Annotated in this window: 80 protein-coding genes, 2 tRNA genes, 9 pseudogenes and 1 riboswitch (1 of these 92 running past the window's edge); of the genes and pseudogenes, 47 read left to right on the forward strand and 44 right to left on the reverse strand. The window is 70.5% G+C overall.

What is annotated here, in order from left to right:
- Window positions 1-70: 70 nt before the first annotated feature.
- The 5 genes from ACFYO9_RS06390 (at window position 71) to ACFYO9_RS06410 (ending at window position 6,408) form a co-directional block, all read left to right on the forward strand.
- On the forward strand, window positions 71-535 hold the full coding sequence (locus tag ACFYO9_RS06390; RefSeq protein WP_358778206.1) for a hypothetical protein: 465 nt from the start codon (window positions 71-73) through the stop codon (window positions 533-535).
- Window positions 536-558: 23 nt separating this feature from the next.
- Window positions 559-2,136 (forward strand): site-specific integrase, encoded by a 1,578-nt coding sequence (locus ACFYO9_RS06395; RefSeq protein WP_358778207.1) that lies wholly within the window; start codon window positions 559-561, stop codon window positions 2,134-2,136.
- 236 nt (window positions 2,137-2,372) lie between these two features.
- Window positions 2,373-3,887, forward strand: coding sequence for a hypothetical protein (locus ACFYO9_RS06400; protein ID WP_358778208.1), 1,515 nt, complete (start codon window positions 2,373-2,375; stop codon window positions 3,885-3,887).
- Complete coding sequence (locus ACFYO9_RS06405; RefSeq protein ID WP_358778209.1) at window positions 3,884-5,989, forward strand: integrase; 2,106 nt, start codon at window positions 3,884-3,886, stop codon at window positions 5,987-5,989. The genes ACFYO9_RS06400 and ACFYO9_RS06405 overlap by 4 nt, the downstream gene beginning before the upstream one ends.
- Window positions 5,986-6,408, forward strand: a complete 423-nt coding sequence (locus tag ACFYO9_RS06410; protein ID WP_358778210.1) for a hypothetical protein — start codon at window positions 5,986-5,988, stop codon at window positions 6,406-6,408. Before ACFYO9_RS06405 ends, ACFYO9_RS06410 begins: the two co-directional genes overlap by 4 nt.
- 19 nt (window positions 6,409-6,427) lie before the next feature.
- Here the strand turns inward: ACFYO9_RS06410 and ACFYO9_RS06415 are convergent.
- Window positions 6,428-6,517 (reverse strand): annotated as a pseudogene (locus tag ACFYO9_RS06415) (transcriptional regulator); the annotation flags it as partial.
- A gap of 246 nt (window positions 6,518-6,763) precedes the next feature.
- On the opposite strand from ACFYO9_RS06415, the gene ACFYO9_RS06420 reads away from it, so the two are divergent.
- From ACFYO9_RS06420 to ACFYO9_RS06435, 4 genes and pseudogenes are all read left to right on the forward strand, one after another.
- Window positions 6,764-14,368, forward strand: a complete 7,605-nt coding sequence (locus ACFYO9_RS06420) for an SDR family NAD(P)-dependent oxidoreductase (RefSeq protein WP_358778211.1) — start codon at window positions 6,764-6,766, stop codon at window positions 14,366-14,368.
- A gap of 70 nt (window positions 14,369-14,438) precedes the next feature.
- Window positions 14,439-15,227, forward strand: coding sequence for an alpha/beta fold hydrolase (locus ACFYO9_RS06425; RefSeq protein ID WP_358778212.1), 789 nt, complete (start codon window positions 14,439-14,441; stop codon window positions 15,225-15,227).
- Between the two features lie 8 nt (window positions 15,228-15,235).
- The gene (locus ACFYO9_RS06430) at window positions 15,236-16,789 is read left to right on the forward strand and encodes an MFS transporter (RefSeq protein ID WP_358778213.1); all 1,554 of its coding nucleotides are present in this window, start codon (window positions 15,236-15,238) and stop codon (window positions 16,787-16,789) included.
- Window positions 16,790-17,051: 262 nt separating this feature from the next.
- Window positions 17,052-17,489, forward strand: a pseudogene (locus tag ACFYO9_RS06435) (DUF317 domain-containing protein); the annotation flags it as partial.
- Window positions 17,490-17,792: 303 nt separating this feature from the next.
- Here ACFYO9_RS06435 and ACFYO9_RS06440 read toward each other — a convergent pair.
- The gene (locus ACFYO9_RS06440; protein ID WP_358778214.1) at window positions 17,793-18,062 is read right to left on the reverse strand and encodes a hypothetical protein; all 270 of its coding nucleotides are present in this window, start codon (window positions 18,060-18,062) and stop codon (window positions 17,793-17,795) included.
- Between the two features lie 312 nt (window positions 18,063-18,374).
- Window positions 18,375-18,473, reverse strand: a complete 99-nt coding sequence (locus tag ACFYO9_RS06445) for an albusnodin family lasso peptide (protein WP_358778215.1) — start codon at window positions 18,471-18,473, stop codon at window positions 18,375-18,377.
- Window positions 18,474-18,673: 200 nt separating this feature from the next.
- Here ACFYO9_RS06445 and ACFYO9_RS06450 point away from each other — a divergent pair, with 200 nt between their 5' ends.
- A complete protein-coding gene (locus ACFYO9_RS06450) occupies window positions 18,674-20,248 on the forward strand; it encodes an alkaline phosphatase D family protein (protein WP_358778216.1) in 1,575 nt (524 codons plus the stop codon).
- 140 nt (window positions 20,249-20,388) lie between these two features.
- Window positions 20,389-20,484 (forward strand): annotated as a pseudogene (locus ACFYO9_RS06455) (ketoreductase); the annotation flags it as partial.
- Window positions 20,485-20,615: 131 nt separating this feature from the next.
- Here ACFYO9_RS06455 and ACFYO9_RS06460 read toward each other — a convergent pair.
- Together ACFYO9_RS06460 and ACFYO9_RS06465 are read right to left on the reverse strand one after the other, a co-directional pair.
- Window positions 20,616-21,824: a M20 family metallopeptidase gene (locus ACFYO9_RS06460; protein ID WP_358778217.1), complete on the reverse strand. Its 1,209-nt coding sequence runs from the start codon at window positions 21,822-21,824 to the stop codon at window positions 20,616-20,618.
- Entirely contained in the window at window positions 21,821-23,236 is a 1,416-nt protein-coding gene (locus tag ACFYO9_RS06465) for an MFS transporter (protein ID WP_358778218.1), read from the reverse strand. Before ACFYO9_RS06465 ends, ACFYO9_RS06460 begins: the two co-directional genes overlap by 4 nt.
- A 123-nt stretch (window positions 23,237-23,359) precedes the next feature.
- Here ACFYO9_RS06465 and ACFYO9_RS06470 point away from each other — a divergent pair, with 123 nt between their 5' ends.
- Window positions 23,360-24,358, forward strand: a complete 999-nt coding sequence (locus ACFYO9_RS06470) for an Lrp/AsnC family transcriptional regulator (protein ID WP_388666045.1) — start codon at window positions 23,360-23,362, stop codon at window positions 24,356-24,358.
- Window positions 24,359-24,725: 367 nt separating this feature from the next.
- On the opposite strand, the gene ACFYO9_RS06475 is transcribed toward ACFYO9_RS06470, so the two are convergent.
- From ACFYO9_RS06475 to ACFYO9_RS06495, 5 genes are all read right to left on the reverse strand, one after another.
- Complete coding sequence (locus ACFYO9_RS06475) at window positions 24,726-26,267, reverse strand: HAMP domain-containing sensor histidine kinase (RefSeq protein ID WP_358778220.1); 1,542 nt, start codon at window positions 26,265-26,267, stop codon at window positions 24,726-24,728.
- Window positions 26,264-27,010 carry a response regulator transcription factor gene (locus ACFYO9_RS06480; protein WP_358778221.1) on the reverse strand — a complete coding sequence of 249 codons (747 nt, stop codon included), beginning with the start codon at window positions 27,008-27,010 and terminating at the stop codon, window positions 26,264-26,266. Before ACFYO9_RS06480 ends, ACFYO9_RS06475 begins: the two co-directional genes overlap by 4 nt.
- A gap of 89 nt (window positions 27,011-27,099) precedes the next feature.
- Complete coding sequence (locus ACFYO9_RS06485; protein ID WP_358778222.1) at window positions 27,100-28,614, reverse strand: streptophobe family protein; 1,515 nt, start codon at window positions 28,612-28,614, stop codon at window positions 27,100-27,102.
- Window positions 28,615-28,753: 139 nt separating this feature from the next.
- The gene (locus ACFYO9_RS06490; protein ID WP_358778223.1) at window positions 28,754-30,988 is read right to left on the reverse strand and encodes an MMPL family transporter; all 2,235 of its coding nucleotides are present in this window, start codon (window positions 30,986-30,988) and stop codon (window positions 28,754-28,756) included.
- Window positions 30,989-31,165: 177 nt separating this feature from the next.
- A complete protein-coding gene (locus tag ACFYO9_RS06495; protein ID WP_358778224.1) occupies window positions 31,166-32,353 on the reverse strand; it encodes a serine hydrolase in 1,188 nt (395 codons plus the stop codon).
- 199 nt (window positions 32,354-32,552) lie between these two features.
- Here ACFYO9_RS06495 and ACFYO9_RS06500 point away from each other — a divergent pair, with 199 nt between their 5' ends.
- Window positions 32,553-33,905, forward strand: a complete 1,353-nt coding sequence (locus ACFYO9_RS06500) for an MFS transporter (protein WP_358778225.1) — start codon at window positions 32,553-32,555, stop codon at window positions 33,903-33,905.
- Between the two features lie 53 nt (window positions 33,906-33,958).
- Here ACFYO9_RS06500 and ACFYO9_RS06505 read toward each other — a convergent pair whose 3' ends face one another.
- Window positions 33,959-34,555, reverse strand: a complete 597-nt coding sequence (locus ACFYO9_RS06505; protein ID WP_358778226.1) for a helix-turn-helix domain-containing protein — start codon at window positions 34,553-34,555, stop codon at window positions 33,959-33,961.
- A 175-nt stretch (window positions 34,556-34,730) separates the two neighbouring features.
- Between ACFYO9_RS06505 and ACFYO9_RS06510 the strand changes: the two genes are divergently transcribed.
- The 3 genes and pseudogenes from ACFYO9_RS06510 (at window position 34,731) to ACFYO9_RS06520 (ending at window position 38,156) form a co-directional block, all read left to right on the forward strand.
- Window positions 34,731-36,290: an AMP-binding protein gene (locus ACFYO9_RS06510; protein ID WP_358778227.1), complete on the forward strand. Its 1,560-nt coding sequence runs from the start codon at window positions 34,731-34,733 to the stop codon at window positions 36,288-36,290.
- Between the two features lie 23 nt (window positions 36,291-36,313).
- A complete protein-coding gene (locus tag ACFYO9_RS06515; protein ID WP_358778228.1) occupies window positions 36,314-37,513 on the forward strand; it encodes an acyl-CoA dehydrogenase in 1,200 nt (399 codons plus the stop codon).
- 128 nt (window positions 37,514-37,641) lie between these two features.
- A pseudogene (locus ACFYO9_RS06520) lies at window positions 37,642-38,156 on the forward strand (CoA transferase).
- Between the two features lie 84 nt (window positions 38,157-38,240).
- Here the strand turns inward: ACFYO9_RS06520 and ACFYO9_RS06525 are convergent.
- From ACFYO9_RS06525 to ACFYO9_RS06535, 3 genes are all read right to left on the reverse strand, one after another.
- Window positions 38,241-38,645 carry a transposase family protein gene (locus ACFYO9_RS06525; protein WP_359325091.1) on the reverse strand — a complete coding sequence of 135 codons (405 nt, stop codon included), beginning with the start codon at window positions 38,643-38,645 and terminating at the stop codon, window positions 38,241-38,243.
- The gene (locus tag ACFYO9_RS06530) at window positions 38,627-39,073 is read right to left on the reverse strand and encodes a hypothetical protein (protein WP_358779403.1); all 447 of its coding nucleotides are present in this window, start codon (window positions 39,071-39,073) and stop codon (window positions 38,627-38,629) included. The genes ACFYO9_RS06525 and ACFYO9_RS06530 overlap by 19 nt, the downstream gene beginning before the upstream one ends.
- 72 nt (window positions 39,074-39,145) lie before the next feature.
- Window positions 39,146-39,601 carry a hypothetical protein gene (locus tag ACFYO9_RS06535; RefSeq protein WP_358779402.1) on the reverse strand — a complete coding sequence of 152 codons (456 nt, stop codon included), beginning with the start codon at window positions 39,599-39,601 and terminating at the stop codon, window positions 39,146-39,148.
- Between the two features lie 102 nt (window positions 39,602-39,703).
- Here ACFYO9_RS06535 and ACFYO9_RS06540 point away from each other — a divergent pair, with 102 nt between their 5' ends.
- The 5 genes and pseudogenes from ACFYO9_RS06540 to ACFYO9_RS06560 all read left to right on the forward strand — a co-directional run.
- A complete protein-coding gene (locus ACFYO9_RS06540) occupies window positions 39,704-40,123 on the forward strand; it encodes a hypothetical protein (protein ID WP_358779401.1) in 420 nt (139 codons plus the stop codon).
- A gap of 292 nt (window positions 40,124-40,415) precedes the next feature.
- The gene (locus tag ACFYO9_RS06545) at window positions 40,416-41,903 is read left to right on the forward strand and encodes a GAF domain-containing SpoIIE family protein phosphatase (protein ID WP_358779400.1); all 1,488 of its coding nucleotides are present in this window, start codon (window positions 40,416-40,418) and stop codon (window positions 41,901-41,903) included.
- Window positions 41,900-42,409, forward strand: coding sequence for an STAS domain-containing protein (locus ACFYO9_RS06550; RefSeq protein WP_358779399.1), 510 nt, complete (start codon window positions 41,900-41,902; stop codon window positions 42,407-42,409). Before ACFYO9_RS06545 ends, ACFYO9_RS06550 begins: the two co-directional genes overlap by 4 nt.
- Before the next feature lie 453 nt (window positions 42,410-42,862).
- On the forward strand, window positions 42,863-43,327 hold the full coding sequence (locus ACFYO9_RS06555) for a CoA transferase (RefSeq protein WP_358774519.1): 465 nt from the start codon (window positions 42,863-42,865) through the stop codon (window positions 43,325-43,327).
- A gap of 236 nt (window positions 43,328-43,563) precedes the next feature.
- Window positions 43,564-43,683, forward strand: a pseudogene (locus ACFYO9_RS06560) (MerR family transcriptional regulator); the annotation flags it as partial.
- Window positions 43,684-44,056: 373 nt separating this feature from the next.
- Here ACFYO9_RS06560 and ACFYO9_RS06565 read toward each other — a convergent pair.
- Window positions 44,057-44,255: pseudogene (locus ACFYO9_RS06565) on the reverse strand (DUF664 domain-containing protein); the annotation flags it as partial.
- 477 nt (window positions 44,256-44,732) lie between these two features.
- On the opposite strand from ACFYO9_RS06565, the gene ACFYO9_RS06570 reads away from it, so the two are divergent.
- Both ACFYO9_RS06570 and ACFYO9_RS06575 read left to right on the forward strand, forming a co-directional pair.
- Window positions 44,733-44,903, forward strand: a complete 171-nt coding sequence (locus tag ACFYO9_RS06570) for a helix-turn-helix domain-containing protein (RefSeq protein WP_388666047.1) — start codon at window positions 44,733-44,735, stop codon at window positions 44,901-44,903.
- A 182-nt stretch (window positions 44,904-45,085) separates the two neighbouring features.
- Window positions 45,086-46,132 carry a tyrosine-type recombinase/integrase gene (locus tag ACFYO9_RS06575; RefSeq protein WP_358774515.1) on the forward strand — a complete coding sequence of 349 codons (1,047 nt, stop codon included), beginning with the start codon at window positions 45,086-45,088 and terminating at the stop codon, window positions 46,130-46,132.
- Between the two features lie 232 nt (window positions 46,133-46,364).
- On the opposite strand, the gene ACFYO9_RS06580 is transcribed toward ACFYO9_RS06575, so the two are convergent.
- Window positions 46,365-47,342, reverse strand: a complete 978-nt coding sequence (locus ACFYO9_RS06580) for a site-specific integrase (RefSeq protein ID WP_358774513.1) — start codon at window positions 47,340-47,342, stop codon at window positions 46,365-46,367.
- A 265-nt stretch (window positions 47,343-47,607) separates the two neighbouring features.
- Here ACFYO9_RS06580 and ACFYO9_RS06585 point away from each other — a divergent pair.
- A pseudogene (locus ACFYO9_RS06585) lies at window positions 47,608-47,772 on the forward strand (pirin-like C-terminal cupin domain-containing protein); the annotation flags it as partial.
- 244 nt (window positions 47,773-48,016) lie between these two features.
- Here the strand turns inward: ACFYO9_RS06585 and ACFYO9_RS06590 are convergent.
- A complete protein-coding gene (locus ACFYO9_RS06590; protein WP_355809260.1) occupies window positions 48,017-48,598 on the reverse strand; it encodes a CGNR zinc finger domain-containing protein in 582 nt (193 codons plus the stop codon).
- Window positions 48,599-48,759: 161 nt separating this feature from the next.
- Here ACFYO9_RS06590 and ACFYO9_RS06595 point away from each other — a divergent pair, with 161 nt between their 5' ends.
- A complete protein-coding gene (locus tag ACFYO9_RS06595; RefSeq protein WP_358774511.1) occupies window positions 48,760-49,419 on the forward strand; it encodes a LysE family translocator in 660 nt (219 codons plus the stop codon).
- Window positions 49,420-49,455: 36 nt separating this feature from the next.
- On the opposite strand, the gene ACFYO9_RS06600 is transcribed toward ACFYO9_RS06595, so the two are convergent.
- The 6 genes and pseudogenes from ACFYO9_RS06600 to ACFYO9_RS06625 form a co-directional block, all read right to left on the reverse strand.
- Window positions 49,456-50,538: a polyprenyl synthetase family protein gene (locus ACFYO9_RS06600; RefSeq protein ID WP_358774509.1), complete on the reverse strand. Its 1,083-nt coding sequence runs from the start codon at window positions 50,536-50,538 to the stop codon at window positions 49,456-49,458.
- A gap of 1,483 nt (window positions 50,539-52,021) precedes the next feature.
- Window positions 52,022-52,624, reverse strand: a complete 603-nt coding sequence (locus tag ACFYO9_RS06605; protein WP_388666050.1) for a hypothetical protein — start codon at window positions 52,622-52,624, stop codon at window positions 52,022-52,024.
- A gap of 470 nt (window positions 52,625-53,094) precedes the next feature.
- Window positions 53,095-53,487 (reverse strand): annotated as a pseudogene (locus tag ACFYO9_RS06610) (SDR family oxidoreductase); the annotation flags it as partial.
- A 512-nt stretch (window positions 53,488-53,999) separates the two neighbouring features.
- Window positions 54,000-54,944 carry an MBL fold metallo-hydrolase gene (locus ACFYO9_RS06615; RefSeq protein WP_358774507.1) on the reverse strand — a complete coding sequence of 315 codons (945 nt, stop codon included), beginning with the start codon at window positions 54,942-54,944 and terminating at the stop codon, window positions 54,000-54,002.
- A 264-nt stretch (window positions 54,945-55,208) separates the two neighbouring features.
- Window positions 55,209-55,733 carry a DUF3291 domain-containing protein gene (locus ACFYO9_RS06620; protein ID WP_358774505.1) on the reverse strand — a complete coding sequence of 175 codons (525 nt, stop codon included), beginning with the start codon at window positions 55,731-55,733 and terminating at the stop codon, window positions 55,209-55,211.
- A gap of 32 nt (window positions 55,734-55,765) precedes the next feature.
- Window positions 55,766-56,461, reverse strand: a complete 696-nt coding sequence (locus tag ACFYO9_RS06625) for a transcriptional regulator (protein ID WP_358774504.1) — start codon at window positions 56,459-56,461, stop codon at window positions 55,766-55,768.
- A 97-nt stretch (window positions 56,462-56,558) separates the two neighbouring features.
- On the opposite strand from ACFYO9_RS06625, the gene ACFYO9_RS06630 reads away from it, so the two are divergent.
- The 7 genes from ACFYO9_RS06630 to ACFYO9_RS06660 all read left to right on the forward strand — a co-directional run bounded on the left by ACFYO9_RS06630 (window position 56,559) and on the right by ACFYO9_RS06660 (window position 61,168).
- Window positions 56,559-56,843: a hypothetical protein gene (locus ACFYO9_RS06630; protein WP_358774502.1), complete on the forward strand. Its 285-nt coding sequence runs from the start codon at window positions 56,559-56,561 to the stop codon at window positions 56,841-56,843.
- 44 nt (window positions 56,844-56,887) lie between these two features.
- Window positions 56,888-57,550, forward strand: a complete 663-nt coding sequence (locus tag ACFYO9_RS06635; protein WP_388666053.1) for a transketolase C-terminal domain-containing protein — start codon at window positions 56,888-56,890, stop codon at window positions 57,548-57,550.
- Between the two features lie 62 nt (window positions 57,551-57,612).
- Window positions 57,613-58,020, forward strand: coding sequence for a VOC family protein (locus tag ACFYO9_RS06640; protein ID WP_358774500.1), 408 nt, complete (start codon window positions 57,613-57,615; stop codon window positions 58,018-58,020).
- Between the two features lie 193 nt (window positions 58,021-58,213).
- Window positions 58,214-58,285, forward strand: a tRNA-Glu gene (locus tag ACFYO9_RS06645).
- Between the two features lie 113 nt (window positions 58,286-58,398).
- On the forward strand, window positions 58,399-59,793 hold the full coding sequence (locus ACFYO9_RS06650) for an SDR family NAD(P)-dependent oxidoreductase (protein WP_358774498.1): 1,395 nt from the start codon (window positions 58,399-58,401) through the stop codon (window positions 59,791-59,793).
- Between the two features lie 107 nt (window positions 59,794-59,900).
- The gene (locus tag ACFYO9_RS06655) at window positions 59,901-61,031 is read left to right on the forward strand and encodes a ribonuclease inhibitor (protein ID WP_358774497.1); all 1,131 of its coding nucleotides are present in this window, start codon (window positions 59,901-59,903) and stop codon (window positions 61,029-61,031) included.
- A 63-nt stretch (window positions 61,032-61,094) separates the two neighbouring features.
- A tRNA-Trp gene (locus ACFYO9_RS06660) sits at window positions 61,095-61,168 on the forward strand.
- Between the two features lie 109 nt (window positions 61,169-61,277).
- Here ACFYO9_RS06660 and ACFYO9_RS06665 read toward each other — a convergent pair.
- The 3 genes from ACFYO9_RS06665 to ACFYO9_RS06675 form a co-directional block, all read right to left on the reverse strand.
- Window positions 61,278-62,432: an erythromycin esterase family protein gene (locus tag ACFYO9_RS06665; RefSeq protein ID WP_358774496.1), complete on the reverse strand. Its 1,155-nt coding sequence runs from the start codon at window positions 62,430-62,432 to the stop codon at window positions 61,278-61,280.
- Entirely contained in the window at window positions 62,429-63,019 is a 591-nt protein-coding gene (locus ACFYO9_RS06670) for an NAD(P)H-dependent oxidoreductase (protein WP_358774494.1), read from the reverse strand. The genes ACFYO9_RS06665 and ACFYO9_RS06670 overlap by 4 nt, the downstream gene beginning before the upstream one ends.
- A gap of 142 nt (window positions 63,020-63,161) precedes the next feature.
- On the reverse strand, window positions 63,162-63,980 hold the full coding sequence (locus ACFYO9_RS06675; protein WP_358774492.1) for an alpha/beta hydrolase: 819 nt from the start codon (window positions 63,978-63,980) through the stop codon (window positions 63,162-63,164).
- Between the two features lie 166 nt (window positions 63,981-64,146).
- Here ACFYO9_RS06675 and ACFYO9_RS06680 point away from each other — a divergent pair, with 166 nt between their 5' ends.
- On the forward strand, window positions 64,147-65,031 hold the full coding sequence (locus tag ACFYO9_RS06680; RefSeq protein WP_358774490.1) for a LysR family transcriptional regulator: 885 nt from the start codon (window positions 64,147-64,149) through the stop codon (window positions 65,029-65,031).
- Between the two features lie 30 nt (window positions 65,032-65,061).
- Here ACFYO9_RS06680 and ACFYO9_RS06685 read toward each other — a convergent pair whose 3' ends face one another.
- Complete coding sequence (locus ACFYO9_RS06685; protein WP_358774489.1) at window positions 65,062-65,889, reverse strand: MarR family transcriptional regulator; 828 nt, start codon at window positions 65,887-65,889, stop codon at window positions 65,062-65,064.
- 539 nt (window positions 65,890-66,428) lie between these two features.
- Between ACFYO9_RS06685 and ACFYO9_RS06690 the strand changes: the two genes are divergently transcribed.
- The 3 genes from ACFYO9_RS06690 (at window position 66,429) to ACFYO9_RS06700 (ending at window position 81,276) form a co-directional block, all read left to right on the forward strand.
- Complete coding sequence (locus ACFYO9_RS06690; protein ID WP_358774487.1) at window positions 66,429-70,463, forward strand: amino acid adenylation domain-containing protein; 4,035 nt, start codon at window positions 66,429-66,431, stop codon at window positions 70,461-70,463.
- Window positions 70,463-80,305 (forward strand): amino acid adenylation domain-containing protein, encoded by a 9,843-nt coding sequence (locus ACFYO9_RS06695; protein WP_358774485.1) that lies wholly within the window; start codon window positions 70,463-70,465, stop codon window positions 80,303-80,305. The genes ACFYO9_RS06690 and ACFYO9_RS06695 overlap by 1 nt, the downstream gene beginning before the upstream one ends.
- 101 nt (window positions 80,306-80,406) lie before the next feature.
- Window positions 80,407-81,276, forward strand: a complete 870-nt coding sequence (locus ACFYO9_RS06700) for a TauD/TfdA family dioxygenase (protein WP_358708358.1) — start codon at window positions 80,407-80,409, stop codon at window positions 81,274-81,276.
- Window positions 81,277-81,372: 96 nt separating this feature from the next.
- On the opposite strand, the gene ACFYO9_RS06705 is transcribed toward ACFYO9_RS06700, so the two are convergent.
- Both ACFYO9_RS06705 and ACFYO9_RS06710 read right to left on the reverse strand, forming a co-directional pair.
- Window positions 81,373-81,822: a spore-associated protein gene (locus tag ACFYO9_RS06705; protein ID WP_358708360.1), complete on the reverse strand. Its 450-nt coding sequence runs from the start codon at window positions 81,820-81,822 to the stop codon at window positions 81,373-81,375.
- A gap of 127 nt (window positions 81,823-81,949) precedes the next feature.
- A complete protein-coding gene (locus ACFYO9_RS06710; RefSeq protein ID WP_358774484.1) occupies window positions 81,950-82,693 on the reverse strand; it encodes a trypsin-like peptidase domain-containing protein in 744 nt (247 codons plus the stop codon).
- A gap of 528 nt (window positions 82,694-83,221) precedes the next feature.
- On the opposite strand from ACFYO9_RS06710, the gene ACFYO9_RS06715 reads away from it, so the two are divergent.
- Window positions 83,222-85,537 (forward strand): glycosyl hydrolase family 18 protein, encoded by a 2,316-nt coding sequence (locus ACFYO9_RS06715; protein WP_358774482.1) that lies wholly within the window; start codon window positions 83,222-83,224, stop codon window positions 85,535-85,537.
- Window positions 85,538-85,586: 49 nt separating this feature from the next.
- Here ACFYO9_RS06715 and ACFYO9_RS06720 read toward each other — a convergent pair whose 3' ends face one another.
- Window positions 85,587-86,048, reverse strand: a complete 462-nt coding sequence (locus tag ACFYO9_RS06720; protein WP_358774480.1) for a MarR family transcriptional regulator — start codon at window positions 86,046-86,048, stop codon at window positions 85,587-85,589.
- A 101-nt stretch (window positions 86,049-86,149) separates the two neighbouring features.
- Between ACFYO9_RS06720 and ACFYO9_RS06725 the strand changes: the two genes are divergently transcribed.
- Window positions 86,150-86,521, forward strand: coding sequence for a VOC family protein (locus ACFYO9_RS06725; RefSeq protein ID WP_355809322.1), 372 nt, complete (start codon window positions 86,150-86,152; stop codon window positions 86,519-86,521).
- On the opposite strand, the gene ACFYO9_RS06730 is transcribed toward ACFYO9_RS06725, so the two are convergent.
- Both ACFYO9_RS06730 and ACFYO9_RS06735 read right to left on the reverse strand, forming a co-directional pair.
- Window positions 86,474-87,661, reverse strand: coding sequence for a hypothetical protein (locus ACFYO9_RS06730; protein ID WP_358774478.1), 1,188 nt, complete (start codon window positions 87,659-87,661; stop codon window positions 86,474-86,476). The genes ACFYO9_RS06725 and ACFYO9_RS06730 overlap by 48 nt on opposite strands.
- 93 nt (window positions 87,662-87,754) lie before the next feature.
- The gene (locus ACFYO9_RS06735) at window positions 87,755-93,427 is read right to left on the reverse strand and encodes a hypothetical protein (protein WP_358774476.1); all 5,673 of its coding nucleotides are present in this window, start codon (window positions 93,425-93,427) and stop codon (window positions 87,755-87,757) included.
- A 615-nt stretch (window positions 93,428-94,042) separates the two neighbouring features.
- Between ACFYO9_RS06735 and ACFYO9_RS06740 the strand changes: the two genes are divergently transcribed.
- A complete protein-coding gene (locus ACFYO9_RS06740; protein ID WP_358774474.1) occupies window positions 94,043-94,729 on the forward strand; it encodes an HNH endonuclease family protein in 687 nt (228 codons plus the stop codon).
- 98 nt (window positions 94,730-94,827) lie between these two features.
- Window positions 94,828-95,082, forward strand: a complete 255-nt coding sequence (locus tag ACFYO9_RS06745; protein WP_358774472.1) for a hypothetical protein — start codon at window positions 94,828-94,830, stop codon at window positions 95,080-95,082.
- Between the two features lie 16 nt (window positions 95,083-95,098).
- Here ACFYO9_RS06745 and ACFYO9_RS06750 read toward each other — a convergent pair whose 3' ends face one another.
- The 7 genes and pseudogenes from ACFYO9_RS06750 to ACFYO9_RS06780 form a co-directional block, all read right to left on the reverse strand.
- Window positions 95,099-96,313: a cytochrome P450 gene (locus ACFYO9_RS06750; RefSeq protein ID WP_358774470.1), complete on the reverse strand. Its 1,215-nt coding sequence runs from the start codon at window positions 96,311-96,313 to the stop codon at window positions 95,099-95,101.
- A gap of 124 nt (window positions 96,314-96,437) precedes the next feature.
- Complete coding sequence (locus ACFYO9_RS06755) at window positions 96,438-97,535, reverse strand: glutamate--cysteine ligase (protein WP_358708378.1); 1,098 nt, start codon at window positions 97,533-97,535, stop codon at window positions 96,438-96,440.
- A gap of 243 nt (window positions 97,536-97,778) precedes the next feature.
- Window positions 97,779-98,357 (reverse strand): annotated as a pseudogene (locus ACFYO9_RS06760) (M20/M25/M40 family metallo-hydrolase); the annotation flags it as partial.
- A 157-nt stretch (window positions 98,358-98,514) separates the two neighbouring features.
- Complete coding sequence (locus tag ACFYO9_RS06765; RefSeq protein ID WP_358774468.1) at window positions 98,515-99,720, reverse strand: spore photoproduct lyase family protein; 1,206 nt, start codon at window positions 99,718-99,720, stop codon at window positions 98,515-98,517.
- A gap of 36 nt (window positions 99,721-99,756) precedes the next feature.
- Window positions 99,757-99,984, reverse strand: coding sequence for a DUF2945 domain-containing protein (locus tag ACFYO9_RS06770; protein WP_355809348.1), 228 nt, complete (start codon window positions 99,982-99,984; stop codon window positions 99,757-99,759).
- Between the two features lie 9 nt (window positions 99,985-99,993).
- Window positions 99,994-100,563, reverse strand: a complete 570-nt coding sequence (locus ACFYO9_RS06775; RefSeq protein WP_358774466.1) for a LysR substrate-binding domain-containing protein — start codon at window positions 100,561-100,563, stop codon at window positions 99,994-99,996.
- A gap of 18 nt (window positions 100,564-100,581) precedes the next feature.
- Window positions 100,582-100,965: a LysR family transcriptional regulator gene (locus ACFYO9_RS06780; protein WP_358774464.1), complete on the reverse strand. Its 384-nt coding sequence runs from the start codon at window positions 100,963-100,965 to the stop codon at window positions 100,582-100,584.
- A 73-nt stretch (window positions 100,966-101,038) separates the two neighbouring features.
- Here ACFYO9_RS06780 and ACFYO9_RS06785 point away from each other — a divergent pair, with 73 nt between their 5' ends.
- On the forward strand, window positions 101,039-101,998 hold the full coding sequence (locus ACFYO9_RS06785) for an EamA family transporter (RefSeq protein WP_358774462.1): 960 nt from the start codon (window positions 101,039-101,041) through the stop codon (window positions 101,996-101,998).
- Here ACFYO9_RS06785 and ACFYO9_RS06790 read toward each other — a convergent pair.
- Together ACFYO9_RS06790 and ACFYO9_RS06795 are read right to left on the reverse strand one after the other, a co-directional pair.
- Complete coding sequence (locus tag ACFYO9_RS06790; protein ID WP_358774460.1) at window positions 101,979-102,980, reverse strand: aldo/keto reductase; 1,002 nt, start codon at window positions 102,978-102,980, stop codon at window positions 101,979-101,981. The genes ACFYO9_RS06785 and ACFYO9_RS06790 overlap by 20 nt on opposite strands.
- Window positions 102,981-102,997: 17 nt before the next feature.
- Window positions 102,998-104,005: a LysR family transcriptional regulator gene (locus ACFYO9_RS06795; RefSeq protein ID WP_358774458.1), complete on the reverse strand. Its 1,008-nt coding sequence runs from the start codon at window positions 104,003-104,005 to the stop codon at window positions 102,998-103,000.
- Window positions 104,006-104,146: 141 nt separating this feature from the next.
- Between ACFYO9_RS06795 and ACFYO9_RS06800 the strand changes: the two genes are divergently transcribed.
- Window positions 104,147-105,067, forward strand: coding sequence for a zinc-binding dehydrogenase (locus tag ACFYO9_RS06800; RefSeq protein WP_358774456.1), 921 nt, complete (start codon window positions 104,147-104,149; stop codon window positions 105,065-105,067).
- Between the two features lie 54 nt (window positions 105,068-105,121).
- On the forward strand, window positions 105,122-105,574 hold the full coding sequence (locus ACFYO9_RS06805) for a nuclear transport factor 2 family protein (protein ID WP_358774454.1): 453 nt from the start codon (window positions 105,122-105,124) through the stop codon (window positions 105,572-105,574).
- Window positions 105,575-105,649: 75 nt separating this feature from the next.
- Here the strand turns inward: ACFYO9_RS06805 and ACFYO9_RS06810 are convergent, their stop codons facing one another.
- Entirely contained in the window at window positions 105,650-106,312 is a 663-nt protein-coding gene (locus tag ACFYO9_RS06810; protein ID WP_358774453.1) for a DUF4232 domain-containing protein, read from the reverse strand.
- A gap of 484 nt (window positions 106,313-106,796) precedes the next feature.
- Here ACFYO9_RS06810 and ACFYO9_RS06815 point away from each other — a divergent pair, with 484 nt between their 5' ends.
- A complete protein-coding gene (locus tag ACFYO9_RS06815) occupies window positions 106,797-109,511 on the forward strand; it encodes a type II secretion system protein GspG (RefSeq protein WP_358774451.1) in 2,715 nt (904 codons plus the stop codon).
- Window positions 109,512-109,521: 10 nt separating this feature from the next.
- Window positions 109,522-110,667, forward strand: a complete 1,146-nt coding sequence (locus tag ACFYO9_RS06820) for a hypothetical protein (RefSeq protein ID WP_358774449.1) — start codon at window positions 109,522-109,524, stop codon at window positions 110,665-110,667.
- Window positions 110,668-110,720: 53 nt separating this feature from the next.
- Here ACFYO9_RS06820 and ACFYO9_RS06825 read toward each other — a convergent pair whose 3' ends face one another.
- Entirely contained in the window at window positions 110,721-111,281 is a 561-nt protein-coding gene (locus ACFYO9_RS06825; protein WP_358774447.1) for a cysteine hydrolase family protein, read from the reverse strand.
- A gap of 152 nt (window positions 111,282-111,433) precedes the next feature.
- Window positions 111,434-111,660, forward strand: a riboswitch (cobalamin riboswitch).
- Window positions 111,661-111,821: 161 nt separating this feature from the next.
- Between ACFYO9_RS06825 and metE the strand changes: the two genes are divergently transcribed.
- Complete coding sequence (metE, locus tag ACFYO9_RS06830; RefSeq protein WP_358774446.1) at window positions 111,822-114,140, forward strand: 5-methyltetrahydropteroyltriglutamate--homocysteine S-methyltransferase; 2,319 nt, start codon at window positions 111,822-111,824, stop codon at window positions 114,138-114,140.
- Between the two features lie 196 nt (window positions 114,141-114,336).
- On the forward strand, window positions 114,337-114,786 hold the full coding sequence (gene nrdR / locus ACFYO9_RS06835; RefSeq protein ID WP_358829689.1) for a transcriptional regulator NrdR: 450 nt from the start codon (window positions 114,337-114,339) through the stop codon (window positions 114,784-114,786).
- Between the two features lie 71 nt (window positions 114,787-114,857).
- Here the strand turns inward: nrdR and ACFYO9_RS06840 are convergent, their stop codons facing one another.
- Window positions 114,858-115,343, reverse strand: the final stretch of a protein-coding gene (locus ACFYO9_RS06840) for a chitinase (RefSeq protein WP_358774445.1). It continues 1,038 nt past the right edge of the window; only the last 486 of its 1,524 coding nucleotides appear in the window; its start codon lies off the right edge, out of view; its stop codon occupies window positions 114,858-114,860.

The following is a 115,343-nucleotide window of genomic DNA, read 5'->3' on the forward strand; positions in this document are numbered from 1 at the left end:
CCGCCTCCAGGCCATCGAGCGGGACACCGACGTGGCCTGAGCACTGGTGCACATAACTTCGTACGCGGCGGTGCACTCAGACGAGTACGCGGACAAGAAGATCCACGATGACATCGCCTCCGGGTTCCTCACCATCCACCAGCACGCCCACGACGGCCACACCACCGTCGCCGTGGGCACCTACCGGCACGCGGACAGCGTCCATCTCCATGGTGAGAACCACCTACGCGTCGTCAGCGGTTCCTATGACACCCCAGGCGAGGCCATCGCCGACTTCGAGCGCCTGTACGGCGATGCGGTCCGCACCGGCCACCCACCGGCCACCGACACCGAACAGCAGGCTGCCCAGGCCCTCGCCGTCCTATCGGCCGCAAAGGCCACCCGCACCGCTCCCATGGAACCGCAGGCACCGGCAGAACGGGTGCCGGTGTACACGGCCGACCCCGGTGACCATGAGGCTCTGCTGGACAAGTTCCTTGCGGAACAGGGCGAATGGGAGAAGTACCGGACGATCCCTATTGAATCGGCGTGTTGAAGCCGATTTGGCAGGGTGGCGCGATGAGCAAGTGGCGTGTCTTCTGGGTTCCCAAGCCAGCGCCGTTCGCCGCCCCGCGGGCACCTGTTCTGGCGGGGTGGGCCGACCTGGCGGAGCGCGAGGCGTCAACCGGGATCCGGCCGGGCGACCCGATTCTGCTGGCGCCGGACTACCGCATCGACGAACTCCTCAGCCTGTACACGCGCAGTAGCCCGTTCCGGGGATACACGAGAGAGACGAAGCGGAACTACATCACGGACCTCTGCCTGTTCCTCAGCTTTCTGTGGCAGCGCGGAAAGGTCTGGACGCAGGCGGGCGAGTCGGATGTCGACGACTTCCAGTTCTGGCGCCAGATGTCGCCCGAGAACCCGGTGCGGGTGGGCGGGAACAAGTGGAATCGTGAACTGGCCGCGCTGATGAACCTTTACACGTGGGCGACGAAGCCGGGGAACGAGTTCCTGCCGCGCAACCCGGTGCCGATGCGTCGCGTGGTCGGCCGGCATGGGCAGATCGTTGAGGTGCCGGACGGGAAGGCGAAGGACGCCCGGGGCAGCAACGTTCACTGGCTGACACCTCGGGCGTTCCGGTTCTGGGTGGACATCGGGCTGCGCGGTTACGGCGCTGACGGTCTTCCCTCGCCGGGCTGGGTGGGCCGCCTGGAGGACCGCAACGTTGCGTTCGTGCGCTTGTTGACCTCTTCTGGGATGCGGAGGCTGGAGGGCGCCTCACTGTTGGCCTTCGAGGTGCCGGCACTGCGTCTGGAGGGCGGCCGGTACTACACGGGGCGCCTCGCGGCGGCGGTCACGCGTTCCAAGAGGGCCCGGACCTACTACGTCGAGGCTCATGTGGTGGGCGATATCGAGAACTACATCGACTCCTCGCGCGCCGCGGCCATCCGCACCGCGCAGGCCCGGGGCTTCTACGACGGCGTGCCGGGGATGCGGCTGGTCACCCGGGTGAGCCGGGGACCGAAGCCGACGGTGTACTGGTGCAATCGCCGGGGCGTCACGGGCCGCATCGCGCTGACGGAGGCGACCGCGGACGAACGGATGACGTTGTACACCGAAGGCCCGGCGGGACCGGAACCGTTGTGGCTGTGGCTGAACGAGATGGGCCTGCCGTTCCAGCCGCATTCGTGGAACAATGTCTTCACGGCGGCGAACCGGCGGTGCCGGGCGGTGCTGGATCCGGAGCCGGAGCGTCGGCTGGACCCGCACCGCAGCCGGGCGCCGTATGCGACGCCGCATTCCTGCCGGCACGGCTTCGCCCTCTACATGCTGGTGATCCTGCATCACTTGATGGACCGGCGGTTCGGTCTGAGCCCGGAGGAGCGGCGGGACTACCGGCTGCTGTACGGGGATCCGTGGCGGATGGTGCAGGACCTGTTGGGTCATGCGTCCCTTGAGACGACCCGCGAGCGGTATCTGGCCCCGGTCGCCGACCTTCAGCTGCGGTCGCTGCTGACCACCGCGCCCCCGTTACGCGAAGGGGAACGGCCGGCGCGGGAGATGGATGAGGTGTTCGCGCGTCTGGCGCGGGAGGCCGAGGGCATCCAGGACATCGACGCGAAGCTGCAGGTCACCCCGCGGACGACAGGGTGAACCGGCGCGGGCGTACGGCCCCTTTGCCGACAACGCCGGTGCGTCGGCCACCGGTTTTGCTGGACGACGGCCTGGTCGTCGAGCACCGAGACCGATCGGGAGCCATCGCGGTCTACGACTTCCGCGTTCTGCCGGTCACGAATGCCTTGCGCCGGTCGCTAGCCCGCCTGTTCGCCGCGCGGTGCGTGCCAAGCCGGTGGACCTCGCATCACAGCAGCAGGTACTTCTGGCTGCCCTTGCAGGCTTTCACCGCGTACCTGGCCACGCTGGACGCACCGGTTGCCGACCTCGACCAGCTGACCGCGGGGGTGTGGAAGCAGTGGAGGCTCAGCCGGCAGAACACCCGGTTCGGCTACCGCCAGATCACCACGGTGCGGGGGCTGCTGCTGGACGATCCACGGCTGTCCGACGCGACACGGCAAGCGCTCGCCCGCCGCGTCCTGCAGCCCACGGTCAAGGAAGTGTCCTTCCAGGAGGCCGAGTTCGACGCGCTCGTCACCACGGCGCGGCGAATGTTCCGTGCCGCGCATCTGCGGATCACGGACAACGCCCGCCACCTTGCCCAATGGCGGTCGGGGGCGTTCCCTCGCGGCAGTGAGGCATGGCTGCTGGGTGAGGCGCTGGACTGTCTGGCCCGGACCGGTGAGGCACCCCACGACACCCGGGTGCGTCGCCAGCGTGGCCGGGTGCTCGCCCGCTACGCACGGGTGCTGGGCGGGGAGCGGCCCGAACACACGTGGCAGCGGCTGTTCTTGACCCGGATGGAGACGGTCGCGCTGGGGGTGCTGCTGATGGCCGAGCACGGCTGGAACCTGTCGGTGATCAACCGGTTGACGGTGCCGCAAGCATCCCCGGACGGCAACGACAACGGTTCGCGGATCTACCGGGTCGAGCTGGAGAAGCACAAGCGGGGCGCCGGACGGTACTTCGAGACCCGCAATCTCACCGACGACGGGGCCCCCTCCCCCGGGCGGCTCATCACGCAGGCGCTGGAGGCCACCGTGTTCGCCCGCGCGGCCGTGCACACACTGAGCCCCGGTACGGACCGCTTCCTGATCTGGCGCTCCGCCAAGGCCCCACTGGAGCACCCGCACGACGAGAGCGGCCGGAAGTCGGGCATCGGAGTATTCGGGTTCGGCATCTCCGGCCGTACAGCCAAGCAGTGGGCGACTGAGCAGGGCTTCTCCTCTTCTCCGTTCCGGAGGGGGCGACGGACGGTGAACACGCTGCACCGGCGCGAACCCGGACAGAACAGCCAGGCCACCCACGACCGCGTCTACACCCTGACCGATCCCCAGGTCCGCCAGAGAGCGATCCCGGTCATCGCCGAGGCAGCCGAAGCCGTCGTGACCCACGCCCACGCCACCGTGCTCGCCCTCGAACTGCGCGAGAAAGCCGATCCGGCCGGCCAGCCGACCGCCACCGCCGACTGCCATGACTACGACAACAGCCCCTACCCCGGGCCCGGCGGCGGCTGCGGCGCCTCGTTCCTGATGTGCCTGGCCTGCCCCAACGCCCGGATCCATCCCGCACACCACAGCCGCCTGGCCCACCTGCACCAGGCACTTGACAACCTGCGCACCGCCCTGGACCCAGTCCAGTGGCACCGCCAGTGGGAGGGCGGACACGCCCGCCTGAAACACCTCAAGGGCCAACTCGGCACCGCGGTGTGGACCCGCGCCCTGGCCGACGTGACCGACACCGACCGCGAACTCATCGCCCTGCTGCTCAACGGAGACCTCGACCCGTGACGGCCACCCCAGCCCCTGTCCATGTCCTTCCCGGGCCCGACCCCCCTGTCATCCCCGCCCACCGGATCGCCGGCGGCTACACCGGTCCCATCGCGCGCTACGCGGCGCCGGCCTGGCCGCTGATTCCCATGAACGCCAACCCGGGCGTCACACACAGCACCATCCACTGGCCGACGTTCCCCGGCCCGTTCCGGGAGGAGATGCGGCTGGCTGCCTGGACCTTGATCAACGGTGAACTGCCCGCCGTGTTCCTGCGTGAGCGCCATCCCACGTGGCGCTCACGTCAGGCGCCCAAGGCGCTCTGCCAGACGATCGGGACCTGGTGTCGGCTCGCCGTGTGGCTCACCGACCGGGGCATCACCACGCTGAGCGACTGCACCACCCAGGTACTGAGTGAGTACGGCCGTCACCTGCGCGACAGTGGGGCGGCCCGCATCACGGTGCACAGCGTGCTGTCGTCGCTGACCCGGCTGTGGGTCTTCGACCAGCTCAGTGGCCGTCCCAGTGGAATCGGCTGCCCGCCGTGGGAGACCGAGGGGGTGGACGACTATCTGCCGCCGGCGACTCCGGGCGGCGAGAACGCCGCCGAGGCGATCGCCGAGCAGACCATGGGCCCCCTGCTCGTGTGGGCGATCCGCACGGTCGAGGAGTTCAGCGACGACATCCTGGCCGCCTGGGCCGAACGCAACCGGCTGCATGCGCAGGCTGCCGCCAACAGCGCCACGCCCGCCTCACGAGCCGCTCTTCGGGCCTTCATGGACCGCATCGACGCCGGCCAACTGCCGATTCCGACCACACAGTGGCTGGGCAGAACCACGATCGCCAGCGCATACATTGCCGCGCTCACCGGCGCCTCCCTGGGCCAGGTCTACAGCACCACCCGTGATCACGGCTGGCGGCAGGCCGCCCTGGACCGCCCCGGCCCCTGCCCACTCCGCGTCTCGGTCACCGGCACACTCGGCGGCGCCCCTTGGAGGGAGGCCGTCGACTACACCGAAGCAGGCTTTCTGATGCGCCAGTTGGGCACGGCGTGCTTCATCGTCATCGCCTATCTGACCGGGATGCGTCCGGGCGAGGCGGCCGGACTGCGCAGCGGATGCTGCCCCGACCCGGAGCCAGACAGCGCGGGGCGCACGGGGCGGCACTTGATCACGAGCACCGTGTACAAGACCGCCCGCGACGACGACGGCAACCACCGCTCCGAGGGCGAAGTCCGCGATGCCCCCTGGGTGGCCATCGCCCCCGTCGTGAACGCCATCCGTGTCCTGGAACGCATGGTTCCCCCAGGGCAGCTGCTGTTCGACCACCACGCCCACGACCTGCGCGGCACCCGCGCCGGCACCGGCTCTCTCACCGTGCACACCCTGGGCACCCGGGTGGAGGACTTCATCACCTGGGCCAACCACGAGGCCGCCGCCCGCGGCCTGGTCCACGAGGTCATCCCGCCGGACCCGCACGGCAGGATCGGTACCGAACGGTTCCGCAGGAGCCTGGCCTGGCACATCGCCCGCCGCCCCGGGGGCCTGGTCGCGCTCGCAATTCAGTACGGCCATCTGCGGACTTCCGTAGCGGCCGGCTATGCCGCGCGCAGCCGGGACGGCATCCACGACCTCCTCGACGTCGAGACGGCCCGCGCCACCATCGACACCGTCGCCGACCTGAACGCCGCTCTCGAGGACGGCCTCGGCATCTCCGGGCCAGCCGCCCGCCGCGCCATCAAGGCCGCCGCCACCGCGCCCCAGTACACCGGCACCGTCATCACCGCCCGCCAAGCGCGCCAGATCCTCGCCAACCCCCACCTGGCCGTCTACGACAATCCCCACACGCTGCTGATGTGCGTCTACAAGCGCGACAAGGCCCTGTGCCACCGTGGCCTCAAGGACACCCCCAGCCTCGACCAGTGCGTCCCCGCCTGCGCGAACATCGCCCGCACCGACCAGCACGCCACCGGCCTCCGGCTCCGCGCCACCGCGCTTGACCAGCAGGCAGACCACGTCCCCGGCCCGCTGGGCGAGCGCCTGCGCGACAACGCCGCCCGGCTGCTCGACCTCGCCGACGCCCACCACCGCACCCGCATCAACCTCCAGGACGGCACCGCATGAGCCCCACACCCGACGAACGCGACCGGATCCGCGCGGCCATGGACCGCATCCTGCAGGGAACCGCGCAGCACTCCAACGGCGCGCTGACGATCGTCGCCCTGGCCCAGGAAGCCGGCGTACCGCGCAACGCACTCACCCAGCGTCACCTCGACCTCAAGAACGACTTCTACACGCAGGTCAGGGCACGCGGACAGACGCCGGACTCCGAGATCCGTCTGCGCCAACAGATCGTCAAACTCAAGGAACTCCGAGCCAAGGACACAGAGGAGCTGTCCCAGCTGCGGGCCGACGTCGCTCACCTGGTCCGCGCTGTCAACCAACTGACCGTGGAGAACCGGCAACTGCGCGGTGCACTGTCGCAGCCCACCTCCCCCGTTCGAGTGCTGCCAACCCAACCGCATCCGAACCGGACACTCTGAGTCACTGCTGGACCGCTCACAGGCCGAGGTCGTTGAGCCGGTAGTGGACGGCAGGCGGCACGGTGGGCTCCACACGCCGGGCCGCCAGGCCGTCGCGAACGAGGCCCTTGTTGTCCCCCCGCCCAAGAAGAGCACTACCAGGAGTCCCTGGCTGTCCATCCTCGGCATCCCTGCCGGATACAGCCTGCGCTCCTGCGCGTGAGGCAACCACAGCCGGGCACCCTCGCTGAAGCATCGCGGCCGCGAGCCGCACCGCCGAGCCGACGGCCTCCATCATCGACTCCCAGAGCGTCAAGACCTCCACCTGGTGGCGGGGTCACGGCGGACGATGACACAAGATTTTCAAGCGCGACTTGTGCAGCTTTTGATCGTTATACGGGCGACCGCCTGCCTGTTTCGTAGTGAATCCCTGCTGCGTATCTTCTGGAGCTTTGCCGTGACTGTGGAACTTCAAGCGATCGAGCCGCTTCCCTGCTCGGTGGCTGGTGGTGTGTCTGGGGATGCGGTGGCTGTGGTGGGCGTCGGCCTGCGCCTTCCCGGCCGGATTCGGTCCTTGAACGGTCTGTGGGCGGCCCTTGACGGGGAACGGGATCTGGTGGGGCAGGTTCCCGCTGACCGGTTCGACACCGGAGCCTTCGTCGTGGCCGGCGCGGGACGGGCGGGGAAGTCCTACACAGCCGCGGGCGGCTTCCTCGACGATGTGGCGTCGTTCGACGCCGGCTACTTCGGTATCGCTCCCAAGGAGGCCGCCCGCATCGACCCCCAGCAGCGGCTCCTGCTGGAGTGCGCGGTCGAGGCGTTCGACGACGCCGCGATCGACCCGGCTGCGCTGGCCGGCAGCGATACAGCTGTGGTGATCGGGGTCTCCTCTCACGATTACTCCGATCTGCAGGCGCGGCGGCTGCGCACGTACAACCCCTACACCATGGGGGGTTCGGCAGCCTGTAATACCGCCAACCGTCTCTCGTATGTCTTCGACTTCCAGGGGCCCTCGAACGCGGTGGATACCGCCTGTTCTTCGGCCCTGACCGCGGTGCACCAGGCGTGTGAGGTGCTGCGCACGGGTCGGAGCCCGCTGGCGATCGCCGGTGGAGTGAACGTGTTGCTGAGCCCCGCGGGTTTCGTGGGTTTCTCAGGTGCCTCGATGCTGTCGCCGACAGGGCGGTGTCGGCCGTTCTCGGCGTCGGCGGACGGGTACGTGCGCTCGGAAGGCGCGGGGGTGCTGCTCCTGAAGCCGTTGTCCGCGGCGCTGGCGGAGGGGGATCGGGTGCATGCGTTGATCCTTGCGAGCGGCATCAACGCCGATGGCCGGACAGCTGGTCTGGCCTTGCCCAGCGCCCGTTCACAGGCGGCGTTGCTGGAGCGGGTGTACGCGAGCGCGGGCATCGAACCCGGTGATGTGGCGTATGTGGAGGCTCACGGCACGGGGACTCAAGCGGGTGACCCGGTCGAGTGCGATGCCCTGGGGCGGGCACTGGGCGCTGGTCGTAGCGGCGGTCCGCTGCTGGTGGGATCTGTGAAATCCAACATTGGACACATGGAGTCGGCCGCTGGTGTTGCGGGCCTGCTGAAGGGGTTGCTGGTGCTGCGGGAGGGCAGGATCCCGCCGACGCTGCACGGTGTGCCGCACAACCCCGCGATCGACTTCGCCGCTCTGGGGCTGGAACCCGTTGTGAAAGCGCGGCCGCTGCCCGGGACCGGTAGGGGGGTCGTGGGCGTCAACTCCTTCGGCTTCGGCGGCGCTAACGCCCATGTCGTCTTGGCCGCGCCCCCCGCACCCGCCCAGTCGTCGGGCCGGAAGTCCGTCGCGCAGGGCACCCGTCTGCCGGTGGTGGTCTCCGCCCGCACCGCGCAGGCGCTTCGGGACGCCGCGCAGGACTGGGCCGCTCACTTCGACAACCAGGCGCAACAACACGCCGAGAGCACCGGTCAGCGCTTCTACGATGACGCGTTCACCGCCAGCCGCCGTAGGGCTGGGCGGGAGCAACGCATCGCCGTCCTTGCCGAAGGCCCCATCGAGGCGGCGGCCGCGTTGCGCTCGGTCGCTTCGAGCAGGCCGGCTGCGGCAGTCGCCGTGGAGGAGGCGGTCGTGCGCGGTCGCGTGGCGTTCGTCTTCAACGGCAACGGTGCCCAGTGGGTGGGCATGGGAGCCGAGTTGCTGAGCGGGGACGCGGCCTTCGCTGCCGAGGTGGCGGCTGTAGATCGCGAGTTGGCGCCTTTGCTGGGTTGGTCGGTGGAGGCGGAGCTTGCGACGCCGGCGGATCCCGGGCGCTGGGAGCGGACCGAGGTGACGCAGCCGTTGCTGTTCGCCGTGCAGGCTGGTGTGGTGGCAGCGCTCGCCGCGCGCGGAGTCAAGCCTGTAGCGGCCATGGGGCACAGCGTGGGCGAGGTCGCGGCAGCCTACTGTGCGGGGGCGCTGACTCGATCGCAGGCGTGCCGGGTGGTTGCCGAACGCTGCCGCGCCCAGGCGGCGACGGTGGGCGCGGGCCGGATGGCAGCGGTGGGTCTTGGTGGGGAGGCGGCGGGGAAGCTGATTGCTGACGAAGGGTACGCCGAGCGCTTGGTGGTTGCCGCCGTCAACTCGGATCAGGATGTGACGATCGCGGGTGAGGCGGCAGCGTTGGAAGCGCTCGGTGCCCAGCTGGATGCCGAGGGCGTCTTCTTCCGTGACCTGGGCCTGGACTACGCCTTCCACACCCCCGCGATGGACAGGATTCAGGAGCCGCTGGCCGAGGCACTGGCCGACCTGCGTCCGGCGAAGTGCCGTATCCCGCTGATCTCCACCGTGACGGGGCGCTCGGTGGAGGGTACGGAGCTGGATGCGGCGTACTGGTGGCGCAATGTGCGCGAGCCGGTGCGCTTTGCGGAAGCCGTCGGCGTGCTGGTCGACGAAGAACTGCAGTGCGACGTCCTGGTGGAAGTCGGCCCGCACCCTGTACTCAGCGGATACCTGCGTCGTGTGGCGGCGAACAACGCGCGCATCGCCGTCGTTGCGACGATGTCTCGCGTCCAGCCCGGCCCGGCAGCCCTCGACGCGGCGCTCACTCGTCTGCTGGCGGTCGGCGCGCAGGTCGACTGGAAAGTCTTCTTCCCGCTGCGGGGCGCGGTGGCGGACCTGCCGACCTACCCGTGGCAGCGCGAACGGCACTGGAACGGCCATCCGGACTGGTGGCTCGAAGAGTCCGGGCAGCAGCCGTCCACCCCGGTGCGGCATCCGCTCCTGGGCACTCGCCAACCGGTCGCGAACCCCGTGTGGCGCCAGCAGGTCAATCCGGATGCCTTGGCGTGGATGGCCGACCACACCGTCCAAGGAGCTGTCGTGTGGCCGGCGGCGGCCTACACCGACATGGCACTGGCCGCCGGCTTCGAGGTGTTCGAAGCACCCGCCGAGATCACCGGCCTGACCTTCGATAAAGCCCTGGCGCTGCCGTTCGACGACCCGGACATGGACGTTCACCTCTCGACAAGCCTGGGCTCTGATGGCGCCTTCGCAGTGAGCAGCCGCAGAGGCGAGCACCTGGACTGGAGCGAACACGCACGCGGACGCGTGCGGCGTCTGCTGCGCGGCCAGCCGCAAGCCCTTGCCCTCGGCGACATCCGCTCCCGATTGACCGGGCTGCTGTCCCCCGCGGAGCACTACGGCGCCTGTGCCCGCGCGGGTCTGCCCTACGGCCCCGCCTTCCGGCCGCTTACCGCGTTGCACACCGGAGAGGGGGAGATTCTCGTGGAGTACGCGGCGACGATGGAGGCGGCCCCCGGCCACCAAGCCCACCCGACTGTTCTCGACGGTGCCTTGCAGGCGGGTATGCCCCTGCTCGCCGCCGTCAACGACGACTCCTGCCCCTACCTGCCCTCCGGCATCGAGACGGTGCGCTGCTGGCACCCGATGCCTGCAAGGGGGCTCATTCATGTGCGGGCCCGGTTGGTCAGCAGGCAGGAAGCCGTCTGGGACATCACCGTCAGCGACCTCGACGGAACGGTCGCCCTGGAACTGCTGGGCTGTCATCTGCGCCGCTTCGAGGCGGGCGGCAGGAGTCAGCCCCAGCAGCTGACCGAAGTCCTGCGCGCCGCCCCCCTGCCGGGAGAGGCCGCGCGGCCGGCACCTCTGCCCGCGCCGGTGGATGTCTTTGCCGCCTGCGTGCAGGAGATGGCCACGCTCACCGCGGCGTGGACGGCGAGTCCCTACGACGAGTTCCGCACGAGGGTCATGGAGGTGGCCGGGCACTTCACCGGAGCCGCAGTACGCGAATTGCTCCCCGGCGCGCAGGCAGTATCGGTGGAAGCTCTCATCGCCTCTGGCGCGGACGCCAAGTACACCCTGCTCCTGCGTACGCTTCTGGGCACGGCGGCCGAGCACGGGGTGCTGCGACGTGAGGGGCCGGGCCGCTGGTGCCTGGCGAAGGAGCCCGCCCCGGAGCCGCTGTTCGCGGCGCTGCTCGGTGATTTCCCGGGTGAGGCCGCTACGGCGCTGGCCTACGGGGCATGCGGACAGCATCTCGCGCGCGTCCTGCGGGGGCAGAGCGACCCTCTCGAACTGCTGTTCTCAGAAGCGGATTCCACGGCCAACCGCTTCTACGACGGCGCGCCCATTCTGGCCTACCACGGTCGGCTCGCAGCGACGCTGATGGCGAGCACCATTGCCCGCTGGCCGCAGGACCGCCCCCTGCGCATCCTCGAAGTCGGCGCGGGCACCGGCGCCACCACGGCCGCCCTGCTGCCTCACCTGCCGCGCGAGCGCGCTCACTACACCTTCACCGACGTCTCCTCCGCCTTCTTCCCGCAGGCCAAGAGCCGCTTCGCCGCGTACGACTTCGTCGACTACCGGGTTCTGGACCTCGAATCAGAGCCCGTGGAACAGGGATTCACCCCTTCCTCCTTCGACATCGTGGTGGCCTCCAACGTCCTGCACGCCACGACGGACCTTGCTGCCACGCTGCGCCGAGTTGCGGATCTGCTGGCCGACGGCGGACACCTGCTGGCAGTGGAGAGTCACAGTCACGAGGCTCTCGCGCCGGTCTTCGGGCTGCTGGACACGTTCTGGTCAGCGACCGACCGTGACCTGCGGCCCGACGGGCCGCTGTTGGCACACGACCGCTGGAAGGACTTCCTGCACGCGTGCGGGTTCACCGGCACCGCCCAGACGGGAGACCCCGCGTCGTTCGCGCTGAGCGACCACTCCGTCCTCCTCACCGCCCGGCGGCCTCGCTCCCTCTTCCCCGCCACAGCCCCCCGCATCGAGGCGCTCCCGGCCCGCCGGTGGCTCGTGGGCGCCCTGCCCGGCCACCGGCAGGGCCCGGGCCCGGCACAGAGCTCGGTGGTGACTGCCCTGCGCGACCGCGCAGCCGCCGAGGCCGTCCAGACGACGTCTCTCGACGACACCACCGCATCGTGGCAGGGTTTGCTGTGCTCAAAGCAGCCACCGACCGACCTGGTTCTGTTCGCTGAGGAAGGTGATACCGCGTCACCGGCCGAAGCGACCGATGCAGCGGTACGCCACCTCGCGGCCTTCCGGGCTCTCAGTGCCGCCTGCAAACAGCACACCCGTACCCGCGACCTGACCGTGTGGCTGATCGCCACCCGTACCCAGGCCGCCGTATCCGTGCCGCCTGCGGCGGAGTACGGCGGTGCATGGGGAGGCGCGCGCACGCTGGCGAATGAGCACCCGGAACTGACGGTCCGCAGGATCGCGCTCACGGGAGCGCGCAGTGAGGGGCAGCACGAGGAGCTCGCTGAGCGTGTGGTGGAGGAGTTGCTGGCCCGGCCGGATGAAGACGAGGTACTGCTCACCCCCGCCGGCCGGTTCGCCACGGTTGTGCGCCCCCTGTCCCCGCCGGTGACCGGGAGCGGTTGCAGCAGCTACACCCTCACCCTGGATGACCCCGGCCTCCATTACCGGCTGGCCTGGCGGCACGCCGAGGTGCCCACACCCCAGGCCGGCGAGATCGTGATCGCTGTCGCTGCGGCTGCCCTGAACTATCGCGACATCATGATCGCCACAGGTCGTGTCCCGGCCGTCGCGTCCAGCCGCATGCCGCACACCGCGGACGTCGGCCTCGAATGCGCCGGAGTGGTCGAGTCCGTGGGCCCCGGCGTCACCCACGTTGCCGTCGGCGACCGCGTAGCGGGGCTGGCGCAAGGCTGCTTCGGCACCTATGCGCTCGCACGCGCCGACCGCGTCATGGCGCTGCCCACGGAGATGAGTTTCGCAGCCGCCAGCACACTGCCCGTGGCATTCGCCACGGTGCACCACAGTCTGAACCACTTGGCCCGCCTGACATCCGGCGAGACGCTCCTGGTCCATGGAGCTGCCGGCGGAGTGGGGCTGGCAGCCCTGCAGTACGCGCGCCGCGTCGGAGCCCAGGTCATCGCGACCGCCGGCACACCGGCCAAACGAGACCTGCTGCGCCTGCTGGGCGTCGAACACGTGCTGGACTCACGTCGGCTGGGCTTCGCCGAGCAGGTCAAGGACCTCACCGGCGGAGCGGGAGTCGATGTGGTCCTCAACTCGCTTGCCGGGGAAGCCCTGGTGCGCAGTGTGGGCCTGCTCAAGCCCCACGGCAGGTTCCTCGAACTCGGCAAGCGGGACTTCCTCCTGGACAGTTCACTGCCCCTGGCCCCCTTCCTGCACAACCTGACCTTCTTCGGGGTTGATCTTTCCCCCATGATGAGCGGGCCATCGCCCCTGATGGACCAGCACCTGAGCACCCTCACCGAGGCCGTTCACGCCGGTGACTACACGGCGCTGCCCTACCGCAGCTACCCCGCCCACCGCATCGACGAGGCGTTCACCAGCCTCCAGCACTCCCGGCACACCGGCAAGATCGTGGTCACCTTCGACGGGGAAGTACCCCTACGCCGCCCAGCCGACCAGCCGGTACTGGACCCTGACGCCACCTATCTCGTCAGCGGCGGCCTCGGCGGCTTCGGCGCCGCGACCGCACGCCACCTGGCCGCCCGGGGGGCACGCCATCTCACCCTGATCAGCCGCCGCGGCGAGAACTCTCCGGAAGCCGCCCAGCTCCTGGCCCACCTGCGTGGCTGTGGCACCCACACAGCCGTTCATGCGGCGGACATCAGTGACGAAAGCGCACTGCGCCGCGTCCTGGACGACGTCGACACCTCCGGGCGACGGCTGGCGGGCGTCATCCACGCCGCCATGGTCCTCGATGACGCACCCCTGGCCGAGCTGAACGACGACCGCCTGCGCGCCGTCCTCGCCCCCAAGATGACCGGCGGCCTGCTCCTGGACACCCTCACCCGCGAGCGCTCACTGGACTTCTTCGTCGTCTACAGCTCCGCGGCAGCACTGGCAGGCAACATCGGGCAGGCGGCCTACGTCGCGGGCAACCTCGTCCTGGAAGGATTGGTCCGGGACCGCCGAAACGCAGGTCTTCCTGCCCTTGCTGTCCAGTGGGGAGCCATCACCGACAGCGGATACGTACACCGCAACGGCCGCTCCGAGGAAATGACGGCGATCGGCCTCGGCCATCTCACCGCCGCCGACGCACTCACCCGCCTGGACGAGTTGCTAAGCCACCGCGCCGCCACTGCGGCCGTCGGCTTCTTCGACTGGGACAGGCTCCAGCAACACGTGATGCCCACCCTGACCGCCCCCCGCACGGCCAGTCTCCTCCAAGGCCGCCGTGACAGTGACACCGCGGATCAGTGGCGGGACACGCTGGCCGCCACCAGCGCCGCCGAGACCGTGCGGGTGATCGAAGACAAGCTCGCCCAACTCCTGGCCACCATCCTGCAGACGACCCCCGAGCGCATCGACCGCTCCCGTCGACTGGACCTGCTCGGCGTCGACTCCCTGATGGCCGTTGAACTTTCCAGCGCAATCAGCAAGAGCATCGGATGCGACCTGCCCGTGGTGGAGCTGACCGGGGCCGGCCATCTGACCGACCTCGCACTCCGTGTCCTGGCCCGCCTGGGCAACCGCACCCACACCGGCAACTGAACTCCTTCCGGGGCTGCGCCAAGCCGGTGCAGCCCCGGGCCCTCGCCCTCCGAACGGACACCACCAAACCGTGACACCGCGCCTGCCCCATGCCGTCGACCCTTCCCTGGCCTCGCTCACCGACCGGCCCACCGCTGCACTGCGACTACTGTGCCTGCCACCCGCAGGCGGCGGCCCCAGCTTCTACCGCCCCTGGGCAGAGCACCTGCCCGAATCCGTAGACCTGTGGGCCGTCCGGCTGCCCGGCCGCGGCGCTCTCGCCGACCATGCCTCTCTTACAGACCCCCACCACACCACCACGGCCCTAGCAACCCTGATCCACCACAATGACGACGACCGGCCGTTCGCACTGTTCGGCCACAGTCTCGGCTCCCTGCTCGCCTACGAGACCACACGTGCCCTGATCCGCGCCCGCCACCGCCCGCCCGTGCTGCTCGCACTCTCCGCCCTGCCCGCACCCCACCTGGACGCCTTCGTCACCGCACTGTCCGCAGTCCTGCTGGACGGAAGGCAAGGAGCCGCCAGGCTCCTTGGCCCCATCCCCGACGAACTCCTGGAGGACCCCCGGATCCTCGCCGCCGCCTACACCCCGATCCTCGCGGACCTACTCCTTGCCCTGCAGTACCGACACCAGCCCGAACCGCTGCTGGACCTCCCCGTCGCCGTATACGGCGGCCAGGACGATCCGATCGCCCCCATGGAACGACTGCGCACCTGGGACGACCTCACCACCCAGCCCGTATCCCCACGGGTCTTCCCCGGCGCGCACAACTACCCCGACCAACAGATCCGCGCCCTGACCAGCCGGCTGTGCAAGGACCTGCACGCCGCCGCCCGCCACCCCCTGGTGGCACCATGAACGATCAAGTGACACGCACGAGTGAGGTTCGCCGCTGGTCCGCGACACTCACCGTGTGCCTGGGCCTGTTCCTGCTCGCCATCGACCTGACTGTCCTGAACGTCGCCGTCCCCGACCTCCACACCGATCTCCAACCCTCGATGTCGCAGATCCAATGGATCATCGACGGCTACGCCCTCGTCCTTGGCGGCAGTGTGCTGGCCAGCGGGTCCCTGACCGACCGCATCGGACGCCGCCGGGCCTTCACCATCGGCCTCCTGCTGTGCGCCACGGCCTCACTCCTGGGAGCCCTCGCACAGGAACCGGAGCAAGTCATCGCGGCCCGCGGAGCCATGGGCGCCGGTGCCGCCCTGCTGATGCCCGCCACACTGTCCATCATCCACCAGCTCTTCCCCGAGCCCGAACTACGGCGCCGTGCGATCGCCCTGTGGACGGCAGTGATCGGCGCCGGGGGACTGACCGGACCGGTACTCGGCGGCTGGCTCGTCGAACACTTCTCGTGGCGCGCCGCATTCTGGATCAACCTGCCCGTCGCGGCCATCGCCATCACGCTCGCCCTGATCCTCGTACCGGAGTCACGCGCACCGCACACCCCCGTCGACTGGCCCAGCACCGTTCTGTCCGCCGCCGGCCTGCTTGCACTCGTCTGGGCCTTCATCGAAAGCCCCACGCACGGCTGGACCAGCGCACCCGTCCTGACCGCCTTCGGCGCGGCGGCCCTCCTGCTCACAGGCTTCATCGCACGCCAGCACCACGCCCGGTTCCCGATGCTTCCCCTCTCCCTGCTGCGTATCCCATCGATCAGCATGGGCGCCACAGCACTGGCACTGATGTCCTTCGCCTGCTTCGGAGCGCTGTTCGTCGTCACCCTCTACCTCCAGGGCGTACTGGGCTACACCCCCTGGCAAGCCGGGGTACGGACCCTGCCGCTCCCCGCCGGGCTCGTGCTGGGAGCGGCTGCCGCCCTGCCGCTCGGAACCCGATGGGGAAACCGCCTCCCGATCGTCACGGGCCTGCTCATCACCACAGCCTCGTTCGCCATTCTGGCGACCACAAGCGCCACCTCCGGCTACGACCACCTGATCATCTTCCAGGCCGTCGCCGGCGCAGGAGCCGGACTGACCGTCGCAGCGGCAACGGAAACGGTCATGGGCGCCACCCCCGGCGAAAAGGCCGGCCTCGGCTCAGCCATCAACGACGCCACACGCCAAGTCGGCTCCGCCCTCGGTGTGGCCGTACAGGGCTCCCTCCTGGCCACCCTCTACAGCGACCGGCTGAGTGACCGGCTCACCGGTACTGATACGCCCGCGCACCTCGCCCAAGCAGCCACCGAAAACGTCCTCGCCCCGCTGACCCTCGCACCCCACCTGGCAAGTCCCGCACGCGAGCACCTCCTCACAGCAGCCCGTGAGTCCTTCACCGAAGGACTCACACACACCGCCCTCCTCGCCGGACTGGTCACCTTCCTCACTGCCGCAGCCGCCGCATACTGGCTGCCCACCCGCCCAACACACTCCCAATCAGCCACCCCCTCCCTACCAGCAGCCCTGAGTGAACTGTGAAGTTCAGCTCGCGGTCTCGATTGGGCCAGTTGGGGTGACCACGGCGATGGACGGCTTCTCGCGGGCGCGCATCAGAGCGGGGCCCTCTGTCAAGGGCGTTGCGGGAAAGGTTCGGTGGGCTGGTCATATACCGATGTTGTGCTCGAAGCTCAACCGGGGACCTGCATGAACCTTCGCCGCCAGACACGCTGAACTTGACAGGGAAAGGACCTGGGAGGACTCCACGACCGTCGCCAACCACGAGTCCCTCACCCTGCGCGCGATCTTCGACCACGATGCCGAAGGCCGCGAGACGAAATGGACCTTCGCGGCCTACGAGACACCGGTCAGCGACCGACTGTGGCACGGCACAGCCACCGCCTCCACGCCCGCCGCGCTCGTGAGCGCTCTGCTCGACGCGGTAGCCACCGAAAACGCCTGGAACAGCGGCCTCTCCCCCACCGCTCCCGAGACGGCCATCACCGAGGCGACCCATCCGCTCACCGACGCAGAATGGAAGCACACCATCGACGGGCGCTACATCACCTGGGAGGTCCCAGGCCCCCAGGAAGCCGGCATACAGTTCGACGCCTTCGCCGCCCAGAAGGGCAACGGTCTTCTTCCCACCTGGACCATCTGGGGCGGCCACACCGTCCACCAACCGGCCTGGGCACTCCAGCTGTCGGCGAACACCCCGGCGACCCTGGTGCAGCACATCGCCTTCGAAATGGCCGCGGGCCAAGGCACCCGCCCCATACAGGCCGTGGCTGACGGCCCAGCGCTCCACATCGCTCAAGCCCCCTCATCGATGGCAGCATCGCTCCCGGCCGCGTACCGTCCCGGGCGCAGGGTGGCGGATCTGGTGGCGGTGCGCGTCGGCGGCCAGGACGGCGACGGTGGGGGCGTCCAGTCCCCCCGACAGGACGCACGACAGGCCCGGAGCCCGGTCCACCCGCAGGGCGACCGCCTCCGACTACGCGGTACGCAGCCGGTGCTCCGGCTCGCCCGGGACCGGATCGGGCCGTCATTGCACGGTGGTCTTGAGGCGGCTGCCGTCAGCGGGGAGTTCGGTCCGGCTCCCTGGATCAAGCTGCTCGATGCTGGTGAAGAAGGTCCTCACACCGGCCAGGGCCGGTGCCGACGGAGCAAGGACGGAGCAGGCGAGCCTCTGGACGTCGATGGGCGCCTTGGTGAGCTGCGCAAGCAGTCGGGCGGAGGTGGACCAGGCCCACCCGCCCTGCCAGGGCGTCGCGTAGACAGGAAGCGTGGCTGCGGGGTCGGCGTGCGGGACCATGCGGCCAGGTGTTCTTCGACGACCGCGTAGACGCCGGGCCAGCGCCAGGCGACGTCGGCCGGCAGCTCGGCGCCGGACAGCCGGCCCAGCTCGAGGCCGGCGGCCCCGCACGCGCCCAGGACCAGGACGCGCCGTTGCCCCCCCCCCCGACACCAGACAGCGCGCCGAGGAGTCTCCGATCCGCCAGGACGACGAAGCGGTGCTGATGTACTCGACGCCTGCGGGGCGCAAGCGTACGCCTCGCGTGGTGCTGAAGCCTCCGAAGAACACGGTTGTCTCCCGGCGGGTCGCTGGGCGCGTGGCGGCGCGGCCTCAAGGGCCGCACCACCACACCAGAAGGGGTCGCCAGTTGTAGGCCCGTCGCTTGTCCTCGCTCTGGCCACCGCCCTGGCCTTCGGTCAGCGAAAACACGGACCAAGACCACGCTGGGAAAGGCGATCGAGCAGCGCCTGGAGTACGGCCTTCCCACGACGGGGGAGGCGATCACCACCAGACCGTGAGGCGGCTCACGCATGGCGCCAACGACGCCCCCGTGAACGTGGCCTTATACCTCGATGAGAATGTCCTTGGGCTCATCGTGCAGTGGATCTTCGGATCTAGCATCGATTTACATGACAGGATCTGCACTTAGCCGCCGCCAGCTCGTCCGTGCCGCAGTTGCCACTTCGAGCACCGCCGCCACCGGCGTGACCCACGTGCCGGAGGCGTCAGCGGCGCAACCCGCCACCGACCCGGACCGTCAGGACGCGGCGGGGCGGATGTTTGCGCACGGGGTCGCGTCCGGCGACCCGCTGCACGACCGTGTAGTCATCTGGACGCGTGTCACCCCTGTACCCGAGTGCCTGCCCGGACAGAACAAGGGGCCGGCGACGGAGGTGCGGTGGGAGATGTCGGAAGATCCCGCCTTCCGGAGCACCGTACGCGAGGGTGTGGTGCGCGCCGATGCCCAGCGGGATCACACGGTACGTGTCGATGTGGACGGGCTGCTTCCGGCACGCACGTATCACTACCGCTTCCACGTGCAGGGCCACGTATCCCCGGTCGGTCGCACCCGGACCGCGCCCGCGGCGGACTCCATGACCGGCGTTCGGTTCGGCGTCGTCTCCTGCGCGAGCTACCGCCAGGGGTATTACGCCGCTTACGGTCACCTCGCCGGCCGCCGCGACCTGGACGCGGTCATCCACCTGGGCGACTACATATACGAGCAGGCGGCCGGGGACACGGACGTACGCGCCCCGGTACCGGCGCGTGAATGTGTCACGCTGGCCGACTACCGGGCACGGTACGGCCAGAGCCGTACCGACCCCGACCTGCGCGCCCTCCACGCGGCCGCACCGTTCATCGCTACCTGGGACGACCACGAAGTGTGCGGCAACATGTGGTCCGGTGGCGCAGGGGATCACGACACCGCCATCGAGGGCTCCTGGACCGCGCGGGTGGCCGCCGCCAAGAGGGCCTACTTCGAGTGGCTCCCGGTACGCCAGTCCCGGGCCGATTCGACTCAGCGACGGCTGCACTTCGGCAAGCTCCTCGACCTGACCATGCTGGATCTGCGCAGCTTCCGGTCCGAACAGGTCGAGCCGACGGACACCGCCGGTATCAACGACCCGTCACGGACGCTGCTCGGTCGCTCTCAGATGGCCTGGCTCAAGCAGGGGCTACAGGGCGGCTCCACCTGGCATGTGATCGGCAGCTCCGTCGTCGCCGCACCCATGCTCATGCCCACCGGCCAAACCGAGCCCGCCGCCATGGCCAACCCCGATGGATGGGACGGCTACCAGGCCGAACAGCGGGAACTCTTCACGTTTCTGGACCACCACGGTGCGCACAACACGGTGATGCTGAGTGGCGACGTGCACTCTTCGTGGGCCGGGCAGCTCCCGGCCTCCGGCGACGGAGCCCCCCGCGCCACGCAGTTCACCGTCTCCTCGGTCACCAGCCCGACGTTGGGCACCTTCGACGACGGCCTGACAGCAGAGGCCGTCCTGGCGGTGAACCCGCACCTGGCGTGGGGAGACGTCTCCGCGAACGGATGCGGAATCGTCGATGTCACCGCCGACCGAGTGCAGTTCGACTGGTACAAGACGGCCGACCGGACGCATCCCGACAGCTCCGTCACCCACCTCAAGTCCTACGCCGTGGACCGGAAGTCCAGCCGGCTGAGCGCTGTCGACGCGCCGGTATGAGACCGCGCGCGGCGTCGTGTGCCAGCCGGGCGGAGCCGGCATCGCAGCCCAGGAGGGCGCCGCGCCGTCCCATACACGAACGGGTGGCTCTGGTTCTGGCGGGGACGGAAGGGGTGAAGGGGGGGGCCGCGAACTGTGGGCCGCCAGAGTTGGCCTGGGCGATCGCCGAGCTCGCCGGCCCTCCCCGCTCGTTCGTCACCGGAGTGGTACTCCCGGTCGACAGTGGAGCGGTCGTGGTGCGAAGTGGCAGGGAGGGGTGGGACGAGCATGCGGGGAGTGTCCACACCAGCGCGAACGTCCGCCCCGGCAAAGGGGGCGGGCGGCGGCCGAGCCGTGGGAACGTGCACTTTGCCGCCGGTCTCCGTGGTCACTCTCGTTCGACGGCCGACCCTTGCCTGTCGGAGAGCAGCCGCAGGCAGCGTTCGCGCTGGGTCGGGTCGGTGGCCAGCTCGACGCCGGTGTGGGCGAGGGCGGTAGCGGCGTCGAGGACGGCCCGGTCTGCCTGGGGTGAGGTGCCGTACCGGGCGAATGCTGCGGTGTGGTGTTGGGCGCCTTGTGTGTCGTAGCCGATGGTGGGGTGGAGTGCGGGCAGGAGGTGGGAGACGTTGCCCATGTCGGTGGAGGCCATGAGCTCGTTTCGGCGGTTGACAGGTTCGCGGCCCAGGGCTGTGGCTACCCGGACGTAGGCGTCCGTGAGAAAGTCGTCCTGGCGTAGGTCGGCGAAGTCGGCTCCGTGCGGGGCGAGTTCCAGGTCGGCACCGGTGGCCAGGGCAGCCGCCTCCAGGCAGGCCCGCACCCGACGGCGGGTGTGCTCGAGGTCCTGGGTGGTGCGGGCACGCAGTTCGTAGCGGGCCCGGGCCGTGTCGGGGATGACGTTGACCGCGTCACCGGCCCCGAAGACGATGTCGTGGACCATGGAACCCGGGGGCAGTTGCTGGCGCAGCAGCCCGACGGCTGTGCGTGCCAGGGTGATGGCGTCCAGGGCGTTGATGCCCTCCCAGGGGGCGAGCGCGGCATGGGCCGGCTTTCCGGTGTAGACGACGTCCCAGGCACCGATGGCCAGTGAGGAGCCGCCGACGGAGTCCTCGCCGGCGGCGTGGACCATGAACGCGGCGGCCACATCGTCGAAGACACCCGCTTCGAGCAGTAGCGCTTTGCCGCCGATGTCCTCCTCGGCGGGGGTGCCGATCAGTTGCACGGTGATGCCGACGAGGTCGGCGACGGAGGCGAGCGCGAGAGCCGCCCCGGTCGAGGCGGCGCCGTTGACGTTGTGCCCGCAGGCGTGTCCGATGCCGGGCAGCGCGTCGTACTCGGCGCACAGGCCGATCACCAGATCACCCGAGCCGTAGGTGGCGACGAAGGCGGTCGGCAGGTCGGCCACCTCGCAGGTGACGGTGAATCCGGCGTCCTCGGCGATGCGCGCGATCTTCGCGGCCGACCGGTACTCCCGCATGGCCGTCTCGGGGTCGGCGTGCAGGCTATGGCTGAGCGCGATCAGCGTCTGTCGGTCCTTGCGCACGGTGGCGGCGGAGACGGCGAGGGCGTGTTCTCGTCGGGAGGTGGGTGTGCTGGTCATGCCGCCCTCCCCGCGGCGGCGACGCCGGCTTGTGACGCAGGCGCTGTGGGCCGCTCACGAAAGAGCAGGCCGACCGCGGCCCCGGCGAGCGCCACAACGGCACAGGCGGCCCAGGCCCACTCGTACCCCGCCCTTGTGACGGCGCCCCCGGCCGACGTGTGGCCTGCCCACAGGGAGCCGATCACGGCCGCGCCGATCGCCGCGCCGAGGGAAAGCGCCATCTCGTTGACGCCGACGGACAACGCGGTTTCGGCCTCGTCGACCACCTCCACCGACAGGGATCGGGTGGCGGCTTCGAACATGCCCGTGGACAGGCCCACGATCAAAGCACCGACCAGATACTGCGGCAGCGAGGAGTGGAAGAGACACAGGCTGAGGAACCCGAGGGCGCCGGCGCAGCCGCCGACCGCGAGCACGGCACGGTCACCGATGGCCCGGGACAGCCGGGGCGTCAGGGTGGAGCCGACGAAGCCGACGGCGACCATGCCCAGGGACACCAGGGAGATGGCCCGCGCGCCGAGGCCGAGACCGAGGCCCTCGCCGTCCGGCTCCGTGCCGAGGTACACGGCGTTGGCACCGAGGAAGCCGATGGCGCCGAAGGCGATACAGAACGTGTGCGCGCTGACCGCCGCGAGCCGCGGGTTGCTCAGCATGCCGATGTCCACCAGCGGATGCGAGGAGCGCCGTTCGACCTGCACCCACACGCTCAGCAGCACGAGAGACGCAAGAAGCGTGAGCAGCGACGATGCTGACGTCCAGCCCCAGGAACCGCCCTCGGTCAGCACTAGGATCAGGGCGCCGAGCCCGACGGTCAGCAGCAGGGCGGCGAGCGAATTGAACCGGCCGGCGCGTGGCGCGGTGCTGGCCGGCAGGGCGAAGGCAGCGGCGACGGCGAGGGCGCAGAAGGGGACCGCGGTCCACAGCCCGGCGAGTGCGTGTTCGTCGCTGAGTGTCCCGGCCACGAAACCACCGGTGCCGATGGACAGAAGCAATGCGCCGACCAGCACGGACATGCCGACACGGCCGTATTCGGGCGAACGCGAGCGCAGGATCCCGGCCAAGAGCGGGAAGAAGCCGACCACCGCGCTCTGCAGCACCATGCCGAGGGCGAGTGTGGCGGTGGTGGGCCGGGCGGCGATGAGCAGTGAACCGACGGCCACCATGGTGACGGCGACCAGCAGCAGTCGACGGTGCCCCCACATGTCGCCCCAGCGCGAGAGCAGCGGGGTCAGCACGGCGAAAGCGACCTGTGACAGCAGGTACAGGTTGTTCTGGCCCACGCCGCCGATACCGACGTGGGCGCCCACAACGGGCAGCAGCGGAGTCAGGTACCCCTGGACGACACCGCTGCAGACCACAATGAGGATCATCGTCGCGATCAGTCCACGACCCCGGCTGACGGCACGCGTCACGGTCTCACCTCTTCCCTTGGCTGGAATGCGACGTGATGGCTAGGGTGCGACCGAGCAACCAACGGGGCAGCAGATTGACGGAAACTCGCAAATCAAGAGGTCTTCTTGTTGGATTCGGTCGTGGTGAGCGAGCTGGATCTCGCACTCGTGCACGCCTTGCAGCTTCAGCCCCGAGCGCCCTGGACAGATCTCGCACCCCTGCTCGGCGCCGCCGCGGTGACGCTGGCCCGGCGCTGGGAACGGCTCACCGCACAGGGCCTGGCCTGGGTCTCAGCGGTGCCCGGCCCGTCGTTCTCCCGAAGCGGCTGCACGGCCTTCGTCTTCCTCCGGTGCCCTCCCGCTGCCCGCCGGCGCCTGGCCGACAGGGTGGCACGGCTTACGGAGGCGGTGACCGTCGAACTGCTCGCCCCAGGACACACCGACCTCATGCTGGACGTGCTGACGCCGGACCTCCCGGCCCTGCACCGGTTCATCGGCGAGGAACTCGCCCCGCTGCCCGACGTGCTCGACGTGGAATGTGTGTTGGCCACGTCCCTCTACGCCGAAGGCTCCCGGTGGCGGCTGAGGTCACTCGACCCGTCACAGCTCTCAGCGCTGGGACGGTCCTACACCCCCGACGCAACGGGGAGCGCCGCCTTCAACCTGAGCCTGGACCACACACTCCTCGACGCGCTGGTGCGAGACGGGCGCACCCGGCTCGCGGATCTGGCCGCACTCACCGGACGCAGCACCGCCACCGTCCGGCGGCGGATCGGCCTGCTCACCACAAGCGGAATCATCGCGTTCCGCTGCGACATGGCCCCGGCCGTGTCCGGACTGCCCGTGTCCATCACCTTCCGCGGCCGCGCCACGGCCAACGACGTCAACCGTCTGCACCGCACCCTGGCCACTCTGCCCGAGTGCCGGCTGCTGGCCGCCGTCACCGGCTCCGCCAACGTGCTGGCCACCTACTGGGTCCGCGACATCGGCTCGGTACAGCAGCGCGAGACGACGGCCTGCGCCCGGTTGCCGAGCCTGGAAGTCACCGACCGCGTCCTCGGCGTACGCACCGTGAAAAGAATGGGGCACCTGCTGGACGACGAGGGACGGCGCCTGGAGGTCTGCCCGATCCGTCCATGGTGAGGTAGTCCGGCCCTGGTGCGGGTGTCCCACAAACGCGGCGCCCCAGGACTGCCCTCACCTCCTCGGCGACACCTTGGCCGAAGCTCGGCGCCGGGGGCACGCGGCGCTGAAAGGGGGCCACCCCGGCCTCTCGTCCGTCGCCGCCCCGGTGCTGGACCACGCCCACTCGGTCGCCGGGGTCGCCGACGCGGCAACTGCCGGTGGTCTCTCCCTCCGACCGGTCCACCTCCGTCGCGGTGGAGGGCTCTGACCATGAGGTGGATGCGCGACAGCCAGAAGCCGTCCCGCGCCTGCCGGTCGACGGGCAGAAGCCGGTCGGCCGACACCCGTGACAGCCAGGTCTGCGCCCGGCGCTTTACAACCGGCCTCACGCCCTCCCGTCTATGTCTGTCCGATGGGACGCATCGGACTGAGGGAGTTCGATGCGGAACGTGCAGCCCAGGCCGGGTGCGGTGTCGAGGGTGAGCCGGCCTTCGTGGACAGTGACGAGGGCGTGGGCGATGGCGAGGCCGAGGCCGGAGCCGCCGGTGGTCCGGGCACGGGAGTCGTCGGTGCGGTAGAAGCGGTCGAAGACGTGGTCGCGCTCGGCGGGGGTGAGGCCCGGTCCCTCGTCGGCGACTTCGAGGACGGCACGGTCGCCCGCGGTGCCGACGCCGATGCGAATCGGGGTGCCGGGCGGGGTGTGGGTGACGGCGTTGCCGATGAGGTTGGTGACGACCTGACGGAGCCGTGCCTCGTCGGCGACAGCCGGGGCGGTGGCGGGTCTTCCGCCGTCGGGGCCGGTCAGGGCGAGCGGGCGGGTCGCGTCCAGAGCCCGTACGTCGTGCAGGGCGTCGGCGGCCAGCGTGCGCAGGTCCATGGGGGCGAGCTCGAGATCGAGAGCGGGTTCGCGGGCGGAGACCACGCCCTCGTCCAGGCGGGCCAAGAGGAACATCTCCTCCACCAGGCGGGTGAGGCGTTCGGATTCGGCGGCGATCCGGGTCATGGTCTGGTCGACATCCTCGCGGGTGGGCAGGGCGCCCATGCGGTAGAGGTCGGTGTAGCCCTTGATGCCGACGAGCGGCGTGCGGAGTTCGTGGCCGGCGTCGGCGAAGAAGCGAAGAGTGCGCGCCTCGGCCTCCGCGCGGGCCTGGAAGGCGGTGTCGATCCGGTCGAGCATCTGGTTGAGGCAGGCGGTCAGGTGGCCCACCTCGGTGTGGGGCGCGGCCAGTTCGGGGACGCGGTGGGAGTAGTCGCCGACGGTGATCGCCGTCGCAGTCTCCTCGATGCGCGTCAGGGGGCGCAACCCGGAGCGGACGGCGAACCAGCCGGCAGCCGTGAGGATCGCGAGCAGAGCGGCACCCACGGTCAGGGAGAGGTTGCGGGTCTTGGTGACGGTGCGGTCGACCTCGTCGAGGGAGGTCGCCACGACCACGCTGCCCGGGCCCTCCGCCCTTTCAGGCGGGAAGACCCGGGCGGGCTGGGTGAGGGCGATGGCTCGCCACTTGTGGTCGCCGTGCTTCGCGGGCACGGTGAAGGGGTGGCCTTCGTGGGCTAGGACGGCCGCACGGTCGAGGGACGGGAGTTCGGGGCCGCCGCCCGGGGGTACGGTGCTCGTCTCGAACTCCCCGGTGGCGGCGCCCTCTTCGTCCAGATAGGTGACGGTGGTGTCACCGAGGACGCGGAGGGCCTGCACACTCGGCGGGGTGCCGGTACCTGCGGGCGGGGCTAGGCGGGCGGCAATCTGCCCGGTGAGGACAAGCCGGTCGTCGACACGGTCCTGGAGATAGCCGCGCAGGGCCGTGGTGACGATCAGGCCGGTCCCGAGGAGCCCGACCGCGACCAGCGCGGTGGACAGGCACAGCAGGCGGGTGCGGAGGGAAAGCCTGCTCGACCGCCTGTCGGTAGGCCACCATGCCGGGCGCTTCACGGCCGGGGCTCGCGGATCACGTAGCCCACGCCTCGGATGGTGTGGATCAGTTTGGGCTCCACCCGGTCGACCTTGCGGCGCAGATAGCTGATGTACGTGTCGACGATGCTGGGGTCGCCGCCGAAGTCGTACTCCCAAACAGCGTCCAGGATCTGCTTCTTGGTCATGGTCCGTTCGGCGTTGGCGACGAGGAAGTGCAGAAGGCGGAACTCGGTCGGGGACAGGCGCACGGTCCGTTCCGCCCGGGCGACGTGGTGGCTGTCAGGTTCCAGTGCCAGGTCCCCGACGGTCATTCGGGCCGGCTGCTCGCCCTGGGTGCGGCGAAGTACGGCGTGGATGCGAGCTATGAGTTCTTCGAGGTCGAAGGGTTTGGTGACGTAGTCGTCGCCACCGAGGCGCAGGCCGTGGAGCCTGCCTTGGCGGTCGTCTCGTGCCGTGACAAAGAGGACGGGCACGTCGCCGCCCCGGCCGGGCAGGGGTGAATGGGGCCTGGCCCGCAGGCGGCGGATCACTTCGAAGCCGTCCATGTCCGGGAGCATCACGTCGAGCAGGACGAGATCGGGGGTGCGGGCCGCGGCCAGGTCGAGTGCTTCCTGGCCGGTGGTGGCGGCGTCGACCTCGAAGCCGGCGTAGCTCAGTGCGGTGCGCAGCAGTTCCCGGACGGTGGGCTCGTCGTCGACGACAAGCAGGTGGTACCGAACGGGGCGATCCACGGAGTACGGGGTAGGTGCGGATACCGCCATGGTGTGGATCGCCGCCTTCACGGGCCGGGGACTGGGGGCGAGTGGCTCAGGCTGGGCCAGCACTGGCTTCTCAGGAGATCACATGGGGCTCACGACACCGTGTCCGACGGGACCCGCCGAGCGGGTCCGGCGGCTGTCGCCCGGCGCCCCGCGGTGCCCGACCGCCGCGGGGCGGGACCTGAGCACCGGGCACGGCGACCGTGCAGGCGGCTGCCGGCGTAGGAGGCGAGGGCGGCCAGGACGAAACCGGTCAGCGCGGACAGTCCGATGCCTCCGTCCAGTCCTGCGGTCATGCCGCCCATCTCGTTGCCCATGAGGCTGATGCCGATCCGTACCGACCCCCGCGCGAGCAGCGGAAGCAGCAATGCCGAGATGCCCACCACGATGCCTGTGCGCAGGGCGATCTCCGCGTGACGGTCGAGCACGGCCTCGGAGTCCTCGCGCGGGGTGCGGGCCGGAGTTCGGGCGGAGGCCACATATCCGGCGATCACCAGGAGGAGCAGTACGAGGACCATGGCGAGCAGCCACAGCGGTATGCCTACGCCCGACCAGTCTCCGAGGTCGACGGATTTGTCCGTGCCCGCTGCGTCACCCTGAGCCGCCCCCGCGCCGCCGAGCATGCCGCTGCCCTCGGGCTCCAGTCGGTGCATGCCCACCTGCCAGGAAGTGCCGAAGCCGGCGGTGAACAGGACGGAGATTAGGTTGGGGCCGAGGAGCAGCAGCAGGCCCGCCGCTCTGGCCGCCTGGTCCCGGCCGGTCAAGGCGGCGGCCCCGGCCAGGAACGCGACGACGAGGGCCGAGCAGCATAGCGCCGCGGCGATCCCGGTCAGGGTCGAGGTCACGGCGTTCCACTTCAGGCGCAGGCGGCTGAGGGCGAGGGGGCGCGGCAGGATCGTACGGCGCGCGGCGAGGCAGCCGAGGGCGAGGACGGCGCCGACCCACAGCAGGCCGAAGAAGATGGTCGCCACCGTATCGGTCTTGAACATCACCGACGACAGGCCCTTGGTGAGTCCTCCACCTCCGTCACCTCCGAACTGGCTGAACGCTCCGGACGAGGCGCCCTTCCCGAAGCGGTCCGTCACGCTCTCCGGCAGCCGGGCCGTGCCCTGGGCCATGCCGGCCAGGATCGGGGTGACTACGGCCGTGGTCACCAGCGCGCCGCCGCACCGGGCCCACAGCAGCGCCGGAGTAGGCCGTTGCCGTCGGCGCAGGGGACGGAAGAAGCCGATCGCCAGGACTGCCGTACCGAGGAACGTCAGCATCAGTGGCGTCACCGCCACCTCACCGGTCAAGCCGAGGCTCATACCTTCACCGCCACCGCCCGCTCCCCCCAGCAGCCCGCCGAGCCCGCCGCCAGGACCGCCGCCCTCGGTGGACTCGGCGGTGGACGCCGACTCCACGGTGACGCCGCCGCCGAAGGTCATGCTCACCATCGTCGGCACGAGGCGGGACACGGGGGCGATCGCCCCGGCGCCCAGGACTGTGAGCGCCGCCCATGCGGCGGCTGTCATCGCCAGCACGGCGGTCGCGACAGAGAGGGCTCCTTCAAGGGCGTGGCGCCAGGGCGAGCCAGGACGACGGGGGGACGGCGGGGCGGAGGGCATCGGCAGGCTCCTGTGTACGAGGCAGGGGGGGACGGGAGAGGGGGACGGCGCGGCGGGAGGGGCCGCCCCGTCCCGTGGACGCGGGCACGCGGACGCGGTTGCGGAATCGCGGGGCACGGACTCGGTCAGGGGCGCGGACTCAGTGGCCGCTGCCGCTTCCTGCGGTTTCGAGCCCCAGGTCCCGGCCGCCGTCAGGCGACGCTTCGACGCCTGCACGCGGGGGACCGCCCTGGTCCCGCTCGAGCCGCTCGCCCTCGACATCCAGGTCGGGCACGAGTCGGTCCAGCCATCGGGGCAGCTGCCACGCCCGTCGGCCGAGCAGGGCCAGGACGGCCGGGACGAGCGCCATGCGGACGACGAAGGCGTCGAAGAGAACGGCGGCGGCCAGACCGAAGCCGATGGTCTTGAGCATCTGCTCGTCGCTGCCCATGAAGGAGGCGAACACCGAGATCATGATCACGGCCGCCGCAGTCACCACGCGCGCGCTGTGCTCGAACCCGCTGATCACGGACTCCTTCGGCGACTGCCCATGCACGTACGCCTCGCGCATCCGGGTCACAAGGAAGACCTCGTAGTCCATGGCGAGTCCGAAGACGACACCCACCATGAAGATCGGCATCATCGACATCACCGGCCCCGGTACCGCGACATCGAAGATCGAGGACAACCACCCCCACTGGAACACCGCGACCACCGCGCCGAGACCGGCGAGGACGGAGAGCAGGAATCCCAGGGCCGCCTTGAGCGGGACGAGGAGGGAGCGGAAGACGGCGATGAGCAGCAGGAACGCCAGGCCGACTACGAGCCCCAGGTAAGGAAGCAGCGCGTCGGACAGTTTCTGTGAGACGTCCACGTTCATCGCCGTCGATCCGGCGACCAGTACGTGGGCGTCGTTGTCGCTCGCGAGTGCCGGGGCGCGCAGCGCGTGCACGAGGTCGGCGGTCTCGGTGCTCGACGGTGCGGTCGCCGGGACGACGTTCAGAACGGCGGTGTCGCCGGACTCGCTCAGTTTCGGCTGTCCGACCGCGGCGACGTCCTTCCTTTCGCGGACCTCCTCGGCCACGCTCCGGGCGCCTGCCTTGGCGCTGCCGCCTCCCTCTGCCTGGACGACCACGGTGAGCGGGCCGTTGTAGCCCGGGCCGAAGCCCTCGGCGACCCTGTCGTACGCGCGACGTTGCGTGGTCGAGGCGGGCTTGCTCTCGTCGCCCGGCAGCCCCATCTCCAGCGAAGCCGCCGGCACGGCGATCACGCCGAGCAGCGCGACACCGCCCAACAGGACGGCGACCGGTCGCCGGACGACGAACCGGGCCCAGCGCACCCCCATGGCGGGCTTCGGGCTGTGTTCCTCGCCACGACGCCGCTTGGCGCGGGCCGGACCGATCCGGCGGCCGCAGATCCCGAGCAGCGCGGGGATCAGCGTGACGGCAATGAGCACCGCGATGACGACCGTGGCGGCCGCGGCGAGGCCCATCTGCGTGAGCAGCGGAATGCCCACCACCGCCAGCCCTGCGAGGGCGATGACCACGGTCAGCCCCGCGAACACGACCGCCGATCCCGCGGTGCCGACCGCGTACCCGGCCGCGTCGTTACGGCTGCGGCCACGTGCGAGTTCGGCGCGGTAGCGGGAGACCACGAACAGTGCGTAGTCGATGCCGACGGCGAGGCCGATCATGGTGGCGAGACCGCTCGTGGTCGAGCCGAGTCCGAGCGGCTCCGCCAGCACTTTGATCGCCAGGCCGCCGATGCCCACGCCGAGGATAGCGGTGAGCAGCGGGAGTCCGGCGGCGAGCAGTGAGCCGAAGGTCAGGACGAGCACCACAGCGGCTACCGCCAGGCCCAGGGCCTCAGAGGAATGGCCGACGGCGATCGCGTTTACGGCGTTGCCGCCGGCCTCGACCGTCAGTTCCTTCGAGCCCGCCTTCTCGACGGTGTCCTGAAGCGCGGTGCGTGAGCTCTCCTCCAGTTCGGAGGCGGGCACCTCGTAGGAGATCTGCGCATAGGCAGTGGAACCGTCAGCGCTCACCGACCGGGTCGCGTACGGGTCGGTGACCCACGCGACCTGTGGATCGTCACTGAGTTCCCGGACCGTCTCCTGGATGGCCTTCTTCGCCTCCGGGTCGGTGACCTTGCTGTCCTGCGCCTGGAAGACGACTCGGGCCGTGGCGCCGTCGGCCTTCAGCTCCGGGAAGCTCTTCTCCAGGAGGTCGTACGCCTGCTGCGCCTCCGTGCCGGGCATCGAGAAGTCGTTCGGCGGCGGGGCGGGAGCCCTCCCGGCCAGCACCCCCGTCCCCACGAGCAGTACCACCCACAGCAACGCGACCAGCCAGCGCCTCCGGAAGGAAAACCGGCCCAGCCGGGAAAGGAATGTGGCCACAGCAAACGCTCCACGTCGGTCGAGGCAGATCGGAACAGGTGCCGACGCTGTCAGCCCGCCCTGATCGCCTCCGGAGAGATCCTGGGAACTTCCTGAGAGATCCGGGCACCACGGCGGGGCCGATGCCTCCGATCCCCGGCAACGCAGCTGTCAACCGCGGCCCGATTCACAGGAAGTTCACCAAGTCGGTGCGAGATGGGTCCCGATCCGCAGGAACGCCTTAACGAGCGGAGCGACCGGCACGTCGGGGGAGATGACCTGCGAGCCGAAGTGGACGGCGACCAGGTCGAGGCCGGGCGAGACGAACAGCCGCTGGCCGTGGATACCGCTGGCCAGGTAGGAGCCGTACGGATCGTTCGGGATCCACCACAGGTCGTGGTAGGAGAGCGTGGCCGACGAGCCGCGCGGTGCAGCGGGGAACCGTACGCGACGGGGGTAGCCGTCGGGGACGCCACTGGTGATCGTCGTCGCCACTTCCTCGGGCACGACCTGCCGGTCGCCGACCGCCCCGCCTAGACGGAGCATCTCACCGAGCCGGGCGACGTCGCGCGCGGTGGCGCTGAATCCGCCGCACGCCGCCTCGACGCCGTCGCCGTCGAGGATGTAGTAGGCGTCCTCCTCGGCGCCGATCTTCGACCAGATCATCTCGCTGAGCAGCGCCGAGGTGGTGAGGCTCGTGACCCGGCGCAGGACCTCGGCCAGCGTCTCGACGTTGCCGTTCTCGTAGCGGAACTCGATGCCCGGCCGGCCGGTCGCGCGGGCGGTCAAGAGGTGCTCGCGAATGGTGGTGGGGCCGTTGTAGCCGAACGGCCGCAGCCGAGGAGCGATGACGGCGAAGTACCGCTGCGCCTCGATCGCCTTGTCGAAGGGCCGGCCCGCGTAACTGACCTGGGTGCCCATGTGCAGCAGGTCCTCGATCGTGGCGTCGCCGAAGGCTGTTCCGGCGAGTTCGGGAACGTGGGCGGATGTCGGCGCCGACCTGTCCAGGAGGCCCTGGTGCGCCAGGGTCGCCACCATCAGGCCGATGTACGACTTGGCCGCGGAGGCGTTGAAGTGCGGGGTGCGCGCCTCGGTGCCCTCCCGGTACGTCTCGTGGACGACGGCACCGCGGTGCATCACGAGGAACGCGTCCGTCTGAGCCGCCGCAAACAGATCCTCCAGCTTGAGCGTGGTGCCGCCTGCCTCGATGTCGAGCGCGTCGAGGTCAGCAGGCCGGTCGGGCAGAGGCCGTGCGGGCTCGGGGCCGCGCCACACGCGACGGCTCGGGGTGAGCTCGCGGCCCGCAGACGTGAAGCGTCGGATCCAGGCCGGGTCCGTGTAGCCGCGGGTCCACAAGAGATCACCGAGTCGCGTCAGGTCGGTCATAAGTCACTCCATCACCGCAGAGGTCTTGAACAACTACAGCGTTAACGTACAACCTGTTCAGAAGCAGGCGGAGACAGTCTCTCGACACCGATGCCATACGCCCTGCCATGCGCGTTTCCGCGTGAACCGTCGACCGCCTCCGGATCGGCCCGTTCGCGCCCCCTCCGCGCCCTTCCCCTCCGAGCCGCAGGAGTTCCCCATGGCCGAACCGTCACCGCCCGCACCGCCCCGCGAGGCCATCGGGGCGCCACCGCGTCCGGTGTTCGGCCGGCGGCGGGCCTGGCTGATCACTGCGGTGATCGTGACGTTCATGCTCATCAACTACGCGGACAAGGCCGTCCTGGGACTCGCGGCCGTGCCGATCATGGACGAGCTGGGCATCAGCAACAGCGCGTACGGGTTGATTTCCAGTTCGTTCGCGCTGCTGTTCAGCCTGTCCGGGCTGATCGTCGGCTTCGCCTCCGCGAAGGTCTCCAGCAGGGTTCTGCTCTTCACGATGGCCGTCCTGTGGGCGGTGGCCCAACTGCCGGTGCTGTTCGCGGCGTCGGTCCCAGCCCTGATCGCGGGGCGGATGCTACTCGGGGCCGCCGAAGGGCCGGCGGCGCCGATGTCGATGCACGCCCTGCACAAATGGTTCCCTGAGGACCGGCGCGGCCTGCCTTCCGCCCTGCAGATCAGCGGTGCCGCGCTCGGCACGCTGATCGCGGCACCGGTCCTGACATGGCTGATCACCGGCTTCGGATGGCGGTCCGCATACGTGGCACTCGCGGTGGCCAGCCTGGCCTGGAGCCTGGTGTGGTGGCGGACGGGGCACGACGGGCCGTACGGCGAGGAGCTCACCCGCAGTGCCCGCCCGTCCGTCGGCACCGCGCACGGCTCTTCCACCGGACAGCGACTCCCGTACCGGCGCCTGCTGTTGAACGGCACCGTGCTCGGGAGCATCGCGAGCGCGTTCGGCGCCTCCTGGGCGATGGCGTTGAGTCACGCCTGGCTGCCCGTCTACCTGCGTACCCAACTCGGAATGCCCCCCGGCAGGGCTGCCACGCTCATCAGCGCCGTCTCCGCGTTCAGCCTCGTCCTGCTGCTCTCGGTGCCCCCGCTCCTCGATCTCCTGCACCGGCGCGGCCTCTCACGCCGGTGGGCGAGCGGCGCCCCGCAGGGCATCGCCGTCACCGTCGCGGCACTGGCGATGGCCTCCTTCCCGTTCGCGGACGGCGGGACGCAACTGGCGCTGCTCGCCGTGGCCTTCGGCGGGCACGCCATCGCCTTCCCCCTCCACTACGTGACGGCCGCCGCCGTCGTGCCTCCGCTTCAGCGGGGGGCGGTCTTCGGCATCGTCGCGGCGACAGGCACCTTGCCCGGACTGATCGCCCCCTACCTGACCGGACATCTGCTGGACTCCGCCTCTTCACAGAGTGTCGGCTACACCCGTTCGTTCCTGCTGTCCGCCGCCGTCATGGCGGCCTGCGGGCTCGTCGCCCTGTTCACCATCCGGCCGGAGCGCGACGCTCGGCGACTGGCCCCGACCGTCACGGCCGATACCCTGCGATGAGGACCGCCGGGCTGTGCGGCAGGCCGGTAGTCGGGCCGTCGGCGCCCGTTCGCTCAGGCCGGCGACTCGAAGCCGCTGGCCCAGTACCGCCCGTGCAGCGCCAGGTCGAGAAGCATGCGTACGACCTCCTCCGCCGGCAGGGTCGGGGATTCCTGTTCGACCCACCAGCGAAGTACGGCGATCTGCTCGCCCACCCACACCTGGGCGAGGAGATCGGGGTCGATACGCGGCTGGACCGCGTTGCGTTCCGCACGGGCGCGGAACTCGTCCGCTGTCGCCTTGGCACAGGCATCCGTGAACATCAGCAGCGGTTTGCCGTCCCCGTCACCACGCAGCACGATCCGGTACAGGTCACGCTCCTCACGCGCGTGCCGCAGCATCTCCAGAACCGGCTTGCCCGTGAAGCCGATCGCACTGTCCGCCACGGCGGGAGCGAGCCGCTCGCCGAGCTCGTCCAGGAGGTCGACCGTCACGCGGGCGAACAGGTCCTCCTTGTCACGGAAATGGGCATAGAAGGTCGCGCGCGCCACATCCGCCCGCTCGGTGATGTCCTCCACCGTCAGCGCGGTGAAACCGCGCTCCAGGACCAGCTCGACCAATGCGGCCCCCAGGGCACGGCGTGACCGTCTCGTACGTCTGTCCTCGGCCACCGGGGCCCTCCTCGATCGTCGCTCCGCCTGCCTGCCCAGTCTAAAGACCCTTGACACCTGACACGTTAGTGAACAACCTGTCTGTAACTGAGCATGTAGTCCAACTTCTTTCCGGGGCCGGTTGCCATGCCACCCCAGCGCTCTTTCCCCCTTCCGCTCGGAAGCAGGTCACTTGATGAACCTCGGCACCTACCTGGCCCGCAGCGCCCGCTACTGGCCCCAGACCCCCGCCCTCGTGTGCGGCGACCGGTCCTGGACCTTCTCCAAACTCGACGGCTCGGCCAACCGCCTCGCCTCTGCCTTGTCCGCCCGGGGGCTGCGCCCGGGCGATGCCGTGGCGTCGCTCGCGTGGAACCGCGGCGAGCTGGTGGAGGTCGAATTCGCCCTGTACAAGGCCGGTCTGACACGCGCTCCGATCAACGCCAGGCTCGGGCGCGGCGAGATCGAGCACATCCTGCGCTACGCCCCCGTACGTGCCCTGGTCTTCGATGCGGCGCACCGCGAGGACGCCCTTGCCGCGATCGCCTCCGCGGGCGCCGAATGCCTGCCCGTCCCGCTCGATGCCCCGCAGGAGTCAGGTCCGGACGAGGTGTCCTACGACACGCTGCTCACCGAGGGCGACGAGGCACCGTTCCTCGTTGAGGTCGACGAGGCGCAGCCGTGCGTCCTGAACTTCACCTCCGGCTCCACCGGGGCCCTGAAGGCGGCGGTCCAGACGGTCGGCAACCGTCTCGCGAACATGCGCAAGCTGCTGATGGCTGACGAGTCCCGGCCCCGCCCCGGGACCCGCTTTCTGGCCTGCGGCCCGATCACACACGCCACCGGAATGGGCCTGCTGGCCGGGGTGTTCGGCGGTTCCACGACGTACGTCCTGCCGGCCTGGAGCCCGCAGAGTTTTCTGGAGGCCGTGGAGAAGGAACGCATCACCACCACGTTCCTGGTGCCGGCCATGGCGAACATGGTCCTAGCCCACCCGGAGGCCGAACGCTACGATCTCTCCTCCCTGACGAGTGTGCGGATCGGCGGCGCGCCCATCTCACCGCAGCGCCTGCGCGACGCCGTCGCGTTCTTCGGACCCGTCGTCGCCCAGGGTTATGGCCTCGGCGAGACCACCAGCGTGGTCGCGGGTCTGAGCGGTGAGGAGATAGCCCACGCGGTCAGGGAAGACGCCGAACTGCTTCAGTCGTGCGGGCGGGCCACGTACGACACCGAGATACGCGTCGTCGACGAGGCGGGCCACGAGCTCGCCCCGCGCGATGTCGGCGAGGTCATCGTGCGCGGCCCCGACTGCGTACGGGAGTACTGGAAGGAGCCGGAGCTGTCGGCCGAGACCTTCCGCGACGGCTGGGTGCACACCGGTGACCTGGCGTGGATGCGGGAGGACGGCTACCTGTTCCTCGTCGACCGCAAGAAGGACATGATCATCTCGGGCGGCTTCAACATCTACTGCACCGAGGTCGAGGCCGCCCTGTACGAACATCCGGCCGTCCAGGAGGCGTGCGTCGTCGGCGTGCCCGACGAGCAGTGGGGCGAGGCCGTCAAGGCCGTTGTTGTACTGCACGCGGGCGCCACCGCCGAAGACCTGATCGCCTTCTGCGCGGACCGCCTCGACCGCCTCAAGAAGCCCCGATCCGTCGACTTCGTGACCGAACTCCCCCACAACCGCAACGGCAAGCTCGACCGCAAGGCCGTCCGCGAACCGTACTGGGCGAACGCCGCCCGCCGCGTCAACTGACCCACCGCACCACGGAGTCCCCGATGTCCTTCTCCCTCCTTCCCACCTACGACGACCCGCACACCGCAGAGTTGGTCGAGCGCCTGCGCGACTACCTCGACGGCGAACTCGCCGACTACGAACACGAGCGCGGCATCACGCCCGCCACCCGCCTCTCCCGCGCCGACCTCGAACCGGTCTGGCGCCGCAGCCGCGAACTCGGCTTCTACGGCATCCACCTGCCCGCGGAGTACGGCGGCCAGAACCTCACGTACACCCAGCTCGCCGCCCTTAAGGAGGAGGTGGGCGCCAGCGGACGCGTCCTGTCCCACTGCGTCCTGGGCGATATGGGCGGACCGCTGCGCGCGGGCGACATCCTCAAGCACGCCACCGAGCACCAGTTGAAGACGTACCTGCTGCCGCTGATCCGCGGCGAGCGGGCCTGCTGCTTCTCCCTCACCGAGACCGACGCCGGCTCCGACGTCCGCTCCATGCGCACCGTCGCCGTCCGCGACGACGACCGGGGCGGTTACCGCCTCACCGGTCACAAGGTGTTCTCCTCCGCCGGGCCCTTCGCCGACTTCGCGATCGTCGTCGCCCGCATGGCCGGTACCGGTGAGGAGGAGGGCGATAAGCCGCTGTTCTCCGCGTTCCTCGTGGACCTCGACAGCCCCGGCTGCCGTGTCGAGGACGGCGCGACCCCGATGTCCGGTGAGCACATCGAGAGCGACATCGTCCTGGACGACTGCTTCGTCCCTGCCGCCAACCTGCTCGGCGAGGAGGGCAAGGGCATGCGTATCGCGCTGGGCCGGGTGACCACCAACCGCCTTCTGCACTGCCCCACGGTGCTCGGCGCCACCCGCCGCGCCGTCAAGCTGACCCTCGACCGCACCCGGACCCGGCAGGTCGCGGGCCAGCCGCTGCTCATGCTCCAGGCCATCCAGCACAAGGTCGCCGACATGGCCACCGAGCTGTACGCCGCGCGCTCCATGACGTACAACGCGCTGGCGGCGCTGGACGAGGGCCGCGAGGTCCACGCCGAGGCGTTCATGTCCAAGCTGTTCGTCGCCGAGTCCGCCTTCCGCATCCTCGACGAAGCCGTGCAGATCCACGGCAAGGAGGGGCTCACGCAGGGCAACGAGATCGAGTACCTCTTCCGCAAGATCCGCATGTTCCGCGTCCTCACCGGCACCTCGGAGATCCAGCGCAACGGCATCGCCAAGCTCCTGGCCTTCAACCACTGATCAACACACCCCGTCCCGTCCGGAAGGCGTCCTCCACCATGACCGCCGCGTCCCCACCCTGGTCGGCCCTCACGGGCAAGCGCATCCTCTACCTGTCCCCTCTCCTGCCCGGCCCGTACGCCACGTCGATGCTGGCCGACCTCGGGGCGGACGTCGTCAAGGTCGAGGATCCCGCGGGCGGCGACCCGCTACGCGCCGCACCACCCCTGTTCGAGGTGCTCAACCGCAACAAGCGCTCCGTGGCCCTGGACCTGCGCACCCGCTGGGCCGGGGTGCCTTCCTCGGGCTCGTCCGCACCGCCGACGCCGTGGTCGAGAGCTTCCGCCCCGGAGCCCTCGACCGTCTCGACCTCGGCTTCGACACCCTGCACGAGACGAACCCGCAGCTCGTCCTGTGCTCCCTCACCGGCTACGGACAGACCGGACCGTACGCCGCGAAGCCCGGCCACGAACTCAACTTCCTCGGCCTCTCCGGCTTCTTCGTCGTCCCCGGCCGCCTCGACGGCATCATCGTCCGACCCGGCGTCCGCCTCGGCGACCTGGCGGGCGCCCTGCACGCCGCCCTTGCCCTGACCGCCACGCTGGCCGGGAACGGCGAGGGTCAGCACATCGACGTCTCCCTCACTGAGCCTCCGCCAACTTGAAGTCGCAGGTCAAAGGTCTGGTATGACCGATGCTCGGGGTACTCGTGCTGGTCGTGGGCGGGAGCCCACGGAGAAGATCATCCGTCAGCGGTTGATTTCGAGGTTCGTCAGGACGAGTAGGGCGCGCAGGAGGCGGGTGGCGCGGGCGGGATCGGTGCGGAGCTTGGTGAGGATCCGCCAGTTCTTGAGGTGGGCGAAGCCGTGCTCAACCGGTGCCCGTCCGACGGCGAGAACACGGTTGGCCTCCTTCTCGCCTCGAGTGAGCTTGTGGGTACGAGTGGCGATGTAGCCGGTGACGATCACGGGGTCGAGGATGTCGTTGTCCAGGCCGCGGAAGCCGAGGTCGGCCAGCGCTCCGAGGCCGGCGGCGCGCAGGTGGGCCAGGATGTGGTCGTGGCGGGCTGTGGTGTTGTCGTGGGTGCGGCCGGGCCGGGCGGCGGATATCCAGATCAGGCGCCCGTTCTCGTCGGTCAGGGCGAGGAAGTGCAGGCCATGGCTGCGGTGCTTGCCGGAGTAGTTCCCCGGTCGGCCTTGCCGGTGCGGCGTTTGGTGCGAATAAGGGTGCCGTCGATCAGAACCACCTCCTCACCCTGCCTGGCGGCCTTCTTCAGAGCGCGGTCTAGGCGCGGCGCCTGGGCGGCGAGCAGTCCGATCAGCTCGTCGCGCCAGCGGCGGACGGTGGACTCGGACACGTTGTTGCCGCCGGCCATGTCGGCCAGGCGCTGGTCGTGACGCAGCACGGCCAGGACGATCACCGCGATCTTCCCGGGCGGCAGGATGCGCCACCTGGAGCGAATCGCCTTCAGGTGGCGCCGTAGCAGATCGGCGAGGTGGTTGACGGTGCTCGCGGACAACGGCAGACGGCACTGGTAGACAAGCGGGAGGGTGTCCTCGGCGTGCTCTTCGGTATTCGTCACACAATTCCAACGGTCGCCGGAGGCGCCCCGGTTACGCCCGTGCCGAGCCGCTCCGAGTGGCGGTGTTGCTCGTCACAGGCGAGTGGTGAACCGGCCGTCGGGCAGTTTGCGCAGCCAGCCGCGATCGACGAGTCTCACCAGCTTGCTGCGTAGCGGTTCCAGCTTGGATCGCACGCCAATGTCCACCCCGACTACCTCACCGACCTCACGGGCCATGACCGGTCCGGCGGCCTGCCGCACGGCGGCGATGATGCGCTGGTAGTCCCACGGAAGGGCGTCCTCCTCCACTCCCGGCTCGCGGTGCGGGATCAGCATCACCGGCCGGCCGCCCACCTGCCCGGGCATCGGCGCAGCCTGGGCGCGTTCGTCGGCGAGCTGCCCGGTCATCCGTTCGAGGACGCGTTCGGCGACGGCGAGTTCGTCCCGTTCGGCCCGCACTCCCGCCAGCTGTTTGACCAGATGCTCTTCGAGTTCGTCCAGTTCCGCACGCCGCGCGGTGATCCGTTCAAGCAGCTCGGGATCCAGCATGCACCGGATCGTAGAAGGCTGCCGGACTACGGCGAGCAGAACCGGACACTTCAGCTACCTACTTCTGCTGACGACCGCTTGTTCAGGGCTCGATCGCTACGAATGTCGCTTCTGGTCGGGCCGACCATGCGCCAGACGCTGAGCTTCGGCCGTGACCTCGGCATCGAGCTGGGCCAACGTCCTGTTCCCGTACTCGACGAGTCGTACTCATCATCAAACTCAGCAAGGCGCTCGGCGAAGGACTACAGCCAGACTGTGCCGGTCGTCTTCATCCCTTGGACCAGCTCCAGGAGCACGACACGGGCGCGGCGGCGCCCGGGCGAGCAGACGCTGACGGCCGAGCTCAGCAACCCCGACGGTGACGTTCTCTACTGCCACCAGGCCGCCCGCGCCGAAGCGGAGGAGGAACGGCGCCAGGCGGCTGAGCAGGAGACGCGGCGGCAGGTGTGCAGGCGGTGCGGGCAAAAGTGCACCGATCAGCGGTGGGAGAAGCTCACCATGCACGGTGCCGAGGGCCGATGACCGGGACGTGCCGCGCCGACGACACGGCCCGGCAGGAAGCCGCCGCACGGCCGGAGCCGGCCAGGCCCGGCCGCGGTCGGCGGCGCTGGCGATCCTGACCAGGCAAGCCCGTTGTGCGGCCGGGGTCATCAAGCCGTACGGCGCGACGGAGACCGAAGTGCCCGCGTCCCCGGGCGGGGCACCGTGGCGGGGAGCAGTTGGCGGCGGCATTGGCGTTCGGGCATGTGGTCGATTTAGGCTGCGTCGGTTCGTGCCGTTCACGGCGGCAGCCCATCGACGGAGAGGAAAGCCGATGATGCAACATGCGTCGGCCACCGACCCGGCTCCCAGGCGTCGCCCCGAGCTGGTCCCCGACCCGGATGCGGAGGCGGCCCGTATAGCGGCGGTACGCCGCTACGACATCCTCGACACGCCGCCCGACGGCTCGTTCGACCGGGTAGCGGCGATGGCCGCCCGCCTCTTCGACGTGCCGGTGGCAACGGTCACGATCGTGGACAGCGACCGCATCTGGTTCAAGGCCGCCCACGGCCTGGAAGGTGTCAAGGAGATCGGCCGCGATCCGGGCCTGTGCGGCTCGGCGATCTTGCGCGATGACACGATGGTGATTCCCGACACACTTCGTGATCCCGTGGCAGCGGACAATCCGCTGGTCGCCGGTGAGATGGGAGTGCGCTTCTACGCTGCCGCACCGATCATCACCCCTGAGGGGCACCGGCTGGGCACCGTCAACGTCCTGGACACCAGACCGCGCTCCATCACCGAGGACGACACCGCCACCCTGGCCGATCTCGCCGCGATCGTGCTGGACGAGATGGAGCTGCGGCTGTCGGCGCTGCGCGCCCTGCGCGACGAACAGGAGCGGCGGGAGGCGGAAAGCCGTCACGCCGAAGCGGAACGGGCGCGGGCCGAGGCGGAACGGGCGGCGCGGGAGCAGGCGGAGCAGGACAAGGCCGCCATCGCCGCGTTCGCCTCCACCCTCCAGCGCACCCTGCTGCCCCCGGCACTTCCCGTGGTGCCCGGCCTGGAGATGGCCTGCCACTACCGCACCGCCTCCGTCCACGACGTGGGCGGCGACTTCTACGATGTCTTCCCCCTCGACGGCGGCCGGTGGGCGTTCTTCCTCGGCGACGTGTGCGGCAAGGGCCCCGAGGCGGCGACCGTCACCGCCCTGGCCCGCCACACCCTGCGCGCCGCAGCCCAGATCAACCCGGACCCGGTCACCGTGCTGAGCGCGCTCAACACCATGCTGCTCACCGACGTCACCGCCGGCAGTCGCTTTTGCACCGCCCTCTTCGGCCTCCTCGAGCCCCGGGAAGGCAGCGGCTTCACCGTCACCATCGCCACCGGCGGCCACCCGCCCGCCTACCACGTGCGCCCCGACGACAGCGGCGCCGTATGGGTCAAGGCGGTACGCCCCAAGGGCGGCATGCTCGTCGGCGCCTTCCCCCAGGCACCCTTCGCCCAGACCACCTTCTCCCTGACGGCCGGGGAGAGTCTGTTCCTCTACACCGACGGGCTGACCGAAGCCCGCACCACCCAGGGCGCCATGCTCGGCGAGGACGGCCTGACCGGCTTCCTCCATCAGCGCACCGGGCCCGTCACCGCCACCTCCCTGGTCGAGGACACCGTCACGCTGCTGTCCTCGCTGCCCGACGGAGCCGGCGACGACGTGGCCCTGCTGGCCCTGTCCGTACCCGGCCGCCACACCGCACCCGACAGCGGTGTCGCCGCCACCGCCCACACCGCCGCCGCACCCGAACACATCGGCCAGGAGAGATGACCGACGTGACCGACACGTTCCACCTGACCGTCCAGCACCCTCGCCCCGGCCTTGCCGTCGCCACGGTCGTCGGGGAGGTGGACATGCACACCGCGCCCACCCTGCACTCCGAAGCCCTGGAGATCATCCAGCGAGGGCACCCGCGCCTGGTCCTGGACCTGGCACAGGTCGGCTTCTGCGACTCCGCCGGCCTGAGCGCGCTCATCCGCCTCTGGCACGCGGCCCAGGCGGCGGGCGGCTTGCTCAGCCTCGCCGCCGTGCCCGACCGTCTGATGCGCATGCTCAGCATGACCGGCGTCGACGCACTCCTGCCGGTCCATGCCACAGCCGCCGAAGCGATCGCCGTCATGTCCGCCGGCCAGTCCACGTGCGCAGACGTGCACGGCTCCGTCACCAGCTCCTCCACCGGGGGCGGGCACTCTGAGCTGACCGAGGGCGAGCCGGCGGCCTTCGACAACGCTCAGCGGCAGGAGACATCCCAGGCAGGAAACGTCGTCCAGGGCTGAGCGGACAGGCGGAAACACAGAGCGGGGCGGCTGTCCGGTCCGGCAGGCGCCCACTCATGCGTACGACATCGACGGCGAACTGCAAACCGCGACCCGACCGCTGCGCTGCACGCCGCCCTGTAAGCAGCTCTCGCACCTCCCCCGGAACCCGCCTCATGGACTTATGGTTCTGCCGAGACTGCTGGTGTGCTGCGGATCCTCACCAAGCTCCGCACCGATCCCGCCCGCGCCACCCGCCTCCTGCGCGCCCTACTCGTCCTGACGAACCTCGAAATCAACCGCTGACGGATGATCTTCTCCGTGGGCTCCCGCCCACGACCAGCACGAGTACCCCGAGCATCGGTCATACCAGACCTTTGACCTGCGACTTCAAGTTGGCGGAGGCTCACTGAGTCGATCACGGCCTGGTGCTCGCTCTTCGCCCTCCCCCTCCTCGGGCTCGAGGACCCCCTTGTGGCGGGACTCGTCCAGGGCGACAACGACGTCTTCGTCACGGCCGACGGCCAGCTGCTGTCCCTGGCGACCTTCGAGGACAAGTTCTGGCACTGCCTGAGGTCCGAACTCGTCGTGGAATTCCCCGAACTGGACACGCCCTCCTACGACCGCCGTACCGACCGCACGGCGGCCAAGGAACAGGTCCATGCACTTCTGGTGCGCGTCTTCGCGGCCCGCGACTACGACTGGTGGCACCAGCGCCTCACGGAGATCCACGCCCCCTGGGCTCCGGTCCTCACCCGCCCCGCCGACCTCCTGTCCGACCCACAGGTCTCCGCCCGCAGCCTCTTCGACGCCCAGCAAGGTGGCACTGTCCAGGCTCTCTTCCCCGTCGTCTTCGGGGCCGGCCACGAGACCTTCCGCCGCCCGGCCCCCGCCCTCAGCGAGCACACTCGGGAACTCGTCGAGGGACTGGGGGCGTAGGTCGGGTGTCACCTCCGCCGGGTCACGGGCCGCTGTGTCGCCGGTGCAGCAGGTCCGACGAGGGCGAAGGCCATCCCCGACCCGAGGCCGGCGGGGGTTTTCGCCGCCTTCGGGAACGTTTCAGCGCGTCAGCAGTTACTCGACGGCGAGGGCCGAAGCAACGAGGGCGAGCTTGGCAAGAGGGAGGGCGTACCGAGGCAGTCTCCCGAACGCGCCCTCGCCCTTGCGTCCGCGCACTGCACCACTACGACAAGACCAGCCTCGTGAAGCCGTCCGCGCGTACCGCGACCGGATACCGGGCCTACTCGGCTGCCGACGTGGAGCGGCTGCCGGAGGTGCTCTGCTGCCGGCACCTGGCTTCTGCTGCGAGCGTCATCCGAGCGTCAAGCCCGCTCGAACCACTGCACTTCAGAAAACAGGTCGACCGAACCAGCCGAAATCTACGAGATCTCGGAGGAACTGCAGGTCAGGCACCCTTTTCGACCGGTTCAAGGATCGCCACACATTCAATGTGCGAGGTCATCGGGAACAGCTGCACGCATCGAGCACCTCTTCAGGCTGATGAAACAGCCCTCGGGTGGACCTGCCCGAAGCTGTCAGATAGTTGCACTGGCGCGCGGTGGCCAAGCGAGAGTCCAGGACGGCGACCGCTCTGCGACCGATGACGATCCGGCATGGGTACGGCCCGGAGGTGACACGACGCTGCTCACCGCGCGCACCTTCGCCGTGGTCCTGCCACCGGCGCAGCAGTTCGGGGCGGCCGGTCGAAGCCCTCGCCGAAATACCTGGCCTCAACAGTGGCCACGTGTTTGATCAAGCCGGGTAGGTCGGACCCGGGCACGGTCAGGGGAAGGCGGGCGTCGTATCCGGACACGCCGTCGAGTTTCCAGAGCAGCGCCTCGCGGTCCCGCCGTGGGCCCCCGTGCAGTCCTTCGCGACTTCATCGATCGTGCGGCATGAGCCTGCCACGGCCACTTGTGGCCTCAAGGTCCTGCACGTCGACGGCAACGACGGCAGGACCGCAGCCTGGCCGTGGCTTCCGCCCCGAGTTATTCAAGAAGCTCGCGGGGAGACGACGTCTTCTGCAGACGATTCGTAGAGATCGCCTTAGGGAGCGCCGCGGGAGAACCCCACACACGAAGGGACACCACGTCGACAGTGTGACAAACAAGCACCGCGGGAGCTGATCCCGACCGGGTGCCATGCAGGCTGACGCGGCGTTCGGTCAGCAACCCGATCTTTCCCCCGGAGAGATCGGCAGCCCGCAACATAGCCGAGCATCCCCGGTTAGCCAAACCGGGGATGAGCCGGACCATTGACCTGCAGTGGCCGCCGAGATATCGCGTGCGGCCCGGCCTTCGAAGTATTTTCACCAGACTCCCGAGGGAAAATGACAGGTCAATTCATGAGTGTGCGAGAAGTAGCCGAGTACCTCAATGTGTCCGCATCGTGGATTTATAAAAATGCCAATCGGTCCGGTCTCACCCTTTACAGATTCGGGTCAGGCGCCAATGCAAAGATTCGGTTTAGGAGGTCCGACGTCGAGGCTTGGCTCAGCCATCACTGCACCCAATGAGCCTAATCCGTTCAATCTTTTCAAGATCTCCCGTCACACCCCTACAGGCATTACACAAACGATCGGAATATTCTGTGCCTCGTTCACTGATTCGCGGGATGGGATCCTTCTTCAAGGATTGTGAACACCCTCAAGCCCGGTGGTCAAAGTGCCCACACACCTATAAGATCCGATACCGTTCCATGTCCGGGAAGCAGGTGCAGGAGTCGGGCTTCACCACCCAGGAAAATGCAATCGGGCGCCTGACGGAGATTTACAACGACAAGAAGGCCGGGGGTCCGCAAGCGCAGGCCAAGGTACAGCAACGCGCGAGCTACGGAGCGATGCGATTTGACGAGTACGCAACCGACTGGAGGCTTGGCCAGCGTCACTTGGGGCCTTCCTCGCTCCGGCACCTGGACTCCCTACTTCAGCATCACCTGTTTCCAGTGTTGGGCAGCAGGCGAATGAACACGTTCGATCACAAGGTTGTAGAAGGTTTCATCCAGAGCATGGAGCGAAATGGGGTGGGCTCTGCTACACAGTCCAACGCTTTCGACAAGCTGAAAGCGGTCCTCCTTGACGCCAACCGTTTGGGTCTGTTCCAAGAGAACCCTCTCCGAGGCGTAAAGGCCCCGCAATACGACCCGCAACGAGCTGTCATTCCCTCACCGGACCAGTTGCGGCAGATACGAGCTGCGGGCGACGATCACTTCTTGTTGATCGCGGACTTGATGAGTGGCTGCGGGCTGCGGAATGGTGAGGCAGCTGCCGCCAATCTCCACAACATCGTGGCAGACGACGTCTACCGGGTCACCGAGCAGGTCAATCAAACGACCGGTCAATACGCACCACTCAAGCACCGCAAGAAGAACGAATATCGTGATGTCCCACTTCCAGTCCGAGCCAGGGAGACCATCGAGTGGTACGCCACCAAACACGGCACGACCAATGGATACCTGCTTCGCCATCCGAGCGACCCCGCCCGCGCCTTCCCGCACTACTGCCTCGGCAACCAGTGGCGACGCATTAAGAGGGACGCTCAGATTTACATCCCCACCGGGATGTCGATCTACAGCTTCCGGCACTTCTTCGCATCAAACTGCCTGACCCACGGCATTCCCATCACTGACGTTGCCGAATGGATGGGACACAGAAACATAGCCATTACCTTCAAAACTTACCGCCATCTCATGCCGGGGTCGGTCAGCAGAGCCGCGCGGATCCTAGACCTAGACCTAGCGGCGTAGGCACTACCCTCCTGTGGAGCGCGAGCTCTACCCACTCGGGGGACCCGCGATACTTTTTCTCTCGTCTACCGTCGTCCGCCAGGCTCTCCGCTCAGCGCGCGGCACAGCAGACTGGACACCGACGCTAGAAAATGAAGCCGCCTTAAAGTTCCCATGAGTTCATCGCCGATATGGAGTGATCTGGCGTGGAGTTTGGTCAGGGCCGGCCCCTCGATAGCAAGCACACCTTCACTCAAGGGACAAGGCAGAGGTTGAGCATCTTGGCGGCTGAACTGATCGATCCAGGCATCAAGTGTCGGTAGATCTTGAACGTCACATCGATACTCTTGTGCCCCATCCACTCGGCGACATCCGTGATGGGTATGCCGTTGCTCAGGCAGTTAGAAGCGAAGAAATGCCGGAAACCGTAAATCACCATCCCTTCCGGAATACCCACTTCTCCCGCCGCTCTCACCCGCCGCCACTGATTATCCATGCCCCAGTGCGGATATGGCCTACTCGCGTCGGTCGACTGACGCAACAGGTAGCCCTCGACTGTTCCGTGTGTCTCGGCATACCGTTCGATCGTCTCCTTGACCCGAGCGGGGAGGGGAACATCGCGGTACTCCCCCGCTTCCCTGTGCTTGAGCGGCCCATACCGCCGGGTGGACAGGATCACCTGCTCGCTGACCCGGTACACGTCGTCGGCCACGATATTTCGTAGGTTGACCGCAAACGCTTCGCCGTTACGCAGTCCACACCCGCTCATCACGTCGACGATCAGCGTGAAGGCGTCGTCACCTGCCATTCGTATCTCGCGCAACTGCTCACGCGAGGGAATCACGGCCCGATCGGGGGCGTAGTGCGGGGGCTTGACGCCGGCTATGGGGCTGTCGGGGAAGACGCCGAGCCGGTGTGCGTCGAGAAGGATGGAACGCAGTTTGTCGAAGGCATTGGCCTGGGTAGCCAGCCCGACGCCGTTGCGCTCCATGGTGCGGATGAACCCGTCAACCACCTTGTGGTCGAAGGAGCCCATTCGTCGACTGGCGAACGCCGGATACAGATGGTGCTGCAGAAGCGAGTCAAGGTGCCGCACCGATGAGGCGGCCAAGTGCCGCTGCCCGGCCTTCCACTCCTCGGTGTACTCCTGGAACCGCATCGTCCCGTACTTCTGGATGCGTGCCGCCTTTGCAGAACGCGGCGCCTTCTTCTCCTTGTAGACTTCCGTCAAACGGTCGATGGCCTCGTCGCGATCCGTAAACCCCGACTCCTCTAGCTGATTCCCGGCCGCCCCACGGTAACGGATCTTGTAGGGGTGCGGGCACCTCGACCACCGAGACCGCGGATGCTCGCACTCCTTGAAGAACGAACCCATCCCTCGAGCCAACGAATCTTTCGCCACCGCGGATCGACCCCTCGTGACTGATGCTGACCTTTTGCTGACCAGGAGCAATCACGCACGGCGTCAACCTGCGCAAACAACGAAGGACTCCGATATGTGGTGGAACTTCGTCGGCCGCACCCAGGAGGAGATCGAACAGGCCCGCGAGGACTGGATGAAGGGGTCACGATTCGGCGAGGTGAAGGGCTACGACGGGGCCCCGCTGCGCGCGCCGGAACTGCCGGGCCTGCCGCTCAAGCCTCGGGGGCGCGTGCGCTGAGCTGCGCGAACGCGGATCCGTCAAGCGTGCGTGGAGGGGGCTGACTCGCTGCCCCGAGAGCGGCGAGCGCCGTGCGGACGGGGCCGGATGGGACTGGCCGGACGGGGCTGGACGGACGGGACCTCGGCACCGCGGACTGACGGGCTCGGCCCTCACCGGCTCATGACAATCACCCACCCAGACCTGGGCAGTTCGTTCGTGAATCGGCGCCCACTCCGCGCCGGGTGGGCGGGAGCCGATCCGGTCATCCGGCGGCGGCCGCCCGGCGGCTGCGGAAGGCGGCCACCCGAGTCCGGTTCTGGCAGGTGACCGAGCAGAAGCGGCGGCGGCCGCCGGGCGACTGGTCGATGTACACATCGGCGCAGTGCGCGCCCGCGCACAACCCGATGCGCCCCCACCCGTGCTCGGCCAGGTAGGCGCGCAGCGTGACGGCGGCGGCGGCGAGCAGCGCGTCGTCGGGCGCAGCCACGGACCAGACGGCGTGCAGCGTGTCGTCCGGCGCGGCCGTTAGCACGGGACGCGCTCCGGCGGCGGAGAGCAGCCGGGTGAGCTGGTCGGCGCAGCCGGCCGCGTCGTCGGCGGCGAACACCGGATGGATCGCGTCCGCCACGCGGGCCACGGCGTCCGCGTCCAGCGCGTCCCGGACCGCGCCGGGCAGCGCGAGGTCGCCGAGGGAGTCCGAGGAATCCAGGGAATCCAGGGAGGGCAGCGGCTCATCGGCCCGCAGGCCTTCCTGGCGGGGCCGGGTGCCCCAGCCGTTGACCAGATCGACGAGTACGTCCGGAGTCAGCGCGGACACGGTGACGGAACTACCTCCACGGGCCATACCTCTACCGTAACGCACTGAACCGTTCCTACGCGTTGCGGCGGAACCTCTTTCCCAGTAACGTGATAACTGGCATCTATACGTTACGTAGATGAGGCGGCGTTGCGCAGAGCCGGCGTTACGCAGAGCCGGAGCCGTCCGGGCAGACCTTGGAGGGGACCATGCTCGACCTCACGCTGCTGCCGGCCTACCTGGTCGCCGTCACGCTCGTGACCATCGCTCCAGGACCGGATGCCGCGTACATCGTGGCGGTCGCCGTCGAGCGCGGACCACGGGCGGGCCTGCTCTCCGCCACCGGGATGGCCCTGGGCATGGCCGTCCACGTGACAGCGGCGGCACTGGGCCTCGCCGTCCTGCTGCAGTCCACCCCGCTGGCACTGATGGCGCTGGAGCTGGCGGGCGGCCTCTACCTGGGCGGGCTCGCGGTGAGCACGTTGCGCGCCTTGCGCACGTTGCGCACATTGCCCACCGCGCGGAAGCCCCTCGCCCGCGCCGCGGCGACGCCGCCCGACCGCGACATCCTGCGCCGGGCCGTGGTCACCAATCTGCTCAACCCGAAAACGGTGCTCTTCTTCGCCGCCTTCCTGCCGCGCTTCACCAACCCGGACCATGGAGCGCTCTGGCCGCAACTGCTCACCCTCGGACTGATCTTCCTCGCGGTGGGCCTGGTCTGGGACAGCGCCATCGGCCTGTGCGCGGGACGGCTGGGGCAGGGATTGCTGCGCGGCCCCACGGCGGCCACCGCGGTCAACGTCGCGGCGGGACTGACCTTCGCCACGCTCGCCGGGCTCCTGCTGAAGGACGTGGTCACCGCGCTGTGAGCGTCTCCGCGCCGAGCACGTCCGGGAAGGGAAGGGCTACCGGGCCCTCTTCGCGTTCCACGAGGGCAGCTGTTCGAAGAAGCTCACGGCTTCGCCACGCCAGTGCCGACGCCAGGACGACGCTTCGGCGGAGGCGGCTTCCGCGTGGCGGTCGATGGCCGACTGCAGACGGCTGGGCACGTCGCACCGGTAGGCGATGTCGCGGATACGGTCGATGGTCCGCGGTGTGCAGTCGGGGCTCCCGAGGGCAGCCTTGACCGTGCTGTGGTCGTCCCCGTCGGTGGCGGCGAGCAGATCGCGGACCAGGTAGCTGAGGCGGCCGGCCCGCAGATCCGCACCGATGGGCTTGCCGGTGACGTCCGGGTCGCCGAAGAGGTCGAGGTAGTCGTCACGCATCTGACCGCTGATGCCGGCCGGCACGGCGTAGCGGCGCAGGCTCTCCTCGTGCTCGGCCAACTCCTCGCCCGCGGCCAGCAGACCCAGGCGCAGCGGGGCGAGGATGGAGTACCGGGAGGTCTTGTACTCGCACACGGTCTCCAGCAGCTCCTCGTCCGCCGAGGAGGTGACGTCGCGTTCGAGGTCGAGGATCTGGCCGATGACGGTGTCCGTCGTCACGCCGAGCTGGACGTCGAGCAGGGCCTGCTTGCGATCGGCGGGCAGGTCCGCCCGGTGCAGAACGCGCAGGGCCAGGAAGCCGGCGAGGTCACCCGCCATCATGGCAAGACCCATCGCCGACTGCGGGTTCTCGGGGAGGTCCGCGCGGCACGCGTAGTACGTCGAGGGGCCGCCGCGACGCATGGGCGAGTCATCCATGATGTCGTCGAGGATGAGCGCGTGGCTGTGCAGCAGCTCAAGGCTCAACGCGGCCTCCAGCAGCCCCGGCGCTTCCCCCTCCGTGACGAGACGCGCCGCCTCGTACATCAGGACGACCCGGATCCGCTTCCCTCCGCGAAGCGACAGCTCCGCCAGCAGTTCCAGGCACCGGGGCGTGAAGCGGCCGAGCCTCGCGCCGTTGAGGTCGCCGGCGAGTTCGGCGAAGTACTTTTCGAACGACGCGTCGAACCGCTGCTGGTGCCCGGCGGCACGGTCCAGGGCGTTCGCGGCACTGCTGCTGTTCATCTGCGTTCGGACCGGCCTTCCTCATGAATGTCTCCGAACAGCCTGCCATCGCGGTGCGAGGTGCGGGGACTGAGGGGGGCTACTGAGGGTGGGTACTGAGGGTGGGTGACGAGCACGGCCTCATCGTCCTGGTCATCGTCAGCGCCTGCCAGGGGCCGGTCAGCGTGTGGGCGTACCGACCTGGTCGCGTTCGAGCGCGGAGCGCAGCTGCGAGGTGGCGCGGACGGCGGCCAGGCCCCCCCGGGGGGCGAACGTGTCACCGATCAGCCCACAGCCAATTGACGTAACTCACCGTGGGCGGCAAGACCCACGGAGGCCAGCGCGGCTCCACAGAACAGATCAGAGCGAGCGCATCAAGCTGGGCGACACGTAGTTCCACAACGGCCCACTCGGCCCGCCCGGTCCCTGAACTGCCGGTGTGGAAACGAGCTTCAACCGTGGGCCCGGGGGCACGCTCAACTCCATGACCCGGGCCGGCAAGACCTACTTCGACCTCACCGACACACTCGGCTCCGTCGTCGCGACGGCGACTCCGTCATGGGCAAGCCGGCGGGGTGGCCGCCCACCTGGCCGCTCAACTTCCAACATTTCCCGCTGACTTCCTCGCAGGATCTCGAGCGATCTTCCGGACGTGACGTGAATGACTGGTAAAAAGCTGCTGGCTTTCTCGGTGATCGGTGTCGCCATCTGCGTCTTCGCAGTCGTTAAAGGATTCGCACTGAGTGATCCCACGGACTGGTGGAGCGTTGCCGCTGGTGGAATCGGTATCGTCGGTGGAGCTCTGCTGCTGTCCGCTTACCTCCTGGCGGCCCGTTCCTGAAAGAGTTTCGAGCTTGATTCCGATGCCCATGGGAGTAGCTGCGCAGAACTATGGCCTCTGGAATAGCGCGCCGTTACACCTGGCAAGAGAGAGGAAGCGAGATGGCAATGATGGAGCTGGCTGCTCCTGGTGGCGGCCCTGGCCTGCCGGTCTGAGGGCAAGTAGCGTTCGTCGTCGTGGTGATCGTCCTAGCCACTCTCTTCCTGCTGCGGTTGCGACGAGGTCGCGGAAAGTGAGAGTGCGCTTTCGCTCGATGGTCTGCGGTACGACGCTTTCATGATCCACCTGTCGGTGATCGCGCCAGGGACGACCACGCCCATCCGCCCAAAGCAACGAGGGGCTCTATTCGCCCCTACACCGGATCCGTCAACTCAACTCGACCCGCCACAAGATCAATGATCAGGGTGTGGTCGTCATCGCGAGGCGCCCGCAGAGCGTACCGATCCGGATCGTCGACTCCTACCTCCCGAAGACAGCACAACCGCGTACGCACCTCCGCGACGTCCTTTTCGGTGCCGAACACTCTCGCGGGCTCGTGAGCTGGTCGAGGAGCTGAGCCACGAGGGCCTGGCGGGGACGTTGTCGCCTTGGTGCGTGGATGGCACAACCCGGTCTGGTCCCCAGGTTTCGGGAGGGACATAAAAACCGGGGCGCCGGTTTCCGTCAGATGGTTCGCCTGCTCAAGGGGGGCGGTTGCAGAGGGCGCGTAGGGCCCGGCCGGTACTGCAACATCATGAAGCGGACGTCGGTGTGCGGCAGGGGATTTGCGGCAGTGGCCATGACCCAGCCCGGTCCGTTCACGGCGTGATTCACCTGGAGAACCGCCCCGTCGGGGTGTACGGCTCGTGTGGTCGCAGCTGCCCGGTAGATGGGACCCGCGATCGGGTCGGACCGGACGTCGCTGGCCAGGTTGATGAGTTCGGGGTCCGCCGGGTGATCGGTGACCGCCTGCCTGAGCGCTGGGCAGGCGCCCTGTGCCCAGTCCTCTGCCCAGTTCAGCAGGGTTGCTTCGCGGGCCTGATCGTCCAGCAGTATCCACCGCATGATGTTGTCGGGGGCCCGCCCGTTCGGGAAGAGAGCTTCGAACTCGGTGTTGTATGCCACCACGTTCCAGTGTCCGTCGGCTATGTAGGCCATCGAGCCCGTGACACCCTCGACGACCGTCCGCCAAACCTGTTGCAAGGCGTCCCCCCTGACCAAGTTCTGTGTACCCGGCTTCACTTGTGCGCTCCCCTCGTTGGTCGCCCTTGGTCCGAGAGCGATCACGGTGCGTACAACAAGCCTAACCAACCCGGAGGGTCTGCTTCCGGCGGCCCGGCCCGTGCACTGCTCTCGGCGGGACGAGACGGGGTAGCTGTCGCCAACGGCCCCGTGCTTCTCGGGTCCGGGACACCCGCTGGCGGATGTGCAGGGCTCGGTTCTCGGCCGACCATGGCCAGGGAGGAACAGCTCTGGGGTCGTCGACGTACACGGGCAGCGGACGCTGAGCTCGGGGAGAGTCGGACCCGAGTGCGAGGAGTTCCAAGGCTGGGGTGAGGGGGCGGACGGTCGTGCGTTCCACCGTGCGCGTACGTACGCGGCTACCCGACGCAGGCGCCAGGACAGCCACCAAGACGTGGGCTCGACGTTGCGGCGCGCAAGTGCGGCGCTTGCGCGCCGATCCCCTCGCCGAGCCTGAACTCAGCGAGGGGATCATCTGGCCACCGGTTGTCTTCCTCCTGGCTCCGCGTAAGGAGTCAGTGCCCCATACCGGCACCGCCGTCGACGGGAATGACGGCTCCAGTGATGTAGCCGGCCTGCGGTGAGGTGAGGAAGGCGATCGTGGCGGCTATCTCCTCCGGCTGTGCCAGACGCCCCAGCGGTATCTGGCTGACGAGGCGCGCCCGTTGGCCCTCGGCGAGGTCATCGGACATCTGTGTGTGGGTGAGACCGGGCGCGACCACATTGAAGGTGATGTTGCGGGAGCCGAGTTCCCGCGCCATCGAGCGGGAGAAGCCGACCAGCGCGGCCTTGGCCGCCGCATAGTTGGCCTGTCCTGCCTCCCCTCGCAGCGCCACCGCGGAGGAGACCAGCACCACCCGCCCGGCCCTGGCGCGGCGACACCCGCCGTATGCGCTACCCATGGTCCGGCCCCGTTCACGAGGCCGCACGTCTGAGCCGCTGTTGCGGCTCCCACGCCCGCTCGCAGGAAGGCGACGTCACCATGTGCGCTGCCATGCCGCTGGGCTCGCCCGGGGCCCGGTTCTTCGTGCTTGTCTTCAGGCCGGGGCCCCCGCGGCAGGGAACCGCCACCGGGCCGATGTATGGGACGGGCGACCACGACGGAATGCTGCGGCCTAGTGGGCCGCAGCATTCCGTCGAGCCGAATTAGAAGGCGACTTATTCCACCGGCCGGAACCAGAGGAGGCACAGCGCACGAATGCTCTTGCGCCGAAGTCTCCCGTTGTCGTTTGCTCTGTGGACCTGCAGCGCCGCTCCTCCCCGGGGGAGGGGAGCACGAGCTTCAGGAGCCGAACGCGGTCTCCCCCGACCGCTGTTCCGTCTGGTGCTGCCTGCACTCCCGTGCGGGCAGCGCCAGACCACACACCGCTCTTCCATGCAGAGAGACCGCGAAGTGTCGCCGTGTATGAGTGGGTGGGGGTTACCGATACGACCAGAGGGCCGCCTGGCCGGCGAGACTGAGTACGGTCGGCGCCGAGGAGTCACCACTGAGGTGGCTGTACTCCACCGCGATCAGGATCATAAGGCGTTCGGGCAGCCCCAGGTGAGGATAGAAGGGCCGGCTGGACAGGTCTTCCATCGCTTTCTCTGCGGTCAGTCCCGCCTCGAAACGCAGTCGGATCTCGCGCTGCACCGTGCGTAGGTAGACGAGGTGTTCTTCGAGTCCGGTCTGGTCCGTCGGCCGTCCGTGCCCGGGTATGACGACCCGAGGGTCGAGGGCGAGGACCAGCTCGCAGGCGTCGATGACGTTCTGCAGGGGCCCGGCCCAATGGGAGGGGTGATCACCGTGGAAGAAGACGTCGCCGGTGCACACGACATCGCCGATGCGGACCACCAGATCGCCGACATGATGGGCGGGCCCCACCTCATGCAGCTCCACCTCGACTTCCCCTACGGAAAACGTGTGGCGGCCGGAGAAAGTCAGCGTGGGCGCGGCGAGCTGCGCCGAGGCGAAGTCGAAAACGCTGAAATGTTCACGCAGGTACCGGCCCAGGGGGGCTTCGGATGGTGACTGGTGCACCAACGCATGCATCTCTTGCGGCGTCGGCTCGTGATGAAGGTGGTCGTGCCCCGCACGGGTAGCGACGATCTCCGCTCCGGGGAACAGGTAGTTGCCAAACGTGTGATCACCGTTGGCGTGTGTATTTACGACCGTCCCTACGGTGCGATGGCCGAGCAGGGGCCGGGCCGCAGCAATCATCGCTTCGGTCATCGGCCCGTCGTAAGGGGTATCGATCACTGCTGCGTCGGGGCCGGATATGACCCATAGACAGTTGGCGTAGCCCCAGAGGCCTGTGCCCTCGGGCTCCCACAGGTAGAGGCTGTCGGTGCCGGGTACAGCAGTGAGTTGTGCTGGGAGATTCATGGGCGAATTGTGTCCGACACCAGCACTCCGCTGCATGTGGCTGCATGTGGCTGCATGTGGCGTCCAGCACACGAGAGTTCTCCCTTTCGCGGGAGAGGCTCACAGCGGCTCACGCCGCGGTGCGGCGGGCGGCGGGCGGCGGGCGGCGGGCGGCGGTGCGTACGGTCCTGCGTGCGGGCCGGTGTCACACGGGGGGCCACCGGACCCCTCCTGGAACAGGTCGACACTCAACGCCGCCCCGTTCCAGCTACGAAGGGCCCCGCCCTAACCAACCCGCCCGAGCTCCCGCGGCTCGCCCACCGCCGCCTCCGCCGGAAGAAACGCGGCCGCCTCCGCCGCCGTGTACGAGTTCGTGAAGGTGAACGCCCGCGCGGAGGGCCCGTCGGCCCGCAAGGTCGCCAGGCGGTCCAAGGCCTCCTCGATGGTGGGGATGTGCCCCGCGGGCACCCACCAGAGCACCAGGTGCGCCTCGACGTGCCGGTCGAACCACTCGCGTCGCCTGCGCATCACCTCCAGGTGCCCGCTGCGGTACGTGAACTCCCACAGGGCCTCCCGTGTCTGCCATACGGAGAGGTTGACGACGACGTCCTCGCCCGCCGGGCGCAGGCCGGTGGCGTCGTCCTCGCCGTCCGCCACGAGCCGCCACACGAAGCCGGGTGCGCTGTCGGCGGTGGCGTTGATCGGGTTGAGCTGTTCGACGAAGTCCGCCATGTGCGGGTGGTCGAAGGGGTGGCGCAGTGTGACGACGTTCAACTCGGCCAGGTGGAAGGCGTGTTGTGGAGAGGTCATGACCTCATCCCAGCACGGCCCGCTTTTCTATGTCAATCCGTATTGTTTTTAGAATCTTCGAGCACCACGCAGCACTCCCCCGGCCGGGCGTCCATCCGGGCCGTGACAGGGCCATCGCCGAGCAGGCCCTCCAGGAGTGCGAGGTTCATTCCGCAGACGAGCGGGGGGAAGCGTTCGGCGACCACGTGGAAAGGGCAGTTGCGCATGCGCACGACGTGCGGGCCACCGGTCCCGTCAACGCCGACAGCGCCCTCGGTGTCGGCCTCTTCCAGGTGCGGCGCGTAGCCCCGCGCGGCCAGCATCTGCATGGCTTCCTCCAAGCCCGCGCAGGGCGCAGCCGATCCGCGGTCGGTCTCACCCCGGCGTCGCGCTGTCGCGAAGAGACGGGCGTCGAGGCCCGCTTGCTCAGCGGCTTCGGCGAGCAGTTCGGCGGCCGTACGGTAGTCGCGGGCGGGCAGCGACACCGAGCGTTCGGTCCTGGCCGGCGTGTAGACCTTGGCGGGGCGGCCCGCCCCCGGCCCCGAACGGCCCGTCAGACGGCGGCTGCCGCTCTCCAGCAGCCCGACCTCCGTCAGCTTGTCCAGATGATGCGCGGCAAGTGTGCGCGCCACCCCGACCGCCTCGGCCGCCTCGTTGCGGCCCACCTCGCGGCCCTGTGCCACCACGTACTCGTACAGGCGACGCCGCACCGAATCCTGCAGGGCCGCGATCGCATCGATGTCCTCCACCTCGCCAGTCTAAGAACACCCTCGATCTCGAGGGGAGATCGGTCTCGTTGGACTCCAGGCCGCCTGCTCTCACCGGCCCCGGCGCGCCGGGGCCGGAGTGAGGGGTTTCGGCTGGGTCTCGTGGACCTTCTCCTCGACCGTCGCGGGCATCTCGCTGACCAGTTACCGGCAGGCCGCCTGCCCGCCGGAGCTGCTCGGCCGGGTCAGCGCCGCCGCCCGCTGGATCACCTGGGGGACCCTGCCGGTCGGCGGACTCGTCGGCGGCGGGCTCGCCACCCTCCTCGGCGTCCGGACCACCTTGTGGATCGCCGTCATCGGCGGTTGCTGCGCGGGCTGTGGCTGTTCTTCTCGCCCCAGCGCGGCATGCGCGACATTCCTCTGAACGAGCCCGCACGTGCGACCCAGCGCGGCTGACCGAGGACATCGATGCCGCCACACGCCATATCTTCGGGCTCGTCCCCGAACTCCGGGTCCGATGCCGTCTGTTCGTGCCGGCGAGACCGACCACGTCCTTTTGATCCTCGCCCATCACATCGCGGCCGGCGGCTGGTCGTTTGGTCCGCCGACCCAGGATCGCTCGTCTCGGCGATCCGGGACGACGACCCGGCGATCCGGGACGACGACCCGGTGGTGGTCCTCGTGGTCCTCACCCCGGCCGCCTCCTCCACGGACCGCGAGGACGTGGACCTCGCCGCCCTCGGCCCGCTCCCGCTCGGCGTGGGCAACGTGGTGCGGCCTGGTTCGGACGTCACGGTGGTGGCGGTCGGCCAACTGGTGCCGGAGGCCGTCGCGGTCGCCGACGAGCTGGCGTCCGGCATCTCCGTCGAGGTCTTCGACCCGCGCACGGTGCATCCGTTCGACTGGGCCGGTCTCGCCGCTTCCGTGGGCCGTACGGGCCAACTGGTCGTCATCCGTGAGCACCGCCGCGGAGGCACTCACGCTCACCGCACCACCCCGCCGCGTCACCCGCCCCGACGGCCCGGTACTGCCCTTCGCCCTGGAACTCGACCGCGCGGCCCAGCCGCATCGGGACTAACTCGTGGCGGCGGTGCGGGGGGTGTGCTGGGTGGGGGGGGGACGTACGGGTAGCGGTGGCGGGGCGGAAGGCACTCCCGTGTTGACGCTCGTCGGGGTGGGTGGAGGATCGGCGTATGCGCTATCTCGGACTGGTGACCGTGGTCGTTCGTGACTACGACGAAGCCATTGCCTTCTATGTGGACGTCCTGGGGTTCGAACTCCGGGAGGACACGCGGCTCGACGACGCCAAGCGCTGGGTGGTCGTGGCTCCGCCCGGAGCGAGGGAGGCGGCCGTGCTCCTGGCTCGGGCCGCCTCCGGTGAGCAGGAGCTCCGTGTCGGCAACCAGACCGGCGGCCGTGTCGACTGGTTTCTGAACACCGAGACGTTCGAGCGCGACTACGAGCGTTTACGGGCAGCCGGGGTCGTCTTCGAAGGGCCGCCACGGCACGAGCCGTACGGGACGGTCGCCGTCTTCAAGGACCTGTACGGAAACCGCTGGGATCTGATCCAACTGACCGAACCGCCCGGTCAGGGCACGTAGCCCACGTAGTAATGCCTGTTCGCGATGTCGGCTGGGTCAGGTGCTGCCTGCGGGACGGCCGGGAGGGGCTGATCGGTGTGCACGGCAGCGTGCACGGCAGTGTGCACGGCACGGCCACCGTTCGTAAATCCATGCGACAGCGGCGCGCTGACCTGGCTACCATCCGGGGGTCGCGCGCGGTGCGTGCGGCGTGGGTCCTGTAGAGCAGAGGCAGACTCGCCGCCCTCTCAAGGCGGATACGCCGGTTCGAATCCGGCCGGGACCACGGGCAACGGACCGGCCGCGCGGGACCCGGCCGGGACCACGGGCACGGACGCGCGGGGCGGGATCCGGCCGGGGCAACCGGAGCCAAGGGCACGGACACGCGGGCGGGAACGTATGGGTACGAGCGGTGGGATCAGCGAGACGGACCTCCTGGCCTTCCACGACGTGATCGGCCGGCTCCGGGAGTTGCCGGTCGACGACCCGGTGCGGTTGCGCGCCGAGCAGGTCGCCGCGTCCTTCGCCCGCGACGGGCGGCTGCGCCGACGCAAGGCGCGCGGCGCCGAACTCTCCGCCGCCGACGCCGCCGTCATGGCCGCCACCGCGACCGGCGCGGGCGACCGGCTCGAGGACGCGCCGCTGACCGCCGATGGCAAGGGCGGGGCCTTCCTGCGCCCGCGCCCCTGTTACGTCTGCAAGGCGTCGTATCGACAGGTCGACTCCTTCTATCACCGGCTCTGTCCGGACTGCGCGGCCGACAACCGCGCCCGGCGCGCGCTCACCACGGATTTGCGCGGGCGTCGCGCGCTGCTCACCGGCGGCCGTGTGAAGATCGGCTTCCAGCTCGCCCTGATGCTGCTGCGGGACGGCGCCGAGCTCCTGGTCACCAGCCGCTTCCCGCACGACACCGAGCGCCGCTTCCGCGCCGTCGCGGGCAGCGAGGCCTGGCTCGACCGGCTCACCGTGCTCGCCGTCGATCTGCGCGATCCACGCCAAGTCCTTGGGCTGTGCGAGGAGTTGCGGGAGATGGGCCAGCCGCTCGACATCCTCGTCAACAACGCCGCCCAGACGATCCGGCGGCCGCCCGCCTCGTACGCCGCGCTCGCGGCCGGAGAGGCGGCCCGGCTCCCCGCGCTCGCCCGGAGCGCACCCGGGTTCCGGCCGATGCGGACGGACGTGGCCGCTGCCGGGCAGGGCGCGCTCGCCCTGGTCCTGCGCGACGCGGACGAGGCGGGCCTCCTGCGCGACGCCGACGAGACCGGCCTCCTGCGCGACGCGGACGAGGCGGGCCTGCTGCCCGACCCCTCCCCGGAGAACTCCTGGTCCGCCCGGCTCGGCGCCCTTGACCCCGCCGAAGTCCTGGAGACCCAGCTGGTCAACGCGCTCGCCCCGGCCCTCCTCTGCGACCGGCTGCTGCCCCTGCTGCTCGCCTCGCCGCGCGATCGCACGTACATCGTGAACGTCACGGCCGTCGAAGGCCGCTTCGCCGTGCGCAACAAGATGGCAGGACACCCGCACACGAACATGGCGAAGGCGGCGCTGAACATGCTCACCCGCACCAGCGCCGCCGAACTCGCCCGCCAGGGCGTGCACATGTGCGCCGTCGACACGGGCTGGATCACGGACGAGAACCCCGCGCCCAAGAAGGACCGCATCGCGGGAGCCGGCTTCCGCACGCCGCTCGACGTGGTGGACGGCGCGGCCCGGATCTACGACCCGATCGTGCGCGGAGAGGCCGGCGCGCCGGTCTCGGGGGTCTTCCTCAAGGACTACGAGGAGGCACCGTGGTGAGCGGGAGCGGGAGCGGGAGCGGGAGCGGGAGCAGGAGTGGGAGCAGGAGTGGGAGCAGGAGTGGGAGCGGGAGCAGTGGCGTGGGCGCCGACGCCGGGGGGCCGCGCGTGATCCCGCGGCCGGTTGCCGAACTGGGGCCCCTGCTCGACTGGTTGAGGGACGGACGTCCGGCCGGGGAGCGCATCGACTTCACCGCGGGCACGGTGCTGCCGGACGGGCGCCTCGACCTGTGCAAGCAGGCGCTGGGAGCCCAGGGCGCGGCCCTCGTCGCCGGGGCGCTCCGGGACTCCCGAAACCCCTCGCCCGTACGGCACCTGCTGCTCGGCACGGACGGCCTGGGCGATATGGGGGCCGCCGACGTGACGGGCGCGGCGAGCGGGGCCGCCGTCGAGACCCTCTACCTCGGCTGCAACAACATCACCGCAGGTGGCGCCTGCCGCATAGCGGACCAGCTGCGCGCGTCGCCGCAGGTCGTCACCGGGGTCTGGCTGAAGCGCAATCCGCTGGGCCCGCCGGGTGGCCGCGCCGCGGCCGAACTGATCGACTCCGCACGGACGTTGCGCACCCTCGACCTCGTCCAGACCGGCCTCGACGCCTCCGGCCTGACGGTCCTCGCCGACGCCCTCCTCGCGGCGGCCGACACCGGCCGACGGATCGAGCGGGTCTATCTGGGCGGCAATCCGCTGGGGCGGGAGGGTGCCGCGCCGCTCGCGGAGCTTATCGCCCACGGCGCCGTGCGTGAACTGTACGTATCGGCGGCGCGACTCGGCGACGAGGGCGCCCTTCTGCTGGCCGACGCCCTGGCGCGCGCCCCGTACGGCGATCTCGAACGGCTGGCGCTCGCCAGCAACGGCATCGGGCCGCGTGCCGTCGCCCGGCTTGTCGCCGCGTCGGTGGCCGCCGGGGTGCGGTTGCTCGATCTCGGGAGGGTACGCGCGGCCGGGGCGCTCGGCGCGGCGGACAACCACATCGACGACGAGGCGGCGCTCGCCCTCGCGGCGTCACTCGCGTCGGGCGAGCACCGGCTGGCCCATCTGGTCCTCACCCACACCGGGATACGCAGCCGCGAGGCGCACCGGCTCCTCGACGCCGCCGAAGGCGCGCGCACGCCCACGCGCTTCGTGCTCGGCGCGGGCATCGCGGCCAGCGTCAAGCGACGCCTCGCGGCCTTGAGCGCGGCGACCGCGGCGCCCGCTGTCCCGCCGGACGTGGCGGCGGTACGCAGCGTGCACCGCTGACCGAGAGGGCACGGCGCGGGCCTGGGACCCCGACCACGGGACCCGTAGGATGCCCCACCAGGGCGGGGCCGTAGCGCAGAGGCAGTCGCGCCGGTCTCCAAAACCGGAACACGCTGGTTCGAATCCAGCCGCCCCGTCCGCCCCGTCCGGCCCGCGCGCCGGCGCTCCGCGGCGAGGCCAACGAGGCCGACCAGGCCAACGAGGCCGACCTGCCCGAAGCCTGTCGCCCGGGCGTCCCCGTACCGGCTACGAAGCCCACCCCTGGGCCGGGGAGACCCGGTTGATGTGGATGAGGACGTCGAACGATTTGGGCAGATCGGCGACGGCCAGGTGTTCGGCGGCATCGCGCTCAGTGCTGTAGACCCCGCTGATCACACGCAGTCGTGCCGGGCCTCTCCACTGCGGGCGCTGCCCTTCCTCGCGCAGATTCACCCAGACTGATCGGGCGGTCTCGTCGGCGAGCCGCGCGTCGATCCAATCGGGGTCGGGCGGCGGAACGGTGACGGCGCCCGACTCGCCGTGGTGGAAACCGATCGCGACGGACACATAGGCCGCGCCTTGGTGGTGGCGCAGCACGCTTCCGACCGTGGGCCGGCTGCCGCGTTCTGGGGCCAGGCCCAGGGCGGCCGGGGTGGCGCAGGTGTGTGCGACGCCGTCCCAGTAGGCCACCCGCTGCCCGGTGCGGCGCAGCTGTTCGAGGATGGTATTGCCCCACACCTCGGCGTCGCCTGCGTACGTGCCGCTTCCCGCGACACTGCACCGATGGAAGTCGGCGATCAGACGCATGCGGTCCAGTACGGTGCCGTCGTCGAGCCGTTCGACGATGGCGAGCGCGTCGTCGGCGTGGTCGGCGAAGGGTCGACCGGGGTGCAGGCCACGTGCGCGCTGGACGTGCTCGTCGACCTGGTGCGCCGTGCGGATGGGGTCCAGGTGACGGGTGACCTCCGCCAGCTGCTGCGGAGACGTCACGCGGACATGGTCGAGGACCGCGTCGTAGTCGGCGGGGGAAGCCTGGGGTGGTTTCACGCCGAAGATGTGCACGGGGTCGTCCGCGTGCTCGTCGTTGAAGGCGCGGATCCAGTCCAGCGCCGCGGCCATCTCCGTCGTACGCCACGGGGCCCAGGCCGTAGCCAGTGCTGCGGCGGCCGAGGCGGCGCCGTCGGGATCGCGCCGTACGTAGGCGTGGAGCGCCCGTGCGGCGTCGGCCGTATCCTGCACGGCCAGGGCACGGAAACCGTGTTCGCGTACCAGTCTCCGGAACAGCTGGTCGCGCACGGTGAAGGTCTCGTGGGCGGCGCGGGTGGACTCGCCGAGGCCCACGACGCTCGCCCCGTCCGCGATGACCCGGGCGATCCGGTCGAGTGCCGTGGCGGTCAGGGGCAGGGATGGCGAGGTCGTCATGCGCGGGCTCCGGCGCGCAGTTCCTGGAGTGCCTCGGCCCATTCGACGGTCTCCCTCAGCACGGTGACGAGAGTCCTCGCGTGGTGGGACCCGGGCGTGAACGCGCCGGGCAGGGTGGGGTCCTCGATGGTGAAGTCGCCGAACAGGGAGAGGGAGACCTGGGAGCGGACCGTGGCGACCTTCAGCTCCGACAGGATCAGCCGCAGATGTTCGACGGCGCGGGTGGCGCCCTGCATGCCGTAGCCGACGCATCCGGCCGCCGTGTGGTTCCACTCGGCGTAGAGGAAGTCGATGGCGTTCTTCAGGGCTCCCGTGATGGAGCGGTTGTATTCAGGGGTGACGAACACGAACCCGTCGTAGCCGCCGACGGCCTCGCTCCAGCGGAGGGTGTGGTGCTTGCTGTACTGCCCGGCGGCAGGTGGCTGTGGTTCGTCGAGGAGGGGGAGGCCGAAGTCGGCCAGGTCGAGAATGTCGAAGTGCACCTCGGGCAGGTGCTCGACGCCGGTCTTGGCGACCCAGTCGGCCACCATGCGGCCCCGGCGGCCCGGGCGGGTGCTGCCCAGGACAATGCCGATCTTCGTGGTCATGCGATGTCTGCTCTCTTCGGGTGGGGTGTGAACGGCTGGTGGGTTGCATCGGGGCAGGAAGCGGGCCGGCCGGGCGGCGTGGCGCCGGCCCGTGGTTGACGTGTCGGTCAGCTGAGTGCCGGCCCATGGTTGACGCAATCGGTCAGCTGAGTGCCGGGTCCGGTTCCGGGATGTCGGTGTCCGGCAGGCGCAGTGTCGTGCGCAGCGCCGTGCGCAGTGCCTGGTTGAAGCGTTGCGCCTGGTCCTGCTGGGCCATGTGGCCGCCGCCTTCGACCACCGTGAGGCGGGCGCCGGGGATCAGGCGCGCGCACTCCTCGGGGACGGACAGCGGGATCTCGGTGTCGAGCTCGCCGTGGAGGAATGTGGTGGGCACACGTAGGCCCGCCAGGCGCTCGCGCGGGTCGTACGAGGCCTGCGCGAGGATCAATTCGTCGATGAGGCAGGTCGATTCGAGCACCTGACGCACCGTCCGGTCGATCATCGCCGGACTGGTTCCGGGCCGGTACCAGTGCGGGACGAAGCCGGCCAGGGTGCCGGCGCGGTCGGCGCGAAGGGCCGACAGGAGCTCGTCCACCGCATCGCGCACCGTGGTGAAGTGGTGGACGCCTGCGCCGACCGGAATGATCGCGCCGATGCGGTCCGGCGCCGCGAGCGCGGCCTCAAGCACGAACGAGCCGGCGATCGACGATCCGACGAGCACCGGCTGCTCCAGATCCAGGGCATCGAGGAACGCCAGGATGTCGCGGGTGGCATCCGCGATGGTGTAGCCGGTGGCGGGCCGCTCGGAGCGGCCGCAGCCGCGCTGGTCGAGGGTGATGACCCGGTGGTCGTCCATCAGGTCGGCCACCTGGGCGTCCCAGACCCGACCGCTGCTCCCCAGGCCGTGCAGGAACACCACAGGCCGTCCGGAGCCGTGATCCTCGTAGTACAGCCTGGTTCCGTTCGCTGCCGCGTAGGCCATGCCTCGTCCCTTCTGCCCGCCCGCGTCCGTAGGGGTGCGGGCCGTCGCCGGAGTTCGACCACGCAGGCCATTCCAGCCCGGACGCGGACGCCGACCAAGGGGCGCTTCTCTCATATAGTGATCAAGGATCGTGATGAATGGGGGGCGAAGCCGAATGGGGGGCGAGATGGAGCTGCGCCAGCTGCGTTACTTCGTGGCCGTGGCCGAGGAACTGCACTTCGGCCGGGCCGCCGAACGGCTGCACATCGTGCAGCCCACCGTCAGCCAGCAGATCCGGCGGCTGGAGCGCGAGTTCGGGCTCGACCTGTTCCGTCGCACCACCCGCACCGTGACGTTGACCCGGGCCGGCGAAGCGTTCCTTCCCCACGCGCAGGCCATCCTCGACGCCGAGCGGGCGGCGGGCGCCTCGATGGCCGACCTGCGCGCCGAACAGCAATCGACCCTCAAACTCGGCACGAGCACCGGACTGGGCTCACACCTCGACGACCTCCTGGGCGAACTGGGGCGGCAGGACGCCCAGTTGACGGTCGAACTCATCAGCATGCCCCGAGCCAAACGGCTCCAGCAGGTCCGCACCGGGGAGCTGGACGCCGCCATCATCCGCGGCGCCGACCCCACCCCCGACCTGGAGCTCCTCCCGCTCTGGCAGGACACTCTGGTCGCCGCCCTGCCGGCCCGCCATCACCTCGCCGACCGGCAGAGGATCGAGCTGGCCGAGCTGGCCGAACTCCCCCTGCGGATCACATCCCGTGACACCAACCCGCACCTGGTCGACGCGGTCGTCGACGCCTGCCGGGAGGCGGGCTTCACCCCCGTCCTCGGCCCCGCGTTCACCACCGACCAGGACACTCTCGCCGCCGTCGCCACCGGCAAGCCGAGCTGGACCGTCTACTACGCCGCCCAGGCCGAGCACCACCCGGCACCGCGGGTCGCCTTCCGGCCCCTCACCAACCCCACGCCATTGGTCCCCGCCCATCTGGCAGTTCGCCCGGGCCCGCCGGGCCGCCCGCTGACCCGGCTGCTGGCTGCCTGCCGTCACCTCGTGCCCTGAGCCCCGAAACCCGCGGACAACCTTCACCCGTCACTTCGAACCGGCCGCCACCAGCCTCGCCGTGATGGGTTCGAGCTCCGTGATCAGCTCGTCGAGTTCGGTGGGGGACAGAGCTTCGAACGGCGGGGCGGCGAGGTCGTCGGTGAGGGCTTCGATGCGCTGCTTGGCCTCCCGGCCCGCGTCGGTGAACCGGCCGTCGGTGTCGACGAGACCGCGCTCGCGCAAGCCGTTCATCACCGTGGCCAGCCGCTCCCTCGGCAGGTGATGGATCCGCCCGAACGACTCGGGCGGGTGCACGCCCATGTCCAGCGCGCTGAGCACATGGGCCTCCGTACCGCCGATGCGCGCGCCGACAAGAGCGGCGATGTGACCGTCGCCGCGGTGCTCGCGCAGCATGGTGGCGGAGTGCCACAGCCGGGCGACCGGCTCGCTCGGCACCGGAAGGGTGCGCATCCCGGCGTACATCACCCGGCCCTCCGTGGGCGCGCTTGTCGCGGCCTTGGTGGTCAGGTCGGCGGCGCGCACCAGGCCCGCGGATTCGGCCATTCTGTCGCCGAGAATCCGCCGTACGGAGGCCGCGCTGCCGCGTTGCCGCGCGGCGAGGGACACCTCGGGCGGGATCGTCTCCCACGCGCTCGGGATGTGCCGGGCGACCTCGCCGTCGGCGAAGCTGTAGAAGGCCGCGTGCACGACCTCGGCAGGGACCCGCCCCAACGGCGCGGCACGACTGGCGAAGTAGCCGTCCCAGTAGGTCCGGTGGCCGAGCGCGGCCAGCTCCTCGTTGGTCTCGTCGGCGTGGAAGGTGACCAGGCAGATCGGTTCCAGGAGCCCGAACATGCGGCGGGCGGTGTCAGTCATGACCCGCATTCTGCCCGCGGGTTGCGGGTTTTCGGGGACAAGGGAGCTCTACGCGTGTGGAGTTCACGCCTCGGGTTCACTCCCCCGGCCCCCTAGGAAGACCGCGTCGGCCCACCCCACGCGTGCTGATGCCCGAACGGCGCCCCCGGATGCCCCAGTCGCCGCCCGGTCGGCCCAAACGGGCAGCAAACGGGGCACAGGCGGCCGTTGACACAGTGAACAACCGAGGCCAATGATTGTTGCCGGCTGGACCACTGACCCTCTGATCAGGCCTGACGACGACCCGCGACGCATTCCCCGCCGCCCACGCTCACGCACCAGAACCCGTCCCCCACGAGAGACCGCCGGACGCGCAGGCGCCGGTGCCCGGGCCCCGCCCAGTGGTCCGTGGCCCGACGCCCCAGTCGTTCTCGCTCCGCCACCCCGGTACCCACCCCGTACCCCGCCCGGCATCCATCCGCCCCGCGCCCGCTACAGCGGCGCCGCGACCGGCCCTTGTCGGCAACGTCCGTTCACCTCACGGCAGAAGGACCGCCCCCTTGACGGCGACACCCACCCCCCGCCACCCCTCCGCCCCCGAACCGGAAACCGGTGCTCCACCCCTTTCCTCCTTCGGTCAGCAGCGCCTGTGGGCGCTGGACCAGGCGGAGGGCTCCCACGCCGCGTACAACGAGCAGCTCGCCTACCTCATCGAGGGAGAACTGGACCGGACGTCGCTCGCGCGGGCCCTCGACGCGCTGACCGCACGGCACGAGACGCTGCGCACCCGGTTCGTTCCCGTCGAAGGCGAGGCGCGGCAGGAGATCGCGGCGCCCGGGAGCGGTTTCGCGCTGCGCTCGGAGGACCTGTCCGGCCGGCCCGACGTCGAGGAACTCCTCGCCGCCCGGCTGCGCGAGGAGTGTGAGACCCCCTTCGACCTGGGCGCCGGGCCGCTCGCCCGGGGGCAGCTCCTCACGCTCGCGCCGCAGCGGCACGCGCTGCTGCTGACGCTGCATCACTCCATCTACGACGGCCTGTCGATGGGGATCGTCCTGACGGAGCTGAGCACCCTTTACGCGGCCCTGCGGCGCGGCCAACCGGACCCGCTCCCGCCCCTGCCCGCGCAGTTCGCCGACCATGCCGCGCGCCAGCATGTGTGGGTCGAGGGCGAGGAGGCCAGGGCGCAATCCGCGTACTGGCAGCAGCAGTTGGCGGGTGCGCCTGCGCTGCTCGCTCTCCCGACCGACCGGCCGCGACCGATACGTCAGGACCACGACGGGGGCCGGGTACCGGTCCGGCTCTCCTCCTCGCTCACAAAGGCGTTGAGCAGTGCCGCACGCGCGCAGGACGGCACGCTGTTCACCGCCGTCCTCACCGGCTGGCACATCCTTCTCGGTCTGCTCTCCGGGGAGTCGGACATCGTTGTCGGCATCCCGGTCGCGGGGCGGCTCCGGCCGGAGTACGAGGGCCTGATCGGCTTCTTCGCCAATTCCCTCGCGTTGCGCGCCGATCTGTCCGGCGATCCGACCGGGGCCGAGGCGATCGGCCGGGTGCGCGGGGTGCTGCGCGAGGCGCTCGACCACCAGGATCTGCCCTTCGAGCGGGTGGTGCACGCGGTGAACCCGCCGCGCAGCCTCTCCCACAGCCCGCTCTTCCAGACGATGTTCTCGTGGGGCACCGCGCCGCACGACCGGCTCCAGCTGCCCGGGGCCCGCGTCGAGCCTCTCGACATCCCGTACGCGCCCGCCAAGTTCGACCTCACGCTGCTGCTGCATCGGGAGGGCGACGGCGTCGCCGGGTACCTGGACTACGCCCGTGCGCTCTTCGACCACGACACGGCCGAGCGGTTCGGCCGGTATCTCGCGCGCGTATTGGAGCAGTTGGCCCGGCACCCCGAGCGTGAGATCACCGCGTACTCGCTGCTCGACGCGGACGAGCGCGCGCAACTCCTGTCGGAGGGGCAGGGGCGGGTCACCTCCGGTCCGGTCGTCGGGCCCGTCGAGCGCCTCGCCGAGCAGGTGCGGGTGCGGCCCGACGAGCCGGCGCTGGTCTGCGGCGACACCCGGCTGACCTACGCCGAGCTGGACCGGCGGGCCAATCGCCTCGCGCACGCCCTGCACGCTCGGGGCGTGCGGCCCGGGCAGGTCGTCGGCCTGCACTGCGGCCGCACGACGGAGTTCGTCGTCGGCATGTGGGGCGTCCTCAAGGCCGGCGCCGCCTATCTGCCCCTCGACCCCGGCCAGCCGCACGGGCGGCTGAGGGCCATCGTCGAGGAGGCCGCGCCCGCCCTGGTCCTCGGCGATGTGGCGGACCCGCCCGGTCCCTGGCTGTCGGTGGGTGACGTGGAGGCCGAAGGGGTGCGCGAAGACGCGCCCTGTGAACCGCCGTCTCCGTCACAACTCGCCTACGTCATCTACACCTCGGGCTCCACCGGCCGCCCCAAGGGCGTCGCCGCCACCCACGGCAACATCGCCAACCTGCTGGAGAACTGGCTCGCCGTCTACGGCGCACTGCCCGGGGAGCCGTCCTCGGCCTGGGCGAGCATCGGCTTCGACGCGTCCGTGCACGAGCTGTTCCTCCCGCTGACCACGGGCGGTGTGCTGCACCTCGTACCCGACGAACTGCGCGGCGACCCGGAGGTGTTGCTCGGCTGGATGCGGGAGCACCGGATCGCCCACGCCTGGCTGCCCGCCTCCTACATCAGCTGGATCGACGAGGACCCCGAGGCCCGCCTCGCCGGACTCGCGCTGCGCCAACTGGCCACCGGGGCAGAGCCGTTGCCCGAACGGGCGCTGTGGCGTCTGTGTGCGGCGCTGCCGGGCCTGCGCGTCTGCTACGTCTACGGGCCGACCGAGACCACGGTCTACAGCATCACCCACAACGTGCCGCGGGACCTGGACCGGCGCTCCCCGATCGGGCGGCCGGTCGACAACACCCTTATCTATCTCCTGGACCGGCGGCGCGAGTTGGTGCCCCCTGGGGTCGTCGGCGAGGTGTACATCGGCGGTGCGGGAGTCACCCGCGGCTACCTCAACCGGCCCGACCTGACCGAGGAGCGCTTCGTCGACGACCCGTTCGTACCGGGCGAGCGGGTCTACCGCACCGGTGACCTGGCGCGCCGACTGCCGGGCGGCGACTACGAGTTCGTGGGCCGCGCCGACGACCAGGTGAAGCTGCGCGGGTTCCGCATCGAGCCCGGGGAAGTCGCGGCGGCCCTGCGGGAGCTGCCCGGCGTCCTGGAGGCCGCGGTCCTCGCCGACCGTGACGAGGCCGGGGAGCTCCACCTGGTCGCGGGCATCGGCCGGGGCGACGCCCCGGAGTCCACCCCCGCGCAGTGGCGTGCCGCCCTCGCCGAACGGCTGCCGGACTACATGATCCCGGCGCTCTTCGCCGAGTTCACGCGGCTCCCGCTGAACCGCAGCGGGAAGCTGGACCGCAAGGAGGTCCTCGACCGCGCCCGCGCCTCACGGTCCGACCAGGTCAACACGCTCGCGCCACGCGACCGGGTCGAGATGGCCCTGTACCGGATATGGCGCAAGGTCCTGGTCCACCCCGACATCGGCATCACCGACGACTTCTTCGCGGTGGGCGGCACCTCGCTCTCGGCCATCAAGGTGGCGCACCTGATCCGCGAGGAGTTCGGCCGGACGCTGCCGATCCGCGACGTCCTGCAGTACCCCACCGTGGAGCAGCTCGCCGCACGGCTGCGCGGGCAGGCACCGGCCGCGCCCGACAACGGGCTCATCGAGTTCTGCGCGGGCCGGGACGGGCAGCGTGTGGTCTGCGTCCATCCGGGGGGCGGCACCGCGTTCTGCTATCTCCCGCTGGCCTCGGCTCTGCCGGACGGCGTCCGGGTGCAGGGCGTTCAGGCGCAGGGCATCGACCCGGGCGAGGAGCCGCTGCGCTCCGTGGAGGCGATGGCCGAGCACTACCTGTCGCTGCTGCGCCCCGGGCCCGACGAGACCCTGGTGCTCTGCGGTCTCTCGTTCGGCGGGCTCGTCGCGCACGAGATGGGACGCCGGCTCGCGCGGGCCGGGCATCGCGGGGTGTCCGTGGTGCTGCTCGACACGCACGGGACGGACGACCCGGCGGAGCGTACGAGGCTCGCGCCGGTCGACGCCGCCGAGTTCCGCGACAAGCTGGTCCGCTTCAACGGCATGTACCCCGGCATCGACGACGCGCAGATCGACCGGTACTTCCAGATCTACAACCTCAACCGGGCGGCCGCCCGCAACTACGTGCCGCAGATCTCCGACGCCCCGCTGCTCCTCGTACAGGCCGCCGAGACAGAGGTCCCCGAAGGGGGCGACCCGGTGGCGGCGGGCGCGGCGCTGCGGCGGTTCTGGCTCGCCCGCACCCGCGCCGGTCTCACCGTGGAGACGGTCGACGGCGGCCACTGGGACGTCCTGGAGGGCGAACGGATACCGCGGATCGCCGCGCTGATCGCGGACCGGCTCGCCCCGCCCGGCGCCGCGGCCTCGGCCTCCCCGGGCCGCGCGGACACCGCTCGGACCGACTTGACGATGACGACCGCCACGACGACCACGACGGCTACGACCTCTTCGACTGCCACGACTGCCACGACCGAGGACTGATGCGCACCACATCCCGTTGCGCCGGACTGGCCCAAGCGGTGCACGAACAGAGCCTGTTGACCCCCGACTCCCCTGCCGTCAGCGACGGCGAGCTGTCGTTGACCCACGCCGAGGTCGACGCGTCGGCCGCCGCCGTCGCGGCCGGGCTGCGTGCGCGCGGGATCGGCCCCGGTGACGCGGTCGCCGTCGGCCTCGCCCGCTCGTGGCAGCTCGTCTGCGTGATGCTGGGCGTGCTCCGGCTCGGCGCCCGGGTCGTCCCCGCCGACCGGCTGAGCCCCGCCGACCGGCTCCGGCACATCCTCGACGACTCCGGCGCCCGGCTCCTGGTGCACGACGGCACGTTCCCGTCCGGCCCGGCCGCCCGGACCACTACGCCGCAGGGCGCCCCACAGCCGGCCGGCCCGATGCCGGGCGCCCCGCTGCCCGTCGAGGCTCTGCCGGTCGACGCCCTGCTCGACGCGCCGGTCAGCACGTCGGACGGCCCCGCGCCGGTCGCACCCGATCCGGTCGCGCCCGCGCCGGTCTCCTTCGTCTTCTACACCTCGGGAACCACCGGGCGTCCCAAGGGCGTTGAGGTGCGCGACGCCGGCATCATGCGCCTGGCCGACCCGGGTTTCCTGCCCGAATCGCCGGGGGCCCGCTATGCCTGCCTGTCGAACCCCGCCTTCGACGCGCTGAGCTTCGAGGTGTGGGCGCCGCTGCTCACCGGCGGCTGCTGTGTCGTACTCGGCGACGAGGACGTGCAGTCCCCGGAACGGCTTGCCGCGGCGCTGCGACGGGAGCGGGTACACACCGCCTTCGTCACCACGGCACTGTTCAACGCCGTGGTGGACACGGAGCCCGGCTGCTTCGCCGGGCTCACCGAGCTGCTGATCGGCGGCGAGCAGCTCAACGTGCCGCTCGTGCGGCGCTGGCTCAGCCACCCCGCCAACACCGGCAGCCGCACCCGCCTCCACAACATCTACGGGCCCACCGAGTGCACGACGTTCGCGCTGCACCACCCGATTCCGCGAGACTTCGACGCACCCGTCGTGCCCCTCGGACGGCCACTGCCCGAGACCGGCGTGATGTTGCTGACCCCGGGCACCGACCGTCCGGCCGCGCCCGGCGAGGAGGCCGAACTGCTCCTCTCCGGCACCGGCCTGGCCGCCGGATACCGCAATCTGCCCGACGAGACCGCGCGCCGATTCGTGACCCTGACCGGCGACGACGGCACGGCCACCCGCTACTACCGCACCGGCGACCTGGTCCGCGGCTCGTCCGGCGGCGACATCACGTACGTAGGACGCGCCGACCGGCAGGTCAAGGTACGCGGCTTCCGTATCGAGCCGGGCGAGGTGGAGCAACACATCGCCGAACACCCGGACGTACGGCAGGTGTACGTGTGCGCCCGCCGCGACAGGAGGGGCGGCCCGGCGGAGCTGCACGCCTACCTGGTCGCCGAACCCGGGCTGTCCTGGGCCGAGTTCGAGGAACACCTGGCTGCCGGCCTGCCCGCCTACATGCGCCCGCACCACCTCTACCGCGTCCCCGCCCTGCCGCTCACGGCCAACGGCAAGGTCGACGAGGCCGCCCTGCGCGCGAGCGGCGGCACACCGTGGCGGCCCGATCCCGTGAGCGGTCCGTCTTCCACCGCCCCGACGGTGCCGGACGAGCCGCTACGCGTGGTCCTCGACCTCGCGGGCGAGATCCTCGGCGCGTCGGGGCTGCGCCCCGGGGACCGGTGGATCGCGTGCGGCGGTGACTCCCTCAAGGCGCTGCGGCTGCGGCACGAGATCCGGCGCCGGCTGCGTTGCGAGGTGGCCGCCCACCGTGTGCTGCACGGCGACCTGGCCGACGTCGCGGACGCGGTGCGCGACGCCCTCCGCGATGAAGCGCCCGCCCTCCCGGAGGTCGTCGCGGCGGGCGAGATGTCCGGCCCCGCCACCGGCGAGCAGGAACGGCTGTGGTTCCTGCAGCAGCGGTCCCCGGACTCCCGCGCCTACGACGTCCGGCTGGCCTTCGCCGTCACGGGCCCGGTGCGCCAGGAGTCCCTGCGGTCTGCCCTCTCCGTACTGGTCGAGCGCCATCCGGCGCTGCGCACCGGCTTCGAGGCGACCGCCGAGGGCCTGCGGCAGCGGGTGGGTGATCCGTACGATCCGTGGACCGGCCCCGTGTCGACGCCCTCTCAGGGAGCGGGTGCTGACCTAACTCCGTTCGGTGGCCCGTACTCTGACGGCTCATCGGGTGATCAGGCATCAACGCACAATCCGCAGGACGTCTTCTTCTCCCTACCGTTCGACCTGTCACGCCCCAGGATGCTGCGCGCGTGCTGGTTGCCTGCGCGGGACGGCGGCACGTTGCTGCTGCACCTGCACCACGTCGCCGTGGACGGCTGGTCCGTGAACGTGCTGCTGCGCGACCTGTCGACCGCGTACGCCGAGGCGGCGGCGGGTGCCGCGAGTGACACCGATGGCACCGGAACGCCGACCCCTGTCGACTTCGCCGACTGGCAGCGTCGCCGGCACGCCAGCCCCGCGTACGCGGTGCAGCGCGACGAGCTGACCGCCCTGTACGCGACCGACGCGGAGGCCACCGAAACGCGGCCGCTTCCCCTGCCCCGCCCCGGCCGCCATGCCGCGGGCCGGCTCCTGAGCGACACGCTCGACGCGACCGACCGGGCCACCCTGGACCGGCTCGGCGGCGAGCTCGGGCTGACCCACTTCGAGCTCCTGTCCGGTGTCTACGCCTGGGCGCTGTACGGCGTGACCGGCCAGACCCGGCCCCGCGTCGCGGCGCCGGTCGCCCACCGGCCCGTGCGGGAGTTCACGGACAGCGTCGGCATGTTCGCCAACACCGTGCTCCTTCCACTCTCCGTGGAACCGCGGTCGACCGTACGGGACGAGGTGGCGCGGACCGCCGCCGTCGTACGGGAGGTGATGGCTCGTCAGGATGTGGCGCTGACCGATGTCTTGGCGGCGCGCTCGCACGGCGCCGCGGACGGGTCGCCGTTCGACTTCCTCCTCGTACTGGAGAACACCGACTACGACTCCCTCGCGCTGCCGGGCTGCACCGCACGTCCGCTGTGGCCGGTGCCGGCCGAGGCCAAGTGTCCGGTGACCCTGACGGTGGTCGATCGCGCCCAGGGCCTGGAGTGCCTCTGGGAGTACGCCGACGACCGCATCGACGCCGACCAGGCCGCCGCGCTGGCCCGCCTCTTCCGGCAAGGCCTGGCCGCGCTGTCCGAGACCCCGGAGGTCACGCCGGCGGAGCTGGTCGCGCCGTACCGCGGCTCGCTGCCCGAGCCCGGCCGGGGCGCGCCCGCCGAGCCGCTCTGGAGCACGGTCGCCGAGGGCTTCGCCCACCAGGTGGCGTGCACCCCGACGGCGCCGGCGCTGAGGACCGCGACGGGGACCGTCACCTACGCGGCGCTCGACGGGTACACCGCCGCGCTCGCCGCGGAGCTGGCCGCGACACTGCGGCTGCCGGACGCGGACGAACAGTGCCACGTCGCGCTGTTCCTCGAACCGTCCGTCGAGCACGTCGTGGCTCTCCTCGCGCTGGCCCGGCTGAATCTCACTGCCGTGCCGCTCGACCCCTCCTATCCGCCCGCGCTGTTGCGGCAAGTCCTGGACCAGACCGAGCCGTTGTGCGTGCTGTTGCCGCCGCCGGGCGACGGGACGGACTTCGACGCGGTGGGCGACGGTAGCGTGCCTCGGCTGCACGTCACGCTGTCCGGAACGAGTTCCGGCGCCGGGGTCGAGAGGCCCGACGCACCGCCGCTCCCCACCGGTCGGGGCGCCCGGCCCCTGTACACCCTCTTCACCTCCGGCTCGACGGGCCGGCCCAAGGGCGTGCGAGTTTTCGACCGCACGCTGTGCAACCTGTTGCACTGGCAGGCCGGTCCTGGCGGTCTTGGCACGCCGGCACTGACGCAGCAGTTCGCCATGCTCTCCTTCGACGTCTCCTTCCAGGAGATCTTCGGAACCCTGTGCACCGGCGGTTGTCTGCGGCTGATCGACCCCGCCCTGCGGCGGGACGTCCCCGCGCTCCTCGACCGCCTCGACTCGGAGGGCGTCGAGCGGCTCTACCTGCCGTACGTGGCGCTGCAGTTGCTCGCCGAGCACGGCGTGCACCTGGGACGTTTCCCCTCCCGGCTGCGCGAAGTGGTCACTGCGGGCGAGCAGTTGGTGTGCTCCGGGGCCATCCGCCGGTGGTTCGCGGGCCTGCCCGGGGCCCGTCTCTTCAACCACTACGGGCCGACCGAGACGCACGTCGTCAGCGCCCTCCGCCTGGACGGCGACCCGGCCGACTGGCCGGACCGTCCGGCGATCGGGCACCCGGTGGCCGGCGCGGTGCTGCGGATCGTCGACGAGGCGGATCTCCCGCTGCCGCCCGGCAGTACCGGCGAACTCCTCATCGGCGGCGCACCGATCGAGCCCTGCTACCTGGGCGAGACCTCGCTGAACCGGGAACGGTTCGTCCGCCTCCCCGGTGGCGGGCTCTTCTACCGCAGCGGTGACCTCGCGCGGTTCGACCACGACGGCCTGCTGCACTGCCTCGGCCGCGCGGACGACCAGATCAAACTCAGTGGGCAGCGCCTGGAGTTGGGGCAGGTCGAGGCCGCGCTGCTGGGGCACGACGCCGTCCTCGGGGCCGTCGTCGCCGTCGATGGGACCTCGTTGGTCGCCTGCCTTCAGTGCCGCGGCGATGCGCCAGCTCCGGCGGAGCTGCGGGAGCACCTGGCCGGGCTGCTACCCGGGCACGTCCGGGTCGAACGCTTCCGTCAGCTGGAACAACTGCCGCGCACGCCGAGCGGCAAGCTCGACCGGGACGCCGCGCTGCGCGCGCCCGGCCGGGACCTCGTGGGTGCGCCGGGCCGTGCCCACGCGCCAGCGCCACCGTCGCCTCCTTCGGCGCGGGAGGCCCAACTCGTCGCCGTCTTCGAGGAGGTGACCGGCGCGCCCATCGCGCCGGATCAGACCTTCTTCGCTGCCGGCGCATCCAGTCTCGGCCTGATGCGCTTCCACCTGCGCTGCACCGCGGGGCTCGGGCTCCGCTTCACCGTCGCGGACCTCTTCGAGTACGTCACGCCACGGGATTTGGCGGCGTTTCTTGCGCGTGCGGAGCGTGCGTGCACGGGGCGTGCGCGTACGGAGCCAGTGACGGAGGTGGGCGGGGCCGGCGCCCCCGCCCCCGCTGCCGCCGCCGCGTCCGGAGACGACGGTGTCGCCGTCATCGGGATGGCCGTCCGCGCGCCCGGCGCACCGGACCTCGCGGCCTTCTGGGACCTGGTGGTCTCGGGGCGGAGCGGCATCGAGTACTTCGACGCGCCGGACGGACTGGTCGGCGCGCGCAGCCAGTTGGACGGGATGCTGGCCTTCGACCCGGCGCGGTTCGGCATCAGCCGTCAGGAGGCCCGGCTGATGGATCCGCAGCAGCGCCAACTGCTCATGACCTGTGTCGAGGCGCTCGCCCACGCGGGGATCGCCGACCCCGGCGCGTCGCGGACCGGCCTGATCGCGGGCGCGGGCGAGAACACGTACTACCGGGCGATGCTCCGCGGCACCGGCACCGGCACCAGCACCGGCACCAGCTCTGGCTCCGGTACCGACGCCGACGGCGGCGCGCTGCCCGACGACTTCCAGCTGGCCCTGCACCACGAGAAGGACTTCCTCGCGACCAAGGCCGCCTTCCACCTCGGACTCACCGGCCCCGCGCTCACCAGCCAGACGGCGTGCTCCAGTTCGCTCGTCGCCGTGCATCTGGCCGCGTCCCTGCTGCGGCAGGGGGACGCTGACGTGATGCTCGCCGGCGGTGTGCTGGTCGACGTGGAGCTGACCGACGGATACCGCTACCGCCCGCAGCACATCTTCTCCGCCGACGGCCACTGCCGGCCCTTCAGCGACGACGCCGGTGGCACCGTCGGGGGGAGCGGCGCGGGGGTGCTCGTGCTCAAGCGGCTCTCCCTCGCGCGCCGCGACGGCGACGCGGTGTACGCGGTGCTGAGCGGCTCGGCGGTGAACAACGACGGTACGGCGAAGCTCAGTTACAGCGCGCCGTCCCTCGCGGGTCAGCGAGAGGTGATCCGCGGTGCGTTGGCGCGCAGCGGTCGTACGGGCGCCGATGTGGCGTACGTCGAGGCGCACGGCACCGGCACCCGGCTCGGCGACCCGGTGGAGGCGGGCGCGCTGCGTCAGGCCCTCGGGGTGACGGAGCCCGACCATTGCGCCCTCAGCTCGGTGAAGAGCCAGATCGGGCACCTGGGCGCTGCTGCGGGCGCCGTGGGCCTGATCAGGGCCGTGCTGGCCGTTCACCACGGCCGCATACCGCCCACGCTCGGCTTCCGCGCACTCAACCCGGAGATCGGCCCGGACCCCGCCCCCTTCTACGTACCGACGCAGGCCCTTCCGTGGCCGACTGACCGGGACCGGGTCGCCGCGGTGAGCAGCTTCGGCATCGGCGGCACGAACGCACACGTGATTGTGGAGGCGCCGGGGTCGTTAGGCACGCCGGAGGCGCCGGTCAGCGGGTCCGAGTCGCCTCATCAGGGCACGGGCAACGCCACCGTGCCGCTGGTCGTCCTCTCCGGCATCAGCGAGGCCCAACTCGCCGCGGACGCCGAACGCATCGCCGACTACCTCACCCAGCACCCCGGCAGCTACGCCCAGACCCTGCGTCACCTCCAGGCGGGTCGCCCGCAGGGGCCGCTGCGGGCGGCCGCCGTCTGCGAGGACGCGGCGTCCGCGATCGACTGGCTGCGCACGGCCGCCGTATCCGCGCCACAGCGCACAGCCGTGCCGGAATCTGCTTCGCATGCCGTTCCCGAGCCCGCTCTCCGGACCCGAGGCCACGCGGCCACGGACCTCGCCGCCGCCTGGCTCGCGGGCCGCACGCTCGCCTGGCCGGACGGACCGGCGCAGCCACCGTGGGACTTCCCCGCCCCGGCATTCGACCTCGCCGACTACGACGTACCCCGCGCGAGCACCCGACCCGCACCTCGACGGTCGGCCGACGCGCAGGCAGAGCGAGAGCCGACGAGCGTCGTGGCGATGCCGGATCGGCTGCCCGAGACGGAGTGGCTGCACCAGCCTCAGTGGACCCGGCTGCGACGTGCCCCTTCGGGTGCGGCGTCGCCATGCGCGCGGACGCTCGTCGTCGTCGCCGACGGCCCCGCGGACGGGGCGGTCCCGGCCGCGCTGGCCGCCGGTCACCGCCGGGTGGTGTGGGTCAGGGCGGCGGAGCACTACGAGCGCCGGGGGCATGACCGTTTCGAGGCCGACCCCGCCGACGCGGGCCAGTTGGGGCGCGTCATGCGCGCGCTCGCCGAGGAGGAGGGCGGCGACGAGGGCTGCATGGAGGTCGACTGGCTGCACACGCTCGCGCTCGGCATCGACGGTCCGGTCGGCGACAAGTCGCTGGACCAGGCGGCCTGGGCCTGCCTGGACACGCCGGCCGCCACGGTACGCGCCCTCCAGGACGCGCCCCGCGAGCTGGTCGTACGGCCGTGGTGGCTGTCGTGCGGGGCCCGGCCGGTGGTCGGCCCGGTCACCCGCCCGGAGGCGGCACTGCTCGCGGGCGTCACGGAGGTGGCGCCGCAGGAAGGTGCCCCGGACGGGCACTGGGTGGACATCGAGGACCCGGACACCTGGGCTCCGCAGCTGTCCGCACTCCTTGTCACGTCGGCCTCCGCACCACCGCTGCCCCGCCATCTGGCGCTGCGCGGCGGCTATTGGTGGGAGCAGGTGATGATGCCGGTGCGTACGACGGGGATCGCGGAACCGGAGGTTGAGGGGCCGGAGGCCGAGGAAGCGGAGGTTGAGGGGCCGGCGGTCGAGGAACCGGCGGGTGGAGATCCGGCCCTCGCGTCGGCTCGGGCGGGAACGGCGCCCACCGCGGTCGGCGCACACCCCATACGCGTACCCGCCACAGTTACGGCAACCGCAACCGCAACCGCAACCGCAGCCGCACCCGCCCCGACCGGCGGCGACCACCTCGTGCTCGGTGGCACCGGCGGCCTCGGTGTCGCCATCGCGTCGTGGCTCCTGGAGCACGCCGAGGGGCGCGTGCTGCTCCTGGCCCGACAGCCGCGGCTGCCCGAGGAGTTGACCCTTTGGGCCGACCGCATCGAGCTCGTCGAGGCGGATCTGGCCGGCACGCCGCCGAAGGAGGTGGCGGCCCGGATCGCCGCCCGTACGACGGGACTGGCCTCCGTGGTGCACGCCGCCGGAGTGCCCGCGGGCGGGCTGCTGGCCCGGCGCGAAGCGAGCGCCGCACGAACCGCCCACACCGCGAAACTGCGCGGCGCCCTCCTGGTGGAGCTCCTCCTCGAACAGTTCCAACCGGAGTTCGCGGTCTACTGCTCGTCCATGTCGGCGCTGCACGGTGGCGTCGGCCAGTACGACTACGCGGCGGCGAACGCCCTGCTCGACGCCTTCGCCCAGCACGGCGGCGACGGCGCGGGGCGCACCGCGCGGATCGGCATCGGCTGGGACGTGTGGCGGGAGACCGGCATGGCGCTGCGCGCACCGCGAAGCGACAGCCGGCACCAGGCGCACCTCGGTGTCGGCCTGACGGTGGCAGAGGGCCAGCGCACGTTCGCGCGGGCGCTCGAACTGGGCCTGCCGCACCTGCTCGTATCCACCACGGAACTCGACCGATCGCGCGCCTTCTACGCGGGGCCGGTGCCCGGCGCGCCACGCCGGGACGCCACACCCTCCGACGGGCCGGCCGAGGACCCCGCCGAGCTGCTGACCGCGTGGGTGCGGGCCGCCCTGGACGTCGACGACCTCGCTCCGGATGCGTCGCTGTACGACCTGGGGGCGGACTCCCTGACCCTCCTGGACCTCATCGAGAAGATCGACGAGCAGTTCGGTGTGGAGCTCGACCTGGCCTCCTTCGGGCATCGGGCCAGCCTCGCCGACATCGTGGAACTGCTGGCCGAACAGCGGGGCGACACGGACGAGATCACCCTGGAGGTGTGGCAGGAGGGCACGGGCACCGCCTCCGACTCCGGCTCCGGCTCCGACGTGGTGTGCCTGGTGCATCCCGTCGGCGGGGACATCCAGTCGTACCGTCCCCTGGTCGCCGCACTCGACCCGCGGCTGACCGTCGTACTGATCGCCGACCCGGGCCTGCGGCAGGAGGAACCCGACGGGTGGACGCTGAGCGAACGCGCCCGGCGCTACGTCTCCGCCCTGCGGGCCCGCTTCCCGCAACCCGAGTGGCGCTGGCACCTGGCGGGCTGGTCCTTCGGGGCCTGGGTGGTCGCCGACATGGCGGCGGAGGCCGAGGCGACCGGGCACCCGGCCGGCTCGCTGCACCTGGTCGATCCGCCGCCGCCCGGCAGCGGCCCGGGCTTCGAGGAGTACGACAACGCGCAGCTGAGCACAGTCTTCGCCGCCGAACTCGGCGTCGCAGGGCACGCAGAGGCCGCTGAGGCTACTGGCGTCACAGGGCACGCACAGGCCGCTGAGGCCACTGGCGTCGCAGGGCTCGGAGGCGTCACAAATGGCACCCCCGCGGGTCAGCGGGCCCGCGCATACGCCGACCGGCTCGCCCGCTGCTGCCGGGCCAACCTGCGCAGCATGGCCGCCCACCAAGTGCCGCGGCTCGATACCACCGCCACCCACCTCTGGCAGGCCGAACGGCCCTTCTCCGGCCTTCCGGCGCTCGGCGATCCGGCAGAGCAGCGAGCCCGCTGGCGTTCCCATCTGCCGGCGACGTCGAAGTGGAGCGTGCTGGCCACGGACCACTACGGCGTGGTCAAGTCGCCGTACGCCGAGACGGTGGCGGAGGCGATCAACGCCGCCATCAACGCCGCCGGCGACCCGGCGACCGCGGCCCCTCCGGACCGCTCCTGACCTACGCGGTCCTGGCCCGAACCGCCGTGAACTGCCGTGCACAGCCCCGCACTTGCTCAACCGTCACCCCACCCCGACCCGCCGCACCCCAGGAGGACGCTGTGGAGCAGTACGAACTCGATGCCCTCGAAGCCATCACGACCAGGCCGCCGAGGGGTTACCGGGAGATCTCCGTGGCTCCCCTGACCCCCGTCATCGGCGCCGAGGTCTCCGGTGTGCACCTCGGTCGGCTGTCCGAGACGCAGTTGGCCGAGATCAGGACGGCCTTCCTCGACCACCACGTCCTGGTCTTCCGCGACCAGGAGATCACCGTCGATGAGCACAAGCGCTTCGCCGGCCACTTCGGCGAGTTGCGCCCGGTCAACCCGCCGCCGCCGGAGGGCGATCCGTGCGTGCTGGAGATCAAGACCGGCGCGGCCGACGCGAACGTCGCGGGCAACGCCTGGCACGCGGACGGCACCGCCGACGCCGAGCCCTCCCTCGGTTCGATGCTGCACATCACCGAGATACCGAAGGGCGACAGCGGCGGCGACACGCTCTTCGCCAACATGCACCTGGCCTACGAGATGCTCTCGCCCACCTGGCGCGGACTCCTCGACGGCCTGACCGCCGTGCACGACGGGAAGCAGAGCTTCCGCGGCTACACCATCCCGCCGAACTACGAGGTCCCGGTCAACGAACACCCGCTCGTGGTCCGCCATCCCGAGACCGACCGCCCGATCCTGTACGTGAACCAGGCGTACACCTCGCGCATCCCGCAGCTCTCGGAGGACGAGAGCCGGGCGGTGCTCGACATGCTGTTCGCCCTCGTCACCCACCGCCCGCTGCTCACCTGCCGCGTCCGCTGGGCCCCGAACACCCTCGTGTTCTGGGACAACCGATGCGTCCAGCACCACGCGACGTACGACTACTACCCGTTGACCCGCTACGGCCGCCGTGTGGCGATCAACGGCGGCCCCCTCAAGGGCTGATCAGCGTCCTGGCACGACGCGGGCCCCGCGCATCGGACTTCGAGCATCCCGCGCGGGGCCTGCGGTCGTGCGGCGGACGCGGCACGACGGTGCGGATCAGCGGACCTCGGTGACCCGGTGTTCCCTCAGGGCCCCGCAGTTGGAGCCGTAGACGCTGACGTACACGTTCTTGATGCTGCCGCCCCAGTCGACGCAGTGCCCCTTGCCGTAGACGGAGGCCGGGCCGGCGTACGAGGTGAAGGTGCCGCTGTCGGAGTCGCCCTGGTCGGTGTCGGCCACGTAGACCCACGTCGACATGTCCACGGCCGCACCGGGGCTGCTGCGGATGGTGGCGACACAGTTGCGGCCGTTGGACGCGTTGTAGGTGAGGTAGATGGTGCCGAGCGAGCCCACCGCCGCGGAGTTGACCGTCTTGTAGCTGCTGCCGCACACCTTCTGCGGTGTGGTGTTGGCCGCCGCGGACGCCGGCGACGCCAGGACGGCAGAGGACCCTGCCACCAGCGCGGACACGGCCGCCAGCGAAAGCACAGAACGCCTGAGTCGCATATTTCCCCCTTGTGTTCTTTCTGGCTTTTTGTTTGTGCTATGTGTGACACACCGCACACACAAAGGGTTGTCGCGGCATCGGCGATTGGCCGGAACCATTCGGACTGGCCGATAGTCGCCGCCGAAGTCAGTCGTGCGTGGCCCTGGCGTAGAGCGCGGCCGCCTCGACGCGGAGGATCACGCTGTACGACACGTCGGGGGTGTCGCCGCCGCCGTGGTATCCGCCGAGGACGCCGGTCAAGTGGCCGTCGGCGGTGACCCACGGGCTGCCGCTGGTACCGGTGTCGAAGTCGGGGCAGTTGATGCGCTGCTGGCCCGCACGGAAGCGGCTCGCGGTGTTGGTGCAGGTGCGCGGCGCGTCCTCGTCGGACGGGTAGCCGGTGACGGTGACGCGGTGACCGGTGCCCGCCGCGGTGTCCAGGACATTGGCCCCGGTCACGTCCTCGATCCGCCGGCCGTGCAGCGGTTCGAGGGCGGCGAAGGCGAGGTCGTGGTCCTCTGCCTCGTCTCGGGTCCAGTGGTCGTCGGCGTAGACGCGGTCGATCGTCCACACCCCGTAGGGGGCCTTGCCGTCGTGGTAGCCGGGGGCGAAGGTGATGCCCTTGCCGTCCCCGAGGCAGTGGCCCGCGGTGACGATGAGGTCGCGGCCCTTGCTGTGCACCACGGACGCCGTGCAGAAGTGCCGGCCGTCCAGGCCACCCTTGAAGAGCGTGCCGACCCGCGCACCCTTGGCGGGCGGCGGCTCGGGGTTCACAGCCGGGGCGACCCCGCGGGACAGCGCGTGGCTGTCCGCCAGCGCGAGGCACGAGAACAGGGCGCCGACGGTGAGCAGCGCTCGTAGGCGCCCATGCCTCAGCCGTATTCGCCTCATCCGCCACTCCCCTCGTCCGGTTGCCGGGAAGCATGCCCGAGGAACCTGAGGATTCACTGTGACGCCCACCACAAAAGGCCCCGGTGGGCGATGAATATCCGCAGGCCAGGGCGTTAACGGCCGGAGGCCGACGGGGCGGGCCGCCGACGTCGACCGCCTCAACGGGCCCTCTGCTCGCACCCGTTGAGTGTGGAGCGCCGTCCGCGTGGATGTAGCCGTCAACTCCCGTCCCGTACACGTCAGTTGCGATCGACGCGCCCCCACATCCTGAGTCAAGCCGAAGCAAAATTTCCGGCGATTGGTCCAGTCCTTTACGGGCTCGGGAGCGCGACAGAGGCCTCTGGCGCCCCGCATTGGTACGGCCCGGACAACCCTCCGCTCGCGTTGACATGCCCACGGGCGGTGGTTCCCTGAGAGGTCCGTACCGCAGAAGGTCTGGACCAGAGCAGGGGGGTCCGGACCACGGCCGGACCGCGCCCCCGTAGGTCCGGCACCGCAACAGGTCGGCCGCACTCCCCAAGGAGAGCCGTGTCCCCACGCAGATCCACAGCCAGACGCCGCCCGGCCCCGGCCGGCCCCCGGCGCCTCATCGCGATCCTCGCCGTGCTCGCACTCGCACTGGCCGGGCTCACCGCGTTGGCGGCCCCCGCCGTCGCCGCCGCCAAGCTCACCGCCACCTTCGTCAGCGAGGGCAGCGGTTCGTCCTGGACGGGCAAGTTCGTCGTGAAGAACAGCGGCGACACCGCCGTCGACACCTGGTCCCTGGAGTTCGACCTGCCCGACGGCGTCACCATCAGCGACCACACCCACGGCACCGCGGAGGTCAAGGGCAGGCACGTGGTCGTGACGCCCGCGTACTACAACGCCCGCGTACCGGCGGGCCGGGACACCGAGCCGTACAGCTACACCTTCCGCGGCAGTGGTCAGCTCAAGGCGCCCACCGGGTGTCTCATCAACGGTGACAAGTGCGACGGCACCGCGGCCGTGCCCCCGAAGGCACCCACCGGACTGAGCGTCGCCGACACCACCGCCCGTACGGTCGCCCTGAAGTGGACGGCGGCCGCACAGGGCGACTTCCCCGTCGCCTCGTACGAGGTGCTGCGCGGCACCACCGTCGTGGCGGCCAGCGCCACCACGCAGGCCACGGTGCGCGGCCTGGAACCGGCGACCGCCTACCAGTTCAGCGTCCGGGCCAAGGACTCGCGGGGCAACAACGGCGAGGCGAGCGCCCCCGTCACCACGACCACCGTGGACCCGGCGACCGACACCGTGCCACCCACCGCGCCCCGCAACCTCCGTACGAGCGAGGTCACTTCGAGCACCGTGAAGCTCGCGTGGGACGCGGCCACCGACAACCAGCGCGTCGCCGCGTACGACGTCTATCGCGGCAGCACCCTTGTGGAGAGCCTGCCCGCCGACACCCTCACCAGCACCGTCACCGGCCTCACGCCCGCGACGGAGTACGCGTTCACCGTCAAGGCGCGGGACGCCGCCGACAATGCGTCGCCCGCGAGCAACACCGCGTCCGTCACCACCAAGGACCCCGTCGGGCAGGACGGCTACGCGAAGGTCGGCTACTTCGTGCAGTGGGGCATCTACGGCCGCCAGTACTTCGTACGGGACCTGGAGACGTCCGGCGCCGCGGCCAAACTCGACGTCGTCAACTACGCCTTCGCCAACGTCGACCCCAAGAACCTCACCTGCCTCAACGGCGTCACCAAAGGCACCACGCAGAACCCCCAGGACCCCAATCAGGGCGACGGGGCAGGGGACGCCGAGGCCGACTACGGCCGGGCCTTCCCCGCCGGGCAGTCCGTGGACGGCGTCGCCGACGACGGCTGGGGCAAGCTGCGCGGCAACTTCAACCAGCTGAGGAAGCTCAAGGCCAAGCACCCGAACCTCAAGGTCGTCGTCTCGCTCGGCGGCTGGACGTACTCCAAGTACTTCTCCGACGTCGCCAAGACGGACGAGTCGCGGAAGAAGTTCGTCAAGTCCTGCGTCGACATGTACATCAAGGGCAATCTGCCCGCGTACAACGGCGCGGGCGGTGACGGCGTCGCCGCCGGCATCTTCGACGGCTTCGACCTGGACTGGGAGTGGCCCGGATCGCCGGACGGCCACCCCGGCAACCACTGGAGCACGGACGACAAGGCCAACAACACGGCGCTGATAGCGGAGTTCCGCAGGCAGCTCGACGCGCTCGGCGGCAGCCACCGACTGCTCACCGCCTTCACCCCGGCCGACGCCAAGAAGATCAACGACGGCTGGGACCTCAAGGAGGTCTTCAAGTACCTGGACTTCGGCAACGTCCAGGGCTACGACTTCCACGGCGCGGGCAGCGACAACTCCTGGGAACCGAACCGCACGGGGCACCAGGCCAACCTGTACAAGGACGCGCAGAGCCCGTACGCCAACGACTTCAGCGTCGACGACGCCGTGAAGGTGTACACCGACCAGGGCGTCAAGCCGCGCAAGCTGACCATCGGCTTCCCGTTCTACGGGCGCGGCTGGCAGCAGGTCGCCGACGGCGGCGCGCACGGCGAGTGGCAGAGCGCCAACGGCGCCGCGCCCGGCCAGTTCCAGGAGGAGGCGGGCACGCGCGGCTACGACAACCTCGTCGCCGCCTTCCCGAACCTCACCGTCTACCACGACGAGCAGTCCGTCTCCACGTACGGCTACACGGGGGCGAACGGCCAGTGGTGGTCCTTCGACGACGCGTGGTCCATCGGGAAGAAGACGGCGTACATCAAGTCCAAGGGCCTGCTGGGCGGCATGATCTGGGAGATGTCCGGAGACACCTCGGACAACGTCCTCTTCAACGCCCTGGACCGCGGCCTGAAGTAACCATCGGAGCGACCGCCGCCCCACCGGCGCAGGGGCGGCGGCGTCCGGATCAGCCCTCCAGGGCCGACGCGATGTGGTCGAGGTCGGCGAGGAGCGACGTGATGCGCCGCGGCTCCATCCCCGCGACCATGCGCTGCTCGACGGCGTACACGGCGGCCTGGACCGCGGCGAGGCGCGACCGGCCCTCGTCGGTGAGGTGGGCGGGCAGGGCCCTGCCCTGGTCGGCGGTGGCGGGGCGGTCGATCAACCCCGCCTCCTGCAGGCCCCGCAGGACGACGTTCCCGGACTGCCGGGTGACGAAGGTGGCGCGGGCGAGGTCGGCGTTGGACATGCCGGGGTGCTGGGCCAGAAGTTCGAGGGTGGCGTACTGCGGCACGGTCAGCCCGTACTCGCGCAGGACCTTGTCCATCGCGCCGCGCAGGGCGGCCTGGGCCCTTTTGAGCAGGTAGCCCACGTGATGGGTGACGTCGTCCGCTGGGCGGAAGGGCTCCGTCGGCACACTCTCGTTCATGTCAGCATTTTGACATAGGTCTCCCCGCGTCCTAACCTCAATGTCAAAGTCCTGACATTGCGCGGGGAACTGCGCTGACGCCCAAGATGAGGGAAACGCACATGTCTGTCGCCATCGACGGTCCCGACTTCGTCGCCCTGCAGGTCCACGACGTGGACGCCGCAGCGGCCTTCTGCGAGGAGCACCTCGGCCTGCGCCGAGCCGCGGTGTCACCCCCGCACGCGGTCGTGTTCGACACCAGGCCGACCCCGTTCGCCGTCCGCGCACTCCTCCCCGGCGTGAGCCTCACCGATGCCGCGCAGCCGGGCCTCGGAGTGGTGCTCTGGTTCCGGACGGCGGACGCCCATCAGCTCCACGACCAGCTCGTCGCCGCCGGCGTCAAGATCGTCGAACCCATGGCGGACAGCCCCTTCGGGCCGAAGTTCTCATTCGAGGGCCCGGAGGGATACACGCTCACCGCGCACGGCGGCTGACCGAGTGAGCCGTTCGAGCCGGGCGAGGATGTGCGCCTCGGTGGCCCGGTCCTCGTCCGTGTCCTGGAGCGAGACCAGGTGGGACTGGGCGCGGGCGGCCTGTGCGTGATCGCCGAGGCGTTCCAGGGCGCGGCTCAGTCTCCGCAGCCGGTCCGCCTGCGGGCCCGTGTCGTCCAGCATGCGGATGAGGGCGACCCGCGCGTTCTCGGTCCGGCCCTGTCGGCGGGCCAGCTCGATCCAGGTGAACTCGTCCTGTTCCGCGGCCTCCGCTCGGGCCCATTCCACGGCCCGCGTGCTGTCGGTGACCTGTCCGGCGGTGGCCTCGCCGAGCAGCGGGACGTCCGCCTCCTGGCCGTACGCCGCCACCAGTGCGGCGGCCAGCCGCCGACCCTCCGGCCACCGCTCCCCGCCCGCGCATGTCCGCTCCAGCAGGAAGCGCAGCAGGGGCAGATCGCGGGTCTGCCGGTCCTCCCCCGCCGCCCGCAGCACGCCCTCGCACAGCACGACGTCTTCGGCGATCGGCTCCCACGCGTCGGGCGCACCGGAGCGCGCCCGTTCCAGGGCCGCCCGCCCCGGCCCGAGCACGATGTCGCGCAGGGGTTGACGGTAGGACTCCTCCAACTGATAGGCGCACAACTCGGCGGAGTTGAGCAGGAGATGGTCCGGCTCGGTGTTCGCGGTGGCCGCCTCGTCGAGGGCGACGAGTTCGGTGAGGGGACGGTCGGGCAGCCCCAACCCGTGCAGCAGCGTGGCCCGTTGGGCGTCCAGATCGGGGGCGAACTCCGACCGCGCCTCCTCGTCGCCCTCCCGGACCGCGGCGTGCAGCTCTTCCTCGGTCAGGCCCGCGGAGACGTCCTCGCACCACCAGGGGAGCCGGATGAGGATTTCGAGTGCCTCCTCCACACTGCCGGCGACGAGCGAGGCGTAACCGTCCGAGGACGCGTGGAGCACCTCCCTACCCCCGCACAGGAAGTAGGTGCCGCCCGTGTCGTCCCCGGCGATCGCCTCCAGCGAGGCGCCGGACGCCAGGTGCACCTCTTCGACGTGGTACGCCCTGTCGAGGTCGAAGTTGAAGGGGAACGCGGCGAGTTCCGCCAGGTCGGGGCGGGTACGCAGAATCTCCAGCGCGGACTCGGTCATAGGACCGCACCCTAGTGAGGCGGCGTCCGCCGGCAGCGGCCGGGTGGTGCCCGTCGGGCGCGGCCGGTGGTGCCGGACCCAGCCGCGCCGCCCTCACGTCGACCGAGGCAGCGGCAACTCCGGCAGGTCCGCCTCCGTGCGGCCGAGGACGATCTGGTCGAACAGCGCCCCGTCGCCGTTGCTGCGAAGGGCGAGTTGATCGACGACCTTGACCCGCCCGGCGGTGATCTGCCACAGGTCGACGCGCACCACCGTCCACTCCGTGGGGACGGGGCCCTCGACCCGCTTCTCGACCATCGACGTCTGCGGTGGCCAGTGCGAGTCGCCGACGGACACGGAGAAGATGGGAGCCGACGTCGCGGGCCCGAACCGGACACTGATCCCCGTGGTGCCGGCACTGCGGGCCTTCCAGGCGAACTGGAGGTAGCGGTACTCGCCCGGTGCGCCCGGGTTCTGCACGATGCGGAAGTCCCAGTCGTGCATGGCGTGTCCGACGCCGGTCCGGGCCGTGGGGTGCCGCTCCACCGGCAGCTTCAACCGCAGACACTTCGTCCCGACGGCCGCACCGCCGAGCTGGATGTCCGCCACGGCACTGGCCTCGATGATGTCGCGCACGTCGTCGTCCCGCTCGTCGAAGAGGACGGCGAGGGCCTTCCCGTCGAGGACGTCCCGGTGGGAATTGCCCACCACGGTGCCGTGGAAGACGAGTTCGCCGAGGCGGATGTTGCCGACGGGCCAGATGCCGCCGCCGGTGGTGCGCAGCCGGAAGCGGGAGGAGGACAGGGGCTCGAAGGTGTGGCTGTGCACGGCGCCCGCGTCGGAGAGGAGCTTCGGGCCGTCCTTCCAGAGCCCGGCCCTGGTGTCCCACCACTGGAGTTGGACGTCGCGCAGCCAGGAGTCGGGGTGGGCGGGGTCCTCGGCGAAGGTGACCCCGGTCAGTCTGACCTGGGTGCGGAAGGTGTCGACGGTGAACAGCAGTTCCTGCCCGGCCGTGGACCCCATGGCCCCGATGACCGACCACGGCACCCACGGGTTGGCCGGCGCGTCGGCACTCCCGTCGGTGAACAGGGCGATCGCGTTCTGCTTGCTGAGGTCGACGTACCGGATCGGGTCGACCAGGCGTACGTCGAGGAAGGCGGAGGTGGTCTTGATCAGGTTGGGCGTCAGGTCCTGGGGCGCGGTGGTGTTGCCCCAGCCCGCGCGGCGTACCACCGGGACGGGGTCGGGGGTGAGGAGCTCGGGGCGGATGTCGGTCTCGGACGGGGCCGCCCGGGTCCGCCAGCGCTCGGTGAGGTCGGCGGTGCAGCGGAGCACCGTGCCCGTCCAGGTCGCGACGAGGAGCCCGCCGTCGGGCAGCCAGGCGGCGACCGGCAGCGCCCCCAGGTCCTTGGCGGCCTGCGGGGTGCCGTCGCGCTTCAGTACGGCGAGGGTGCCCAGTTCGCTGCCGACGGCGACGCGGGTGCCGTCCGGGGAGACGCGGGGGCGGCGCAGCAGGTCGTCCCCGGTGTACGTCCACAGCAGTCCGCGCAGCGGGTCGTACGCCTTGAGCTGCTTGCGGCAGGTGACCGCGAGGAACGAGCCGTCGGCGCTGACGGAGACCTCGCTCGCGGCGGTGGGCAGGGTGTTGACGAGGACGCCGCCGCGGATCACGTACACCCGGCCGCCGTCGGCGTCCGACCAGATCACCGCGGTGCGCCGGTCCCCGCTGACGGCGCCGCCGCCAAAGCTTCCCTTGCCGACACCGATCGACCACAGGGTGCGGCCGTCCGCGGCGGAGAGTCCGGTGATCGTGTTCGCGGCGAAGGTGATGAGGGTGTCGTCGTCGAGGGCGAGGAGCCGCAGCGGAGTGCGCTCGCCGGTCTTCCACCACTCGTGCGCCCACCTTTCGCGCGCCGCCCCGCCCGTGGTGTCCCACAGGGCGAGGCCGAGGTCGCCGGAGGTGGCGACCCAGGAACCGCCGGGCGCGGTCGCGAAGTTGGTCAGGCCGTAGTCGTGGCCCCACTCGCCCTTGGTCCAGTCGGTGGCCTTCTTGGTCAGGCCGAAGAGGGCGAAGCGGCGCCGCGGCGACCCGTCGGTGTTCAGCAGGTACAGGTGGTGGCCCTCGGGGCTGTGCAGGTCGAAGCCCTGTGCGGCGAAGCCGTCGCCGGGGGCGGTGGGGGCGTACGCGAAGTGGTGGCCGAGGCGGCGGCGCCAGCGGGTGGTGCCGGTGGCGAGGTCGATGCCGTAGAGGTTCTGGTCCCAGTTGAAGGCGGTGAGGACGGCGGTACGGCCGTCGGCGGCGACCGCGATGTCACGCAGGTGCGGGCCGAAGGCGTACTCGGCGGGCGGCGGCAGCGGGTCGTGCAGCAGCGGGACGACGGCGTGGAGCCGGGCGGGGGCGGTGCGCAGATCCGCGGTGAACTCCCCGCCGAGCACGCTCACCCGCTCGCCCGTGAGGACGTCGATGATCTGGTGCAGCGCGGGCAGCGCCACCTTGAGCTTCGCCATGACGGGCACGCGGTGGCCGCACAGCAGGCCAAGACGCCAGATGAGATTGGGCTCCCAGTCGAACAGGGTGTTGTTGACCGCCCAGATGTAGGTGATGTTCCCGCGGGTCCACTCGCTGAGCAGCACCTCGGGGTGGTCGCACTCGGCCACCGGTGCGACGACGTCCTTCAGGGCGGCGGTGACCTTGGCGGCCTGGTCGAGGAAGACGCGGCGCATGCGGTAGTACGAGGCGTCGTCGCTCTGCGGCGTCTCGTCGCTCTCGACGCGGGTGAAGGCGGTGCCGAGGGTGCGGTGGGCGTCCTTGTACCGCTGGACGCAGCTGTCGTCGGCGTAGACGGGGACGGCGCCCTGCCCCTGGCCCACCTCGGTCAGCGCCGCGTCGAGGCGCGGGTCAAGGTCGGTGCGCTGGCCGATGAGCAGGACGGCGTCGTAGCCGCGCAGGACGTCGGCGCTGACCTCCTCGGTGAAGACGAAGGTGGCCGGGCGGTGCGCGTACAGACAGGCGGTGTACGCCTCGAAGAGCCGCATGAAGTACTTGCTGCTGAAGCCCTGCGAGGTCTCCAGACGTTGCATGCGGGTGGAGACGACGATGGCGACCCGGTCGCCGCTGCGGGCGTTCGCGGTCGCCGGGCCGAGGCGGGCGCTCAGGTCGAACGCGGCGCGCAGCATCGAGGTGCGGCCCGCGCCGCCGGAGCGGGGGTCGCCCGGCCTGCCGCCGCTGCCGCCCGCGCGTTCGGCCTGGACGGCGATTCCCTCCAGGTGGTACGCGCCCATGTCGCCGGTCATGCCGGTGCCGTTCGCGCCCCGCATCACCTGTTGCAGGAGGGTCGGCAGGATCATGCCGCCGGTGCCGTCGTCGTTGAAGAGCTCCGGGTGGCCCCAGACCGGTTTGCCCGGGCGGCGGTAGAAGTCGACCATGTGGGCGGTGGCGCCGAGGAGTTGCAGCTGCTCGCCCTGGTAGTGCAGGTCGACCTCGTCGGCGGAGGCGAAGACGATCTGGGGCGGGATCTGCGGCGCGCGGTAGGGTCCGGTCATCGCGCTGACCAGGCCCGAGCCGGGGAAGGCGTCGTTCACGACCTTGCTCAACCGGACCCCGGCGTTGGCCTTGAGGGAGATCGACCGGTCGGAGACGGTGTCGAGGATCGGCGCCCAGCCGCCGAGCTGTTCGACGAGGTTCAGCGCGTCGGTGTACTGCTCGCGCTCGTCCTGGTTCGCCGCCGCGGCCGCGCCGATGGCGGCCACCCACCAGTTGGCGCCCCAGGTCCAGCCGCGGAACGCCGCGTAGGTGTGCAGGCTGCCGGTGGCGTTCAGCAGGTCGCTCTCCACCGCCTCCGGCTTGCGGCCCTCGTTGTTCTTGGGCCAACTGAGCGGAAGGTAGGTGTCGTTGGCGTAGAGGACGCCCTGTTCCTCCATGCTGCGGGCGCCGTAGCCGGCGATGGTGCGGCGGGCGGGGTCCTCGAACATCGCCTTGTCCCAGTGGACGGCGGCCTTCGACCGCTTGAGCCGGTCGACGATCTCCGCGTCGGCGGCGGCGTCCTTGAACCGCGCGGGCCACAGCAGGCCCAGGCGGTCCACGAAGAGATTGAGTCCGAGGCGCTCGGCCCGGGTGACGTGGTCGTGGACGGTGTCCGGCAGGTCCGCGAAGGCAGGCAGGCGCTGCGTCGACGGGTTCTTGACGAGATCGCGGGGGTCGGAGGGGATGCTCGCGTGGTTGTTGGCGTAGATGTCGCTGTAGAAGGTGAGGTGGAAGTCCGGCCGCCGCACCAGTCCTGGTCCGAGGTCCAGGTGCAGCGGGGCGACGGTGAAGCCGGGCGGCTGCTCGGCGTCGACGACGTACCGTCCGGGTGCCAGCGTGCCGGTGTACTGGCCGGTGAGTTCCAGAAAACCCTGGCCGTTCGTCAGGGTGACGTTCTCGGCCCGGAGCTCCGCCCCGTCCCGCAGCACCCGCACGTGGGCGCTGCCGGGCATGGGCGTACCGTCGGCCACGCGGGCCACGACGCGCACGGTGACGGGTTCGCCGCGACCGTAGGAGAAGCGGTTGAGCGCGGTGAACGACACGGCGCCGCCGGGGCCATCGAGGATGCGGCAGGTCATCAGGGACAGCGAGCCCTTGGTGGTGTCGGGGGTGCGGACCTCGACGATGCCGTCGGCGACGTAGTTGCTGAGCCGTCCGGCGACATCGGCGCAGACCCGCAGGTGGTACAGCCCCCGCGCGTCGGCGGGCGCGGTCACGGCCCCCTCGGCCAGCGGGAGTTCGGTGAACTCCGGTACGCCGAGCGGCCGCAGCCACACCCGGAAGCGCGGGTCGTCGGACCACCGGCCCCGGTCGTGGGCGATCGTCAGCGGCATCTTCCGCCCGGCGGTCCACTCGTCCGCCTCGTACGACACGGTGAGCCGCTCGACGTCGGCGCCGACGCGGCGTACGAGCGTGCCGGCGAAGTCGTAGACCTCGAAGAGGTACTTGGGGTCGTTCCGCTTCACGAAATACTGCCGGCCACGCACCCGAAGGTCCTGCACCACGTACGGGTCCGGAGGAAGGGCGAGGGTTACGGTGCGCTCGGGCTCGCCCACCGTGTTGTAGACGGTCACGGTGCGCCGGGCCGGTTCGTTCGTCAGGCCGGTCGAGACGTGGAGCCGGCCGGTGTCGTCCAGGTCGAAGCCGCCGAAGGCGACGCCCGCGGGGCGGACCGCGACGCTCCGTACGTGGGCCCCGTCGAGCGTGGAGACGCAGACGAGTCCGCGCCCGGCCGTCGTGGGCCAGGCGGTGCAGAGCAGCCCGAGCTCCTCGGCGACGCGCAGGCCCACCGGGCCTCCCTTGGAGGTGGCATCCTCCTCGAGGCCGGTGAGGGTGATGCGCCTGTCGAGGTTTCCGGGCTTCAGCCGGACCACCTGCCGGCGGTGCTGGTCGATGGCGTAGAACCAGCCGGACGCGGTCGCTTCGACGGCCGACGGCGCGAAGTAGCCGTCCGTGTTGTTGGCGGTGAAGTCGTCGATGCTGCCGAGCCGGTTGAACTCCGCGTCCCAGAAGTCGATCCGGTGCGGGAAGTGGGTCTCGGCGGTCGCGATCACGCCGTCCGGGGTGGCGGTGATGGCCAGCGCGGCGTACCCGACCCGTCCGAACCGCTGCCGCGACCCGTCCGGCGCGAGCCGCACCGCCTGCCCGTCCGCCTGGCCTCCGACCACCAGATAGACGTTGTCGTCCCGGCCGAGCCCCAGGTGCAGGGCCGGGACGTCGAATGCGGGATGGTGCCGGGACACGACGTGTTCGGCGGTCCGCACGGTGACTCTCCCTACGCCGCCCGGGCGCCGATGGCGCTGCCACCGATCAGCTTCCCGTCCTGAGGGCGGGGAGGGAAATCGCCGCATCGGGCGAATGGCCAAACTTGTGTACGGGATGCGGGGCGCGGGACGCGGGGCCTGGCGTACGGGGCACGGCTCGTGGCGCGGCTGCGTGGGCGGCCCCGTCAGCGGCGACGCGACGCGGCCGAACCGACGCGGGCTGCCCCTCCCCCGCCCGGGGCTCGGCGCATTCTGCGTGGCGCGGTGAGGGCGAGATCGGGAAGTCTGGCGGCATGCTGCTGCCGCGTACGCACAAGAGGACCGAACTCATCGAGGCCGTCCGCATCACCGACCCCTCCAGGCACATCGTTTCGGAGGACCTGTCCGGTGAGACGGCCGCCCTCTGGGAGGGCGAGCGGGCGCAGGTTCCGCTGTCACGGTGCCCGCATCTGGGGGCCGGACCTTCCCGCCGAACAACGGGGCCAGACCTTCGACGCGGAGACGGTCACCACAGGGCGGGCGAGTTGTTTCTCCAGTACGACCTATCCCGCCCAGAGGGTGACGTCAGGCTCATGTATCCGGCGCGCGCCTCGCGGAGCCGGTAGCACTGCTCCCATGTTCACCATGCCCGCGCGCGCCCTCGCGGCCGCCGCCTTCGTCCTCCTTCCGCACGCCGCCCCGGCCGCCCATGCCACATCCGCCGTGCCCCAGCCTCAGCAGGTGAGCCTGGCCTCGGCGATCAGCCGGCTGCCGGTCGCCGAGGAGTCCCGCGACGGCTACGTCCGCAGCGCCTTCAAGCACTGGGTGGACGACGACCACGACGGGTGCTCCACCCGCGCCGAGGTGCTGATCTCCGAGGCCAGGACCGATCCGGTCATCAAGGGGGCCTGCCAGGTCACCGGCGGCAGCTGGTTCTCGTACTACGACGGAAAGACGGTCACCGAACCGCGCAGCCTCGACATCGATCACATGGTTCCGTTGGCGGAGGCGTGGGACTCGGGTGCGTCGGCGTGGAGCGGCGAACGGCGCGAGGACTACGCCAACGACCTGGACGCGGAGCGCAGCCTCGTCGCGGTCACGGCGAAGGCAAAGCGCAGCAAGGCCGATCAGGACCCGGCCGAGTGGCTGCCGCCGCTCGCCGACGCCCGCTGCACCTATACAGCCGACTGGATCTCCACCAAACTCCGCTGGAAGCTGTCCGCCGACCGCGCCGAGATCGCCGCACTGCGGGAACTCGCCGAGGGGTGCGGCCACCAACAGATCGACGACGTAAGGGCGGTGGGGGCGACGGACGCGCCCTGAGGCCGCACGGCAAGCCGAGGTCGTCACCGCACCGGCACGACCCTGCCGAGCCGTCCCTCACCGTGACTCCCACCGGGTCCTGCTGAGAGGGTGTGGCGATGAACTCCGGTATGAAGTCGGGTCAGTGCCCCGAATGCGGCTCCGCGGAAGTCTTCCCCGTCGAGGTGAACCAGCACCAGGGCGGCGCGATCTGGATGATGCTCAGGGACACCTACTCGCGCAAACGCGTCCGCCTCACGACGCTGGCCTGCGGGGACTGCGGGCTCATACGCCAGTACGCGGCCGACGACGCGAAGAGCCGCGACCACCTGGCACGGGCCCTGATCCGTCCCGACGACCCCCACCCCATGTAATGCCATATCGCAGAGCTCACAAGGGCGTCAGCACGAATCCGCTGCGCGGGGCCGTCGGGACGCGCCGCAGGGAGATGTGGAGGTTCTGCTCGGGTACGTCGTACCGGAGCGCGGCCAGTCGCGGGACGAGGGTTTCCAGGACCCGCAGTACGACGTCCTCGCCGGGGCAGCGGTGGTTGGTCGACGGGTCGCCGCCGCCTTGCGGCACCAGTTCGTCGCGGCCCGGCTCACGGCCCAGGAACCGGCTCGGGTCGAAGGTGTAGGGGTCGCTCCAGAGCTGCGGGTCGTGGTTGTGTCCGTAGAGGTCGAGCAGGACCATGCCGCCCGCCGGGATGTCGTGACCGTCCCAGCGCAGGTCGCGCGCGGCGAGCCCGCCGATGAAGGGCGCGAAGGGGTAGAAGCGACGGACCTCGTGGGCGAAGGCGCGCGCATACGCCGTGTCGCCCTCGGCGAGCGGCGCGCGGTGCTCGGGCCAGCGGTGCAGGGCATGCGCGGCGAAGGTGAAGAACCAGGTGACGGCGACCGTCGGGCGGATCACGTTCAGGACCTCGACCGCGGCGGTACGAGGGTCGAGCAGGTCCCCGTCGGCGTCGCGGTGGGCGGCCACCGCCGCGAGCACCGAGCCCTCGGGCGCCTCTTCCGCCTTGCTCCGGACGTTCTCCACGCGACGGGCGAGTCGCGCCTCCTGACGTCTGCGGGCCCGGCGCGCCCGCAGATGGCGGGGCCCCGCCGAGGCGAAGCCGTCGACCATGGCCACGAGGTCACCGGCCGTCTCCTCGGCCTCGCGGTCGCTGAGCGAGACGCCGGACCAGGCGCACACCGCGCGGGTGAGGATCAGGCTCACCTCGTCGAAGAGCACCAGCCGGCCGCTCCCCGACCACCGCTGCCGGGCGAGGTCCCACTGCACCTCCAGGTGGTCCACGAGGGAGCTGAGGCCGTCGCGGTCCTTGAGCAGGGACATGAACAAGTCCTTGCGCACCCGATGTTCCCGGCCGTCGAGGGTGTGCACGGCCCCGCGCCCGAAGAGGGTGTCGAGCAGCGGCCCCGGCAGCGCGCCGCGGCGTTCGACGTGGCTCTCGTCGTAGAAGAACCGCACCGCTTCGGGGCCGTGGATCGCCACCGCCCTCTTGCCCATCAGCCGGCAGGCCACCGGCCGGCCGCCGCTCCTGCGTCGCCGGTCGGGCAGCCACGCGTAGCCCTGGACCATCAGCGCCAAGGTGCTGTCGAACACGTACGGTCTCCGTTCGCGGTGGATCGACGCGGATGGACCCATCCGACGTGGGCCACCCCGGCTGTGCGAGCAGACAGCCGCCGAATGGATGAACACGCGCCTCCGCGGGCCTGCGCGACAAGCCTCACGACGAAGCGCCCGTCTCCCCCGCGAGCAGCTCCGCGAGGGCCGGCGGGCCGCCCTCGGCCAGGGCGCGGCGCTGCCGGTCGGCGGGGGTGCCCTCCTGCAGCAGCCGGTGCACCAGCGCCGTCACCTCGCGGGTGTCGCCCGCCTCCTCCAGGGCGGGAGCGAGGTGGTCGAGCAGCATGCAGAGCACGTCACCGGCCCGGCGCGCCCGGCCCGCCGGGTCGATGAGGAGGCCGCTGAGCCCGTGCCGTGCCGCGTGCCAGTTGGCGGCCTGGAGCAGTTCGGGCGGGCACCGGGGCGCGGGAGTGCCCGCCTTCTGCTCCCGCAGCGCGGTGGCGGTCAGTGCGCGGACAAGTCCGGCGAACATGACCGCCGCGTCCGCGCGCAGCTGGACGTCGGCGCACCGCACCTCGATCGTCGGGTACCGCTCGGAGAGCCTCGCCTGCCAGTACAGCTGGCCGACATCGGTGATGGAGCCGGTGTCCAGGAGCGTACGGACGCGACTGTCGTGGTCGTCGAGCGACGCGAAGTGCGGCGGTGGACCGCTGACCGGCCAGCGGCCGAAGACCACCGTGCGCCAGCTCGCGAACCCGGTGTCCTTGCCGTCCCACAGGGGCGAGTTCGCGGACATGGCGACGAGGACGGGGAGCCAGACACGGATGCGGTTGAGGACCTCCACGCCGGTCTCCTTGTCCGGCACGGCGGCGTGTACGTGCATGCCGTTGACGAGGTTCTCGTCCACGAGCTGCGGGGCGTGGGTCCGCAGGGCGAGATAACGGGCGACGCGCGTCACCGGCACGGGCGACGCCGCTCGGAACGGTGCCACCCCACAGGCGGCGATCCGGCAGCCGAACTTCTCAGCCGCGGTGCCGACCGCGTGCCGCAGGCGCAGCAGGTGGCCGCCGACCTCGTCGAGGTCGGTGCAGACGGGCGTGGCGACCTCGACCTGGGCCTGCAGCAGCTCCGGCTGCACCTCGCCGTCCTCCGCGATGGGCCCCAGTCCGGCGGCGGCACGGACCCGCTCCCCCACCGGCACCGGCAAGCAGGTGTCCGGATCGAGCAGCAAGTACTCTTCCTCGACCCCAATGGTGATCATGTCGCCTCTGGTACCCCGGTGAAAGGTGATGAATCGGGCAGATCGGCAAGCCGGACGGCCTCATCGTCCGTCACCGGTCACGGCACCCGCAACACGGTGTCCGGCCACACCGAGTGACCGTAATCCGCCGGGCCGGGCGCCCACGACTCGCCGGGCCACCCGTCCGGCACGCGCCGCAGCGACCCGACCGGCGCGATTTTTGCCCCGATTCTTCGGGGAAACCGCAGTGCCATGGACCACTCACAGCCCCTCCGTCGGGTTGCCCGTCGGATGCGCGGCCCGCCCGTGGAAACCGACCCTGACCTGCGCGCTCGCCGTCAGGGGCGCCCACGCCCAGTCGTGGACACCCGGATGGAACATGAGCGCCGCGTCCACCCCGTCGAAGAGGCCCGCCGCCACCTCCGCGACCTTGCCGCCGCCGCTCTCCTCCGCGGGCGTGCCGACGGCCAGCAGGGTCCCGGCGACCTCGCCGAGTGCGGCCTGTGCGGCCAGCGCGGCGCCGAGTCCGGCCGCCGCGATCAGGTTGTGGCCGCAGGCGTGCCCGAGCTGCGGCAGCGCGTCGTACTCCAACAGCAGCGCGACGCCGGGAACTTCGCCGGGCCCGACGCCGTTTCCCGTACGGGCGGTGAACGCAGTCGGTAGTCCGGCGACGCCGCGCTCCACCCGGAAGCCCTCCCGTTCGAGCTCTCCCGCCAGGAGCCCGGACGCCCGGTGCTCCTCGTAGGCGGTCTCCGGTGCGCGGTGCAGGGCGAGGCTCACGTCCCAGAGCCGGTCGGCTCGGGCGGCGACCTCCTGTTCGATGCGGGTGTACACGCGTTCCATGCCATCTGTCACGTGACCTCCTCGCCGGGCGCCGCGCGCGACCGCCGCGCGTCGACACCGCACGTGTCCAACACGCACGTGTCCAACACCGCTCGTGTTCCACGGATCACGGACCCGATTCATGGGGCCCTGAGCCTGCGAACAGGCCAAGGACCGGTCAGAAGGCGTACCTCACCCGCAGCCAGGGCGTATGTTCCGCGAGGAGGCGGCGGAGCCGGGTCAGGGACTGTTGCTTGACGTCGAGGGCGTAGCGCACGTTGAGGGCGCCGTTCTGCGAACGTTTCGTCTCCTGGATGTCCGGCTGCCACAGCGCGTCCTCGGCGCGGGGGTGCCACCCCAGGTTCACCTCGTGGAGCGCCTGGTTGTGCGTCAGCATGATGACCTCGGCGGCCGCCTGTTCCTTCACCCGGGCGGGCAGCACGTCGTCGAGATGGGTGAGCAGCTCGGCCCAGTCCCGCTCCCACGCCGGGCGCAGGACGACGGGTGAGAGGTTGAAGTGGACCTCGTAACCGGCGTCGAGGAAGTCGGCGGCCGCGGCGATCCGCTCGGGTACCGGGCTGGTGCGGATGTCGAGGAGCCGGGCGTCGACGGGCGGCATGACGGAGAAACGCACGCGGGTACGGCCTTGGGGGTCGAGGGCGAGCAGGTCGGGGTTGACGAACTTGGTGGCGAACGACGCCTTCGCCGTCGGCATCCCGCGGAACGCGGCGACGAGATCCGCCGTGTTGTCGCTGGCCAGGGCGTCGACGGAGCAGTCGCCGTTCTCCCCGATGTCGTAGACCCACGCGTGGGGGTCGCACTGGTTGGGTTCCGGCTTCGGCCCCTGGGCCCGCACATGGCGCCGGATGTGGGCGACGATCGCCTCGATGTTGGTGAACAGGGTGATGGGGTTCGCGTAACCCTTGCGGCGCGGGACGTAGCAGTAGGCGCAGGCCATCGCGCATCCGTTGGACGGCCCCGGGGCGATCCAGTCGGCGGACCGCCCGTTGGGCCGCGTCACGAGCTGCTGCTTGACCCCGAGCACGAGCGTCTCGGTCTTGACGCGGACCCACCGCTCGACGTTGCCGTCGTTGCCGTGCAGGGAGGGGATACGCCAGTGGCTGCCCACCTCGATCACGCGCACGCCCGGCAGACGGGCCAGGATCTGCTGGCCGCGCGGCGAGTCCAGAGCCGCGGGCTCGGCGTAGACCTCGCGCACATCGAGCATGCGGCGCGCCTGGGGGCTGTTCCGGAAGCCTCCCTCGGCGGAGCCCCCCTCGGCGGAATTCTCCGGGCCGGTGCTCGCCGGGGCGGTGTCCGCCCACCCGAAGAGCGCTTGCTGCTCGTGCCCTACGGGATCGGATCCCGCCGCTGACCGGTCCACGTACCGTTCCCGTCGTCCGTCGTCACGTGTCGTGCCTCAGGATCCATGATCCTTCTTGCGCAGGGCCTGCGGCTTGTGGACGGCGCTGCGGCCCGACTTCTCGCTCTCCACCTCGTACTGCGGTTCTTCGGCGGAGGCGTCGACCGTGCGCCCCGCGGCCTCCGTACGGTCGGTGATCTTCTTCTTCACCTCCCCGGGCACGGTCTGGCCGTGGCTCTTCCAGGAGACGTGGTCGCCCTTCTTGAACTTCTTGTCCTTGCTCATACGTCCGGTCTAGGCGCCCGCGCGCCCTCGCGCGACTCGGGCGGTGCCGGTCGGGCGCCGCCCGTCCCGTCGTCGACCGCCCGGAGAGGAGAGGCCACCTCCCGCAGAGCGCTCAGTCCTGCCGCAAGGACCGGGTGTGCCGCGCTGCCGCGCCGTACGGCGGTCAGGAACCGGCGTGCGGGGACGGACGTGCCCAGGAGCGGCACCCCGTACGACCGCGTGGCGCGGGAGCGGCACGATCCTCGGCATGAGACAGACACCGAAGCCCTCGGCGACGAGCAAGGACACCGCGTACCACTCCTTCACCTCATGGGCGACGCGGGGAGTGAAGCCGGCCGCCGTGCATGCCGCCATCACCAGCGGATACGTGTCGTTGTTCGACTTCTTCACGATCCATGGCTCTTCTGCGGCTTCCGCGAGATCGACCCCCTCGGGCCGGGCGAGCCGGTGTCCCTCGGGAACCAGCAGATCCTGCCGGTCGGTCAGCAGCGGACTCTGCTCGAAACGGGCGTCCGTGACGGGTGGCGCGTCGGGGCCCGGCAGTACGAGGGCCACATCCGACTCGTCCGCGAGCAGCATGCGGTAGCACGCGGCGCTCTATTCCTCCATCATCTGGGACTCCACCAGCGGGTGGGTCTCCCGCAGCCGGGCGGCGGCCGGGGCGCCGAACGCGGCCAGAGCCGAGGACACCCCGCATATCCGCAGCGTTCCTCGGGTGTCCGTCTCACACCCGGCCAACTCCGCCTGGGCGGCCTCCCATTGGGCCCGGAGCCGGTCGGCGTGCCGGAGTACGACGTGCGCGGCCGGTGTCAGGCTGACGCGCCGCCCCGCAGGCCGCAGGAGTTCCGCCCCCACATCGCGGGCCAGCAACCGCAGTTGCTGCGAGACGGCCGAGGGCGTCAGATGCAGGGCCTCGGCGGTGGCGGTGACCGTGCCGTGCTCGGCGAGCGCCTGAAGGACGTACAAGCGGTGGTCGATCATGCAGGCGAGCCTAAAGGGTTTCGTGCGAAATCCATTGCTGGACGTGCATGTTCGCGCAACAGAGCCTGGATGCATGACGAAGCTTCCCGCTCCCGCGCTGATGCTCGGCAGCGTACTGAGCCTGCAATTCGGGCAGGCCCTGGGCAAACGGCGGGCGGACATCGTCGGTGCGTCTGGCGCCGTCTCCCTGCGTCTCTGCATCGCCGCGGTGTTCCTGCTGCTCCTGTACCGGCCCGCGCTGCCACGCAGTCGCGGGGAGGTGGCCCTGATCCTCGGTTTCGGGACGGCGATCGCAGGGATGAACCTGATCTACCCGGCGCTGGTCCTGCTGCCCCTGGGACTGGCCAGCGCGGTCCAGCTCCTGGGACCGATCACCCTGGCCGTGCTGACCTCGCGCCGCCGGCGTGACGCGGGCTGGGCAGTCCTGGCCGGATGCGGGGTGCTCCTCTTCCACGGCCTGCCTGGCGTCAACGGCCGCCAGGGCTCGGGCTTTTCGCCGTACGGCGTGCTCCTCGCCCTCGCCGCGGGGGCCTCGATGGCGGCGTACCTCTTGCTGAGCAAGAAGGCGGGAGCGCGGAGCGCGGGAGGCGGCCCCTTGGCCCTGGCGGTGAGTTGGGCGGCCGTACTGACGCTCCCGCTGGGGGTGACACATGCCGGCACCGAACTTCTCGACCCCCGAACTCTCCTGCTCGGCACCGCACTTGCCGTGCTGTCGGCCGTCATCCCGTACTCCCTGGAACTGATCGCCCTGAGGCGGCTGCCCGTGCGGACCGTGAGCGTCCTGGCCAGCCTGGAACCCGCGAGCGCGGGCCTGGCGGGTGTCCTCGTCCTGGGAGAGGACCTGGGCGTCACGCAGTGGCTGGCGCTGGCGTGCGTGGGGGCGGTGAGTGCCGGAGTGGTGGCGTCACGGGGGCCAAGGGGCGCCCCCGGCGCTCCGAGGCCCGGCGGCGACGGCCCGCCGCCGGAGCAACCTGCTGGGGCGGACGTGGCGGCGGCCACGCCCGTGCGGGCCCCTACCGGCCGAGACGATTGAGCGCCTGGACCGGATAGCGCTCCCCCGCCACCGCCCCGTCGGGAACCGCGTCACGCAGCAGGTCCCTCTGGTCCGCAGTCAGTACGATCTCGGCGGCCGCGACGTTCTCGGTCAGGTACTTCCGTCGTTTGGTGCCGGGAATGGGCACGATGTCGTCGCCCTGGGCGAGCAGCCAGGCGAGTGCGGCTTGGGCGGGAGTGCAGCCGATCTGGCCGGCCACCCGTCGTACCGCGTCCACGAGCGCGAGATTGTTCGGCAGGTTCTCCTCCGAGAAACGCGGCCAGCGCCTGCGGTTGTCGTTCTCGACCAGGTCCGCGTGGGACGAGACGCTGCCGGTGAGCATCGCCCTGCCGAGCGGAGAGTACGCGACGACTGCGACGCCGAGCTCCCGGCAGACCTCGAGCATCTCGCCCTCGACCACGTCACGGGTGAAGAGCGAGTACTCGAGTTGCACGGCGCTGACGGGGTGTACGGCGTGGGCCCTGCGCAGGGTGTCGGGGCTGACCTCGCTGAGCCCGACGTTACGGACCTTGCCCTCCCGCACCAGGTCGGCGAGGGCGCCCATCGTCTCCTCGATGGGCACCGCGGGGTCGCGGCGGTGCACGGAGAACAGGTCGACATGGTCCACGCCGAGGCGGCGCAGCGAGGCGTGACAGGCGGAGCGCGCATACGCGGCCGAGGTGTCGACCTCGTCCACCCGGCCGGTGTCGGGGTTGTGGCGGAGCCCGAACTTGGTCGACAGCGACACGTGGTCCCGGTGCCCGGGACGCTCCCGGAGCCAGCGCCCCAGGAGCTCTTCGTTGGCGCCGCGGCCATAGGCGTCCGCGGTGTCGAGAAGCGAGACTCCGAGGTCGACGGCGAGATCGAGCGTACGGAACGACTCGTCGTCGTCGGGCACTCCGTAGGCGACCGACATCCCCATGCAGCCGAGACCGATGGGCGCGACGTCGGGGCCGGTGCGCCCCAGTTTCCGGACCTTCATCTGGCGGGCCTCTCCTGTCAGTTCGTGAGCTGGGCCTCTGAACGGCACGGATCGACCGTGTCACCTGGCCCGCCCACCAGGCCCGCGAGTTTCGCGTGGTCCGCTTCGGGGAGCCAGTCCCGCTGCGGTGCGTAGTCCAACCAGCGCCGGGTGCGGCCCACTTCGGTGAACCCGCTCAGCAGGGCGTCGAGTTGTGGGTGGCGGTGGGACTCGCGCCAGGCGAGTGACCACGCGTACAGCGGGGTCGGTGCGGTGAGCGGGATCGAGCGCAGGTCCGTGTGGTCGGGCAACGGCGCGTCGCTGGGGAACAGCGTGAAGCACGTCGCGTCGCCGCGTATGTGCCGGACGAGGTGGTCGAGGCCGAGGTTGGGGCCGTCCTGGCGCCTCGTGAGCCCGAACTCGTCCGCGAAACGCTGCAGGAAGTCGAGGCGGGACAGTTCGGCCGGGCACCACAGGGTGCTGTCGCGCAGATCGGCCGGGCGGAGTTCGTCCGCGCCGGCCAGCGGGTGGGACGCGCTGACCACCACGTCGACGGGCTCCAGGCGAACGAGCCGCTGAGCGAGGCCGGCGTCGCGGCCACCGGCGAGCGGGTGCACCCGGCCGAAGCCCAGATCTGCGTCTCCCCGCAGCAGCGCCTGCGCGGCCGACGGCCAGTCACGTGCCGGTCCCGGCTCCAGACGCACCCCGTCGAGCGTCTCCACCACCTGCGCGACGGTGCGCATCGGCGCGTAGAGATGGCCCCACACGTCGATGCGTACGGTCGGTCCGGCGCCCTGTGCGGCCGCGATCGCGCGCGTGCCCGCGGCGAGGACCTCACGCGCGGCCGGCTCGAACCGCTCACCGGCCTCGGTCAACCGCGTGCCGCCCTCACGCTCGAACAGGCCGACGCCGAGCAGCGATTCAAGGCGTGCGATGCGTTTCGACAGTGCTTGCTGGCTGGTGTCGAGCTGTTCGGCGGCGCGCCCGAAGTGCAGCGTCTCGGCGGTCGCGACGAACGCACGGACCAGGGCGAGGTCAAGGTCCATGCGGCTGACCATATATGACAACCACACGTTGTCGGCCGGCCGCTGTCGTTGTTGGCCCGGCCGGTGCCTCCTCCGGTGAAGTGGTCTCAAGCAACGCACCGACACCGGCGCTTACGCCGACACCGCCAAGGAGGCAGAGAAATGAAGGCTCTCGTACCGACCGGAGACCCCGCCGAACCGGTCGTTCTCGCCGACGTCCCCGAGCCCACGCCGCGCCCCGACGAGGCGCTGGTGAGGGTGGAGGCCTTCTCCGTCAACCGGGGTGAGACCTTCAAGTTGGAGGCGCCGGTGCCGGGGGAACGGCCCGGCAAGGACATCGCCGGGCTCGTGGTGCAGCCGGCCGCGGACGGGAGCGGGCCGACCGGCATCGCACGCGTCGTCGGCCACCCCATGGGCGGCGGCTGGGCGGAGTTCGCTGCGGTGCCGACCAGCGCCCTGGCGGTGCTGCCGGACAGCGTCTCCGCGACGGACGGCGCCGCGCTGCCGCTCGCCGGGCTCACCGCGCTGCGGCTGCTGCGCGCGGCCGGACCTGTCCTGGGACGACGGGTGCTGCTGACCGGCGCGTCCGGGGGTGTGGGCCATTACGTGACCGAACTCGCGGCCGCCGCAGGGGCGGAGGTCACCGCCGTGACCCGGGACGCCGCACGCGGGGCCCGGCTCACCGAACTCGGTGCGGCCCGGATCGTCCACCAGCCGGCCGACGCACGCGGACCGTACGACATCGTGCTGGAGTCGACCGGCGGTCAGGCCCTTCCCGTCGCCCTCGCGCGGCTCGCGAAGCGGGGCACGCTCATCTGGTTCGGGCAGGCCAGCCGCACTCCGGTGACGCTCGATTTCTTCGACTTCTTCAACGGCCCCGAGTCGGCCGTCATCCGCCACTTCCACTACCTCGACGCCGACACCGGCCTCGGCGACGACTTGGCGGCTCTGGTCCGGCTGACCGCCGAAGGCCGCCTGCACCCCGAGATCGGCCGCGTCGCGGACTGGGCCGACACCGCGAGTGCCCTCACCGATCTGCGGGACCGCCGCATCCGCGGCAAGGCGGTACTCACGCTCTCCTGAGCAGCCGAGACATCCAGCGACCGCAAGGCAAGAAACCACAGAAGGAGCCCCACCATGACCGAGCCCACGGCAACCACCGAGATCACCGCGCCCACCGCCTCGACCGACCCGCGGGCCGTCGTCATCCGCTACGTCGAGGCCGTTCGTGACGGCGACGCCGACGTCATCTTCGAGAGCTTCGCCGAGGACGCGACCTGGCACTACCCGGGCGGCGATCTGCCGATATCGAAGGTGTGGCGGGGCCGCGACGCGATCATCAACGACTTCCTGGGCAGCATGGGGCCGATCCTCGTGCCCGGCACGACGAAGGTCGAGTTGGTCAGTACGATCGCCGAGGGCGACCGCGTGGTCGCCGAGTGGACCTCCAAGGCCCGGACCGTGTACGGCGGCACGTACGACAACCGCTGCATCGGGATCTACACGGTCCACGCCGGCCGGATCACGTCCGTCATCGAATACGCGGACACCCGGCATGTGGCGGCCGTCCTCTTCCCTGCCGGCAACTGACCTGGTGCGGCGTCGAGTTCCTCCAGTCGAGTTCTTCCACTCGACCGGTGTCGGGGCCGGGACGCCGCGCCGCACCTAGTTCGTGGTGTGCGTGGGGTAGACCTCGACGTCGGTGTAGGCGCCCTTGATCGCTCCCGCGCCCTCGGGCCACTTCAGGGTCACCGAGTGGGTCTCGTTCGGGGGCGTCACCAGGAGGTTGGTCGGGTGCGAAAGGCTGTCGCCGCTGCTGTCGATGTCGTAGGCGAGGTTGAAGACGGCGGCGTCGCCGGGCTTCAGAGTGGTGACGCGCGGCTGGGCGTGGCCGCGGCCGACCGGGTTCGAGGTGTTGTCCTCGTCCTTGATGTCGACGCCGGCGAAGCCCGTCGCCGAGCAGGTGGTCGAGCCCCGGTTGATCATGGTGACGTCGATCCGGCCCGTGGACTCGTCCGGAGCGGCGTCCGCGGCGTCGATGGCCAGGTCCGCCGTCTTGCAGAACGTGACCTTGCCGGTCTTCGACGCGCCGCTCCCGGCGCCGGCCCCGGCCTTGGAGTCCGAGCCGCCCTCCGACTTCGCGCCGTCCTGTGACGTCTCACCACTGCCCGAGGACGCGGACCCCGAGGACGAGGACCCCGAGGAGGAGGAGGACGAGGAGCCGTTGGCCGCCGCGTCCGACCCGGAGTCGTCGCCGTTGCAGGCGGTGAGCGAGAGGGTGGCGGCGAGGCCGAGGGCGGCGAGAGCGGAGACGCGGGTGTACTTCATGGTGTCCCCCAGGAGGAGTGCGGTGCGTGCGGTCTGAAGTATTTGTATCCCGCACTGAGTTACAGGCGGTTTCCCGCGAGGTCTTCGTTCTGTCACAGCCCGTAGATGCCAGGGCCTGAGGTTGGGGCGACGCACACGCGCCGGTACGCCGTCCGAGCCGGGGTCCGGAATCCGGCAGGAAACGCCCCCGCACCCCGCGTACACCGCGCCCCGACGGCCGGAAACCGTTCACTCGTCAGGGCGACGAAAGCCACAGGTCAAAGCTGCTAGCGTACCGCGAGAAGCACTTCTTCTCCGCGACCACTTCTTCTCCGCGACCACCTTTCTCCGCGAGCCCTTCTTCGCCGCGCGCCTCACGCTCCTCCGTCTCCGCCGCGGCAGTTCGCCGGGCCACGGACCCGATGACGCTCCAATCAGCGATTCGTCATGCGCTTTCACGCGCTGAACATCGCGGCCCTGCCGCGGTCCGAGGGGGACGACAGGCATGACCGGACTGACCAACTCCACCCGGGCGATCCTCAAAGCGACCTACACCCAGCCCGTTCCGTCGGCCGTACCGGCCGAGCCCTCCGAACCGGGCGCCGCCGCGCGCGGGACATCGATGTCGGTGTTCGCCAAGTTGAACTTCATGCGGTCACTGGGGCTGACCCGTGCCGAGACCGACGCTCTGGAAGAGCGGCTGCGCGGCGAGAGCACCGAAACGGGCAAGAGCACCGAACTGGCCGAAGCGCTCCGGACCATCCTCCCCTCCCTCCTCGACAGCGACCCGGCCACCGCCGCGAACACCGCCCGGCTGTACGCCGATGTCACCCCCGAGACACTGGCCGGCCTCGGCCGGGGCGTCGCGGCGGTGCGTGCGGCTCCGCGTACGGCCGTGCGCACGGACGGCACCGAGCCGGCCGAGACGGAACCGGCCACCGCGCGCCCCAGTGCGAGCGAAGTCGGCCAGCTCGTCGACCGCTTCGTCGAGGAGGCCGACGTCCAGCCGGTCGGCTGGCTGCACCTGGAGCGGATCGAGATGCAGCCGGTCGGCCTCGAGCGCGGCGAGCTCGTCTCGACCATCCCGATGGCACCGGGCGAGACCTCACGCGTGAGCCACAAGGAATGGTCGACCCAGAGCGAGGAGCTGTCCCGGATCGTCACGGACGAACTGGAGACGTACGCGGAGAAGGGCGTCGCCGAGAAGACGGACGTGGCGATGTCCACGGCCAACGAGTCCAAGCGCGACACCAACCTCAACTTCGGCGTCACGGCCAGCGGCAGCTACGGCACGGTCTCCGTCACCAGCACCTTCAACTACGGCGTCTCCACCTCCGACCACGAGTCGCGTCAGGCCAGCAACAAACACGCCACCGAGATCACGTCGAAGGCCTCCTCCCGCTCGCGCAAGGAGCACAAGGTCTCCTTCCGCACCGAGACGCGGCGCGGCGACGAGGACGAGGCGGCCCGCGTGATCACCAACAACTCCCCGCGCGTGATGCGCCTCGACTACTACCGGATCATGCGCAAGTGGCGCGTGGACCTCATGCGGTACGGCCTGCGCATGACGTACGACCTGGTGGTGCCGGACCCCGGTGGCGCGCTGCGGCGCCAGCTCATGGAGCTCGCCGAGATCGACCGGACCCTCGCCACCCCGTACGAGTTCGCCTTCGCCATCGACCAGATCGGCCGATCCAACTGGATGACGCTCGCCGCCCGTTACGGCGCGGCGGTGACCGCTCCGCCCGCGGAGTACCTCAGCCCGCCCGACTACACCTACGAGTTCCCCTCCATCATCGGTGAGGACGAGGCCATCGTCACGCGGTACCAGTCCTGGCAGATCGATCTGCCGGAGGGCTACGAACTCGTGCCGATCCAGTTCGAGGTCAACTACTACGGCTGGCCTCCCGCATCGCTGGCCCGCTTCGACGTGATCGGCGACGAGGCCGTGGAGGTCACGGCGACCCCGGTCGGCTCCGAGCTCAAGGGCCGCTACCAGTCCCAGCTCCTGCACCTGAACGGCAAGGTCGGCCACCTCTCCATCCAGTACACCCACCGCAACATCAGCTGGGCCGGGTTCCGGCTCGCCACCACGCTGCGGCTTACGGAACAGGCGTATCAGGCCTGGCAGCTCGCCACCTGGCAGAAGCTGCGCGAGGCCGCGGAGCAGCAGTACTACACGTTGCAGCAGCGGCTGCGGGACCGCCGTGAACAACTCCTCGGCGAACTGAGCCGCGACGACACCCTCACGCTGCGCCGCGCCGAACGCGAGGAGTTGATGAAGCGGTCGCTGCAGTGGCTCTTCGGCAGCGACTTCGACACCGCGCCCGACGCCATCGACTCGGTGCTCGCCGGGCTCGGCACCAACTCCACCCCGACCTGGACCGACGACATCGATCCGTCCACCCTTCCCGTCGACGCCGAGATGTGGCTGAAGATCCGGAAGTTCGGCGAGTTCGTCAAGTTCCTGCACCAGGCGGTGGAGTGGGAGAACGTCCTGTACTTCTTCTACCCGTACTTCTGGGGGTCGGAGAAGCTCGCCGAGACCAAACGGCTGCTGTGGCACCCCGATCCGCTGCGCCGCGAGTTCCTGCGGGCGGGCGCCGCGCGCGTGGTCCTGCCCATCCGGCCGGGGTTCGAGCGCGCGTTCTCCCGGCTGATGTCCACCGGCCGCATCGACGGCGACGGCTCACCGGACCCCCAGGACCCGCCGTACATGTCCATCGCCGAGGAGATCCAGGCGTACGCGCGGACCAACTATCCGGGCATTCCCCCCGCCAATCCCGACGTCGCCGCCCGGGCCAGGCCGCTCATCACCGTGAACCAGCAGCGGGCATGGCGCGAGATCGAGGCCATCGTCACGGCGCTCGAGGCGTACGCCGAGAAGGCGAAACAGCGGGTGGACCCGAAGTGGCGGGGCGCGCCGATCGAGCCGGAGTACTACCCCAGCACCCGGCAGGGCCTGCGGGTGCTGCTCGACGCCAGTCCGAACCTGGTCCTCAACGACCCCTGGGGCCGGCCGTATCTGTACCAGAACCCGGGGCGCACCGCGCCGTTCGTCGTCACCAGCCAGGGCGCGGATTCGTCGGCGGGCGGCACGGAGGAAGCGTCGGACATCTCCACCGACGCGGAGGGCAACCTCGTCGGCACCTGGTTCGAGTACACGCCGTGCAGCGGCCTCGACATCGAGGTCGGCTCCGACTTCTCCGAGAACGGCTAGCGGGAGCGCCATGGCGGACATCCGGCTCCTGGACTCCTTCTGCACGCTGCCGACCCGCAAGGTCGGCGCGGACGCCAACGGCAACATCGACGCCATGCGGCGGTACCTGGAGGGGCTCACCGCGGAGTACTACATGGTCGAGTGCTTCACGAAGTACTACACGCAGCGCTACCCGGACTCCGAGGTCATCAGCGAGATCAGCTATCTGAACACCAAGCGGTTCCGCGGTGTGACCGAGATCCTCGCCAAGTGGATCCTCCGTGAGTACCGCAATGTGTTCGGCCGCGACGCCCTGCGGCGCAACATCAAGACGCAGACGTCCGGCCGGCAGCTCCGCTCGGACATCCTCGGCGTCCGGACCGAGGGCACGACCCTGCTCCTCGAACTCGTCGAGGTGACCACGGTCGACGAGGCCAAGGACGCCGAGGTCGAAGACCTCAAGCACAAGATGGACACCCTGAAACGCTTCGTCATCGACCCGGCCCTCCAGGAGATGCTCTCCCTGCAACGCGCCGGGCGGGTGAGCCTCGGCGTCCCGACGCGGATCGAGGTGCGCCGGTCGACCTGGCGTCCGTACTGGCACGAGCTGTACTACCCGCTCCTGCCGACCCAGGCCGCCACGGGGGCGCCCGGCAGCGTCAAGTACGAATGGATCTGCTACAAACCCACGTTCCGTCCCGACGGCATCGGCAAGGACGGCCTGGTGCTGTACGAGATCCACACCACCCCCCTGCCGCAGGGCGCGCCCCTCGAAGTGCTCAACAGGGTCGCCCGGCGCCTGCGCGAACTGGAGAACCAGCATCAGCTCGTGCTGCTGCCCGCGATGCAACAGTACTGGGACGACAACGACGCCGACGGCAGGGAGCTGAAGAAGTGGCTCGCCATCGGCCTCGGCGCGGCTCTGCTCGTCACGCTCGTGGTGATGGCCTGGCCCGCCGCGGTGCCGCTCGCAGCGGCGGCGGTCGAGACCGCGGGGGCAGCCGGAGCCACCGGGGCCGCCGAGGCCGCGGGCGCCGCGGAGGCCGCCCAGTTGGCGAACGCCGTGCGGTACGCCCAGAGCGCGACGAAGGTCCCGGGTTACTTCGAGCGGGCGCAGGCGGCCCTGCGCCCGCTGCTGTCCGGCGGACCCGGCCTGGGTCTCGTGGGCAGTCACTGAGTCGCGGCCGGGGCGCGGCCCATGGCGTCCGGGTCGTCAGGAGGCGCGGCTCGTCAGGAGGCGTTGTCGAAGACGACGTTCTTGGTCTCGACCGCCCCCGCCGCCCGACCCGGCGCCGCCTGGCGGGCCCAGTACAGGTTCGTGTGTGCGACGACCAAGTCCGGCGTCGGCGCGCCCCATGCGGTCTTGTCGACCGTCGTATGGGCGTCGCTCACCAGCGTCGTGTCGTACCCCCTGACGAACGCGCCGTGGAGGGTCGAGCGGATGCACGCGTCGGTCTCCGCGCCCGTGACCAGGAGCCGCCCCACCCCGAGCCGTGACAGCACGGCCTCCAGCGTGGTGTCCTCGAACGCGTCGCCGTAGCTCTTCTCGACGATCGGCTCGGCGTCCATGGGGGTGAGTTCAGGGACGAGCCGCCAGCCGTCGCTCCCGCGCGTGAGTCCCTCGTCGAAGTGCTGCACCCAGACGACCGGAACCCCTTCCTGCCGCGCCCGCTCGACGAGTCCGGAGATGTTCGCGACGACCTCGTCGCGCCGGTGGCTCCCCTCGACGACGTCCTGCTGCACGTCGATGACAAGGAGTGCGGTGTTCGGCCGGTTCTCCAATGTGGTCATGGTCCACCTTCGTTCGCTCGCGCCGGGCTCATCTCTCCCCACGCTAGCCCCACCCACTGACAGCCGGTCCTGGGCACAGCCGCTGTCACGCTCGTGACCCGCTTCACATTCCGACATGCGGGCCGGGGTGGGCGATCGGTTGGCGTGCGCCTAGGGTGAGCGGTGCAGCTGGTTCGCCCCGTCCGCCAGGCGGGATGCGTCGTAAGAGGGAACCCGGTGGGAATCCGGGACTGCCCCGCAGCGGTGAGTGGGAACGACCGCCGTCAACAGCACTGGACCCGACCGGGTCCGGGAAGCGACGGCCAGTAGGTGTCCCGTGTCCGGCCGACACGCGACGTGCCCGCGAGTCCGAAGACCTGCCCGTTGCCCGCACGCGACCGATCGCGTGCGGCCCTTTCGGTGACCTCGTGGGCGGGTCGGCGTACATATCGAGCGGCACGCGCGGCATCCGCCCGCGACGTGGTCCGCCCGGTCGGTCGTCCCTTCGCGCCATGTCCGGTCTCCGGGAGAACCAGGACACATCTCGCGAAGGAGAGTTCCGTGACAGCGCAGCCCGCGGCCGCGGCGGCACGAGCCACCGTGTACGGCTACCCCCGCCAGGGTCAGAACCGGGAACTGAAGAAGGCCGTCGAGGGGTACTGGAAGGGCCGCGCCACCGCTGCCGCCCTCCGGGAGACCGCGGCGGACCTGCGCCGTTCCAACTGGCAGCAGTTGGCCGACGCCGGCATCGACGAGGTGCCGACCGGGGACTTCTCGTACTACGACCACGCTCTCGACACCAGTGTCATGGTCGGCGCTGTCCCCGAGCGGCACCGCGCGGCCGTCCAGGCCGACGCCCTCGACGGCTACTTCGCGATGGCGCGCGGCACGCAGGACGTGGCGCCGCTGGAGATGACGAAGTGGTTCGACACCAACTACCACTATCTGGTGCCCGAGTTGGGCCCCGACACCGTGTTCCGGGCCGACTCCGCCAAGCAGGTCACCGAGCTGACGGAAGCCCTCGCGATCGGGCACACGGCACGCCCCGTCCTCGTGGGCCCCGTGACCTACCTCCTGCTCGCCAAGCCCGCGCCGGGCGTGGCCGCGGACTTCGACCCGCTGACGCTCATCGACCGGCTGCTGCCCGTGTACGCCGAGGTGCTCGCGGACCTGCGTGCGGCGGGCGCCGAGTGGGTCCAGCTGGACGAGCCCGCCCTGGTCCAGGACCGCACGCGGGCCGAGTTGAACGCCGCCGAGCGCGCCTACCGCGACCTCGGGGCCCTCACCGACCGCCCCAAACTGTTGGTCGCCTCGTACTTCGGGCGCCTCGGTGACGCGCTGGGCATCCTGGCCAAGGCGCCGGTCGACGGTCTGGCCCTCGACTTCACCGAGACAGCCGCCGCCAACCTCGGCGACCTCGCCTCCGTCGGCGGGTTGTCGGGCAAGCGGCTTGTCGCGGGCGTCGTCAACGGCCGCAACATCTGGATCAACGATCTGGAGAAGTCCCTCGCCACGCTGGGCACGCTCCTCGGTCTCGCCGACCGCGTGGACGTCGCCGCGTCCTGCTCGCTCCTGCACGTCCCGCTGGACGCCGGCGCCGAGCGGGACATCGATCCGCAGGTCGCACGCTGGCTCGCCTTCGCCCGGCAGAAGACGCAGGAGATCTCGGTGCTGGCGCGCGGACTCTCGCAGGGCACCGGCGCCATCGCGGCCGAACTCACCGCGAACCGCGCCGACCTGGCCTCCCGCGCCGGTTCCGCCCTCACCCGCGACCCGGCCGTCCGCGCCCGCACCGCCGCGGTCACCGACGCCGACGCCCGCCGTTCGCAGCCATACGCGGAGCGCGCGGCTGCCCAGCGCGCCGCTCTCGGTCTGCCGCTGCTTCCGACGACGACCATCGGCTCCTTCCCGCAGACCACCGAACTGCGCACCGCCCGCGCCGACCTGCGGGCCGGACGGATCGACACGGACGGATACGAGGAGCGCATCAGGAACGAGATCCGCGAGGTCCTGTCCTTCCAGGAGAAGGCGGGCATCGACGTCCTGGTGCACGGCGAGCCCGAACGCAACGACATGGTGCAGTACTTCGCCGAGCAGCTGACCGGCTACCTCGCCACGCAGCACGGCTGGGTGCAGTCCTACGGCACCCGTTACGTCCGCCCGCCGGTCCTCGCCGGCGACATCTCACGGCCCGAGCCGATGACGGTCCGCTGGACGACGTACGCGCAGTCGCTGACGAGCCGCCCCGTCAAGGGCATGCTCACCGGCCCCGTCACCATGCTCGCCTGGTCCTTCGTCCGCGACGACCAGCCGCTCGGCGACACCGCCCGCCAGGTCGCGCTCGCCCTGCGCGACGAGGTCAACGACCTTGAGGCGGCCGGGACTTCGGTCATCCAGGTCGACGAGCCCGCCCTGCGCGAGACGCTCCCGCTGCGCGCCGCGGACCACCCCGCCTACCTGGAATGGGCCACCGGATCCTTCCGTCTCAGCACCAGCGGGGTGCGGCCGGACACGCAGATCCACACGCACATGTGCTACGCCGAGTTCGGCGACATCGTGCAGGCCATCGACGACCTCGACGCGGACGTCATCAGCCTGGAGGCGGCCCGCTCCCACATGCAGGTCGCCCGCGAACTCGCCGCTCACGGCTACCCGCGGGAGGCAGGACCCGGCGTGTACGACATCCACTCCCCACGCGTACCGAGCACCGAGGAGGCAGCGGCCTTGCTGCGTACGGGACTTGAGGCGATCCCCGCCGACAGGCTCTGGGTGAATCCGGACTGCGGCCTCAAGACCCGCGGCTGGCCCGAGACCCGCGCCGCTCTGGAGAACATGGTCGCGGCGGCCAGGACGCTCCGCGGGGAGCTGTCCGGCTCGTGATCCTCGCGGGCGCGGGGCCGGGCGTCGTCGGGGCGCCCGGCCCCGCACCCCGGTGACGCGGTGCGGCAGATCCGGCGTGCGGTAGAACTGGCGTAAAGAGGCAGGTCAGATCGGTTATCATCGGATATCTGCTCACGGTCGGCCGGACGCCGGAAGACACCCTGACCCTCCGAGGGAATCGGAAAGGACACGTACGGTGTGCTGCCCCTTCTGCAGGCTCCCCGACAGCCGCGTCATCGACAGTCGATCGACCGATGACGGGACCTCCATCCGTCGCCGGCGGCAGTGCACCCACTGCCAGCGCCGGTTCACCACGGTGGAGACCTACTCCCTGCTCGTGGTCAAACGCAGCGGCGTGACCGAGCCGTTCAGCCGTACCAAGATCGTCAGCAGCGTCCGCAAGGCGTGCCAGGGCCGCCCCATCACCGAGGACATGCTCGAACGGCTCGGCCAGCAGGTGGAGGAGAACGTACGGGCGTCGGGCAGCGCCCAACTGTCCACCCACGAGGTGGGGTTGGCCGTCCTGGAGCCGCTCAGCGAGCTGGACCCGGTGGCGTACATGCGGTTCGCCTCCGTGTACCGCGCCTTCGAGTCGCTCGCCGACTTCGAGAACGCCATCGCCGACCTGCGGGCCAAGTGCCGCTAGGGTTTCCCGTTTCGATCGGGCCGCGCGGGTAGTCCCGGGGGACCACCCGCGCTCAGCCACGGGGACGAGGGTCAGCAGGCGCCGAGGTCCTGCCAGACGCCCCACTGTCCGGTGGTGCCGGGCTCCTCGCCCGTCGTCCACCACTTCGCCTTCCAGGTGTGGCCCTTGTGCGACACCTGCTGGCCGCCCGTGTAGACCGTGCCCGAGGCCCAGGGCGCCGCCGTGCACTGGTTGCCGCTGCCGCCGGTGACGGTCAGGGTGTACGTCGCCGTGTGTGCGGCGGACGGGCTCGCGCCGCTCACCACCAGTTTGTACGTGCCGTTGACGGCTGCCGCGGTCGTTGCGACGGTGAGCGTCGAGGTGCCTCCGGCCGTCACCGACGTGGGGCTGAGGGAGGCGGCGACGCCGGCGGGAGCGCCGCTGACGGTGAGTTTCACGGTCTGGGCACTGCCCGCGGTCACGGACGTCCGTACCGTCGCACTCGTGGAGGCGCCTGCCTTGACCGTGCCGGACTCCGGGGTGGCCGTCAGCGAGAAGTCGTCGCTCGGCGCCGTGCC

The organism is Streptomyces sp. NPDC005863 (assembly GCF_042871345.1).
In the GTDB taxonomy this organism is placed as follows: Bacteria; Actinomycetota; Actinomycetes; order Streptomycetales; family Streptomycetaceae; genus Streptomyces.

Coding starts and splice junctions, on each gene's coding strand:
- ACFYO9_RS06395 (WP_358778207.1), top strand. CDS start 559: ATGAGCAAGTGGCGTGTCTTCTGGGTTCCCAAGCCAGCGCCGTTCGCC.
- ACFYO9_RS06410 (WP_358778210.1), top strand. CDS start 5,986: ATGAGCCCCACACCCGACGAACGCGACCGGATCCGCGCGGCCATGGAC.
- ACFYO9_RS06440 (WP_358778214.1), bottom strand. CDS start 18,062: ATGGTCCCGCACGCCGACCCCGCAGCCACGCTTCCTGTCTACGCGACG.
- ACFYO9_RS06450 (WP_358778216.1), top strand. CDS start 18,674: ATGACAGGATCTGCACTTAGCCGCCGCCAGCTCGTCCGTGCCGCAGTT.
- ACFYO9_RS06460 (WP_358778217.1), bottom strand. CDS start 21,824: ATGACCAGCACACCCACCTCCCGACGAGAACACGCCCTCGCCGTCTCC.
- ACFYO9_RS06480 (WP_358778221.1), bottom strand. CDS start 27,010: ATGGCGGTATCCGCACCTACCCCGTACTCCGTGGATCGCCCCGTTCGG.
- ACFYO9_RS06485 (WP_358778222.1), bottom strand. CDS start 28,614: ATGCCCTCCGCCCCGCCGTCCCCCCGTCGTCCTGGCTCGCCCTGGCGC.
- ACFYO9_RS06495 (WP_358778224.1), bottom strand. CDS start 32,353: ATGACCGACCTGACGCGACTCGGTGATCTCTTGTGGACCCGCGGCTAC.
- ACFYO9_RS06500 (WP_358778225.1), top strand. CDS start 32,553: ATGGCCGAACCGTCACCGCCCGCACCGCCCCGCGAGGCCATCGGGGCG.
- ACFYO9_RS06510 (WP_358778227.1), top strand. CDS start 34,731: ATGAACCTCGGCACCTACCTGGCCCGCAGCGCCCGCTACTGGCCCCAG.
- ACFYO9_RS06515 (WP_358778228.1), top strand. CDS start 36,314: ATGTCCTTCTCCCTCCTTCCCACCTACGACGACCCGCACACCGCAGAG.
- ACFYO9_RS06535 (WP_358779402.1), bottom strand. CDS start 39,601: ATGCTGGATCCCGAGCTGCTTGAACGGATCACCGCGCGGCGTGCGGAA.
- ACFYO9_RS06540 (WP_358779401.1), top strand. CDS start 39,704: ATGTCGCTTCTGGTCGGGCCGACCATGCGCCAGACGCTGAGCTTCGGC.
- ACFYO9_RS06545 (WP_358779400.1), top strand. CDS start 40,416: ATGATGCAACATGCGTCGGCCACCGACCCGGCTCCCAGGCGTCGCCCC.
- ACFYO9_RS06550 (WP_358779399.1), top strand. CDS start 41,900: ATGACCGACGTGACCGACACGTTCCACCTGACCGTCCAGCACCCTCGC.
- ACFYO9_RS06570 (WP_388666047.1), top strand. CDS start 44,733: ATGAGTGTGCGAGAAGTAGCCGAGTACCTCAATGTGTCCGCATCGTGG.
- ACFYO9_RS06575 (WP_358774515.1), top strand. CDS start 45,086: ATGTCCGGGAAGCAGGTGCAGGAGTCGGGCTTCACCACCCAGGAAAAT.
- ACFYO9_RS06590 (WP_355809260.1), bottom strand. CDS start 48,598: ATGGCCCGTGGAGGTAGTTCCGTCACCGTGTCCGCGCTGACTCCGGAC.
- ACFYO9_RS06595 (WP_358774511.1), top strand. CDS start 48,760: ATGCTCGACCTCACGCTGCTGCCGGCCTACCTGGTCGCCGTCACGCTC.
- ACFYO9_RS06600 (WP_358774509.1), bottom strand. CDS start 50,538: ATGAACAGCAGCAGTGCCGCGAACGCCCTGGACCGTGCCGCCGGGCAC.
- ACFYO9_RS06615 (WP_358774507.1), bottom strand. CDS start 54,944: ATGAATCTCCCAGCACAACTCACTGCTGTACCCGGCACCGACAGCCTC.
- ACFYO9_RS06620 (WP_358774505.1), bottom strand. CDS start 55,733: ATGACCTCTCCACAACACGCCTTCCACCTGGCCGAGTTGAACGTCGTC.
- ACFYO9_RS06635 (WP_388666053.1), top strand. CDS start 56,888: ATGCCGCCACACGCCATATCTTCGGGCTCGTCCCCGAACTCCGGGTCC.
- ACFYO9_RS06640 (WP_358774500.1), top strand. CDS start 57,613: ATGCGCTATCTCGGACTGGTGACCGTGGTCGTTCGTGACTACGACGAA.
- ACFYO9_RS06650 (WP_358774498.1), top strand. CDS start 58,399: ATGGGTACGAGCGGTGGGATCAGCGAGACGGACCTCCTGGCCTTCCAC.
- ACFYO9_RS06665 (WP_358774496.1), bottom strand. CDS start 62,432: ATGACGACCTCGCCATCCCTGCCCCTGACCGCCACGGCACTCGACCGG.
- ACFYO9_RS06670 (WP_358774494.1), bottom strand. CDS start 63,019: ATGACCACGAAGATCGGCATTGTCCTGGGCAGCACCCGCCCGGGCCGC.
- ACFYO9_RS06675 (WP_358774492.1), bottom strand. CDS start 63,980: ATGGCCTACGCGGCAGCGAACGGAACCAGGCTGTACTACGAGGATCAC.
- ACFYO9_RS06680 (WP_358774490.1), top strand. CDS start 64,147: ATGGAGCTGCGCCAGCTGCGTTACTTCGTGGCCGTGGCCGAGGAACTG.
- ACFYO9_RS06685 (WP_358774489.1), bottom strand. CDS start 65,889: ATGACTGACACCGCCCGCCGCATGTTCGGGCTCCTGGAACCGATCTGC.
- ACFYO9_RS06695 (WP_358774485.1), top strand. CDS start 70,463: ATGCGCACCACATCCCGTTGCGCCGGACTGGCCCAAGCGGTGCACGAA.
- ACFYO9_RS06705 (WP_358708360.1), bottom strand. CDS start 81,822: ATGCGACTCAGGCGTTCTGTGCTTTCGCTGGCGGCCGTGTCCGCGCTG.
- ACFYO9_RS06710 (WP_358774484.1), bottom strand. CDS start 82,693: ATGAGGCGAATACGGCTGAGGCATGGGCGCCTACGAGCGCTGCTCACC.
- ACFYO9_RS06720 (WP_358774480.1), bottom strand. CDS start 86,048: ATGAACGAGAGTGTGCCGACGGAGCCCTTCCGCCCAGCGGACGACGTC.
- ACFYO9_RS06725 (WP_355809322.1), top strand. CDS start 86,150: ATGTCTGTCGCCATCGACGGTCCCGACTTCGTCGCCCTGCAGGTCCAC.
- ACFYO9_RS06730 (WP_358774478.1), bottom strand. CDS start 87,661: ATGACCGAGTCCGCGCTGGAGATTCTGCGTACCCGCCCCGACCTGGCG.
- ACFYO9_RS06740 (WP_358774474.1), top strand. CDS start 94,043: ATGTTCACCATGCCCGCGCGCGCCCTCGCGGCCGCCGCCTTCGTCCTC.
- ACFYO9_RS06745 (WP_358774472.1), top strand. CDS start 94,828: ATGAACTCCGGTATGAAGTCGGGTCAGTGCCCCGAATGCGGCTCCGCG.
- ACFYO9_RS06755 (WP_358708378.1), bottom strand. CDS start 97,535: ATGATCACCATTGGGGTCGAGGAAGAGTACTTGCTGCTCGATCCGGAC.
- ACFYO9_RS06770 (WP_355809348.1), bottom strand. CDS start 99,984: ATGAGCAAGGACAAGAAGTTCAAGAAGGGCGACCACGTCTCCTGGAAG.
- ACFYO9_RS06775 (WP_358774466.1), bottom strand. CDS start 100,563: ATGCTGCTCGCGGACGAGTCGGATGTGGCCCTCGTACTGCCGGGCCCC.
- ACFYO9_RS06780 (WP_358774464.1), bottom strand. CDS start 100,965: ATGATCGACCACCGCTTGTACGTCCTTCAGGCGCTCGCCGAGCACGGC.
- ACFYO9_RS06785 (WP_358774462.1), top strand. CDS start 101,039: ATGACGAAGCTTCCCGCTCCCGCGCTGATGCTCGGCAGCGTACTGAGC.
- ACFYO9_RS06790 (WP_358774460.1), bottom strand. CDS start 102,980: ATGAAGGTCCGGAAACTGGGGCGCACCGGCCCCGACGTCGCGCCCATC.
- ACFYO9_RS06795 (WP_358774458.1), bottom strand. CDS start 104,005: ATGGACCTTGACCTCGCCCTGGTCCGTGCGTTCGTCGCGACCGCCGAG.
- ACFYO9_RS06800 (WP_358774456.1), top strand. CDS start 104,147: ATGAAGGCTCTCGTACCGACCGGAGACCCCGCCGAACCGGTCGTTCTC.
- ACFYO9_RS06805 (WP_358774454.1), top strand. CDS start 105,122: ATGACCGAGCCCACGGCAACCACCGAGATCACCGCGCCCACCGCCTCG.
- ACFYO9_RS06810 (WP_358774453.1), bottom strand. CDS start 106,312: ATGAAGTACACCCGCGTCTCCGCTCTCGCCGCCCTCGGCCTCGCCGCC.
- ACFYO9_RS06815 (WP_358774451.1), top strand. CDS start 106,797: ATGACCGGACTGACCAACTCCACCCGGGCGATCCTCAAAGCGACCTAC.
- ACFYO9_RS06820 (WP_358774449.1), top strand. CDS start 109,522: ATGGCGGACATCCGGCTCCTGGACTCCTTCTGCACGCTGCCGACCCGC.
- ACFYO9_RS06825 (WP_358774447.1), bottom strand. CDS start 111,281: ATGACCACATTGGAGAACCGGCCGAACACCGCACTCCTTGTCATCGAC.